An 82,686-nucleotide genomic window follows, 5' to 3' on the forward strand; every position below is an offset into this window, starting at 1 on the left:
TCTTCCCTTGTATAAATTCCGAGATACATGCTCCCGGAATTTATGAATTTGCTTCGCAAATTCTATTTTATGCGTGCTGCCGCACGAAGCGTAAAAATTAAAATAATACTTTTTTGACAGACTGAAACCGCTCTTTCGAGCGGTTTTTTGTTATTTATCGGCAAATCGGAACCAGAACTTCGGTCCGATTTCGGTATTCTCCGCTCCGCAGGAGAAGCCATGCAGATCGAACACGGTTTTCGCGATCGACAGTCCCAGTCCGTCGCCTTTTGCGCTGCGTGACGGATCGGCCTGATAATACGCCTCCCACAGCCGCGGCAGCGCGTCCGCCGGAATGGCGTCGCCGGTATTCGTCACCGAGAGCACGCCGTCCGCGAGGTGCACCGTGATGCAGCCACTCTCGGGTGTATGCTGCACGGCGTTCTCAAGCAGGGCATCCAGCGCCCGCGCGAGCAGTGCCCTGTCTGCATTGACCTCGTATTCGCCCTGTGCTGCAAATTCGGTGCGAATGGTGGAATCGGCCGGCAGAGCCGCCTGCAGGCGCTCCTGCGCCAATTCTGCCAGAGAGAACGCCGTTCGCCGCAGAGCTTTTGCGCCGGTCTCCAGTCTCGACAGTTCGAGCATCTGCCGCACACTGCCGTCCATCCGCTGCGCCTGCTGCTGAATGACACCCAGATAGTGTGCCTGCTTTTCCGGTGCAAGGTTATCACCGAGCAGCTCGGCGGTGGCGCTGAGCACGGAGAGCGGCGTTTTCAGCTCGTGTGCGAGCGCGGCGGTCGTTTCGCGGCGTACCTGCTCTATGCGCTCCTGTTTGCGCCAGACGCGCAGCTGCGCACCGGACAGCACTGCCGCGCAGAATAGCGCCAGCACCAGACTGAACGCCCATACGGGAATCAGTACCGGCAGCAAGGCTTTGAGCGGATATCCTTCCGCCGCATAGGACACCAGCACAGCGCCGCTTTCCGCAAACGGACAATATCTGATCGTCCGCCGGTACGTTCGCACGAGCCACAGCTTCTCGACCGTTTGGCTGCTGTTTGTGCGGCTCGGGTATTCTGCCCATTCCCGCAGCGCCTGCCGCGCGGGCGAGGACAGGGATTCCGCAATCTGTTCGGTCGTGGCGCCGTTCGGTCCGGGGCACACCAAGCGACTCCAACTCATGGTTTTCAGCGTCAGACCTTTCACCTGCTCCGCGTCATATGCGCATTCAATCGTGCGCACCTCTCCGGTCGGCTCCCAAGTGCCGCTCTTGGTCGGCTCGATCGTGATGGATTTCAGATAGGCGTCATCGCGGTATCCGGGCACGCTGTCCGCCCACGCCTCAAAGGTCATCTTCGGCAGCGATTCTATTTTCGACTCGCCTGTGCCCGCACCCGCAAGAACCGCCTCGCACACCTCGCGCGGCTGACCGCTCATATCCACGCGGTACAGGTTGACTCCCTCGATCAACTCAAGCCACCAGCGGTTGCTTTGCAGAACTTTGCCGGAGTTCAGGTCGGTGATAGCGGTCTCGATGATCTGCAGATTGGGCGGGTCTGCGCTGTCCGCCATGAATACCGGCTTGCTCAATCGTCTGCGCAGTTCCGTCTCGTCCGTCGTGTCATAGCTCGAGGGATCAAGCAAAACATCGGTATCCTCTCCCATCAACTTGTCCGATTTGCTTTCCATTTCCGCCAGCATGAGCTTTGCACGCTGCTGCGACAGCAGGACGGTGAACACCGCCATCACTGCCAGCCAGAATGCAAGGAATCCCGCGCCGATTCGTGTGAAAAAGCTCCAAAAGGTTCTACGTTTGGTTTTCATCTCCGTCCACCTCCAGCTTGTAGCCGCGCTTCACCACGGTTTTGATGCAGTCCGCGTGCTGTCCCAGTGCGCGGCGCAGCTTTTTGATGTGCCCGTCGATCACGCGGTCCGTGCCGTCAAAATCCCAGCCCCACGCAAGATTAAGCAGCTCGTCCCGGGTCAGCACGCGGTTTTTGCGCTCCATCAGCGCCCGCAGCAAAGCAAATTCCTTGGGCGGCAGGTCGATGCGCCTGCCGTCCGCTGTGACAATCCCCCGTTCCGGGTCGAGTGACAGGGTACCCGCTGTCAGCGTATTCCCGGCATTGAGGCCCCGCGCTCGCCGCAGGAGCGCCAGTGCCTTGGCGTACAACACCGCCAGCGAGAACGGCTTGACCACATAATCGTCCGCGCCGAGGCCGTAGCCGTGCAGCTTGTCCTGCTCGTCCTCGCGCGCCGTGACGAACAGAATGGGCGCGTCTCCCTGCTCGCGTGCCGCGCGGCACAGCGCAAAGCCGTCCGTGCCCGGCAGCATGATATCGAGCAGCAGCAGGTCGAACCGCCGGGTCTCGATTAAGTGCCGCGCCGTGTCGCCGTCCGGCGCAGGCACGACCTTGAAATCGCCGCCGCTTTTCGCGGTGAAGTAGTCGGTCAGCACCTCACGCATGGCCTGCTCATCCTCGGCCAGTAAGATCGTTGCTTTCATGCTCTCTCCCTCCTTTGATTACAGTATAGCATGACCGTCTGCCCTTTTGATGTTCTTTGCAAATTTGGCCGAAAAAAGTTTTTCAAAAAAATTTGAAAAAAGATGTTGACATTATGGGGTTTTATTGATATACTAAATGAGCGTCAGAAAGACCCGCGGGTGTAGTTCAATGGTAGAATGTCAGCCTTCCAAGCTGAACACGTGGGTTCGATTCCCATCACCCGCTCCATTTTCTTCGAATGGGTTTGTCGGAATTGATATGCGCCAGTAGCTCAGCCGGATAGAGCAACTGCCTTCTAAGCAGTAGGCCGGGGGTTCGAATCCCTCCTGGCGTGCCATTTCCGTCGGCTGCAAACTTTATATGGTGGGTATAGCTCAGTTGGTTAGAGCATCGGATTGTGGTTCCGAGGGTCGAGGGTTCGAGTCCCTTTACCCACCCCATATAACCCTGTGACGCGCTGCGAACGCAGCGCGTTATCTTTAGGGTAACGCTGTTTCGAGCAAACGAATACGGGGGCGTCGCCAAGCGGTAAGGCATCGGCCTTTGACGCCGACATTCGCTGGTTCGAATCCAGCCGTCCCTGCCATTATGGCAGATTTTGAATCCTTGGATTCGAAAGGCGGCTCTTGAGAATAATCCGGTGGATTATTCGAACCGCCGTGGCTTTCCCGTTGGAAAGCGAATCCAGCCGTCCCTGCCATTACGGCATACGACTTAATTTCATACTCAGCGCAAAACTTTTTTGACCTGACCCAGTAGCTCAGTCGGCAGAGCACCTGCCTTTTAAGCAGGGTGTCCGGGGTTCGAATCCCCGCTGGGTCACCAAAATGGAAGTTTAGCTCAGCTGGGAGAGCATCTGCCTTACAAGCAGAGGGTCACAGGTTCGAGCCCTGTAACTTCCACCATTAAGCACTTACGAAAGTAAGTGCTTTTTCTTTTTATCTTTAGCAGAGGCCATTCTCGACACCGGTTTTGCTTGGCACACGAGGCGCGTATGCGCTACGCCCTGTCCGGGCGGCAGCTTTTTCAGCACCGGCTGAGCGGAGTACTCGAACTGCGTAAGCGTATTCGTCCCTAACGGACTGGATGTTTTTCGCTGAGATTCAGCGGGGATGTGCCTACCCGGCAGGGGCACAAGAGGGTAGACACCTACGGTTTCCACCCTCTGATTTTCATCCCTTTCCCTTGTTTGTTAGTCTGGCGCAGACCAGAGACCGGCGACCGCTCCGAAATGGGGAACGGCAGTCGGTTACCGTCGAGTGTCTTTCGTGAAATATTCGCAGTTCACAGACAGCGTACTGCTACACATACGGTTAAGGCGATACCGCAAGCGCGACACGAGGTGAATCGCCGAAGAGCAAGAGAGAGGTCCTGGGTGATAACAGTGCTGCACAACTCGTCGGTCTGGTGGCGATGGACAACACCTGCGAATCTAACAATTAGTACAATCTGCCCCACAAGGTGCGCCGAGGTCGGTACATCATCCGGAATGTCAACGGTCGGCTTGCTGCTGCCGCCGCCACCGCCGGACGATCTGCGGGTCCATACGCCGATCAGCTTGATGTCCTTGTCGATTTTCTCAATCACAGTTACGATTTCATTGGTGTCCTCCCTGCGCCAGCCGCTGAACGTGTAGCGGCTCTGCGAGGTGGTCTGTACCGGTGCGACGGTGTAGCTGCCGCCCTTCTTCACCTTGGCTGCCGCCGGAACTGCGCCTGCATCAGACGGAATGTCGCCGGTTACTTCGTAGGTTACGCTGCAGAACTGACCGTGTGCAGCCTTGAGTGCCAGTGCATCGGAAACAGCCTCTTCGCTAACCGTGTATTCATCAGCGTAGTAGGCATCGCCTTCACCATCACCGTTCCAGCGCTTGTAGGCATTGTCCGTCAGCTTTTCCTTGCCGTCGTGATACCAGCCTACGATCGGGTCGTTGCAGTCGTCCAGTACCCAGTCCTTGCCGACAGGTGTAAAAGTGAGCGAAGGTTCATAGGTATCTGTTACGCTGTAAATATCGTCGCCTGCAGTATCTGCATGGTTGTTATACAGCTGTGCACCAGCAGAAACAGTAATTTCACCTTAATTGCGAATACCGCCGCCATACTGAGTTTTGCTGCCGTTGTTCTTGATAACCGTGTCGGCACCGATTTCGATCATACCGCAGTTTCTGATTGCGGAAACTGCACAAATCTTCAGTTTTCAAGCAAAAAGGACGTGCCTTTTGGCACGTCCTTCCGCTTACGCTTTATCCAGCAGCTTGATGATCTCTGCGATCTTCTGCTCACGCTCGTTCTGATCTCCGGTCTCAAACGCATCCTGCACGCAGCCGGAAAGGTGTCCGCGAAGAACCTCTCTCTGCGCCTTATGCACCAGCGATTCAACCGCCTGCAGCTGCATCATAATATCCATGCAGTAGCGGTTGTCCTCGATCATTTTGAGCACGCCGTCGATCTGCCCGCGCGCGGTTTTGAGCAGCGGCTCGACCTTTTTACGATCTGCCATCATTTGATGTCAACCACCTCATAGCCCGCCTCGGTGACGGCTGCGGTCAGAACGGCATCCTCCGGCAGCGTTTTGCCCGAAACAACTGCCTTGCCTGCATCCAGATCGACCGCAACATCACAGCCGGCTGCCGCACCCTCGAGTGCCTTTTTGACATGTGCCACGCAGTGCTGACACATCATGCCATCAACCTTGATTGTCTTTTCCATAACATTTTCCTCCTTTTTATGTGCCGTAAGCGGCTTTTCGCCGCTTATGGGCAAAACAGCAGGCGTCCCCGCCGTTTTTCTCGGTGTTGCGCTGAAAAAGCGCAGGCGCAGCGCGTTGGATACCACGCAGACGGACGAAAGGCTCATTGCCGCCGCGCCGATCATCGGACTGAGCTTGATGCCGAACGGCACCCACAGCAGACCCGCCGCAATCGGAATGCCGATGCAGTTGTAGAAGAACGCCCAGAACAGGTTCTGGCGAATGTTGCGCATGGTCCGGCGCGACAGCCGGATGGCGTCCACCGCGTCCATCAGGTCGCTCTTCATCAGCACAACGTCAGCAGACGAGATAGCCACGTCCGTGCCTGCACCAATCGCAATGCCGACATCGGCACGCGCAAGCGCCGGTGCATCGTTGATGCCGTCACCGATCATGGCAACCTTGCGATTCTTGCCCTGCTTTTCGCGCACGATGCGCTCCTTGTCCTGCGGGAGCACCTCAGCGATCACATCGGTCACGCCAAGCTCGGACGCGATGGACTGGGCGGTTTTCTTGTTGTCGCCGGTGAGCAGCGTTACGTCGATGTGCATGCTGCGCAGCGCTTCGACTGCCGCCTTGCTGGTCGGCTTGAGCACGTCAGCGACCGCAAAAATGCCGACGATCTGACGGTTTGCCGCGAAGAACAGCGGCGTTTTGCCTGCTGCGGCGAACTCATCGCCCAGCTTCTGCATCGAGCCGGACAGCGCGAGGCCGTTTGCGAGCAGCATCCGGCGGTTGCCCGCAAAGCACGGCACGCCGTCCACGCTGGCGCGGATACCCTGCCCCTCGAGCATCTCAAAGTCAGTGACCGAACGCTCCTGCGCGTTTCTCTCGCGTGCATAGCGCACGATGGCATCCGCCAGCGGATGGTCGCTGCGGCTCTCGAGCGACAGCGCCAGCGAGAGCAGGTCAGCCGACTCCACGCCGAAGGATTTTACGTCGGTTACGACCGGACGGCCTTCGGTTACGGTGCCGGTCTTGTCCATGATAACCGCGTTGACATTGTGCAGGTTCTCCAGCGCCTCCGCCGACTGGAACAGCACGCCGTTCTTTGCGCCGACACCCGTGCCGACCATGATTGCGACCGGCGTAGCCAGTCCCAGTGCGCACGGGCACGAGATGACCAGAACCGAAATCGCGCGCGTGAGCGCAAAGCTCGGCGTTTCGCCGGCCAGCAGCCAGATAATTGCCGTCACGAGTGCAATACCCATAACGACCGGCACGAACACGCCCGCCACCTTATCCGCCAGCTTGGCAATCGGCGCCTTGGACGCGCCTGCCTCCTCTACCAGACGGATGATCTGGCTCAGGGTCGTATCGTCACCGACACGCGACGCTTTCATGACAACATAGCCGCTCTTGGACACAGTTGCACCGATCACGGTATCGCCGACATGCTTTTCGACCGGCATGCTCTCGCCGGTGATGGCGCTTTCATCCAGATAAGCGCTGCCCTCAGTAATCTCGCCGTCAACCGGCACGGACTGACCGCCGCGCACGATAACAAGATCGCCAACCTGCACCTGCTCAATCGGCAGCTGCATGGTCTGACCGCCACGGATGACCTCGGCGGTCTGCGGACGCAGGTCCATCAGTGCCGCGATTGCTTCGCCGGTCTTGCGCTTGGCACGCGCCTCAAAGAACTTGCCGAGCGTTACCAGCGTCAAAATCATGCCTGCGGACTCAAAATACAGGTCGTGCATAAAGCCGTGGGCTGCTTCCGGCGTGGGCGCAAGCGCGATTTGAATCAGCGCATAAATGCCGTACACAAGCGCGGCACCCGAGCCGACGGCGATGAGCGCGTCCATCGTCGGGGCACGGTGCAGCAGCGTTTTGAAACCGTTGATATAGTATTTGCGGTTGATAATGACGATCGGCAGCGTGAGGATCAGCTCCGTGAGTGCCAGATTGAGCATGCCGTCCATGCCTGCCGCATAGGACGGCAGCGGCAGGCCGACCATCTCACCCATTGAGAAGTACATCAGAACGACCATGAACACCGCCGAAACGATGATGCGGGTCTTCATTTCCTTCAGCGCCTCGTCCGCCTGCGGGCTTTGCGCCGGAGCCGAGGTCTGTTTGCCGTCGTCCACCGCAGCCGTGTAGCCGCCGGACTCGACCGCCTTTATAATCGTCTGTGCGTCGCACGCGTTTTCGTCGTACTCGACCGCCATGCTGCCGGCGAGCAGATTTACCTGCACGCCGCTGACACCCGGCACCGCCGAAACGCTTTTCTCCACATGGGCGGAGCAGGCCGCGCAGCTCATGCCGCCCACCCGAAACCGTTGTTTCATATCGCATCTCCTGTCTATGCCCCTCCCCCGATGGAGGGGGGCTTATTTACAGACACAGTATACACCCAGAGAACAGTATTGTCAAGAACGAAGTTAGCCTTGACGAACACCCATAAAATGTGGTATAATGTTTGCAATTAATGGTAGTTGAAGTAGTCCATAGGACGAAGTAGACGAAAGTTTACTTCGTCCTATTTTTTTGCGTTCAGCTGCATTTCTATTCGTTATCAAAAAATATTTCACATACACAAAAAGGAGAAAACAAAATGCCAAAAAACAAATTTCAGGACGTTATTTACACCATTATCATGGCTTCTGTCATGGTATACGGCATGGTAGCGTACAACATCGTGCTGAACACCGGTTCCATGCAGAACTGGGTATTCCTCGCAGTATTCCACGAGTGGCCGATCATGACTGTTATCGCAATTCTGCTCGAGCTGGTGTTTGTCGGCAAACTGGCGATGAAGGTCGCGTTTCGTCTTGTCAACCCGCGCGAAGCCAGCCGGACCAGCATTATGCTTGCCATCTCGGCTGCATCCGTATGGCTGATGTGCCCGTGCATGAGCTTCTTTGCCACCCTGCTGTTCAAGGACAGCCACAACGCACAGTTCTTTGCAATCTGGGTACAGACCACCGTTATGAATTTCCCGATGGCACTGCTGTGGCAGTTCTTTGCAGCCGGTCCGCTGGTGCGCCGCATTTTCGGTCTGCTGTTCCGCGAGAACGCAGACAAGTCCTCTGCGGCGGAGATGGAGTCGGTTTAATCTTCAATCGAAAATTTTGATTTGCCGGTTTACTCGGCACCGGTTTTGCGGGGCACACGAGTTGCGTTAGCAATACGCCCTTTCCGGGCGGGAAGGTTTTCGCTTAATCTCAACGGAGAGCTGCGCTCTGCGGAGCGCGGGGACGTGCTCTGACGCCGCGCGGGCGCATAAGGTGAGCTGCCCGAAGGGCAAGAGAAAGTCCCCTGAGGGATGACAGTGCCGCACAACTTGTTTGCGCGTTGTGACGGACGGCACCTACGGATTTCACCTATCCATCAACTCCTACCTTCTACCTTGCAGAACCGCTCACCTTGACACCAACAAAAAAGGAGAACCCACCCGGGTTCTCCTTTTTCATTACGCCATATCCTTGAGCAGACCATGCTTCTCATAGGTGGTGGTGCGGACAATCTTATTTTCCTCATCCACGAACACGACCTGCGGAGCATAGCCGTTCCTGACCTCCTCCGGCGTCAGCTGCGCGTACGCCATCAGAATGACCTTATCACCGACGCTGACGCAGCGCGCTGCGGCGCCGTTCAGGCAGATCATGCCGCTGCCACGCTCACCGGCGATCGTATAGGTCTCAAAGCGGTTGCCGTTCTCAATATCCACGATGGCAACCTTCTCGTATTCATAAATGCCGGCCGCATCCAGCAGATCGGCATCAACCGTGATCGAGCCGACGTAGTTCAGCTCGGCCTGCTTGACCGTTGCACGGTGGATTTTACCCTTGAGCATCTGTACTGTCATGACTTATCCCTCCACCGAAAAGTTGTCGATCAGGCGTGTTTTGCCGATATAGACCGCCATAGCGATCAGTTCGCCGCCGTTGATCTCATGCACCGGCAGCATGGTCAGGCCGTCCACTGCGGAAACGTAATCAATACGCGCGAGCGGCTCCTGCTCGATAAGCGCACGCATGGCATTGACGATTGCATCCGCGTTTTTCTCGCCGTTCTGTACCAGCTCCTGACCGAGCTTTACAGCACGCGACAGCACAAGCGCCGCCTTGCGCTCCTCTGCGCTCAGATAGGTATTGCGCGAGGACTTCGCCAGACCGTCCGCCTCACGGATGATCGGGCAGCCGACGATCTCAATGCCCATGGACAGGTCGAGCACCATGCGGCGGATGATCGCCAGCTGCTGTGCGTCCTTCTGACCGAAGAACGCCTTATCCGGCGTTACGATGTTGAACAGCTTGGAAACGACCGTGCACACGCCGCGGAAATGAATCGGACGGGTCTTGCCGCACAGCTGACGCGGCATTTCGGACTGCACCTCAACAAAGGTGGCAAAGCCGTCCGGATACATCTCGGACACCTCGGGATGGAACACCATGTCACAGCCGCACTCGGTCAGCAGCGCACAGTCGTGCTCAAAATCACGCGGATAGGTCTCCAGATCCTCACCCGGACCAAACTGGGTCGGATTGAGGAACACGGACGCTACCGTGCGGTCGCACTGCTGCACGGACGTTTTGACCAGACTGGCGTGTCCTTCATGCAGATAGCCCATGGTCGGCACCAGACCGACGGTCAGACCCTGCTGTTTCCACTCGCGCACCTGTGCGCGTACTTCTGCGATGGTTGTTGCGATTTTCATTGTATATGCTCCTGTTTCTCTCAAAATTCAGCGTCGAGTTTGGCGAGATATTCATCGCTGCAGTCAGACTTGACAAAGCTCTGCTTTTCGGTCGGGAACGTGCCGTTCTGCACCTCGTTCATGTAAGCGCGGAACGCGTCCACCATGCGCTCACCGATATTGTCGAACTGCTTGGCGAACTTGGGCGTAAAGTCCATATTCATGCCGAGCATATCCTGATAGACCAGCACCTGTCCGTCACAGCCTGCGCCCGCGCCGATGCCGATAGTCGGGATGGTCAGCTTTTTCGAGATGAGCGCCGCCAGCTTGGGCGGTACGCACTCGAGCACGACCGAAAATGCACCGGCCTCCTGTACGGTAAAGGCGTCCTCGAGCAGCCGCTTTGCCGCATCCTCGCCCTTGCCCTGTACCTTAAAGCCGCCGAACACGTTGACGCTCTGCGGCGTCATGCCGATATGTGCCTGCACCGGAATACCGGCGTCTGTAATCGCGCGAATCTGCTCGGCAACGGCTGCGCCGCCCTCCAGCTTGACCGCATGGCCGCGCGCTTCCTTCATCAGCCGGCCTGCGTTGCGCACGGCTTCGGAAACCGACGCCTGATAGCTCATAAACGGCATATCCATGATGACCATGGTGTTCTCGCACGCGCGCACGACACAGGCACTGTGGTGGATCATGTCCTCCATCGTAACCGGCAGGGTCGTGTCATAACCCATCATGGTCATGCCGAGCGAATCGCCCACCAGAATGGCGTTGATGCCCGCCTTTTCCACCAGCTTGGCGGTCGTGTAATCGTAGCTGGTAATCTCGGTGAGGCGCTCGCCGTTTTGCTTCATCGAGAGAAATGTACTCACTGTGTTCTTCATTCTTTCTGCTCCTTTTCCCTATTCAGCAGGGCGGCAAGTATGCCGTAATCCTGCTCAGGATGTTTTTCCTGTGCCATTTTGACCTGTTCGAGTCCCAGCAGCGCGTAAAGCTGCCGGTCGTCTCGTTCCGTCAGGCACGACAGATGCTTTTGCACGGTCTGCGTGTCGCCGCGCTCAATGGGTCCGGTCAGCGCTGAGACGGCACCGTGCTCGATCACATGCGCCAGATTGCTCCGCATGAGCGGCGCAAGCGCGTGCAGTGCGTCCGTTTCGGAGAATCCGCAGCCGCTCAGCAGCTCTGCGCTGCGCTTCACGAGTGCACAGACAAAGTTGCTCGCCAGCGCACAGCTGAGGTGGTACTGCGCCTTGCTCTCCGGCGAAATGGTCTGCACCTGCAGTCCCAGTCCGCGCAGCAGCGGCACAAAGACCTCGACCGCCTGCGTGTCACCCTCGACGCAAAAAAAAGCACCTGCCAGCTCCCGCCAGCAGTTATACTTGCTGCTGATCGGAAATAGCAGATGAATGGATATTGCATAGGCTCCCTGCGCGTGAATACCGGGAAAGGCTTCCCCGGCTGTGCAGGCGCCGCTGCAATGACATATATACTTGTCCTGAATTTCAAATTCTGCGACCTGCCGATATACCTCGGTAATCGCATTATCCGGAACGGTGATGAAAATCGCGTCACTATCTTCGATGAGTTTGCCCAGGTCGGTATAGTGTCCGGAATTTGTAAATTCTGCGGCTTCTCTTGCGCTGTCGGAATTGCGGCTGTAATAGCCGGATATCCGCACGCCTTTCTCGGCAAGCAGTCTGCCGAAGGAAAAGCCGACTTTTCCTGCTCCAACAATGCCAATGTTCATGCTGTCACCCGCTTTCTATGGTGTGACGCAACGTAAAATCACTGTCGGAAAAATTTGAAAAACATGTTGTGACAAGGTATAGCTTCCGCTCTGCGGAATGCCATCCATCAATGGGTATTATACCCGCTTGAGATAAGAATGTAAAGGAAAAGTTTTCGGCTCCGGGGAGCCAATCAATAGTGAACGCAAGTTCATTTATGTGAATTTCGTTCTGTAATTCTGTTCATAATCGTTAAAACCGCTCTGTATCAAAAGATACAGAGCGGTTTCCGGTTATGCGTAATACGCGATCCTGAGCAGCTCCTCCGGTGTAGTAACACCCTGTTTTACCAGCTCCAGACCCTTTTCCTTCAGGCTGCGCATGCCCTGCTGTTCCCGCGCGTAGGCCTCGATCTCCTCGGTTTCGGCGCCGCGGCTGATCATGCGGCGGATATTGCGGTCGATCGTGACGATCTCATGCACAGCAATACGGCCGCGGTAGCCGGTGCCGTTGCAGTGCGTACAGCCGGTGCCGCGCTTGATGGTCGTGATATCCTTACCGAGCAGCGCCTGCTCCTGCGGCGTAACTGCGACCTCTCTGCCGCAGTGCGGACACACCTTGCGCATCAGTCGCTGCGCGACCAGACCGACCAGCGAATTTGCGATCAGATAATGGTCGATGCCCATATCGGCCAGACGGACGATACTCGAGACCGCATCGTTGGTATGCAGCGTACTCAGCACCAGGTGACCGGTGATGGCGGCACGAACCGAAATACCGGCGGTTTCGCCGTCACGGGTCTCACCGACCATGATGATATCCGGGTCCTGACGCAGCAGTGCGCGCAGACCGGACTCAAACGTCAGTCCGGCAACCGGATTGACCTGCGTCTGGTTGATGCTCGGCACGTTCTTCTCCACCGGATCCTCAACCGTGGAAATATTCACCTGCCGGTGCGATAGATACTCGAGCACCATATACAGCGTAGTGGACTTACCCGAGCCGGTAGGACCGGTGATATAAATAATACCGTTCGGTGAGTTGAGCATAGGCAGGAACCTTGCATAGCTTTCGTCATCCATGCCGAAGTGGCCGGCGTAATCGACCTGACCGGCCGTTGCCAGAATTCGCAGCACGGCCTTTTCTCCGAACACGGTCGGCAGCAGCGATACACGGATGTTGACGTACTCGCTCTGTCCCACACGGATACGGAAATGACCGTCCTGCGGCAGACGGCGCTCGGCAATATCGAGGTTCGCCATGATCTTGATTCGCGCGATCAGCGGCTGATGTACACTGCGCTGCAGCGTTACATAATCAACAATCGTGCCGTCGATACGCATGCGCACGCGCGTGCTGCCCTCAAACGGCTCGATATGCACGTCGCTCGCGCCGGTGCTGATTGCACGGTCGAGCAGACTGTTGAGCAGCTTGACGATCGGCGCTTCCGGATCACCGCTTTCGCTTTCTTCGACCTGCAGCATCTCCACATTACGCTCTGCAAAGTCCTCGTTGGCGGTCTGTGCCGCCTGCTGCGCGCCGACCTCGGCGTAATAGTAGCGAATCGCGCTCTGCAGCGGACCCATTTCACTCAGGCGGATGACCACCTGACAGCCGGTCAGCTGGCGCACTTCCTCAAAGGCAAAGTAGTTGAGCGGATCGTTCGTCACAACCTCGAGGCTCTTGTCCGCAAAGCCGACCGCAAGCAGGTTCTGCTTTTCCGCCAGCTCGCGCGGAATCATGCGGACAGCGGTCAGATCGACCTGCATCTGTCCGATGCTCACAATTTCCAGTCCCAGACGGGCAGCCAGCGCCTCGATCACCTGCGTCTCGGTGACAAAGCCCAGCTCGATCAGGATCTGACCGACTCGCTTTTCACGGTGCTCCTTCTGGTAGGCGAGCGCCTGCTCCATCTGCTCCTGCGTAATGTAATTGCGCTCCATCAGCACTTCGCCGATACGCAAATTGGTTTTCATGCGTCCGCCTCCTTGTCGCTGACACACATATAGATCTCCAGCGTGCCGGTGATCAGATTGGTGCTGACCGCCTGCGTGTTGTTCTCCACATAATCATAGTCTGCAATACTGAAATTGGTCACGCGCAGACCCTTGTACTTGTGCTCCACCTCATCAAGGAAGTTCAGCCACTGGGTTACGGCGCCCTGCGCCGAGATAGTCGCAGTGCCGATGTAAACGCAGTTGACCGGCTGCACCGGCGCTGCCGATGTATCGTCGGTCGAATCGGCGGATTCCGTATCGGATGAGGTGTCCGCACTGCTGTCCGTCTGTGCAGCTTCCTGCTCGGCGAGATACGCGCTGACCGCACCCGGAGCGGCCTCCGTCAGCGTCAGCGACTGCGGAAACAGTCCGTTCTCGAGCGCGATACCCGTGATGATATCGTCCATCTGACGGGTTTCCAGATCGCCCTTGTAGTATTTTTCGCTTGCCGTGTTCAGCGCGGCTTTATTCTGCGCGATAATATCGTCAATCGTCGCAAGTGCGGCAATCTGCGTCTGATATTCCTGCTGCTTCTGTTCGGCGGCGTCATATTCGTTCTGCAGCGTTTCGTGATTTTTCATCGCAGGACGGATGAGATACATGCCGAAAATGACGATTATCGCCAGACATGCCACCAGCCGGAGCAGCTTTTTATCACGTTCGGTTACAACGATGTTCATTCGGCTGCCTCCTCTCCCAGCAGGATACAGTTCAGGCTGAGAACGTACACGCCGTCCTCATAGGTATAGCCGGTGTAGTCCACCTTGCGGAACAGGCCGGTTTTCTGCAGCTTGAGCACATAGCTCGGAATGTCGATAACGCTGCCGCTCTGTGCATCAAACTGCAGCGCGCCGGTGGCCGCATCGTAGCCGGTCAGCACCATGCTGACCTGGGCGCCGCCTGCCGCGCCGATTTTGCTCATCAGGGTGCTGTCCACCTGCGGATAGGTGGCAAGCGCGTCCGTCAGATTGCGCACCTGCTGCAGTCCCTGCACCAGATTGTCATTGCGCTGCTGCTTTTCGGCAGCCTCGTTGTACTGCTCGATCACGGTCGGATCGTTCAGCCAGTCGTTGATGTCGTCGGTCCTGTGGCTCAGGCTGCTGTTCATCTGCAGGAACACACACCAGACCGCAGCGCACACCACCAGACACACCGCAATCGGTGTGTAGAAGCTGTGCAGCAGGCCGGTCTGCCCTTTGCTGCCGCGGGACAAACGCCGATAGCTGCGGAGCAGATCCAGCTCCTTGCTTGCACGAAGCACGGTTCGAATCAAAGTCTCGGCACAGCCGAGCCAGTCGTCCAGCCGCTCGCCATTCGGCAGGGCGCGGAACGCACGGCATTCGGGCAGACGGCTCACTTTCAGACCCAGACCGCGGATACCCGCCAGACACACCTCGAAATCATCATCCGAGCAGCCGGCATAATACACATCGGTCAGCGTGCCGCCCGAGCGGCTTGCCGTGTGGAACTGCATCGTACCGGAGACATCCCTCGTCATCTCGGTGCCGAAATCCACCGTGCCCGGCTCACTGAAAATACGGCTGCGGCTGGAATAACGGTACTCGCCGTTCTCAACCAGCAGCGAAAGCACGCTGCTGCCCTCAAAGCACAGCCAGATACAGGTCTTGCCCTGCATGGACTGCATGGCATGCAGGAGCTTGAGCCGTCCTGCCATAGTAACGGTAACGCTCTGCAGGCGCAGGCCGAGCCGGTCGGTCATTGCAAGGTATTCCTCCATCGTTTCCTTGCGGCAGGCAGCGCAGAACAGCTGCTGACGGCCTTCGGCATCTGTGCCGAGCGGCACATAGTCCGCCGCCGCAAGCTGATCCTCCCGCGGACGCATTTCGTGCCGCACAAGCTCCTCCAGCTTGTTTTCCGGCATGCTCGGTGCGGTGATCGTCTTGGTGGCAACCGCCTCATCCGGCAGGACGAGCGTGATGCCGCGGGTCGGCAGCCTGTGCTGCTGCCAGAGTGCGCCTATCGCCTTCTCCCAGTTTTCCATGCCGCCGCCGTGTGCGGGGGCACTGTAAAGCGCCTGCACGGAAGGCTGCGCGCCGGACTTGCCGACCGCGACAAGCACCTGCTCCTCCTGCAGCGCCAAAACGGTTGTGTTCATTCTCATTTCTCCCCTTTTGTGAGGTTTACACGTTTCCGAGGTTATACGTTCCCCGAACTCTCTATCGCGCTGTACGAGCCGATGATCGGCGACATGACTGCGATAATGATAAAGCCGACCACAAATGCCATCAGCACGATCAGCATCGGCTCCAGAATGGTCATCATGCGCTTGCTCGCCTGCTGTGCATCGTACTCCATCGAATCCGCGATGGAATCCAGCATGGAGTCCAGTCGTCCGGTCTCCTCGCCAACTGCAATGCTGCTGCACAGCTTGCGCTGAAAGCCGTCTACGTTCTCGAGGGCGGCGGACAGGCTGACGCCCGAACGCACCTGCACGAGCACCTCATCGAACTGCGAAACGATGTAGGCGTTGCCGATGGTATCACAGGCGGTCTGCAGCGCAGTGACGATCGGCAGACCGCTCGAGTACAGGCTGCTGATGGTTCGCGCGAACCGCGCCGTGCAGATAACCTGATTGAGCGGACCGAAAACCGGCATTTTGAGCTTGCGCCGGTCCATTTCCAGCCGGACGGCCGGAATGCGCAGCAGCGTGCGGATAACCATGACCACTGCCGCGACACCCAGTATCATCAGATACCATTTGGTAACCATAAAATTGGAAAACGCCATCAGCGCCAGCGTAACGCCCGGCAGCGAATCCATTGTGGAGAACAGATCGCTGAACTGCGGCAGCACGAAAGTTACGATAACGATAACGACCGCGACCGCCAGAATCGCAAGGATCATCGGGTACATGAGCGCCGACTTGACCTGCTGGTTCATCTGGTGTGCCTTCTCGTAGTGGATGGCGAGCCGCTCCGCGACCTGATCCAGCTTGCCGCTGCCCTCGCCTGCGCGGATCATGCCGAGCATGAGCGTCGGGAACACCTGCTGCGCCTCGAGTGCGGCAGAAAGGCTCGAGCCTTTCCGGACTTCACCCAACACACTCTCGTAAATGCGGCGCAGACCCGCGCTGATGCCCTCATCCTGCGAGATGATCGTCAGCGCGCGCACCAGACTGACGCCCGAAGCCAGCAGCGTGGACAGCTGACGGCACAGGTCGCTCAGCTCCTGCGGACGCAGTGTGCGCGGCTTGCGGCCCGCACCGCAGCGGGTCGCACTCTGCAAGTACAGCCCCTGAGCGAGTAACTGGGTATACAACGTGTCATAGTCCGCAGCCTCCATTGTGCCGCGGACTATCTTTCCGTCTATGTCCTTTGCCGTGTAGCGGAACAGCGTGTGACCGCTGTTCGGTTTGACCGTGACGGTCAGCCTGCGGTTGTCAGATGCAGCCATGCTGACCCTCCTCTCCATTCATTACAATAATCCCATATACCAGTCCGCGATCGTTTCTCCGAAAAACATGGCAATCGCAATGCCGATGCACAAAAACGGACCGAATGCGAACTGGCTTTTCCGGTTTGCCTTCTTTTGGGCGAGCAGCAGCGCGCCGAAGCCGCCGCCGAGCAGAATGCCGATGAATGCGGCAACGACCGTCAGCTTTGCGCCGAGGAAAAAACCCGCGCCGAACATCAACTTGATATCACCGCCGCCGAAGCCGCCGGGCACGATAAGCGCCAGAAGCAGCATCGGCACGCTGACGATCACGCAGCCGATCAGCCGCGATTTTATCCCCAGGCTGGGGATAAGTATGTGCGCCGCGATGCCGCAGACAAACAGCAGCACCGGAAACCGGTCGTAGATTTCGAGCGTGTCCATGTCCATGAGCGCTACGACCGTCAGAATGCCGAGCACGACGAACGCCAGCGCCGCCTGTACGCTCTCGCCGCCGAAGGCGTATGCGCAGGCACAGGAGCACAAGCCGCCGAGCACCTCGATCCAGAAATCCCTTGCGGGGATTTTTGCACCGCAGCCGCGGCATTTGCCGCCCTGCAGGAGATAACTCAGGCACGGGATCAGCTCCGCCGCCGACAGCGTGCGCCCGCACACCGGACAGTGACTGCGTCCCTTCACCACGCTCTCTCTGCGCGGCAGGCGCCATACCACCACACCGAGAAAGCTGAATACGCATGCGCCCAATGCAAACCGTAACAGCCATAATACAGCATAGGCGATGTAAAGCATTGGTTTCCTCCTCGTTTGGGTTGGTTTGAAATGATTTTTACAAATAGAATCTGCCATACAAAAACCGCATGACAGGTCACAGCCTCTTAAGCGTTAAGGGGCTGTGACCCGCCATACCGTCCGCAAGCCGAACGCAGGCACCGTTACTGCGTTCCGCATCGTTACAGCGGTATGAATCAGGTCACCACCGTCAGCCACCAGCTTACCGCGCCGTATTTGATCGGCGCAGTCGGTCCGTGGCGTTCGGTGCGGTTAGGCATGATTACTTAGCTTTATCAACTTTGTAAGTAGCGCCATCATAAGTGCAGGTCTTACCGTTGCGAGTATACTCTACTTTGTTAATCTTATTGTTAGTACCAACTGTGATAGTAGTGATATTAGCAGTATCGACTTCTGCCAGTTCTGCAATCTTTGCTTTCGTGAAATTACCAGCACCCGTATCCGCCGGAGCAGTTACCGGAGTAGCATTAGTAGCTAGCGTACCGTAGTATTCATCATACAAAGTCTGCGCAGCCATTACAACCTGACGGGTTTCAGCAACCAGAGACTTCTCCTTAGCCTTATTAATGTAACCAGTCAGAGCCGGAATCAGCAGTGCTGCCAGAATCGCCAGAATAACCAGAACCACGATCAGCTCTACCAGCGTAAAGCCGCCCTTCTTGCTGCGGCGCTTCTGCTGCAGCGCGATCATTTTTTCCATCATGATCTTATTCCTCCAATTTTATTTTTGTTTTTCTATCTCTGTAAGCTGCGGCGGTGCTCCGCAGAGTTACACATATTACATTGCCGTTATGCCGGCTTTTTCGTTGCCGTTACCCCGGTTTTCACCGGAATATCGTACCGCAGGTCGATAATGAGCGAATCCGAATAGATTTTATCGGTCAAATCCTTATCGCGGTAAATTGTCACGGTGGCGGTAACGGTGTGCTTTGCTTCGTCGATTTTGAAATACAGTCCGGCGCGGAGCCCCATATAAAAGCCCTCTGCGTAGGTTTTCGTCATGGCTCGGGCAATGGGATTGCCGTCCGCATCCTGACTGTAGCCGTCTTTATAATAGCGCTCGACAAGATACCCCTTTTCCACCCGAGGCTGCTCGCCGGAGTCCTTATCGGCAATCACGATTTTGGTTGGTCCGCAGCCGTCTGCCGTCAGCAGCTCCGCCGCGTTGTATCCCTGTTCGGTCTCATAGCCAAACTCGATCGCCGAGCCTTCGGACGAGCCGGTTTTATTCGTCACGTCCGTGCCGCTGTCATAGCATTTGATGTAATCCGTGGCGGTCTCCACCTTGCTGCGCACGGTTTCGAGCAGGTCGTCCGCGATCAGCTCGGCGCTGTTCAGCTCCTGTGTGCGGCGCGATACCTCGGCCGCCGGCCGCAGCGACGCGCTGAATATGCCGATGACCAGACACAGCAGTCCGGCGCCGACCACAAGCTCCACCAGTGTCATGCCTTCCCGGCCGCGCAGGATTGAGCGAATGCGTTTCATGCCGTCACTCTCCCTTCGCAAACCGGTAGAAGGGCACGGTTTTGCCGTCCTCGGTTTTGGCGTTTACGGTCTGCTTTTTTACCTTTACGTGGAAGGCGTCAATATCGGTATCTTCGCCGTTCGACGTCGTCACCTTAAAATTGTACGCGGCAGCTTCGCCGTCCGCGACTTCTGCATTCCCGCGCACGCTTTCCTGCAGTTCGGTCGCGTCCCTGCGGAGCTGCTCCGACTTGCGCTGCGCATTTGAGGCAAAGCCGACTGCGCCGTTCAGCGCTCCCAGCAGCAGCATGAACACCACCGTGGAAACCAGAATTTCCACCATGGATTCGCCCTGGCGGTCGCGCAGCACGCGAATCAGTCTATTCATCGGCTGCACCTCCGGTTGTCCGGGCTGCCGGCTTGTGGATGGGTTCGTATCGGCTGTATGTCGGATTGTTGATATCATAGGTGTAGCTGATCTCCACCTGCTCCCTGCGGGCATCCTCGCCCTCGCCAATCATCCTGGGCTCTACCGGCTCCTCGCCGTTGGCACTCAGACAAAAGCGTCCGTTTACCCAGTAGACCGTGAACTGTCCGCTGACGCCGTCTTCCCCTTTCCATGTGTAGATCGGCTGAAAACTGTCCTTTCGGCGGTATTCTGTGGTGTACATGTAGCTGTCCGCTCCCTTTTCCGCCTTGACGCCTACCCAAACCTGATGTCTGTTAAAGGTTGTCTGCTCTGCTTTTTCGGTGCCTTTGTCCCGGGCTTCGTATGCAAAGGTATCGCCTGTGATCGGGTCCTGCACATCGGTAACATCACGGATCAGAATCGTAATCCTGCCGTAGTTATCCTCGGTCGAACCCGCATTATAGCAGGCAGTGGTTTCATCCGAACGGTCCGGATCGTAAATACCCAATCCCGTATCTTCCGCTAAAATGTTGTTCACTTCACGGTAGAAACAGCCTTCTGGCGCAAAATTGGTATCCAATTCCGGCTTTACTGTTTTGTATTCCTGCAGCTCGCTGTCCAGCACCTGTGCAAAGGACTGCGCCAGCTGATAACAGCGTTCCCTGCCGATCTTGCGGTTGGCCCGCGAGAGCAGCATGGATGAGGAATACACGATACTGAGCGAAAGCCCGATCAGGACGGCAACAGCACAAAGTGCTACGATCAGCGAAACACCGCTTCGCCTGCTGCGCCGCAGAGTGTTCCAGCCCTGACGTATCCGCTTCATGTCTGCCGCCTCCCTTCGTAACTAAAATCTGCGCTCAGCAGGATCGGATTCCGTATAACGGTCGCTCTTGCTGTCCGCAACGACAGTTACCCTGCTGATCTGTATACCATTTGTCAGCTGCAGGGTCTGATTCTCGTGCGTTACCACGGAGAAAATGTTAGGCAGCTTCAATGTAAATGTGCCGTCCTTCACCTGCAGCATGGTATCCGGCTGATAGCTGTAATAACGAATGCTGCCATTGGTAAGGCTGTATCTGCCGTTGACCGCACTTCCCTGTTTTACAGTATACCAGTCATCCCCTGCAACTGCAAACGTATTTTGACCATTCATGATAATCTCCGGCAGGTTCCCGCTCATATCGACGGTAACCGTCGTGGAATTATCGTCCTTATAGGTCAATTCAATCCGATACAGATCAGCCTCTGCCACCTCGTCCCACGAGAGCGCGGTAAGCTGTGCATCCCACTCTGCCGTGTTGATAAGACGATTCATCGGGCCATAGCTGACCGCAAGCGCCTCATTCACGTTTGCCAGCGACGCGCTCGGTGCTTCCAGCTTCACACGCGGGAATACCACATCGCCGCTCGATACCCAGACCGAGCTTACCTGTCCCGCCGACTGCGAAATACGAGCCTCAAACCGTACAGAACAGCCTGCGTATTTCGTATCCAGATCGGTCAGGCTGCAGACGTAGCTGTCGCCGCTTTCGCTCATTGCGGAAACGGGGTAAGTCACCGTCGTGCCGTCCGTCCCGGTGATTTTTGCCCGCAGCAGATAGGTGCTGCCGCCGGGCGGTACACTGGCCGCATTCTCCGGCGTAACGGTGACCTGCAGGCCGCCGCTTCGGAAGCCGGCCGCCGGAATCGGGTTGTTTGCTGTCGCATTCCAGTTGTACGACCACTTGACGCTCGGCGTATCCAAACGCATCGGCACGGTCATCGTGTACACGATACCGTTCGGGCTGTCCGCGTAGCCGGAATCATCCGCAGCCACCGCCACCAGATAGAGGTCGATGGTCTTGCCGGCGTAATCCTCCAGACTGCGGCTTACCGAGCAGGTGCCGCCCCTGACGGGCACAAGCGCACCCAGGGCAGCGGCCGTTTCGCCCTCCGGCTGCACATAAATCTGATAGCCTGCACAGCCGTTTTCGCTGCCGATGGCACTCCAGCCGATGGTGTATTCCAGCTCGTTGGTATCCGGGTTGGTTACCAATGGCTGTCCCGGACGTTCGAGGCGCTGCTTGACAGCGTACTTCTTCGTCGTACTCAGGCCAACCTCGCCGTATGCCTGTCCCAGACGAGTAACGGTCAGCTCAACCTCGGCGTACTGCCAGTCGTCCGCGCTGATGGTGAACGATTGGGAAGTATTCGGATTCTCCTGCATACCGTAAACCTCGTTGACCGGAATGCCGATTCTTGCGCCTGCCGCAGTAATGCCGGTCAGCTTGACGCTGTAGTGCGGCGCTGCAGTCCCCTGCCCAGGCTGCGTCCACGAGAACCGGTAGCTGATACTGCCGTTATCTTCCTGCATCAGTACCGGGTCGTTCAGCTCCGGTGCCGTCAGCGGCTTGATGTTCAGCACCGCGGCTCTAATGTAGTTTGCAAAGTCATTCGCGTGGCCAAGGACATGACTGTAAATGATCTTGTCCTGCTGCTGAACGCCCTCCGCGCTGTAAGTCCGCAGCGTAACAGACGCATCGCCGGTCTGCCGGGTATCACCATAGGTGTAAACCGGTCCCAGACCGGAGGCGGCGTACCATGCACGCACCCGACGATTTGTGACATTCTCCGCGAAATACTCCTTCGGCAAGTCGCGGAAGTTTGCCGTAACCGTGTTGCCCGCCGAGGTCAGCACATCCTCATACGCAAAAACATACTCATTTGTGCCAACCGTGCCGAGCACCTCGATACGGTAAATCGGCGGTGTTTCCATCTGCGACTCGTTGACCGTCAGTGCAGCCGTGACCGTGCAATCATCCACCGTACTGCCCGAGTACGATACCGACAGCTCGTTAATACTGCCGTCCGGCTTGTACTTTGGCGTGTCGGTCGGGATAGTATCCGTCACGGAGGCCGGCTGAATGCCGTTCGTAATGCCCGCCGCTGCCGTGACGATCAGCTCCTTCAAATCATCGCCGTTGATCTCGGCGGTATGGTTGTTCTGATCAATAGTCACGGTCTGCGAGCCAAGCCTGAAGGTGACCTTCCAGTTGCTGAAGACCGCATAATCCGCAAGATTTTTCAGCGAGATCTGGTATTTAGCGCCATTGTTCCAATGGCTCACCAGTCGGATATTGACATCCGGTGTCGGCAGCACCGACACATCCTGCGTCGCCGCAGTTTTCCATGCAGAAGGCGCGGTATCCTCAAACAGACTGACAGCACGAACCGACAATGTAACGGTCTTGCCTGCTGTGTCTGCCGCAAGGCTTGCCGGCAGCTGGAACGTACCGCTGGTCGTACCGGAGCCGTACGCCTGTGTGCCGTTCAGCTTCGGGTCCCACTGTCCCTGTCCCTTTTGGTTCGGGATAAAGCGCAGATTGGACAGCACCTCCTCACCGTTAACGAACACTCTGCCCTCGTAGTACAGCGGGCGGTCGTCGTCCGTGATGGAGACGTTGAAGGCACCGTCATCGTTCTGCCGGAGCGAAACGTCAAAGGAGTCGTCCAGTGCACCGGATGCCGTCTTGCTGTGCTCCATATCGCGGTAATTGGTGCGGACGTACTCGTCAAGCAGCTTGCCGCTCTGATTAAACAAGCCATTCACTCGGTAGATATTCGGCCGCAGCCACGATTGATTGTTGCCTGTCGTCTGCGAAATCGTTCGATAGGTCGGAGAATCCGGCATAACAAACAAAACACGTCCGGTGATTTCACCCGAAGTACGAATGATACCATTATCGTCAATCGTTGTGTTGTCGTTTGTCATGTTGTAGTACATCTGATTATTGTCCGTATCCACAGAATCCAGATTCGGACCTGCAATCGCCGCAAAGGTCTTATCCTTCCATTTGCCTTCGATACCCAGATTGCCGAAGGCAATCATACGCGAATACGCCTTGCGCGATTCACTTCGATAACCATGCTGAAACGTATATCCTACATAGTTTGTCAAACCCCAGGTATCATAAAAATAATAGTTGTTTCCCACATTATTTTTATCCGATATCAGGCCAAAATCATTTCCAAAAGCAGCAATCGACCAATCATTGTTTGTATCCTGGCTGACGGAAAAACAATTTTGTATGTAGGTATTGCCTGCGGCAATTTTAGAACTGCCGCTCTTGCCATTGCGCTCGTAGCGATCACCCATAATGCCTGCAGAATACGGATCACCCACCAGCTTTTCCGCATAGTTGCGGCAGCGATCAATTTTCAGCACAATATTTTCGGTCGAAATACCGATGGAATACCGTGCATCGTTATAGCTTTTCGACAGCACATTATCCGTAGAGAAGAAGCCGACGATACCGGAAGCCATCGAGCCTGCGTAAATTTTCACACCGGGTGCGTTCACGCAGTCTACCACGTTGATCGTATACTTCTGTCCATCTCCAGCTTTAGTCGCTTCATACGCCGTAATATTGCCAAGAATGCCGGCACTGTCATTCGCACCATTTGCCTTACTCTCACCATTGCGGCTGTAAACGCTGCCGTGGTTCTGACAGCTGATAATATCAAAATCCTGATCGGAGGCCGCATGATACAGCTGTGCTACAATACCGCCCGAAGCGCCTACCCAATCCGCCTTAAAGGTGGTCTGCAGATTGCCATAGTTATAACAGCCTTCGATTATGCCGCCGTTATTCGTCCACTGACCGACAATACCGCCCGAATAATGCGATTGATAGCCATAAACAGTACCATAATTGACACAATTCCGGATCATCCAATCCGTGGTGGTCTTATTCGACTGCGTACCGATAATGCCGCCTGCAAAACGGTTGGTCGCATTACTGCTCAGCTGGCGGCCGACAAACGCCTGATTGAGCAGATAGGACAGGTCCTTTTCGCTCTCGTTCATGCCGACAATACCGCCGGTGCCGACACCGATGCCGTCCGACTTGTTGACCAGCAGCCAACTGCCGCTGACGCAGCGATTCAGCTCACCGGTCGGCGCGTTGTAGCCCGCCACGCCGCCGAGGTTGCCGTTGCTCGATACGATGATCTGCATGGTGCGGTCTGCCGCTACGCTCTTGCTGCCGCCGTTGTAGGACAGCTTTTCCACATCCGTCCAGTCTGCCCACTTTACCCAGGTGGAATCCGCAGACAGCTTCTGCGCCTTGGCATTCGCCAGCAGATCGCTCACCTTGGTGACGTTTTTCATCAGCTTTTCGGTGCTCTTGTCGCCGGACTGCGTAATAGTGCCCTTATTGTAGCCCGTCACGCCGCCGACCATGCCGTTTTTGACCGTGATCGTGCCGGTTCCGGTATTGTCTATGTAGCACTGCTCGATGATGCCGGTCGTATCATTCTTGCCTGCAATGCCGCCGATATGCGAGGACAGGCGTTCCTTCTCTGCCGCCGAGCTGGTGGAGGTTGCGGTGTACACACCGTCCGCCGTCAGTGTCAGTCTGGAAACGGTATTGCCCTGCAGCAGACCGCCGTTCAGTCCGGCAATGCCGCCGTAGCAGTTGCCGACCGCGCTCTTTCCTTCGTCGATCGTGCCGGAATACGTGCATTCGGTTACCTTGCCGCTTGCATTATTCCGACCGACTACACCGCCGAGATAGGTATACTTCGTGAATTTCTCAAAATCCGAGGTGACCTTCACCTTGCTGACCGTACCGCCCGCTCGATTGATGCCGACTGCACCGCCGACCTGCAGCGTGCTTGCGGAAACGCTGTATGTCGGCTGCTGCGAAACCCCGGTTTCCGTGACCGTACCGCTGTTGTCTCCGACAACAGCACCCAGAATGAATGCACTGCCGGAAATCGTGATATGACCGCCGAGTACCGCTCCCTGAACCGTACCACCCTTGTGGTTTACCGCACAGATCGCGCCTGCCGCAGTCTTGTTGCGGGTGATGAGCGTTACCCTGTTATCCGTGCCGACGCTGCAGCTCCTGATCGTACCGTAGTTTTCGCTGGCAACGCCGCCTGCATAGCCGTCGTTACTGGTGACGCTGCCGTTGCCGATGCAGTTCTCGACCGTGCTGCTCGCGCTGTTCATGCCGACAATGCCGCCTGCCGCACCGACATTTGCGGTCACCTGACCGAGATTCTTCGCGTACCGCAGAACAGCCTTTGCGCCCTCCTGCGCGCCGACAACGCCGCCTGCACTGCCCGCCGCTGCGCGGACCTCTGCCGCCTGATTGGTCAGGCAGTCGATGCTCGTGCCGCCGAGTGTGCCGCGGTTGATGCCGGCAACACCGCCGACCATACTGCTGCCGCGCACGGTCAGCCTGTTATCCGCGGCAATGACATCGCCCTGTGCGCTGCCGCTTGCCGAACTGAGCGTGCCGGTTGCGGTATTCACGCCGATCGCGCCGCCGACACCGCTGCCGCTGCCGTTGACACGGCGCTTTTCTGCCGGTGTGCTCGAAAGCGTGATCGCACCGCCGTTTTCGCCCGCAATACCGCCGACACGGCCTGCACCGCTGACATTGGCGCTGCTGGTATTGTTCTGTATCCTGCCGCCGCTGAGATTATAGCCGACGATGCCGCCGACCGTGTTCCGTCCGGTGACGGTGCAGTTTTTCTCGGTCGTGCAGTTTTCAATCGTGCCCGCCTTCCTGCCGCCGACATTCAGACCCGCGATACCGCCGATATAATCCTGCGTTGCGCTGCCCATGCTGCCGGAGAGCGTGCAGCCGCGGATGATGCCCTCGTTCAGACCGACCACGCCGCCCATGGCATTCAGACCGTTCATCGTGCCCTTGCTGGCACAGTGCTCTATCACATGATTCTCACCGTTGACGCCGATCACACCGCCGATAACGGAAACACGCAGTTCGCTGCTGCCCAGCTCATCGGAGAGCGCCTTCGCGGCATCCGTGTACTTCTGCGCCTGCAGATAGGACACCATATCCACACCGGTTTTCAGCTTGCTGTCCGGGAAGGTGTCCTCTGCCGGACGGTCAAAGCCGCCTGCGTTCAGACAGTGCTCCACCTTCATCCGGGTCTGCGGCTCACAGCTGCCGATAATGCCGCCTGCATACGCATACGCGCGGATGGTCATGTTGCTGGAAACCGCAGACAGCCTGCCTGCACTGTTGCCGTCCGCTGTGATGGTGATGGTATGCGTATTGGTAGAAGCCGTGACCGTTCCCGGTACATTGCTGTTGTTTGCCGCGATACCCGGCAGAAGCGCATACAGCGTTCCGCCTTCCCGGTCTTGCTCCGTGTAGGTGCGCTGATAACCGATCAGACCGCCGCAGAATGCCTCTGCAGTGACCGTGCCAAGGCTGTTATCGACCTTGAGACCGCTGACCGTGACATTCTCTCCCGGGTTGACCACATTTGCACCGATCGCACCGCCGACATAGTACCGTCCCTGCACACTGCTCGGCTTGATGGTCAGCTTCTTCTCGAGCAGCTTTGTCGAAGCATTCAGACCGATCAGACCGCCGACGCAGTCTCCGGTCGCGGCAACACGGCCGCCGATGAGCGTATAATTGATATCAATCGTGCCGTCCGTGTCGTTATAGCCGACCAGACCGCCGACATAGTGTCTGCCGACGACGATACCCGCCACACTCCGGGTGGAGACTGCGTTATCCTTGTCGCTGAAGGTGATCGTGCCGCTGTTGTAGCCGGTCAGACCGCCCGCATAGCTGCCGACGGCTCCCCAGTCCGTGACACGCCTGTAGATCGCATTATTGGTGTCCGAAACATAGCTTGCACAGTTTATGATGGCCGCATTGTTCTCATTTGCACCGCAAATACCGCCGATAAATACATTGTATCCTGCAACGACACCTGTGTTGACGCAGTTTTTGATCGTCGAACCGCCTTTATTCTCACCAATGATGCCGCCGACATACGAATTGCCGATGACATAGCTTGCGTTAACGGTTGTTCTGGTGCCGTTTTCACTGAGCAGTGCCGTCTGCGTATCAGACTGATTCAGCGCACCGATGATGCCGCCGACATACTCGCTGCCGAGAACGTAGCCGTTTGCCTCGGTCTCGCAGTCATACAGCACACTTTGTTCGCCGTAGCCGACAATGCCGCCGACATATCTGCCGCGCAGCTTGTCTCTATCCTCCTGCTTATAGGTGTAGCCGTCCGCATATCCGGCACGGCTCCTGCATTCCGAAAGAGACGCATTATGCGCGTAGCCGACAATACCGCCGATATAACGTCCTGCCAGCGAATCATTGTCTGCGGCTGTGCTGCTGAGAATCAGGCCCTCATTTTTGCAGTCAGCCATATCTTTTCCCGTGGCCTGATCCTTGCCGGAAAAATAGCCTGCAATGCCGCCAACCGAGCGATTGCCCGTTACAGCGGCGCTGTTGGTCAGGGTCTTGACCGCGGCACCGTTTGTTGTCAGGCTGCCCGCAATACCGCCGATACCACACGCAGTACCGTCGGTCGGCAGCGTACCAGTTACAGTACCCGATGCAGACAGCTTGATTACTGACTGAGAATCGCTGACTTCAATCACACCGGCCACACCGCCGATGCCCTGCGCCTGTGCCGAGGTCAGCGTAGCTTCCACCTCGGCTTCGGTGCCGTCCACGGTATCGCCCTTCAAAGAGCCGTTGCTGTAACCGCAGACTGCGCCGACACCCTTGAGCTTGCCCGATGCGATCTTCACCTGCGGATTGAGCAGGCGCAGATCATGGATTGTACCTGCGTTTTTTTGAAACAGACCAAGATACTCTGCGTCATCGGCAATTGAGGTCTCATCCAGCTTGAGATTACTGATGACATTCCCGCCCGTAAACACACCGGCAATGCGGTTCAGCAGACCGCCTGTGCCATTCAGTGTCTGATCGCTGCGCAGCGCAGGGATGCTCGGGAAGCCGATATCCTTGCCGGCGGAGACCGAAAGCGCGCCGCGGGCTGCCGTACCGTAAACCTTTACACTGTCGCTCATCCAGTCCAGCGAACGCGCGGTAACGGCAAATGCCGCCGCCGTATCCATATAACGGATATTGGACAGATGACGGAAGGTTTCGATCTCGCACCGACCGTTATCCGACCGGGTGCCGTCACCGAAAAGCGTGTTCGCCTTATTGGATTCGATAGCGTCACTCTTTTGATACTCCTCACCGCCGGTGTTTTCTGCATTCGGGTCCGGAAATACCTGCACGGCTGCGTAAACATTCAGCGGGGTTTTCAGCTTGCCGCCGAAGCGCGTGATGCTGGTATCGCTGCTCTGCCGGAAGGCTGCTTTATCATCAGACAGCTTGTCCAGCTGGTCGTACAGCTTCGCATTCATCATACCGTCCAGCACAAGTGTTGCCCGCTTGTTGGAACGGTCGTATTCCACAGGGAAGGTATAATCCTTCGTCGCGTTGTCCTCGGTCGTAACCGCAACCGACTGCGAACCCGTTTTCAAATTCCTGCCCGGAATATTGATCGACAGGAGCTGCGCTTTGTCCTCACTGCTGTACAGTTTGACCTCGTAATAAACCTTATCCAGATCCTGATCCTTCACATTGCTCGACCAGTTCAGCGACAGGGTTTCACCATTTACCAGGTTGATCGAGGTGATCTTCAGCTTGGTCGCATCCAGACTGACAGCATTGACTGCATCCTGAACCGAGTAATAGCCCAGCCGTTCTTCCCGGCGCGTATCGCGGTCGCGCTTGCTATAATCAATATCCAGCCAGCTGCCGGACATATCCGCCGGTTTGCTGTCCTCATTCGATTCGTAGTACAGTCCCTTGCAGTTTGTGCCGTAGAAAGCCGAATAAACCTGACCGCTTTCCACGTCGATTTCGATGCAGATTGCAGCATTCAGCACACTTTTATCGTAGGTATCCTGCGAAAGAAGCGCACCGACGAGCGCACCGTCACCCGACAGCTCGCCTTCTGCGTATTCGCCTGCATCCAGACGAATGCCGTAAATACGACCGACCAGCTTTTTCCGGTCCTCATCCGACTCATCAAACGACTGATTCAGCACGCCTTCCTTCTTCACCTTGCTGCAGAATGACTCCCATTCACCGCCGGTACGAAGGTAGGTCAGCTCGGATTCTGCCGACAGATACATGGTCTTAGCGTACGATTCATTCTTTCGGAACTGCGACAGATGGATATACCCCAGAAGGCTCGGTACAGCGATGGCAAACAGAATGCTCAGAATGACCAGCGTAACCACCAGCTCTACAAGAGTAAAGCCGCCTTTTCTGCACTTTTTGCGCTGCTGTGTCATATTCGCTGCCTCCTTCCCTTTGGATACAAGATAAACGGGTATACTGCCCCAATTTAGTCATTTTATATTTTACCAACTCCTACGTTTTCTGTCAAGTATCGACACCGTTCAACTGCAATCCCCGCTGTTTTCGCTTATTTTCTCTGATATTTACCATGATTTTCATGCCACAAAAAAGGCTGCCGAAGCGAGCTTCGGCAGCCTTCTGCAATCTTTACGATTTCTGAATTAGAGGAAGATATACTTGAGTACGAACAGTACTGCCAGAACGTACATCAGCGGAGCAACCTTCTTGCCCTTGCCGGCTGCAACATTCAGCAGAACGTAGGAGATAACGCCCAGAGAGATACCCTCGGAGATGCTGTAGAACAACGGCATAGCGATGATGGCGAGATAAGCCGGGATGGACTCGGTCAGGTTGTCCAGATCGAAGTTGATCTCGGTTACGGTGCCTACCATCAGGAAGCCGACCATGATCAGCGCCGGAGCGGTTGCGAAGGACGGGATGGCGGTGAAGATCGGTGCAAACAGCGTGGATACAAGGAACAGGATGCCGGTAACCAGAGCGGTCAGGCCGGTACGGCCGCCGACTGCAACGCCGGATGCGGACTCAACGAAGGTGGTGGTGGTGGAAGTACCCAGAATTGCACCTGCGGAGGTTGCAATCGAGTCTGCCAGCAGAGCGGGCTTGATGCCCGGCAGCTTGCCGTCCTTATCGAGCATCTTCGCCTTGGTGGCAACACCGATCAGCGTGCCCAGAGTATCGAAAATATCAACGAACAGGAACGAGAAGATGACAACGATAAAGTTTACGATGCCGACTGCGCTGAAATCCACGTTGAAGCACTGGCCGAAGGTCAGACCCAGTCTGGAGAAGTCGGTCATGCCCCAGCTCGGGAACAGGGAATAGAAGCCTGCGTCCGGCGTCGGAACGTAAAGGCCGGTCACCTGACAGAGCATGCCGAGGATCCAGGTCAGCAGAATGCCGTACAGGATGGCGCCCTTCATCTTGCGGGTATAGAATACTGCGGTGAAGAACAGGCCGATCAGCGTCAGCAGTGCGCAAATGCCTGCGGTGTGGAAATTCTCCGGGAAGCTGATGATGCCGACCAGCGTTGCGGAGTCCACGCACAGACCGGAGTTCTGCAGACCGATGAAGGCAATGAACAGACCGATACCAACCGAAACACCCTTTTTGAGCGTCAGCGGAATGGCATTAAAGATGGCCTCACGGATGTTGGTAAGCGACAGGACGATAAAGATCAGGCCCTCAATGAATACGGCCAGCAGAGCGACCTGCCAGCTGTAGCCGTAGCCTGCAACAACGGTGTACGCCATGAAGGCGTTCAGACCCATGCCGGCAGAGAGCGCGAACGGCAGGTTTGCCATAAACGCCATGCACAGCGTGCCCAGGCAGGATGCCAGGGCGGTTGCCAGCAATACCGCGGTGGTATCCATACCGGTGGAGCCGAGTACGCTCGGGTTTACGGCAAGGATGTACGCCATGGTCATAAAGGTAGTGATACCGGCCATGACCTCGGTCTTGACTGTGGTTTTGTGTTCCGATAGCTTGAAAACACGTTCAAACATCGAATAACCCCCTTTTAAATTTTCAGGCTTTCGCCTTGATTACTGTGAAATGATAATTTTACTTACTTCCCCTCGTAAGCGACAACCGTCTCCGCCGGACAGGTTTTAATGCGGTCGCGTCCGTGCAGACCCTTGAGCTCCAGCAGGCAGACAACCTTGACGACCTTTGCGCCGAGCTGCTCCAACAGGTGGACAGCCGCCTCAAGCGTACCGCCGGTAGCGATCAGGTCATCGACAACGACGATCTTCATCCCCGGCTTGATGTCATCGCGGTGTACCTCGATGGTCTCCATGCCGTACTCCAGCTCGTAGGACATGCGGGACGTTGCACGCGGCAGCTTGCCCTGCTTGCGGATCGGAATGAATGCCTTATGCAGATTGTACGCCATCGGTGCACCGAACAGGAATCCGCGGGATTCCAGACCGGCGATTGCGTCAAACTCCACGCCGTCCAGCAGCGCAGTCATCTCGTCCACCGCCAGATGGAAGCCGTCCGCGTCACCGAGTACGGTGGTAATATCGCGGAAGATGATGCCTTCCTTCGGAAAATCCGGAATGCTGGTGATATACTGCTCAACCTTACTCATGAAACCTCAATTTCCTCCTTATCCCTGCCGCCCGGCAGAGAATCAATTATGCTGTTTTTACCATTTAGCGCGTAAAACAGCAACACACCTTATATATTATCAAATCGTGTCGTTTGTGACAAGAGATTGATTGTACGAAATGCAGATTTTTTAACATGAAGATTATTACAGCTATACAAATTTCCATAAAATTGTTCACTATCGGATACGGAGCGAGTGCCAGCCCTTGGCTCGGTGGTTCGCCGCACCCGCGGCGGCGGGCAACTCGTTGGCCCGGTGGTTACGGACGGCATCTGAGAGTTTCATCTTTAGTACCTCTTACCTTTTATATAACCGCTATTTACTGTAACCATCTGCATCACATTTATTGCGTTCTTCCTATCGCTGTGCTATGCTGTGTATATACCGACTAACCTCGTTTATGATGGGAGGCTACTGTGATGAATCGAAAAAGCGTTATCAATATTCTCTGTGCCCTGTCGGCCATGATTGCTGTCGGAATTGCGGTTTGGATCACTCTGACTGCCCACACACCGCACACGATGGACGATTATATCAACCATCAATACCTGATTGGTGTTTCCAGCGGAATCGCACTCATACTATGTATTATCCGCAGCTATATGCCAAAATAGCAGAAGAGACGCAACTGCGTCTCTTTTTTATTCTATGGAGAGCGGTAACCCGCAAGTCTCTCTTCACTCTCACTCTAATTCTCAATTTTCCATTTCTCTCCTCATCCAGCTCATCAACATTCCAACGATATAGACCTGCTGCTCCGCCGAAAGCGGCACGCCCTGCGGAATGCCATGCCATTTCGCCAGACAGCCGCGGCAGCAGCAGGCGGTCGCGTGCTGCGCGATGAACACCGGATGTCCCCGCATGGGTGTCTGCTTGCCGTCGTTTTTTGGCTCGGCCGGTGCAAGCCGCTTGGAAACGAAATCTGCCGCGTGGTCGGCAACCGTGTTCCATCCCTTATCGCGGATGTACTGCTTATCCTGCGCCTTCAAATGAAATCGGCTGCGGAAATTCGAGCGCGAAAGCCGCACGAGCATCTGTGCATAGGTTTCCTGCCGCTGTTTGTCTGTCATTGTGCTCACCTCTTTTTATAGTATACTCCGATCGACTTTTTTACGCAATCCGGATAGAACATTTGTTTTCTTTTCCCGAATATGATATACTATCTCTGCATTTGATTTTCTGTATCTTCAAACGAAACGAGGAAACCTATGGAACCGACCAAATTTGATATGAAATATGCCGCTGTCCGGCGTGCGATCATCGAACAGCGCTTTTCCAAGTTAAACGACAAGCAGCGCGAGGCTGTCTATCAGACCGAGGGCCCGCTGCTCATCCTGGCGGGTGCAGGCAGCGGCAAGACGACCGTGCTCATCAACCGCATCATCAACATTCTCAAGTTCGGCGATGGACTGGACAATCCCTATGCGCCCGACTGGGCGACCGAGGACGATCTTCTATTCCTGACCGAATACCTGACCGACCCTAACCCAGAGAACCGTGCCCGTGCGGAGCACCTGTGCGCGATGAATCCCGCTCGCCCATGGCAGGTGATTGCGATCACGTTCACGAATAAGGCCGCGCGTGAGCTGCGCGAGCGTCTGGAATTTGCCCTCGGTGACGAGGAAGCCGCGTCCGCTGTCTGGGCGTACACCTTCCACACGGCCTGCCTGCGCATTCTGCGCAAGCACGTTGACCTGCTCGGCTTTGAGAGCGCGTTCACCATCTACGATGAGGACGACAAGAAGCGCGTTATTCTCAACGTAATGAAAAAGCTCGATCTCGATCCCAAGAATTTCGATCCGCGAACCGTGATGGGCATGATCTCCCGCGCGAAGGACAAGCTGATGACTCCTCGTCAGTTCAGTGCGGATGCCGCCGGTGACTACTTCCGTGAAAAGGTCGCAGACGTCTACCGCGATTACGAAAAGGCCATGAAAAAGGCCTGTGCACTGGATTTCGACGATATTATCATGAAAACCGTGCTGCTGCTGCAGAACAACCCCGAGGTGCTGGAATACTATCAGCGCCAGTTCCGCTACGTGCTCGTGGATGAGTATCAGGATACCAACTACGCGCAGTATGTGCTCACCAGCCTGCTGGCAGGTTATTACGAGAACATCTGCGTGGTCGGCGATGACGACCAGAGTATCTACAAGTTCCGCGGTGCAACGATCACGAACATTCTGGAGTTTGAAAAGCAGTTCAAGGACGCGAAAACCATCCGTCTGGAACAGAATTACCGCTCGACCGGCAACATTCTGAATGCCGCAAACGAGGTTATCCGCAACAACGTCGGCCGTAAGGGCAAGGAGCTGTGGACCGACCACGGTGACGGTGCGAAAATCCGTCTGCATCGCTCGGACAGCCAGGAGGGCGAAGCCGCCTACATTGCCGATACCATCCGCGAAGGCGTGGAGCAGGGCCGAAAATGGGGAGATTTCGCCGTTCTGTACCGCAATAACGTCCTGTCGGATAACATTGCCGCCGCATTCATCCGCGCGGGCATCCCGTACCGCGTGTACAAGGGCCGCGACTTCTTCTCGCGCGCCGAGGTCAAGGACATGTTCGCCTACCTGTGGGTGATCGAAAATCCTGCGGACGAGCTGCGTCTGCGCCGTATCATCAACACGCCTGCCCGCAAGATTGGCGATAAGTCGGTCGAAACCGCCATGCGGCTTGCCGTTGAGTATGGCACAACACTGTATGATGTGGTATGCCATGCTTCTCAGTACCCTGCCCTGTCCCGCGGCGCCGCGGCAATGGAGAAGTTCGGCGAGATGATCGAAAATCTGCGCAAGCTGCGGGAATTTGTTTCGCTTTCCGAGCTGTACGATGAACTCATGGACAAAAGCGGCTACATCCGTGCGCTGCAGCTCAAGGGCGGCGCAGAAGAGGAAAGCCGCATTGAGCACATCGAGGAGTTAAAATCCTACATTGTCGATTACGAGGACAAGACCGAAACGCCGTCGCTCGGCGATTTTCTCGAGAACATGGCGCTGTACACGGATGCCGACCAGTCCGGCGAGGACGATGACGCGGTTATCATGATGACCATGCATGCCGCCAAGGGTCTGGAATTTCCTGTCGTATTCCTCGCGGGCATGGAGGACGGGCTGTTCCCCGGCTTCCGTGCAATGGAGAAGGACGAGGACATGGAGGAGGAACGCCGCCTGTGCTACGTTGCCGTCACCCGCGCGAAGGAGCAGCTGTATCTCACCTGTGCGGAGCGCCGCCTGCTGTACGGCCGCACGCAGTATTCGCATCCGTCGCGCTTTGTTGATGAGATGCCGGAAGATCTGCTTGAGAGCAATATCACCGAGAGCCGCCGGTTCTCGAACGCAACTGCACCCGATCCGACGCTTTCGCGTCCGCAGGTGGCTCGCGCGCGGTACGTTTCCGCTGCAAATGCAGCGCCGAGCGCGTCGCTGGCCTCGGCAGCTAAAAGCAAGCCGCTGCCGAATTTTGCCGCAGGCGATCGCGTGTTCCATAAGGCCTTCGGCGATGGACTGATCGTGTCGGTAAAGCCGATGGGTGGCGATGCCCTGCTCGAAATTGCATTTGATCAGAAGGGCACCAAGCGGCTGATGGCAAAGTCGGCCGGGCAGTTTATGCATAAAATTTAATATACAAAAACCCTCTGAACACATTCATTCAGAGGGTTATTCAAACTTAAATTCTACATTTTCTTCAATGATTTCAACCAATTCATGCGGTTTCATATTCAGCGCAAATGCAATCTTAAATAGCGTATCAACATTAGGACTTCTTAATCCACGTTCGATTTTGCTGTAATGTGTACGGTCTAAAGCCGCTAAACCGCTTAATTGTTCCTGCGTAATGCCCTTTTTCACCCGTAATTCTCGTATAATTATGCCAATGCTCTTCGCATCTATCATTCCGTCGTCCTCCCTATTGTTATGATAACAATAGGGCATTTATTTTATGAGGTCAGTTGACCTCATACAGTAAATATGCTATATTGAATATAAAGAAATTTCCATTACATTCAATGTTTGAATAGGAGATGGCATTATGAGCGATTTGGCATTATTAAAACAATCCGCCGTGAAAGGCTCTATTCGCAATGTACTTATCGATGAATTTGGGAATATCGCCAAAACCCTTGCACCCAAAATCATCGATGCTGTCGTAAAGCTGAAAACAAGGAAACTAACTGTTCTATCGAAGGCTTTGGATACCACACTTCCCAAATTATTGGAAACCGTAGACAAGGGCGTTGCTGCTGCATTTGCTCCAGACCAGCAAACAGTTGACTACTCCAAAGCAATGCTGGATCTTCTTAAATATCAAATGACCATTATTCAGAACGACAACACTTTGTCCCTCTCTGAAAGAAATGCACAGCTTGATGATCTTACGATTAGATACAACGAGTACCAGAGTCAACTTGAGCAATATAAAGATCACGATGCTGGCCGCAAGAAATCCTTTATCGGCTCCATTGTTGCAGGTACTTCTGCTGTTATCGGCGCAGCCGGTATTGCAGCTTTTGTGGCACATCCCAAGGATTTATCTTCTATTATTAAAACGCATCAAAGAACAAAAGCAACCAAGCATGTTTTTGATGGCCTCTTTGATACGTTCAAAAGCATTTTCAGCATATCCCATATTTTCCGCAATCTTTTCACAAAATAAGGACATCAAAAGGAGTTCTCTCACGAGAACTCCTTTTTCACTCTCTCAGCATTTCCCTCAGCTTCTCTATGGCACGTTTTTCGATGCGCGAGACCTGCACCTGCGACACACCGACGATACGGCTGACCTGCTGCTGCGTCAAATCACGCGAATAGCGCAGACTGAGCACCTGCCTGTCGCGGTCGGGCAAGTCCTGCAGAGCCTCGTGCAGCGACAGATGCAGGCAGGTTCTCTCCTCCATTCCCTCGTCACCGACCAGATCACCTACGCGTCCGCCGCCGGACAGCTCCCGCTCGAACGAGTCCACCGACACGTCCGCCTGCTCGCAGGCCGCTACTTCCTCGACCGTCAATCCGGCGGCCTCTGCCAGTTCTGATACGGTCGGTGACCGTCCGTTCCGGCTCTCCCAGTCGCTTTGCAGGCGGCGCACACGAACCGCGCGTTCCTTGACCGCCCGGCTGACCTTGACCGCACCGTCGTCCCGCAGGAACCGCCGAATCTCACCCGCGATTTTGGGCACCGCATAGGTAGAAAACTCGTTGCCGCGCGACACATCGAAACCGCGCACGGCCTTGATGAAGCCGACACACGCCAGCTGATACAGATCGTCCGGCTCGGTGCCGCGCCCGTAATACCGCCGCGCGATCGACCAGATTAAACCGCTGTTGTCCTCGATCAGCCGCGCTTCCGCATCCCTGTCGCCCGAAGCCGCCTGCTCGAGCAGCGTGCGCATTTCTCCGGTCACGCCTGCCGCTCCTTCAGCACCTTGACCATCGCAACCAGCGTTCCCTTCCCCGGCGTGGAGCGCACGCGCATTTTGTCCGTGAATGTCTCCATGATGGTAAATCCCATGCCGCTGCGCGTGTCGTCGCCCGTGGTGAACATGGGCTGGCGCGCCTGCTCGACATTCTCAATGCCGCATCCGGCGTCCTTTACTTTCAGTTCCAGGGCGCGTCCCTCGAACAGCCGCACCGTGACCGTGATAAACCCGCATTTGTCCGCGTAGCCGTGTACAATGGCATTCGTCACCGCCTCGGAGACCACGGTTTTGATGTCGCCAAGTTCCTCCATCGTTGGGTCCAGCTGCGCGACAAACGCGCCGACCGCCTGCCGCGCAAACGCCTCGTTGACCGAATGGCTCTCGAATTTCAGGCTCATTTTGTTGATGACCGCCCGCATTATTCCTTCCCCCTTTCAAAAACCATCACCTGCGGCAGACCGGCCGCCTCAAACACCCGCATCGGCTGCGGCGGTGTGCCGCGCACCGCAAATTCGCGTCCGCTGCGGGCACAGGTGCGGTACAGATGCAGGACGACCGCCAGACCGGAGCTGTCCATAAACGTCAGCTCGGACAGGTCGAGCACCAGCTTTTCGCATGGAAACAGCACCAGCAGATCCTCGGTCTGCTCGATCGCCGCCCGTGCTGCATGATGGTCCAGTTCACCGGTGTACACCGCGATCAACGTGCCCTCCTGCCTTCTCTGCGTGATTTGCAGCATATATGTCACCTCGAAATCAGCAAAATATTACCTCTTATTTCGCATGGTACCCCGCCCTGCGATATACCAAACAATATACCTATTGAAAACAACTGACACAAAAATAAAAGGCTTGTACTTTCAAAGTACAAGCCTTATTTTACCTGTTTATTCCATTTTAATCTGTCGCTTTCGGTCGGCCACGCAAAATCTTCTCGCACTCACCGATGAGGTACAGCGAACCGCAGATAAGAATGCAGTCGTTCATCTTCGCATGCTCCAGCGCAAGCTCAATGGCGTGCTCGGCGGATTCGCATTCGTACACGCGCTTGCACGACTGCCGCGCCAGCTCTGCAATCGTGTGTGCATCCAGCGAACGCTCACCCGCATCCGGCGCACAGGCGTAAAAGTCATCCGCGCGGCTGGCGACCTCGTGAACACAGGTTTCGTAGTCCTTGTCGCGCACCATGCCCATCACAACGTGCAGCCGCTTCATCTTGAGCAACTCATCCACCGCGTGACACAGAGCATCCGCGCCTGCGGCATTGTGTGCGCCGTCGAGCAGGATGAGCGGCTGATCGACCACGCGTTCCAGCCGGCCTGCGATACGCGCCCGCGCCAGACCGCGCACGGCGGCTTCGGTCGGAATGTTCCAGCCGCGCTCGCGCAGTGCGTTCAGCGCCCGCAGAGCCGTCCGCGCATTCTGCAGCTGATGCCGTCCGGGCATGGCAATGGTGTAGCCCTGCGCCTCGTACACGAACGCCGAACCGCCGATGTCACACCGCAGTACGCGGCAGTCCTCCGCTCCGCCGAACCAGACAGCGCCCGCCGCGTCGCAGGCACGGCGCAGCACCCGCTGTACATCGTTCGGCTGACCGTCCGCGCAGACAACCGCCGCACCCGGCTTGAAAATACCTGCCTTCTCGGCCGCAATGACCGCCGTTGTGTTGCCAAGCACCGCCATATGGTCGAGCGAAATCGGCGTAATAACGCAGACCTCCGCATTTTTGATGACATTTGTCGCATCACAACGGCCGCCCAGACCGGTTTCGAGAACCACAATATCGCATTCCTGCTCAACAAAGAAGAGGAACGCCAGTGCGGTCGTAAACTCAAACTCGCCGATGGTCTCACCCTCGGGCAGTGTGAGCGATTCACACGCCACCGTTACCCGTTCGCACAGGCGCGTCAGATCGTCGTCCGAGATCATCACGCCGTCCACGCGGATGCGCTCGTAAAACTGCACCAGATACGGTGAGGTATACAGTCCGGTGCGCATTCCGGCCGCCTGCAGTGCCGAGGCGATCATGCACGCGGTCGAGCCTTTGCCGTTCGTGCCCGCAAGATGAACAAACTTCAGCCTGTCCTGCGGGTTTCCCAGCGCCTTGCACAGCGCCTTGATGCGGTGCAGACCCGGCTTGCCGGAAAATCTGCCGAGAGAGTGTATGTATTCGATTGCTGTTTTCGGATTTTCGGTATCCATAATAGCTTCTTTCCTTGTATTATAATGATACATTTGATTATAACACAGTTTCATCAAATTGAGAATGGAGAATGGAAAATGGAGAATTACCTTTCCGCAAAAGGAGCGGCACTTACTTCATCTGAACATTTATTCTCCATCTTCACCTCTCCATTGGAACCATAAAAACCACCGAAATTCGGTGGTTTTTATGGTTTTACTTGATCTCCTCGACCGGAATCTGCTTGAGCAGCTCGCTCGGGCCGCAGCCGGAGCACTTTGCACAGTCGTGCATGCATGCCATCGGATCATCCGGATCTTCCTCACGGCCGATCTCGAGGATGGTCGGGTCACCCTGCTTTTCACCGACGAGAAACTTTGCAACCGATTCCTCCGCCGAGCCTTCGCAGCCGGGCACGAGCAGCACGCCGAGCATCTCGAGTGCGTTGCGCGTTGCCAGACCGAGCGAACCGCAGATGAGCACGTCGATCTGCTCCAGACCGGCGAACTTGATCAGGTCGGTCGCGGATGTGCCGGCAATCCTGGCAATGCGCTTGCCGACCGGTTCCCGGCCCTCGGTGGTGATAATGAGCACCTCACGGCAGTCGCCCAGATTCTTGGCGATCCGGCCGTTTTCATATGCTACGCCAATGTTCATAACAGACCCTCCACGGTCTTAAGCGCACCGGAAAGCTCGTCCGGCAGCTTTGCATCCTCGATCTTGCCTGCGTCAACCGCCGCAGCCAGCTTCGGGTCGATCGGCAGCTTGGCCAGAACCGGCAGTTCGTAGTGCGCGGCTACCTCGTCAATGTGGCTCTCGCCGAATACCGAAATGTGCTTGCCGCAGTCCGGGCATGCCAGATAGCTGTAGTTCTCCACGATGCCGAGCACCGGAATGTTCATCATCTTCGCCATCTTAACCGCCTTGCCGACGATCATGGAGACCAGATCCTGCGGCGAGGTGACAACGATGATGCCGTCCACCGGCAGGGACTGGAACACGGTCAGCGGTACGTCGCCCGTTCCGGGAGGCATATCGACAAACAGGAAGTCCACATCGTCCCATACAACGTCCGACCAGAACTGCTTGACAGTCTCCGCGATGATCGGACCGCGGTAAATAACCGGATCGTCCTCGTTCGGGAGAACGAGGTTGATGGAGATCATCTGTACGCCGCCTTCGCTGCGTGCCGGCAGGATGCCTTCCTCGCAGCCCTCGAGCTGACCGTGTACGCCGAAGGTCTTGGGGATAGACGGACCGGTGATGTCGGCATCCAGCACACCGCAGGAATAACCCTTGCGCGTCATGCCGACCGCCATCATCGAGGTGAGCAGGCTCTTGCCTACGCCGCCCTTACCGGAAACAACGCCGATGACTTTTTTAACAGAGGCCGCCGGATTGGCTGCAACCTTGAGGCTCTTTTCGCCGCCGCAGTTAGACGAGCAGCTATCGCAATTATGCGAGCAACCCATAAAAAACAACTCCTTACCTATATATCTTGCATAGAAACAGTATACCCTAAAAAGAAACTTTCCGCAAGCATCGCACCGGCTTATTTATTGACAAATGCCAAAAACGGGAAAGCACCGCTGTTTCGCGGGGGAACGAAACAACGGTGCTTTCGGTTAATAACACAAATTGAAAAAGGGAAAAAAGAGAAATGAAAAAAATCGGATGACGTCAATGCGGGATTTGCGGCTCTCCCTCACTGACAAGTACAGTATACCGTCTTTTTATGCCGAATGTGTGAACGAAATTTGAATATGCTGTGAAGGATATGAAAAGAAAACAGCATATCGTCCAAGCCGCAGTTTGGCAGCCAAAAGAGAAACGCCCTGTTTCCCGGGGGAAGGAAACAGGGCGTTCTCGTTGATGCAAACGAAAAGAGTTTAAGAAAAGGTGATAAAATCAAAGAAAAGAGGTTGTCAGCTTGAGAAAAGGGGTAACTCTTACTGACACCTATAGTATATCGCGCAGGCGCCCTTTAATTGTGAACAAATCGTGAACAGACCTTGAAATATTTTTTACAATGTAAACAAGTACCCTGCTTAACCATTTCAAAGATACTCCGAGGCAGGAAAACACCCCGGCTCCGTGGGGGAAACGAAACCGAGGTGTTTTCGATCATTTCACAAAATAAAGGGGGTAAAAGAGAAATAAAAGATTGTAGATGACTATCGATTCGGGATTGCGGCTTCCCTTATCGACAATGTTAGTATACCGCACTTTACTTCAAAATGTGTGAACGAATTTTGAACATAATTTGAAAGGTTTGTGTACTGCCGAAAACCCGGTTTCGTACAGGAAAACACCCTGCCTCCGAGGGGGAACGGAAACAGGGTGTTTTCGGTCATTTCACAAAATAAAGGGGGTAAAAGAGAAATAAAAAAATCAGTAGGCTGTGTCGTTCGGGATTGCGGCTTCCCTCATCGACAATGTTAGTATACCCCACTTTGCCGCAAAATGTGTGAACGAATTTTGAACAGAATTTGAAAGGTTTGTTTCTAAGGCAACACCGCATAATTGAACAAGAGCGATTTGCGAGTAAATTTTGCGTACTGACAAGACGCGGTTTTGCCTAAAGTTCATAATTTGCCGCTTGATTCCCGTTTTACCGTGTTACAGCTGTGCGACCATGGTTTTCAGGGCATCCGGGTTCATGGCAGGCGTGTCCTTCAGCGGAAACTCCAGACCGAGCCGTTCATATTTTTCCATGCACAGCTTGTGGAACGGCAAAAACTCCAGCTTTTCAAAGTTGGGATAGCTTTCCGCCTTGGCTTTGACGCGGTGTAAATGGTCCATACCATCGGTCAGACCGGGCACGACCACATGCCGAATCCACAGCGGCACGTTTTTCATCGCGGTCAGCTGCAGGAAACGCTCAATCTGGTCGAAATCCGCGCGGCAGTTCTTGAGATAATCCGCTTTGGTGAGAAATTTCAGGTCGCACAGGACTAAATCCGTGTGCGCGAGCACCTTTTCCGCTTTGGAGAGATTGCCCACGCCGGAGGTATCGAGCGCGGTGTGTACGCCGTGCTCATGCAGCTTGGCGAAAAACTCCTCAACAAATTCGGCCTGCAGGAGCGGTTCGCCGCCGGTGACGGTTACGCCGCCGCCATTCTTCCAGTACGGACGAAACCGGAGAGCCTTGCGGACCAGCTCGTCCACGTCGGTCGGTGTGCCGCCTTCGGTCAGCCAGGTATCGGGATTGTGGCAATAGACGCACCGCAGCGGGCAGCCCTGCATAAATACGACGTATCGCACGCCGGGGCCGTCCACCGCGCCGAGGGACTGAATGGAATGAATGTTTCCGGTCATATTGCCACTTTCCTTTCTATTCGAAAAAAATAAATGGTTCCGTGGCTTTGCCGCGGAACCATACCTCTGCCCGCGCCGCGGCGGCGCGTCCTCGTCCGCTGTGCGGGCGAGAGGAGGTTATCCCAAACGGTTTCGCAAGGAACCGGTTGGGTATCTAAGGGGGACAGCATCCCCCTTAGAGGTTAAATCGCCTCGTGGAAGGTACGCGAAATAACCTCACGCTGCTGCTCACGGCTCAGCTTGTAGAAGTTGACCGCGTAGCCGGAAACACGAATGGTCAGGTTCGGGTACTGCTCCGGATGCTCGTAAGCCGCCATCAGGGTTTCACGATTGAGTACGTTTACGTTCAGGTGATGCGCGTTCTGCGCGAAGTAGCCGCCCATGATGGCAACAAGGTTGTTCACCTGCTCCTCATCGGTCTTGCCGAGCGCACCCGGCGTGATGGAGAACGTGTTGGAGATACCATCGCGGCAGTAGGTGTAGCTCAGCTTTGCAACCGAGTTGAGCGATGCCAGTGCGCCGGAAACATCACGGCCGCTCATCGGGTTTGCGCCCGGTGCCAGCGGTTCGCCGTGACGGCGGCCGTCCGGCGTATTGCCGGTCTTTTTGCCGTACATTACGTTGGAGGTGATGGTCAGGATGGACAGCGTATGAATTGCGCCGCGGTACAGCGGGAACTGCGTCAGTGCCTGATAGAACTTCTCGACCTGCTCACACGCGATCTGATCTACACGATCGTCGTCGTTGCCGAACTTCGGGAAATCGCCCTCGATCTCAAAATCCACGATAATGCCGTTCTCCGGATTACGGATGGGCTTTACCTTGGCATACTTGATCGCGGAAAGCGAATCTGCCATGCAGCTCATGCCCGCAATGCCGAACGCCATCAGGCGGCGCACCTCAGTGTCATGCAGCGCCATCTGGCTCTTCTCGTAGGCATACTTGTCGTGCATGTAATGGATGGTGTTCATCGCGGAAACGTAGGTCTTAGCCAGCCACGGACGGTAGAAGTCCATGCGGCGGAGAACCTCCTCATAATCCAGCACATCGCCGTCCATGACCGGCATCTCCGGGCCGACCTGCTCGAACTTGTTCTCGTCACGGCCGCCATTGATCGCCATCATCATCAGCTTTGCGATGTTGGCACGCGCACCAAAGAACTGCATGTCCTTACCGACGCGCATCGCGGATACGCAGCACGCGATAGCGTAATCATCGCCGTAGTACGGGCGCATGACGTCGTCGTTCTCGTACTGGAGCGCATCCGTGTCGATAGACACCTTTGCGATGAACTTTTTCCAGTTCTCCGGCAGGTTTTCGCTCCACAGAACGGTCAGATTCGGCTCTGCGGCAGCGTTCAGATTGTACAGGGTGTTGAGCATGCGGTAGCTGTTCTTCGTAACCATGTGACGGCCGTCCTCGCCGATGCCGCCGACTGCCTCGGTGATCCACATCGGGTCGCCGCCGAACAGCTCGTTGTACTCCGGCGTGCGCAGGTGGCGCGCCATACGCAGGTGCAGCACGAAATCGTCCATGATCTCCTGTGCCTCGGACTCGGTCATGAGACCTGCCGCAATATCACGCTCAAAGTAGATATCGAGGAAGGTGGAGGTGCGGCCAAGGCTCATTGCAGCGCCGTTCTGCTCCTTGATGCCGGCCAGATAGCCAAAGTACAGCCACTGAACGGCCTCCTTTGCGTTCTCCGCCGGACGGGTGATATCAAAGCCGTAGGAAGCCGCCATTGCGATCATATCCTTGAGCGCCTTGATCTGGTCGCTCAGCTCCTCCGCGCAGCGGATTTCCTTCTCGGTGGTCGGCACGCTGCCGAGCGCATCCTTGTCCTTCTGCTTCTCCTCGATGAGGCGATTCACGCCGTACAACGCCACGCGGCGGTAGTCACCGATGATGCGGCCGCGGCCGTAAGCATCCGGCAGGCCGGTCAGCAGACCAACGTGACGCGCTTCACGAACGTCCTTGGTGTATGCGGAGAATACGCCGTCGTTGTGGGTCTTGTGGTACTTGAACTCCTCCTCAATCTTGGGAGAAACCTCGTAGCCGTACTGCTTGCACGCATCACGGACCATACGCATGCCGCCGAACGGATTGCATGCACGCTTGAGCGGCTCATCGGTCTGCAGGCCGACAATTACCTCGTTGTCCTTGTCGAGATAGCCCGGGCCGAAGGCCGTGATGGTGATAACGGTCTCGGTGTCGATATTGCGGACACCGCCCTTTTCGCGCTCCTCCGCGAGCAGTGCGTCGAACTTCTCACGCAGTGCAGTCGTGCGTGCGGTAGCCGGAGCCAGAAAAGCGCCGTCACCATCATACGGGGTGTAATTCTTCTGGATAAAATCGCGGACGTTGATCTCGTTTTCCCAGTTGCCGCCATTAAAGTTATTCCATGCGTTCATGTTCTTTTCCTCCTGTTTGTGCTGTCTGCTGTCCTTTTTATGGTAACAAAAAAGGACAGCATCGCGTATTACTTGCGACACTGCCCAGACGGTCGGCATTGAGATACACTTCACGGTGCATCTGATTACGGAACTCCCTGCTCCCCGGTGGTTTGCGCTCCACCTGTGTCCGTCAGTTGCAGGGAATCTGTCTGGCATTAGCATAACACATCTGCCGCTCAATATGCAACTGCCGAAAGTCACAAAAAATCCATGTGAAAAAACTGTGGAATCTGTGTAAAGTATCTTTTCAATTTACACCAAATAGGGTATAGTAAAAATACGATACTGCGCATTGTACAATATACAGAATGCGAAAAACAGAGTCAGGAGGCAGACGAGTATGTTAAAGATTGGTATGCTGACCAGCGGCGGCGACTGTCAGGGTCTGAACGCGGCACTGCGCGGTGTAGCGAAAACACTGTATAACGAACTGGGAGATAAAGTAACCATCTATGGTATTCGGGACGGCTACCGCGGTTTGATCGAGGGCGATTACCACGAAATGCTGCCCGAGGATTTTTCGGATATTCTGACCGTCGGCGGCACCATTCTCGGTACATCGCGCCAGCCGTTCAAGGAAATGCGCAAGACCATCGAGGACAGCGAGGAGACCAAGCTGGATAAAATGCTGCACACGGTGAAAAAGGCAGGCTTTGACTGTCTGGTCATTCTGGGCGGCAACGGCACGCACAAGACCGCAAACCTGCTGAGCATGAAGGGTGTAAACGTGGTAACGCTGCCCAAGACGATCGACAACGATCTGTGGGGCACCGAGCTGACATTCGGTTTTCAGTCCGCGATTGATATTGCGTCCACGGTTATTGATTCCATCCATTCCACCGCATTTTCGCACTCGCGCGTGTTCATCGTGGAGGTTATGGGACATAAAGCCGGCTGGCTGACGCTGTACGCAGGCATTGCCTCCGGCGCGGATGTCATCGTTATTCCGGAAATCCCCTACTCCGCAAAAAAGATTGCCGCAGCGATTGAAAAGCGTGCCAAGGCTGGCAAACGATTCTCGATCATTGCAGTGGCTGAGGGCGCGGTAAGTCAGGACGAGGCCAAGCTGAGCAAAAAGGAATTCAAGGCTGCCCGCGAGGCGATGACCTATCCGTCCATCTCCTACCGCATTGCGGACGAGCTGAAGGAGCTGACCGGTCAGGAGATCCGCGTTACCATTCCGGGCCATTACCAGCGCGGCGGTGCTCCCTGCCCGGCCGACCGTGTGCTGACAAGCCGGTTCGGCGTAGCGGCAGCCCAGCTTATCCTGCAGAAAAAGTTCGGCTATATGGTTGCGCTGCAGGATAACCGCATCGTGCCTGTGCCGCTGACCGAGGTCGCAGGCAAGCTGAAAACCGTTCCGCCCGATAGCGAACTGGTGAAGCAGGCAAGAGCGCTCGGACTGTCGATGGGCGACTGATTGCCGAATTGAGAATTGAAAATGGAGAATGGAGAATGAACGCAGCTATTTAATCCGTTCCAAAAAGGACGCATAATATGCGTCCTTTTTTCGTGCAAAAGCACATATAAAATTCCGGTTTGCTTGCAAACCGCAACTACATGACAGGATTTCGTTCAGAAATCTGAGTCATTGTCCCGTGCCGTGCACGACCGCCGTTTCACGGCGGCATTCAATCGCGTTTGCCGTGCAAATGCAAAAAAACGCAGGACATGCGCGCGCAGCGCGGACATAGCCGCGCAAGGATAGCGCCTGCGTTTTTTTACAAGAAAAAAGGGATTTTGTGTGCCCGCCAAGGCGGACGCGCAAAATCCCGTATAGGACGTATCCGAGCCATTGGCTCGGTACGTCCCTCTCGTCCGAAAGCGTGGTTTCGGACGAATTATTTGATGGTCATAACCTGATCACGAGCAGGACCTACGCCAAGCATGGTAATCGGGCACTCGATGATGCGCTCCAGTTCCTTGATGTAGGACTGCACGGTTGCCGGCAGTTCCTCGAAGGAACGGCAGTTGGTGATATCCTCATCAAAGCCGTCGAACTCCTCGTAGACCGGCTCGCAGTCCACCAGATCCATAAAGTTCGCCGGGAACTCGGTAACGGTTTCGCCGTTCTTCAGCTTGTATGCAACGCAGACCTTGAGCTTCGGCAGGCCGCGCAGCGGGTCGATCTTGTTGATGACAACGTCGGTCAGACCGTTTACACGAACTGCGTAGCGTGCAACAACTGCGTCGAACCAGCCGGTACGGCGCGGACGGCCGGTAACGGTACCGAACTCGCCGCCTGCATTGCGGATGTAGTCGCCGGTCTCGTCGAACAGCTCGGTCGGGAACGGACCCTCGCCCACACGGGTAGTGTAGGACTTGAAGATACCCATAATCTCGTTGATGGCAGTCGGGCCGACACCGGAACCGATGCAGCAGCCGCCTGCTACCGGATGAGACGAGGTAACATACGGATAGGTGCCCATGTCGAGGTCGAGCAGCGTGCCCTGTGCACCCTCGAACAGCACTTCCTTGCCGGACTTGATAGCATCATAGGTCATAACGGTGGTGTCGCGCACCATCGGACGCAGACGGTCTGCGTAAACCTTGTACTCTGCGATAACAGCGTCCGCGTCGATCGGCTCGCCGCCGTAAACGCCGGTGATCACGCGGTTCTTGCGGGCACAGGTCTCGCGGATAACCTCCTCGAAACGCTCTGCGTCTACAAAATCGTGCATGCGGATGCCGCTGCGCTCGGACTTGTCCATATAGGTCGGGCCGATGCCCTTCTTGGTGGTGCCGATTGCGGTGCCTTCCTTGGCCTTCTCCGCCTCGCTGAGCGCATCCAGCTCAAGGTGCCACGGCATGATGCAGTGGCAGCGTGCGTCGATGAACAGCTTGTCGGTGGAAACGCCCTTCTCGTGCAGGCCGTCGATCTCGCCGAGGACAGCCTTCGGATTGACAACAACACCCGGGCCGATGACGTTGACGCACTCCGGATACAGGATGCCGGACGGAATCAGCTGCAGCTTGTACTTCTCACCGCCGGCTACAACGGTGTGACCGGCATTGTTGCCGCCCTGGCTGCGGACAACCAGATCCGCCTTGCCTGCGAAAATATCAATAAACTTACCCTTGCCTTCGTCGCCCCACTGGGCGCCGAGAATTACCTTACCTGGCATTAGGATTTCCTCCCTTTCTATCTGCAACGTGCTCTTGTCACGCAGTATACTTATAATAGGTAACAGCCATACCCTTAAAATTATAGCATACCCTTTTCTACTTTTCAATGCCGTTTTGCACGTTTTTGTCTTGTAAAAGGCGGCCCGCCGTTGTAAAATATTTTATAATAGCGGGAAGTATGGCCGCACGGCGGTCTGCCCCGATGAAGGAGTTCGTTTTTCTATGCATTATCTTGATAACGCGGCGACGACCCGCGTGCTGCCCGAAGCAGCCGAAGCGGCCGTTCACGCGATGTGCGAGGAGTTCGGCAATCCGTCCAGCCTGCACCGCATGGGTCTGGAGGCCTCGCATCTGCTTGAGGACAGCCGCAGGACGGTCGCGTCTGCGCTCGGCTGTCTGCCTGAGGAAGTATATTTCACCGCCTGCGGCACGGAGAGCACCAACATCAGCCTGCGCGGTGCCGCTCACCTCAACCGACATAAAAAGGGCCGCATCATCACGACCGAGATCGAGCACGCGGCAACCGTCAACACCGCAAAGCAGCTTGCTGCGGACGGCTTCGACGTAGTTTTCCTTGCACCGGACGCAACCGGTCACATCACGCCCGAGGTGCTGAGCGAAGCACTGACCGAGGACACCATTCTTCTCTCCTGCCAGCTGGTCAACAACGAGATCGGCACGGTACAGCCGGTCGAACAGCTCGGCAGGCTGCTCAAGGCCAAGGCACCCAAGGCGCTGTTCCATATTGATGCCGTACAGGGTCTTTGCCGTGTACGCCTGACGCCGAAAAAATGGAACTGTGACCTGATGAGCGTTTCCGGCCACAAGATCGGCGCACCCAAGGGCATCGGTGCACTGTATGTCAAGAAGGGTCTGCGTCTGCCGCCGCTGACCTTCGGCGGCGGTCAGGAGCGCGGCATGCGCCCAGGCACCGAGGCCGTGCCGAATATTGCCGCATTTGCCAAGGCGTGCGAGATTCGCATGGCGCATTTCGATGAGGATTACGCCCATGTGCAGGCGCTGGCCGACTACCTCAAGCAGCAGGTCAGCGCCGAGCTGCCGGACGCTGTGATCAACGGCGAAGGCAATATCCCGCATGTTGTCAATCTTTCCATGCCCGGCTGCAAGAGCGAGGTCATGCTGCATGTACTCGAGGGGGACGAGGTTTACATTTCCAGCGGCTCAGCCTGCTCCAAGGGCAAGCAGAGCGGTGTGCTCAAGGCACTCGGTCTGCCGAAGGCGCGCACGGACAGCGCGCTGCGCGTGTCGTTTGCACCGTTCAACACCAAGGAAGATGTGGATGCGTTTGTTGCAGCGGTCAAAAAGGGCGCGAAAATGTTCCGCAGATAAGCTAATTCGTAATTAGGAATTATTGCGAGGAGGTAGGGTTATGAGTAACAAACATATTATGAACGCCGGTATCTGCTGTATCTGCACGGCCGTGATTTTCGGTCTGCACTTCTTCGTGTACGGCCGGATGCTGCTGGACAATCCTGTGCTGGTTGGCGCTACCTGCGCTGTTTTTATTGCATCAGCCGCAGGGCGCACAGGCGAGGAACGAGAACCATGGTTTCCGCCTAATCATATCGTTACACGGCTTTGTCAGCTGATATTCTGCGGTATCCTCTGCACCATTCCGTACATACTGTTCACGGAACCGTATTCTCTCGACAACTGGATTTTCCTGCCGCTTTGGGCTACGTTGAGCATTATCGAGCTAAGATATCGAGAGCAAAATTCCACTGCTTATGCGGTTACTATGGCAGTCGCTCTGTGTGTTACCGGCGCATTTCTGCTGATTACCCACCCGATTACGGCATCTCAGGCACAGAGTATCGTCGAGCAGGCAGGCTATACCGACTGCGCTTACTACAAAGTAAATCCCAATAACAATACCGCATATAAAGACGGACAGGACAGCGAGGCTCTCTACTTTACTGCGCCCGAACCTGCGGACATGTCCGACTACTATGCCTTTTCCGCAAACAAGGATGGCGAAAAATACGGTGTTCTTGTTTCTTATTTTCGCGGAACCATTGACGAGGAACAAAAACAAGGAGTTTAATCTATATGGAATACAAAATCATCACCAAACCGGACGGCTCGGAGCACAAGCTCGCCGTATATGACGGCAAATGCCGCTTCTGGATGGAGGGCCTTTACGACAGCCTGCCGGACACTGCCGAAAAGCGTGCAGCGGAATGCAGTCTGCCGGTCAAAATTGACCGCCGGGAGGACGGCACGGTCAGCGTCGGCACGCAGTCGCTCGTACCGTGGGAGACCGATTACGGCAAGCTGGAAATCATGGCGGACGTTTACTTAAACTATCTGGCACAGGTGTTCAACCTGCCGGATGATGATTATGTCAAGACCCGCTTGGAGTTTGGCTCGGACAGCGCCGACCGCGACAGCCTGATGACCGCCGAGGAGAAGGAAATCATCAGCGCAAACAAATAAATTTACCATCAAGGAGACAATAAATGAAAGAAGTATTACTGCTCAAGTGCGGTGAGATCGTCCTCAAGGGACTCAACCGCAAAACCTTTGAGGATCGTCTGCTGAAAAACCTCAAGCGCCGCATGGCGCACGTTGCAGACTGCGAGATCACCATGCGCCAGTCGGTCGTTTATGTGGAGATTCCGGACGATGCGGACGCAGATGCGGTTATGGAGTGCGCAAGCCGTGTGTTCGGCTTTGCGACCATCTCCCGTGCAGCGGTCTGCCCGGAAAAGACGCTCGAGAGTGTCATTGCGACCGCAAAGGACTATCTGGCACCCAACTTTGCGGCGGCTAAGACCTTTAAGGTCGAGTCCAAGCGCGGCGACAAGAAATTCCCGATGACCTCCACCGAAATCAGCCAGCACGTCGGCGGCGAGCTTGCTGATCTGTTCCCGGATGTTCGTCCGGATATGCACCATCCCGACCTGACCGTACACGTTGAGATGCGCGAGAAGTACGCCTTTGTACACGCCGGTCCGGTTCCGGGTGCGGGCGGCATGCCGATCGGCTCGAACGGCCGTGCAGCGCTGCTGCTCTCCGGCGGCATCGACTCCCCTGTTGCCGGCTGGATGATGGCCAAGCGCGGTCTGGAGCTGTGCGGCATCCACTTTTTCAGCTATCCGTACACCTCCGAGCGCGCCAAGGAGAAGGTGCTTGAACTGGGCCGCAAGCTGACCGCATGGTGCGGCCGCATGAGCGTTATGGTCGTGCCGTTCACCCACATTCAGGAGGAGATCCGCGACAAGTGCCACGAGGAGCTGTTCACGCTCATCATGCGCCGCTTTATGATGCGCATTGCCGAGCGCGTAGCTGTTGAGTACGGCTGCGGTGCGCTCATCACCGGTGAGTCGCTCGGTCAGGTTGCCAGCCAGACCATGCCCGCCATGGCCGTTACCGGCGCGGTGTGCGACCTGCCGGTATTCCGTCCCTGCATCGGCATGGATAAGGAGGAAATTGTCACGATCGCCCGTAAGATCGACACCTTTGAGACCTCTATCCTCCCCTACGAGGACTGCTGCACCGTATTCACCCCGAAGCACCCGAATACCAAGCCGAAGATGCCGAAGATCCTCGAGGCAGAGGGCCACCTCGACGTTGAAGCACTCGTGGACGAGGCGGTTAAGGGTGTGGAGATTATTCATCTGCCGTAAACACAGGTATTCGCTATGCCGCAGGGCGGGGTCACCCCGCCCTGCAATATAACCTCTATCACGTTTTTCCAAAGGAGGAAAATCCATTGAACGCAGAACTTATCGCAGTCGGCACAGAGATTCTGCTGGGCGACATCGTAAACACCGATGCACAGCTGATCTCGCAGGGTCTGTCCGAGCTGGGCATCAATGTATTCTACCAGACCGTTGTCGGTGACAATCCGGCGCGTCTCGAGCGCGTAGTCCGCGAGGCAAAGGACCGTGCTGACATCATCATCACCACCGGCGGCCTTGGCCCAACTCTTGATGATCTGACCAAGGAGACGCTGGCGACCGTTTTCGGCAAAAAGATGGTACTGCATCAGCCGTCCATGGACCGTCTGACCGACTTTTTCAAGACCATCGGCCGCGAAATGACCAAGAACAACGAAAAGCAGGCATGGCTGCCGGAGGGCTGCACCGTATTCACCAACCTGTGGGGCACGGCACCCGGCTGTGCGTTTGAGGCCGACGGCAAGCACGTTCTCATGCTGCCCGGCCCTCCGCGCGAGTGCAACCCGATGTGGAAGGAATGTGCAATGCCGTATCTGTACAAGCTGGCAGGCGGTTGCATCGTATCCCGCAACATCCGCGTATTCGGCCTCGGCGAAAGCAACATGGAGAATATCCTGCACGACATGATGGAAAAAAGCGCAAACCCGACGATTGCGCCGTATGCCCGCACCTCGGAGTGCTTCGCGCGCGTTACCGCCAAGGCGGACACCCCGGCAGAATGCGAAAAGCTGCTCGATCCGGTCGTTGACGAAATCCTGAAGTTGCTCGGCGACGACGTTTACGGCGTAGACGTTGACTCTCTCGAGCAGGTAGTCGGCGACGGCCTGCGCGAGCGCAAGCTGACCCTCGCGGTGGCCGAAAGCTGCACCGGCGGTCTGCTGTCCAAGCGTCTGACCGACATCCCGGGCGCATCCGATTACTACCTCGGCGGTGTATGCTCGTACAGCAACAGTGTCAAGGAGAAGGTGCTCGGCGTGAAGAAGGAGACCCTCGATACGGTCGGCGCGGTATCTCCCGAAACCGCAGAGCAGATGGCTGTCGGCGTTGCAAATGCGCTTGGCTCGGACATCGGCGTCGGCATCACCGGCATTGCCGGCCCGGGCGGCGGCACCGAGGACAAGCCGACCGGTCTGGTCTATATCAGCGTTTGGTACGACGGCAAGTTCTTTACCCGTAAAATGCAGTCCTCGCTCGGCCGCGACCGTGTGCGCATGCAGGCCGCTTCTACGGCGCTTGATCTTATCCGCCGCCATATTTTCTAAACAAATTTATATCGAATTGTACGTTATTTTGTCATTCCCACTCAAATGATGTGGAAAGCAAACAAAATTTCTGTAAAGAAAGTCCAGTAATTGTGCTAAATTGCTGGACTTTTCTATTTATGTGATGTATACTATATCTAACTAAAGTGAGGGTATTCCGCCAAAATTCTGTCGAAGTACACAAACTGTTGGAAAATATTCGTATTTTCCTTCATTTGGCGGCTGTAAAGGGAGAGATGCTGTATGAAGAAAAAATCCGCAGCACCCGCCGCGGAAAAGCGAAGCGAGCTTTTCTATTCCGGCCGGGATTGTCGCGCGTTCGATTACATGGGAGCCCACCCTTTCGTGCAGGATGGTGAACAGGGTTATCTGTTCCGTGTTTATGCACCGGAGGCCGAAAAAGTTTCCGTCATGGGTGAGTTCAACGACTGGAATCGCGACGCCGATTATATGACGCGCGATGAACAGGGTATCTGGGAGAAATTTATTCCGAATATTCCGGAATATGCCGCATACAAGTATAGTGTATGGGCCAAGTCCGGCGATGTGTTTGACAAGTCCGACCCGTACGGCTTCCATTTCGAGACCCGCCCGGGCAACGCCACCAAGGCGTATGACCTCGACGGCTACGAATGGGGCGACGCCTCGTGGCTGGACTGGCGCAAAAAGCACCTGCCGTATTCCAATCCGGTCAACATCTACGAATGCCACCTCGGCTCGTGGAAGATGCACGAGGACGGCAACTTCTACTCCTACCGCCAGCTGGCGGACGAGCTTGTGCCGTATGTCAAGGAAATGGGCTACACCCACATCGAGTTTATGCCGCTGACCGAGTATCCGTTCGACGGCTCGTGGGGCTATCAGGTAATCGGCTACTTTGCCGCCACCAGCCGCTACGGCACGCCGAAGGACCTGATGTACCTGATCGACAAGGCGCATCAGGCCGGTCTGGGCGTTATCATGGACTGGGTTCCGGCGCACTTCCCGAAGGACGGCTGCGGACTGGTCGAGTTTGACGGCTCGCACCTGTACGAATACGCCGATCCGCTCAAGATGGAGCACAAGGAATGGGGCACGCGCGTATTCGACTACGGCAAGGTCTCCACGAGAAACCTGCTGTTCTCCTCTGCGATGTTCTGGATCGAGAAATTCCACATGGACGGCCTGCGCGTAGATGCGGTCGCTTCCATGCTGTATCTGGATTACAACCGTCAGGGGGAGTGGCGGCCGAACGTACACGGCGGACGCGAGAACCTCGAGGCCGTTGACTTCCTGCGGCTGCTCAACGAGTACATCCTGACCGATCATCCGGACGTTATGATGATCGCCGAGGAGTCCACCGCATGGCCGATGGTGACCAAGCCGGGTTACGACGGCGGTCTGGGCTTCAACTTCAAGTGGAACATGGGCTGGATGAACGACATGCTGTGCTACTGCTCGGCGGACCCGTTCTTCCGCAAGGACATGCACGACAAGATCACCTTCTCGTTCATGTACGCCTTTTCCGAAAACTACATTCTGCCGCTCTCGCACGATGAGGTCGTGCACGGCAAATGTTCGCTCATCAGCAAGATGCCGCCTCCGTATGAAAATCAGTTCGGCGGTCTGCGCGCGCTGTACGGATACATGGCCGCACACCCGGGCAAGAAGATGCTGTTCATGGGCGGCGAGTTTGCACAATTCTCCGAATGGGCGTACCAGCGCGGACTGGACTGGATGCTGCTGGATTATCCGGCGCACCGCCAGATGCAGGCATACGTCAAGGCGCTCAATCACTTCTACCTTGCTACTCCGCAGCTGTGGGAGCAGGATACCGACTGGCGCGGCTTTGAATGGATCAGCCATGAGGACAACCGTAACAACATCATCGCCTTCCGCCGTGTGGCGAAGGACGGCTCAGATATCGTGGTCGTTGTCAACTTCTCTCCGGAGGAGCAGCAGGAATACCGCATCGGCGTTCCGATCACCGGCACTTATGAAGAGATATTCACCTCGGACAAGACCGAGTTCGGCGGCAGCGGCATGGCAAACGGCAAGCTCAAGACCGAAAACAAGCCCATGCACGGTCAGGAACAGTCCATTGTTCTGAAGATTCCGCGCTTCGGCGTGCTGTTCTTCAAGGGCAAGGCAAGAGCCAAGCGCCGCACCAAGGCAGAGATCGAGGCCGCAAAAGCCGCAGCTGCCAAGAAACCGGTAAAGCGCACCCGCTCGACCAAGGCAGTTGCGAAATCCGGCACCAAGGCCGTTGCCCGCACAACCGAGAAGGCCGTAGCCAAGACCGGCTCCAAATCCGTTGCAAAGACCACTGAAAAGGCGGTGTCACGCACCGGAACCAAGGCAGTTGCGAAAACCACCGAAAAGGCGGTGTCACGCACCGGAACCAAGGCAGTTGCGAAAACCACCGAAAAAGCGGTGGCACGCACCGGAACCAAGGCAGTTGCGAAAGCCACCGAAAAAGCGGTTTCCGTACCGACAGACAAGGCAGTAACCGCAACCGGCGGTTCTAAATAAGCAAGCGCAAGTTTGCTGCAAAAGAGATACACAGAGGGGATACGCCAGACGGCGTATAGATCGCAGCGATGCAAACTGTGAAAAAGGAGAATTTACATGTATCGGAAAAAAGAATGCGTAGCCATGCTGCTCGCAGGCGGCCGCGGCAGCCGTTTGTATGTGCTGACCAAAAAGGTCGCTAAGCCTGCCGTACCGTTCGGCGGTAAGTACCGTATTATCGACTTCCCGCTTTCCAACTGCGTCAACTCCGGCATTGATACTGTCGGCGTGCTGACCCAGTACGAGCCGCATGTGCTCAACGCTTACATCGGTTCCGGCCAGACGTGGGACCTCGACCGCCTGCGCGGCGGCGTCTATGTTCTGCCGCCGTACGAGAGCAAAAAGACCGAGTGGTACAAGGGCACCGCAAACGCCATCTACCAGAACATTCAGTTCCTGGAGGATTACGATCCCGAGTACGTCCTCATTCTTTCGGGCGACCACATCTACAAGATGGACTACAACAAGATGCTCCAGCAGCACAAGGAGACCGGCGCTGACGCGACCATCGCGGTGCTGGACGTTCCGCTTTCCGAGGCTTCCCGTTTCGGCATCATGAACTGCAAGCCGGACGGCACCATCTACGAATTCGAGGAGAAGCCGAAGGAGCCGAAGTCCACGCTGGCTTCCATGGGCATCTATATTTTCACCTGGAAAAAGCTGAAGGAATACCTCATCAATGACGAGGCCAACGAGCAGTCCTCCAACGACTTCGGCAAGGACATTATTCCGGCGATGCTGAATAACGGTGAAAAGCTGGTTTCCTACCGCTTCAAGGGCTACTGGAAGGACGTAGGCACCATCGAGAGCCTGTGGGAAGCAAACATGGATCTGCTCTCTCCGAACTCCGGCCTGCAGCTTTCCGATGACAGCTGGAAGATTTACGGCCGCACCACCGGTTCGCCTCCGCATTTCACCTCCAAGCAAGCTAAGGTTACCCATACCCTGCTCTCCGAGGGCTGTGAGATCTACGGCGACGTTTCCGAGTCCGTCCTGTTCTCGGATGTTAAGATTGGCAAGGGTGCCAAGGTGGAATATTCCATCCTGATGCCGGGTGCTGTGGTTGAGGAAGGCGCGACCGTGCGCTACTCCATCGTAGCCGAAAAGGCCGTTATCGCCAAGGGCGCGGAAGTCGGCGGCAGCCCGTCCGACAGCGACGTAGACAACTGGGGCGTTGCGGTAGTAGCCGAAGGCGTTCGCATCGGCAGCGGCGCAAAGCTGGCCGCTAAGGAAATGGCAGACGAGGATCTGCCGGACGTAAAGTAAGGGGGCGGCACAAACATGAACAGCGTTTTAGGCATGATCATTGCATTTGATACCGACAACGATCTCCGCGAGATCACCGAGCACCGCACGGTCGGTGCGGTACAGTGGGGCGGCCGATATCGCATTATCGACTTTATGCTTTCCAATATGGTAAACAGCGGCATTTACCGCGTGGGCGTACTGATGAAGGACAAGTACCAGTCCCTGATCGACCACATCGGCAACGCCAAGGACTGGGATCTTTCCCGCAAGAACAGCGGCGTAACCTTGCTGCCGCCGTACTCCTACTCCAAGAAGGCGTCTCCGCTGGTAACCGGCGAGTACCGCGGCAAGATTGACGCACTGGCCGGTGCGGTTGACTTTCTGCAGAAGAACCGTGCAGACTATGTAGTCGTAGCGGACGGCGACATTGTTGCCAATGTACCGCTCGACGACGTGATCGACCGCCATATCAAGTCCGGCGCAGACCTGACCATGGTATGTACCAAGAAGCAGAAGAATTCCCCGTTCACCACCTATGTGGAGCTGAACCGCAAGAAGGAAGCTGTTGACATCCGCGTTGGAGACTGCAACGAGGGCAAGTGCAAGCATGCGGCACTCGGCATTTACGTCATGAGCCGCCAGTACCTTATCCACATGCTGTCCGACTGCGTAACCCATAACTGCATCCACTTCGAGCGCGAGTTCCTCACCCGTGCCCTGATGGACGGCACGGTAGCCGGCTACCTGTTCAACGAGTACGCCGTCAAGATCGAGGACACCTTCGACTACTACCGCTCCAACATGGACATGCTCGACAAGGATGTCCGCAACGAGGTATTCAAGCGCACCCGTCCGATCCTGACCCGCATCAAGGACGAGGCTCCGACCTACTACGGCGATGAAGCCGACGTAGAGGACTGCCTCATCGCCGACGGCTGCCGCATTGAGGGCAAGGTAAAGAACTCCGTCCTGTTCCGCGACGTTGTGATTGAAAAGGGCGCCGAGGTCAATAACTGCATCATCATGGAAGGCGGACGCATTCTGACCGAGGCTTCGCTCCGTCATGTCATCACCGACCGCAATGTTATTATCCGTGATGGTCGCACGATGATGGGACACGAAAATTATCCGATCACCATCGCAAAAAACGCAACCGTTTGATCCTTTTCTGTTAAATCCGCATAAACTTCTGTTTAGAAGTTGCTATCACAGCAAAAACGCATTTTCCGCAGCGCAAATGTTCGTGAAATATTGCTATATTACATTCAGACAGAAACGAGTATAATAAAATTACAACGGGTGCGGAAACGGTCAGCGCTGTTTCCGCACTCTCTGTTGGGGAGGCTCGGCTTTATGAAAATCATGTATGTTACCAGCGAATGCGCTCCGTTCATCAAAACCGGCGGATTGGGCGATGTAGCAGGTTCGCTCCCGCAGGCACTCGCTGCCAAGGGACATGACGTGCGTGTATTCTGCCCGCTGTATTCTGCGATCGACCAGAGTATGCGCGAAAAGTTCTATTACATCAAAAACGCTTACGTCCGTCTGGGCTGGCGCAACCAGTACTGCGGTATCTTCCGCTATGAGGCGGACGGCGTTACCTATTATTTCATCGATAATGAGTATTACTTCGCACGCGGCCAGATCTACGGCGAGTACGACGACGCAGAGCGCTTCGCGTACTACTCCAAGGCGGTACTCGAGGTACTGCCCGATCTGGAGTGGAAGCCGGATGTGATCAACTGCAACGACTGGCAGACCGCCCTCGTTCCGGTTTACTACAACCTGATGTTCGCTTCCCGTCCGTTCTACGAGAACATCAAGACCGTGTTCACTATCCACAACATCCAGTACCAGGGCCGCTACGGTCGTGAGATTCTGGAGTACGTGCTCGGCATTGACGACGCACACTTCCGCTCCGGCTTTATGGCAATGGACGGTGACGTCAACCTGATGAAGGCTGCTATCGTAGCTTCCACGGCTGTCACCACGGTTTCACCGACCTATGCCAACGAAATTCAGACCGAATACTACGGCTACCGTCTGGATTCCGTGCTGCGCATGAACAGCTATAAGCTGCACGGCATCCTGAACGGCATCAATATGGATGCGTTCAATCCGGAGACCGACAGCAAGATCTTCAAGAAATACGGCCCGAACAACCCGCAGGATAAGCAGGTCAATAAGACCGAGCTTTTGAAGCTCTGCGGCCTCGAGGGCGATGCAAACACGCCGGTTATCGGCATTGTCACCCGCTTTGTTGACCAGAAGGGACTCGACCTCGTCGAAGCAGTCCTGCCGGATATTCTGGCGGATGATATTCGCCTGATCGTGCTCGGCACCGGTGACTACCGCTATGAGCAGATGTTCATTGAGGCAAAGCGCCGCTGGCCGGATAAGGTTTCCGCATCCATCATGTTCTCCGGCGATCTGGCAAACCGCATTTACGCAGGCGCCGATATGTTCCTGATGCCGTCCAAGTTTGAGCCGTGCGGCCTGGCACAGATGATCGCACTGCGCTACGGCACCATTCCGATCGTCCGCGAGACCGGCGGCCTCAAGGACACCGTTCACGCCTTTGTCGATTACGCCGGCACGGGCAACGGCTTCACCTTTGCAAGCTACAACGCGCATGACATGCTGCACGTTATCCGCGAGGCCTGCGGCGTATTCCGTTTTAACAAGCCTGCGTGGAGCAAGCTGATTATGCAGGGTATGCAGAGCGACTTCAGCTGGGGCAGCTCTGCCGATAAATATATCGAGGTTTACAAGACCGCGATGGGTCAGTAACCGACCTGTCAGCCCGACCCGTCACCCGATTTGAGGGAATACGGTGACGGTAACTGGTGATTCCGTAATTTTCATCCCATTGAAATCTACGGCACCCTTAGAGGTGCTGACGAGTAATGCGGCAGCCGCATCGCTCAGCAGTACCTCCAAGGCAGTCCCGCGCGGTTCAGCGGCGAGGGATTGTCGAGCAAATTTTGCGTCCTGACGAGGCGCGGGTTTGCAGCAATACTTTGTGTATTGCAAAAAGCCGCAACGAAATCAGGGCACAAAATTTCCGACAAGCACCGCCGATGCAACCGCGTGGGACTGCCTACCAAAATTATGTGAGGAGATAAGAAAGACCATGCCAAAGACCCAGTACACAAAGACCGCTTTGAAAGAAGCCATTGCAGGTAAACTGCAGCGACATTTCGCCTGCGAGGTAGAGGACGCTACCAAGGATCAGGTATACGAGGCTTGTGCCCTCGTAGTGCGCGATGCACTGACCGAGCACATGATCGAAACCCAGAATGAGGTAGAGCAAGACGGAGAACGTCAGGTACATTACCTGTGCATGGAATTTCTTGTTGGCCGCAGCCTGCGCAACAACGCCTACAACCTCGGTATGCTGGATGCACTGACCGCAGCCCTCAAGGACATGGGCTTCGAGATAGCAGACATCTTCGAGGAGGAAGCTGATCCCGGTCTGGGCAACGGCGGTCTTGGCCGTCTGGCTGCCTGCTATATGGACGGCATGGCGACCGACGGCGTACGCGGCACCGGCTACTCCATCCGCTACGAGCACGGCATTTTCAAGCAGAAGATCGTAGAAGGCCAGCAGGTCGAGCTGCCGGATTCCTGGCTGTCTACCGGCGAGGTTTGGCAGATTCCGGCAATGGATGAGACCCGCGAGGTCAAGATCGGCGGCACGGTTGACACCTACTTCGACGATAACGGCAAGCTGGTCGTCAACTACCACGATTACACGCCGGTTCTGGCAGTTCCGTATGATATGCCGATCTCCGGCTACGGCACCAACAACATCGCGCGTCTGCGCCTGTGGAAGGCACAGAGCCCGATCGCACTGGACATGAAGCTGTTCTCCTCCGGTGAGTATCTGAAGGCACTGGAGAAGCACGCACTGGCAGAGACCATCTCCATGGTCCTCTATCCGGAGGATAACCACCGCGAGGGTCAGTCCCTGCGCCTGAAGCAGCAGTATTTCCTCGTTTCCGCAACCCTGCAGGACATCTGTGCAAAGCACAAGGCCAAGTACGGCACGCTCGAAAACTTCGCGCACAAACACGTCCTGCATATCAACGATACGCACCCGACCCTGGTTATTCCGGAGCTGATGCGCATCCTGATGGACGAGAACGACATGAGCTGGGAGCAGGCCTGGAACATCACCAGCCAGTCTGTTGCTTACACCAACCACACCGTTATGCCCGAGGCGCTCGAGTGCTGGCCAGTATCGCTCGTTCAGGAGCTGATGCCGCGTGTTATGCAGATCATCTACGAAATCAACGAGCGCTTCTGCAAGGAGCTGTGGAACTACTTCCCGAACGACTTCCAGAAGATCTCCAAGCTGGCTATCGTTGCCGACGATACCGTCCGCATGGCACATCTGGCTATCGCAGGCTCGTTCTCCATCAACGGCGTATCCGCGCTGCATTCCGAGATCCTCAAGGAGCGTGTATTCACCGATTTCTACAAGATCTACTCCTCCAAGTTCTGCAACGTCACCAACGGCATTGCACACCGCCGCTGGCTGTGTGAGGCCAACCCGGAGCTGGCTGAGCTGATCGAGAGCAAGATCGGCACCGGCTACCGCACCCATCCGTCCGAGCTGCAGGTTCTGAACAACTATGCGGACGACAAGGAGCTGCTCGACAAGCTGGGCGAGATCAAGCGCCACAACAAGCAGCGTCTGGCGGACTATATCAAGGAGCACAACGGCATCGAAGTCAACATGGACTCTATCTTCGACGTACAGGTTAAGCGTCTGCACGAGTACAAGCGCCAGATGCTGAACATTCTGCACATTATCAGCCTGTACCACAAGCTGAAGGACAATCCGGATATGGATTTCGTTCCGCGCACCTTTATCTTCGGCTCCAAGGCCGCACCGGGCTATGCAGTAGCAAAGAAGACCATCCAGCTGATCAACTCCATCTCCAAGATGATCGACAACGATCCGGCAGTACGCGACAAGCTGAAGGTCGTATTCCTCGAGGACTACAAGGTATCGCTGGCTGAGATCATCATGCCGGCTGCCGAGGTTTCCGAGCAGATTTCCATCGCCGGCAAGGAAGCATCCGGTACCGGCAACATGAAGTTCATGATGAACGGTGCTCTGACCATCGGCACGATGGACGGCGCAAACGTCGAGATCTGCGAGGCAGTCGGCAAGGAGAACATCTTCATCTTCGGTATGGAGACGCCCGAGGCTGAGGCACTGGCCGCTTCCGGCAGCTATGAGCCGATGGTCATCTACCAGAACGATCCGGTGATCCGCCGCGTGCTCGATCAGATGATCCACGGCTTCGGTGACGGCGTGGACTACACCGATATTGCCAACCTGCTGCTGCACGGCGGCAACGGCGGCCCGGCTGACCGCTATATGAGCCTGAAGGACTTCGCATCCTACGCTGAAGCACAGGAGCGCGTAAGCCAGACTTACCGCGATCAGGATCAGTGGAACCGCATGGCTCTGATCAACATTGCAAACTCCGGCCGCTTTGCAGCGGACCGCTCGATCGCTGAGTATGCACAGAATATCTGGAGAGTTAAGACCAACTTTGCTTTCTAAGGCTTCGCCTTCGATAGAAAGGACGTAACCGTCCTTTCTATCGAGAAACGCCCTTGCCAGGCAAGCCTGTAAGGGCTATTACAGAGAAATCCCCCGAAAACTTCCCGGTTTTCGGGGGATTTCTCTGTTTGTTAAAAAAGTCAGGCACATGTCCTGACTTTTTTGTCGCGCTGCGCGCTCCATTTTATATGCGAACATAGTTCGCAATCTTCCCATTTTCCATTCTCTTCACTCTCTGCTCTCCAATTTCAACTCTGTATGCGGATAATAGTGAGCCAGTATTTCCGTGTAATCGCTTCCCCCCTCCGCCATATATTTAGCACCATACTGCGACAGACCAACACCATGTCCGTATCCGATGGTGTGAAACGTAATACTGTCCTCGGTGGTTGTGATGGTGAAATTCGTGGACTGCAGGCCGAACAGCGCCCGCACTGCGGTTCCCTCGACGGTCACGCCGCCGAGCTTCACGGTTTTCACGCCGCCAGCCGCCGAGCGCACCGAGGACGCAAACCAGCGGTCGGGCTTGCCGCTCACATCCGCTTTGGGCAGAGTCTGCGCGACCTTTTCGCGGAACGCATCCGCCGTTAGTGTCACCGCGCTCTCGTATCCGGCGTACTGCGTGCCGCCCGGACTGACCACGCTCTGCAGATACGGAATATCCTCGCCCCAGACATCGGCGGCAGACTCGGTCTTCGGACCGCTGACGCAGTGGAACACAGCCGCAATCGGTGCACCGTCGCAGGTCAGGATCTGCCCTGCTGTGTCCTTGACCGCCTTGCGTATCCGCGAATAGCCGACACTGAACGTCTTGACCGCGTCCGGCTGGTATGCCGCACAATGGCTGTAATCGTCGCAGACGTCCGCATCCGGATGCTCTGCCGGCCGTCCTCTCGACTGCTTATACACCGCGTACGTCCGCGCTGCGACCGCCTGTGCGCGGATGGCTTCAACCGGAAAATCGTCCGCAATCTCTGCCGCCGTCACGCCTTCCACATAGGTCTCCAGCGGCATTTCCTGCGCCTTGCCGTTCACCAGAACCGTGATGTCCGAACCGCCTGTCGCTGCCGCTGTGACGCTTTCTGTGGGTGCCTGCGGCTCCGTCTTGTCCGTTTCCGATGGGTAAAATACCGGCAGCAAATACAGCACCAGCACCAGTCCGACGCCGGTCAGCAGCAGTCTGTGCATGGTATCCCCTCCTTCCCTCTCTACCACAATGTATGATGCGGATTTTAGGAATATAACACAAAATATAGTTTTTCATTGACAACTCATACTTTATGTTGTATTATAAGGGACATAAAGAATCGAACATTTGTTCGTATATTGTAAGGAGGGGTCGCCATGAAATTGTGTGAGATGGCGCAGGAATACCGTGTAAATGTCGCTCTGCTGGAGCTGCGTATCAAGCAGCTTCAGGCGGCACAGAAGCGTACGCGTCAGCCGGAGGTGCGCTACCGGCTCAAGCAGCGCGCGAAATTCCTGCAGACGCTGATCAACGAAAGCCGCCAGACCGTATTCCTGATGGAGCACTACCACGACCACAGCGAAGAAGGTGACGCGCATGCGGACTGTCGCGCTGTCTGAGCACACAGCGACACGGCTGGCCTACCGGCAGTATCTCGGTCTGCTCGCGGAGGACGACCGCGGCTTCCGGCAGGCATTCCGCACGGCCTTCTTCCGGGCCATGCGCGAGCAGCTGACACCGCGGCAGTACGAGGTGCTGTGGATGATCGAGGTGGAGGGATTATCCTGCAAGCAGTGCGCCGAACGGCTCGGGATCAGTCCATCGGCGGTATCGCGGCACTGCTCCCGCGGCAAAAAGCGGCTACGGACGCTGCTTGCGTACAATCTGGAGCTGAGACACCAGTATTTTTCTTAGCTGCAAGCGAAAACCGGCATATACAGAGGTTTTTCTCCTTATGTGCCGGTTTTGTTTGTTTGATTGCCAAATCGAGATCGAACACTTGCGAAGCAAACAGAATCCTGCCTGCAAGGCGCGATTTTTCTTCAGAATTCGACCGAAAGCGTGGTTTTTATCGAGAGGCGGCTCGAAAAACGTTAGTTTTTCGACAGCTTCAAAAAAGAGCGGTCTCCCGACCGCTCTTTTTTATTCCGAAGCATCAGCATGCGCCCTTTTCCGAGCAGAATTTGACTTCTTTGCCCTCAAGGATCATATTTGTGGTACGCACGGCGCACATTTTACCGCACATCGAGCAGGTATGACGCTCGGTCGGCGGAACCTGATTATAGAAGCGCTCGGCCTTTTCCGGGTCGAGTGCCAGCGCGAACTGCGCGGGCCAGTCCAGCTTATGACGCGCGTCCGCCATTGCGTTATCGCGGTCACGCGCACCGGGCAAACCGAGTGCGATATCGGCGGCATGGGCTGCGATCTTGCTGGCAACGATGCCCTCGCGCACGTCATTTTCATCCGGCAGGCGCAGGTGCTCCGCCGGTGTAACGTAGCACAGGAAGTTCGCGCCGGCCTGTGCGGCGATGGCGCCGCCGATGGCCGAGGTGATATGGTCGTAACCCGGTGCAATGTCGGTAACGAGCGGCCCGAGGACATAGAAAGGCGCTCCATGGCAAAGGCGCTTTTCCATCTGCATATTGGCCGCAACCTCGTTCATCGCCATATGGCCGGGGCCTTCGATCATAACCTGCACGTCCTTCGCCCACGCACGCTGTGCAAGATTGCCCAGCTCGATCAGCTCGCTGATCTGACCCGCGTCGGACGCATCATCAATGCAGCCCGGACGCAGTGCGTCACCCAGCGAAATGGTAACGTCGTAGCGGCGGAGAATGTCCAGCACCTCGTCGTAATACTCGAAGAACGGATTCTCATTGCCGGTCATCTTCATCCACGCGAACAGCAGCGAGCCGCCGCGGGAGACGATGTTCATCCTGCGGCCCTCACGCATAAAGGCTTCGACCGCACGGCGATTGATACCCGCATGAATGGTCATGAAGTCCACACCCTCCTTGGCGTGCGCCTCAACAACCTTGAGGAAATCCTGTGCGGTGATCTCGAGCAGATCCTTTTCCAGATACCCGATCGCGTCGTACATCGGCACGGTGCCGATCATCGCCGGCGACATGTCGATCAGCTGCTTGCGGAAGGTGTTGGTCTTGCCGTAGTTGGACAGATCCATGATGGACTCCGCGCCCATGTCAACGGCCATGCGCACCTTGCGCAGCTCCATCTCGTAGTCCTTGCAGTCACCCGAAATGCCGAGATTGACATTGATCTTTACGCGGGTGCCGTCGCCGACCGCCTCTGCGGACAGGCTTTTGTGATTGATGTTCGCCGGAATCGCAATCGTACCCTTTGCGACTCGTTCCATGATGAACTCGACCGGACGGTTCTCCTTTTTGGCGACCATTTCGATCTCCGGCGTGACGATACCGCGCTTTGCGGCATCCATCTGCGTTGCATAATTTCTCATGGCTTACTGATACTCCTTCGGAATAAAATTTATTGCTTCCGGAGTGCGGTTTTCATATAAATCTGCAGTGGCATGCGGTGCGCTCTGTCCTCAGCAGATTGCCGCACTTCGGCGGCTGACAAGCCTTGTTCTAAGGGGGACTCCGTCCCCCTTAGATACCGAATAAGTTCCCAGGGAAACTTGTCCGGATATCCCCCTCTCGTTTGCACAGCAAACGAGGCCGCGCCGCAGCGGCGCGGGCAGTGGTAAGAAAGTCAGGTACACGCCCTGACTTTCTTAGGGAATTTTATGCGGCGCACTGCGGTGCGCCTGTTCTGCTTGTTTTGCCTTCGGCAAAATACAGCAGAAATGTGTTAAACATACAGATAATCTGCCATTACAGGCTGCAGATTATGCTCTACGATTGCGTTATATACCTCATCGACCGAACGGCCGTCCGAAATCTCGAACTGCTCATCTCCCTTATCCTCGCCGGAGTGACCGCCGATACCGACGTCTACGCCGGCGGAAATCTTGGTGGCGGCGATGCCGATGATATTATCGCGGAAGCCCGCGCGCTCGCGGGTCGAGATAGTGATGGACGCGAACGGCATGAAGATGCGGTAGGCACATACCACCTGCAGCAGCTGCGGCTCGTGCACGTCCTTCGGATTGATCTTATCGTTATTGATGATCGGGCGCAGACGCGGACACGAGAAAGCAATCTCTGCGTGCGGATACTTGCGCTGCAGCAGGTACGCGTGCAGACCGGTCGCAAACGCGTCCTTTCGGAAGTCGGACAGACCGAGCAGCGCCGCAAAGCCGACACCGCGCATGCCGCCCATCAGTGCACGCTCCTGCGCATTCAGGCGATACGGGAAAATGCGCTTGTGACCGCCGAGGTGCAGGGTTTTGTACTTCTGGTCGTCATAGGTCTCCTGAAATACGGTAACGTAGTCCACACCGCACTCGTGCAGATAAGCGTACTCATCCACGTTGAGCGGATAAATCTCGATGCCGATGACACGGAAATACTTACGCGCCAGCTTAACGGCTTCACCGATGTAGGATACCGGCGACATGGCACGGCTCTCGCCGGTCAGCATGAGGATTTCCTGCAGACCGGTCTCCGCGATGGCCTTCAGCTCCTGTTCGATCTCGTCCATATCCAGCTTGGCACGGCGAATCTTGTTATGACAGTTAAAACCGCAGTAAATGCAGTAATTTTCGCAGTAATTGGCGATATACAGCGGCGTGAACATCTGCACCGAGTTGCCGAAATGCTTGCGCGTTTCGGCCTGTGCGCGCTGCGCCATCTGCTCAAGGAACGGCAGCGCCGCGGGAGACAGCAGTGCGCCGAAGTCCTCCGGCGAGAGAACGTCCTTGCGAAGCGCACGCAGCACATCAGCCGCCGTATAGGCATCCGCGTCATAGGCGTTCATGCGGGAAATGACCTCGTCCTGCACCTCGGAGCCGATGTTGTCCATACCCGGCTGGTACTCCATGTGGTCGGTATCAGCGGTGATGTATTTCGCGGAAATCATTTCATTTCTTTCGTTTTCCATCACAAATATCCCTCTTTCCGTCTTAATCCTGCAGGAAACCGGTCAGCGGAGAGGATGCCGAAGCTGTCTCACGGACACGGCCCAGACCGGCAAGGTATGCCGTGCGGCCTGCCTCAATCGCCTGCTTGAACGCCTCAGCCATCGCCGGAATATCGCCTGCGGTGGCAATCGCGGTGTTGGCCATGATAGCTGCCGCGCCCATCTCCATCGCTTCGCAAGCCTGCGACGGACGGCCGATGCCTGCGTCCACGATGATCGGCAGATCAATTTCATCAATCAAAATCTTGATGAACTCGCGGGTAGCAAGACCCTTATTCGTACCGATCGGAGCCGCCAGCGGCATGATGGAGGCCGCACCCGCGTTGACCAGATCACGCGCAACGTTCAGATCGGGATACATATACGGCATGACAACAAAGCCTTCGTTTGCGAGAATCTCGGTCGCGCGGATGGTCTCCTGATTGTCCGGCAGCAGGTACTTGCTGTCGCGCATGATTTCGATCTTGACGAAATCGCCGCAGCCGCACGCACGCGACAGACGCGCAATGCGAACTGCCTCGTCGGCATTGCGGGCACCCGAGGTGTTCGGCAGCAGCGTTACGCCCTCCGGAATATAGTCGAGGATGTTAGCCGTGCCGCCCTCATTTGCTCGGCGCAGTGCCAGCGTGATGATCTGTGCGCCTGCATTCTGCACAGCAGCATTGATCAGGTCGAGCGAATACTTGCCGGAACCAAGGATAAAGCGGGACTGGAACTCGTGTCCGCCGATTATAAGTGTATCTTTCATGTGAAAAACTCCTTTTTCTTGACCCATTTAAGGGAAACGTGTAAACTGATAGTATAAATAAGAAAGGGGAACGTAAAAGTGAAAAAGTTTATCGAAGAATTCAAAGCCTTCGCGCTGCGCGGCAACGTGATGGACATGGCGATCGGTGTTATCATCGGCGGTGCATTCACCAGCATTGTAACTTCACTGACCGAAAACCTTATCAACCCGATCCTCGGCCTGTTCGGCGGCACCGATTTAAGCGGTTTCGTGCTGAACCTCGGCGGTGTGGAACTGCGCTACGGTGCATTCATCACCTCGATCATCAACTTTTTGATCATGGCGTTCGTGCTGTTCTGTCTGCTCAAAGCGGTTAATAAGCTGACTGCGCTCGGCAAAAAGCCGGAAGCACCCGCAGAGCCGACCACCAAAACGTGCCCGTTCTGCTGCAGCGAAATTCCAATCAAGGCCGTGAAATGCGCGCACTGCGGTTCCGATCAGCCGAAAGAATAATGGAGAGTGGAGAATGAAAGCTGCGGCTTCCGTTCTCCATTTTCTATTTACGGCTCCGTTTCGCCAATGAGCAGACGTAGCACCATGGTTCCCTCGTGTGCCGAGCAGACCGCTACGCGCGGCGCCATCAGACCGAGACCGTCGGCTACATCGCTTGTACCGTCGCCGCAGAGGTACACATGGCCGAAGCGTTTTTCGGTCTTGATCAGGTTCGCCGAGCCGTAGCCTGCCATGCCGCTGCCCGATACGACCGGCTTTTCCGGCAGTCTGGTAAGCAGATTCTCGAGCAGCATAGCCTTCTGATCCGGCTTGTCAAACGCCTCCACGACCACATCACAGCCGGAGAACAGCCGCTCCACGTTGGACGGAACGACCCGCTCGGTGTAAGTCTCGTAGGTGAGATAGGGATTGATGGCCTCAAGCTGCTCGACAAGTGCGAGCGTTTTCGGAATGCCGAGGTCTTTCATCGTGTAATGCTGTCGGTTGAGGTTGGTGATGTCCACCACATCGAAATCCACGAGGATGAGATGACCGACACCCAGCCGCGCCAGAAAAATCGCAAGGTTGGAGCCAAGCCCACCCAGACCCGCAATGCCGACACACGCCTTGTCTAGCTTAGCCTGAATTTCCACGCCGTGGCGTTCCACCAGTGCGTCGTGCAGTTGTTCTTTGGTTAAAATCATGATTTTTCTCCTGTAATCACGCGCAGCGTGCATTTAATCGGAAATTGCATTGCAATTTCTATGAAAACCGGGAGTATGTATCTCGGTTTTCATACCAGTAACAAATGTGTGTGCCGCTCGCGGCGCGCAAATTTCTTTGGGACATACTGCGTAAAACGCGGATATGTCCCCTCTCGATTGAAACTGTAGTTTCAATCGAAGAATATCAGCCGCCGCCCACGAAGCATACGACTTCCAGATGGTCGGCATCGGTCAGCTTCTCTTCCGCGAACTGCGCGCGCGGAATGATGGTGCCGTTCTTCTCGACAGCCACGCGCTGCGGGTCATGACCCAGCTCCTTCAGCAGCGCCAGTACGGTTTCTTCTGCGGGAACAGCGCGTTCGTTACCGTTTACTTTCATGCAAATATCCTCTTTTCCGCAAGAAAAAATGCTCCGGTTTCACCATTCGGTAAAACCGGAGCATTAAAATTTCAAGTGTATGCGACAGCTTCCCTACGATGGTGCTAACCAACAGGTTCAAAAGGTTAGGCTCTCGCCCTCTCAGCCGCTCATCACGGCACCCTTGCTTGCAAATACAGTATGCACCTCATTCTCCCACTTGTCAAGCACATTTTTTTCGGATATAATGCAGTTATACAATGCAAACATTCGTTCGAAAGGAGATGATGACCGATGGACAGAACCATTCTGCACTGCGACTGCAACTCGTTTTTCGCGAGTGTGGAAACGCTGCTCGACCCGTCGCTCGCCGATGGTCCGACCGCGGTCTGCGGTGATCCGGAGAGCCGCCACGGCATCATTCTCGCCAAGAACGAGAAGGCCAAAGCCTTCGGCGTACAAACTGCCGAGACCATCTGGCAGGCGAAACGGAAATGCCCGGATTTACGGCTGGTAGCACCGCATCGGAGCGAATATGTGAAGTTTTCGCGCAAATGCAACGAGCTGTACCTGCAGTACACCGATCTTGTCGATCCGTTCGGCATTGACGAATCCTTCCTCGATGTCACCGGATCGATGCACCTGTTCGGCTCCGGCGAGCATATCGCGGACGAGCTGCGCCGCCGCATGCGCGAGGAGGTCGGACTGACCATCTCGGTCGGCGTGTCGTTCAACCGCGCGTTCGCCAAGCTCGGCAGCGATTACAAAAAGCCGGACGGCACGACGGTCTTTTCGCGCGAAAATTTCAAGCAGCGCGTGTGGACCTTGCCCGCGAACACACTCCTGTATGTCGGCAAACGCGCCAGCGACCGGCTGAGCCGACTGGGCGTGCGCACGATCGGCGAGCTGGCAGCCTGCGATCCGGCGTTTATCCACAGCATTCTGGGCAAAAACGGCGATCTTCTGCTGCGTTACGCCAGAGGCGAGGACGATGAGCCTGTGCGCTCGTTTTACGCAGAACGTGAGGTCAAATCGGTCGGCAACAGCATGACGTTCGCGCACAATCTGCTCGGCGCGGACGAATGCCGCATGGGTATTACGGCGCTGTGCGACAATGTCGGCAGACGTTTGCGAAAACGCGGCATGGTGTGCCAGACCGTACAGCTCGGCATCCGCGACCCGGAATTTCACAACCGCTCACGACAGGTAACGCTTGAGCGGCCGACCAACTCCACGCGGACGCTCATCGATCTGTCCATGCAGCTGCTGCTCGAGCATTGGCCGATGGACAAGCCGGTGCGCCTGCTGTCGGTCACGGCTGCCAATCTGCTGCCGGAAAATCAGTCGTGCGAGCAGCTTTCGCTGTTTGATGCCGCCGAGGATATCCAGAAGCGCGACCGTCAGCATAAGCTCGACCAGACGGTTGACGCGCTACGGCAGAAATTCGGTGATAAATCAGTCGTGTTCGCGCATTCGGTGAAGAAAAAGGATAAAACGGATAAAAAATGAGGACATATCTACCGGATATGTCCTCATTTTGCGTTACTGCGTCAGCCGGAAGGAAATCGCCCATCTGCCGTCCATCCGATTGCTTGCGGTGTAGAGATCACCGGTAAGTGTACAGCCGGCAACATCCTCGTATGCCATCGGGAAAACGTACTCGGTGACTTCTGCGTCCGCGTCAGAATCGACGTAGGAAACGTCGTAATCTCGCCAAAGCTCAGTGCCGTCCGTCATGCAGAGTACCGCAAAATCCGCATGGTTGTCGCGCGACAGCTTGCCTTCCGTGCGGTATGACAGGTGCAGTGCACCATCGTGCCACGCTGCCGCAGTGAGCGTAACATTGCCGTCCTCGCTCTGCCAAAGCGTGCCCTGCGGAACAAGAAAATCATAGTCGTGCATGGTTTCGTACAGCGAGATATCCGACGCACTCAGACCGTTGATATCGTGGTTCTCGGTCGGTGCATTCTGCGGCACAGCGGACAAATCTGCCGTTACCGGAACGCCTTCCTGTTCCACTTTACCAATCAGCAGCTTGTTAAACGAAAACTCGAACGCGCCTGCCGGAATATCTCCTCCCAAATCGTCAATTTGAAGAAAATACGTTGCCGTGTGGGTACTTGGGTCGTAGTCAACCGTCGAGCAGCCGCAGGACAGCGGTGCAGCTCTGCCCCAGCGCGGATAATCCAAATGCCAGCTGTCATACAGATCCGGTGCGGCATCGCCGAACAGGCTGCCCGTGGTGTCGGTCAGCGACAAATACACCTTTGCCGTGCTGCCTTCCACGTCCGCCGAAACGACCTCCAGCTTAACGCCCCGGTCCTCGCAGACCTGCCCGACCGGCTGCAGGTACTCCGCCATGCCGGGCGCAATTTTGTACAGCACCCGCAGGACCGCCTCCTGATTGGCGGCTACAGCGGTGCTCACGCAGGCCAGTGCCGCCGCAACCGCAATAATGATCTTGAGCGGTTTTCGCGCTCTGTGCGGCCTGCCGCTCTGCATTTTCGCGATCGTCTGCTGCACCAGTGCGTCGCTCGGCGTGATATTCTCATTCATGCCGCGGTACTGCTTGTGAAAATCCATCGTCCAGCTCTCCTTTCATCAATTCGCGCAGCTGTGCCCGTGCGCGTGTCAGCCGTGTGCGAATGGTAGACGGTTTTTCCCCGCTCATGCGCGCAATCTCCTCCGCGGTGTAGCCCTCGCAGTAGAATAAATGCACTACTGTGCGGTACTTGGGCGTCAGCCGCCGCAGGGCTTCATCCAGTACACTGTCCTCCGGCTCGGGAAACGGAATGCGGTCATCGAGCGGTGTGTCGTGCCGCCGCCATGCCATGCGCCAGTGGCTTTTCAGGCAGTTGAGCGTCACCCGCAGCAGCCATGCCTTTTCGTGCTCCTCGCTGTCGAAAACCGGCCTTTTACGCACGATTTGGAGAAAGACCTCCTGAAAAATATCGTCCGCGTCGTGACGGCTGCGCGTCTGCGCATACGCCAGCCGGTATACCATGTCGCCGTAGACGCTGACGAGTTGTTCGGGTGTTTTTGCGGTCATACTCCATCCTCCTTTCACCGGTAATACGAAATAAAAACCCGAAGTGCTACAAATTTTCGCAGAAATTTATCGCACTTCGGGTTGCATTTATTTTGTCCAGGCTTGCTTGAGCAGCTTTGCCGCCTCGTCGATCTGCTGTTCGGTCAGACCGGCATAGCCGAGCACGAGCGTTGCCCGCGGCGGCTTGACCGGCGGCGTATAGTACGCCGAAAGCGGGTAAACGCGCACGCCGACCGCCTTTGCGCGCTCAATAAGTTCGTGCTCGAGCATGCCGTTACGCATGTGCAGCAGCAGGTGCAGGCCGGCTTCCGAGCGCGAGACCTCATGCGGCAGGTCGGCCAGCTCGCGGTCAAGCGCGGCCATGAGCGCGTCGCGGCGTGCCTGATAGACCTTGCGGCTGCGGCTGATGTGACGCTCGAAGCCGCCGGTGTGCATGAAGGCCGCCAGCGTGTGCTGGTCAAAGCTCGGCACGGTGGACGAGTACCGCGAAAACCGTTCACGATAGCGCGCCATCAGCGCATTCGGCAGCACCAGATAGCCGATACGCAGTCCGGGGGCAAGGCTTTTCGCGAAGGTGTTGACGTACACGACACGGCCTGTCCGATCCAGCTCGCCTAACGCCGGAATCGGGCGAGAGGCATAGCGGAATTCGCTGTCGTAGTCATCCTCGATGATGTAGCGGTCGGGCGCTTCGGACGCCCAGCGGAGGATTTCCAGTCGGCGGGCAGCCGTCATGACCGTGCCCAGCGGGAAATGGTGCGACGGCGTAAGGTATACCACCGATGCGTCACTCGCGGCCAGCGCGTCAGCACGCAGACCGTGCTTGTCCAGCGGTGTCGGACGCACGGTCACACCGTTCACTGCGAAAATCTGGTACAGCTTGCGGTAGCCGGGGTTCTCGAGCGCGTACACACGATCGCGGCCGAGCAGCTGAATGACAAGGTGCATCAGATACTCCGAGCCTGCGCCGATCAGGATGTTGTCCGGCGAGACGTTGATGCCGCGGAAGTCGTGCAGGTAGCGCACGATCTCCTCTCGAAGTTCCGCCGCACCGCAAGGGTCGGTCGCACGGAGCAGCGCACTCGAGTATTCGCTCAGCACACTGCGCGACAGCCGCGCCCATGTGGAGAACGGGAAGCAGCCGTTATCGACAAAATCCGTGCGAAAATCATAAGGATAGGTCTCCTCAGAGGCGAAAATCGGCGGCAAAGGCGGTGCGGGCGACTCCTGTGGCTCGGAAACCTGCACAGCAAGCTGCTCCTGCACAAAATAGCCGCGCCTTGGCGCAGAGGCGATATAGCCTTCGGCGGCAAGCTGTCCGTAGGCGGTTTCCACGGTGATCTGGCTGACGCGCAGATTTGCGGCCAGCTGGCGTTTGCTCGGCAGGCGTGTGCCGCCGGGCAAGGCGCCGGACATGATGTCCGCGCGGACAGCGTGGTAGAGCTGCTCGTAGAGCGGCTGTTGGTCGTGCGGTTTGAGATGATATGTCAGCATGGCCGGAGGCTCCTTTCTTTGCGTCTTTTGCAAAATCTGTGCTGATTTTATGAGTTATCGCTTGCGAAGCGAGAGAATCTTGCCTACCCGGCAGGGGCACAAGAGGGTAGACACCAAGGTTTCTACCCTCTTGTGAATCACCCGTTTCCTGTCATAGTCTGGCGCAGACCAGAGACCGGCGACCGCTGCGAAAAAAGGATACGGCAGTCGGGTTACTCTTGCGTTTGTTTCGTAAAATATTCGCAGTTCACAGATAGCTTACTGCTACACAGACCGGCTACTTCCAGCAGGCGCGACACAACAATGTCGCGCAAGTCGTGAGCGCGTTATCACAGACGGCACCTACGAAGATAAATGTTACCAAGCGTCTACATTCGCAGGTGCTGTCTACAATCTCCAGACTAACGATTTGAGCGGCACTGTCATGCCGCTCCCAGCGTAGAGTCACCGATCTGTGTAGCAGTCAGAAAACAGCTTGAGCATCTGCGGTTGAGAAATGGGCGGCCATTGGCCGCCCCTACGGAAGATGAACAGTACGGCCGTTCCCCCATAGTCTCAGCTCTGCAAATTTCGCCGTGCTCTCCCAAAGGGAAACGGGAGTCCCAAGAGGGTAGAAACCGCAGGTGTCTACCCTTTTGGTTTCCCCGGCGAAACCGCCGGCGTTCCCCTCGCCTCGAAGGCGAAAAACTTACGTTAAATAAGCGCCATCGAACGCAGAATGAACAGCGTCAATGTCAGCGTAACCGCACTCAGCGCCGTGCTGAGCACAATGATCGACGATGACAGCACATGATCACCGCCCATATTTTTCGCCATAACATAACCGGACGCTGTGCTCGGCGCACCGCACAGGATGACGATAGCCACCAGCGTCTGCTCGCGGAAGCCGAGCGCCACGCCCATCGGCAGAAAGATAACGCTCAGCAGCACCAGCTTGATAAACACGGCTGCACAGGTCGGGCCCAGCTTTTTGATTGCCTTTGCGCCCTCAAAGCCCGCGCCGATGCTCAGCAGCGCCATCGGCGTTGCACAGTTACCCAGCATGGACAGACCCTTGTCCAGCATCGGCGGAAAGTCGATTGCCAGGAGCGAGAACGGCAGACCCGCGAAAATACCCAGTATGATCGGGTTGGTGATGATGCCGCGCAGCGTTTTGCCGACCAGACCGCGGTGGTCCGCCTGCTGTGCGTCCGGCGCGGTGACAGTCAGCACCAACACCGAAAAGATGTTGTACAGCGGCACGCTTGCCACGATCATCAGCGGCACAAGACCGGCATTTCCGTACAGATTCTGCACAAATGCCACGCCCAGAATCGCCTGCGAGCCGCGGAAAGCGCCCTGTGTGAACGCTCCCACCATGCTCTTATCCTTGAGAAAGTGGAACGCGCCGATCCAGACGGCAAAAAAATACACCGTCGTCGCACCCGCGCAGAAAAAGAAAAACACGGGGTCGAACTGCTCGGTGATGCGTCCCTGCGCGATATCGCGGAACAAAAGGATCGGCAGCAGCACCTTGAACGACAGACGGTCAATGTCGGTCAGCGTCTGCTTGGTGAAAAAGTTTTTGCTGCGCAGCCAGCGGCCAAGCACGATGATCGCAAAAATCGGCACGGTGGCATTCAGACAGAATATCAGGTTATCCATTGGTTTCTCCCTCCACGGCTGCTTCCTCGTGGCGGAAGAAGTCCTGCAGTTTCTCCAAGCTCTGCGCTAAAAGCGCGGTCTGCTCGGGCGAGAGCGTATCCACCAAAGACGCGATCATGCGCTCGTGAAAGTCCTTGTGATACTCGTAGGCGGCTCTGCCCTTGTCGGTGAGCATGATATTGACGACGCGGCGGTCCTCCTGGCTGCGTACGCGGCGCACCAGTCCCTTGGAGACCAGCTTGTCGCACGCAACAGTCAGCGTAGCCAGTGTTACGCCGATTGACCTGGCAACCTCGCTCATACGCACAGGTTCCCTGTCACCGATCTTCTCGATGATGTGGATTTCGGTGATGGACACCGCGCTGCCCAGTCCGCCCGCCATGGCGCGTTCTTCGATTTTGTTGATCCGGCCGAACACATCGACCAGAAAGGAATTGAGCTGCTCTGCGTCTTCCATGTTCGTGCTGTCCCTCCGTTAGTTCGTTAATCTAACTAAATATTAGCATGGATTTGTCGAAATTGCAACACTGCCGTGCCTTCGGCAAGGGCAAAGAGGAAGGGACACCTACGGTGTCCCTTCCTCTTTGAACGCCTGCCTTGCAGAATCTCTTCACTCTTTGCAAAACTTTCAATCTATGTTTCACGCCATCCCGGCTGTGCATTTGTGCATTTTGTATAAACTTACACATTGCACAGTGCCGCTATCGCGGCCCTCAGGAGGGCGCTCAGCACGGCGAGCGTAATACACAGGAAATACGGCATCCTGCACGTTCGAAGCGAATACCGTCCGGTGGCTTCACCGCCCTGCCAGACCATAGAGCATGCGGCAAGCAGCGCGGAGACGCTCAGCACGGCGGGTACGCCGGCTGCTCCGATGATGAGGGCGTTTCCTTCTCCCACGCTGACCGCGACGGTCATGGCAAGCACAAAGCCGCGTGCTGCGGCAACCGCACTCAGCAGCAGCTCTCTCGGGCGCAGAAAGGCGCACACGAGCGGCAGCAGCACCCAGATGAGCGCGCACAGCGTGCTCTGCACCACATGCGCGGGCAATTCAGCCAGCAGACCGGAAAGCACTGCCGCGCCGTCCCCTTCGCCGGCCCGCAGACCGGTCAGACCGCCCGCCGCTGCACCGCACAGGAACATCGCACACAGGAACAGGAACACCGGTGTCCGCACCAAATCGTCAAAAAAACCGAGAATATGCTGTTTGTTCATACGTCTTCCCCCTTGGAAAAGTCATAGAACAGCATATTCCCGGTTTTATCTTTTTAGAACAACAGACGGACTTAGCCTTCCTCGTTGATCATCTCGCACATCGCGTCCACCATGTCCTTGCAGGGCTGGCGCAGGAACGGGCGTGCCTTTTTGTTGATCTCGTAGGTTGCATACAGCTTGCCTTCCTCGTCACGGTGCAGCACGGCTGCGATCAGCTCGGTTGCAGCGGCGATGCGATCAGCCAAGTACGCAAGATCCACCTTTTCGCTGTCGCACACGGAAACTACCACGCGCTTTTGCGAACTGCTGGAAATCTTGGCAAGCTCGGTCGGCATTTCACGCTTGGAAGCGGTGAGCAGCACAATCTCGCTCTTGATCATGGCAGCAAGTTCGTCCTCGCAGATACGAACCTCGTCGTAGCCCTCTGCAGCCTTGCAGGCCGCCGCATTCTTCGCGGACAGGAACAGATTGCGCTGCGGTACGACCTCCTTCTCCAGGATGGCGCGGATCAGCTTCTGAAGATATTCACCTTCACCAAGCACGGAAACCAGTACATTCTGCGGCATAATATCATCTCCTTCACAGGGCAGTACAAATACAAGAGCAATTATACGCACAAACAGTCCGTTTCGCAACGGATTTTACGGATTCTTTTTACAATTCATCACTTCGACTGATTTGCACAAATTTTATCCATTGCCTTTAGGTAAATTGCACATTCCAGACGCTTACGCTCCATCTCGCAGCCGAGGTCGTAGGAGTCGTTCATGTCGTGGTTCATGTTGTAGTTCGCCGCCGAGCAGCCGCCCGAGCAGTAGAACTTCGCCCAGCACTTCTGACACTTCGGACGAGAATAGATGTTCATGCCGGCAAACTTCTGCGCGATGTCCATATTGAAGGACTGGTCGAGCACACTGCCCTGCTTGAACTCATCCTTGCCGACAAACTGGTGGCAGGGATAGATGTCGCCGTCCGGCGTTACGGCTACGTACTCGTAGCCCGCGCCGCAGCCGCGCAGACGCTTGACAACGCACGGACCCTGATCCAGATCGACCATGAAGTGGAAGAAGGTAAACGGCTTGCCTTCCTTCTTACGCTCGAGCATGATATCGGTCAGACGGTCGTACTCGGCCTCGATCTTGGGCAGATCGTCCTCGGTCAAGTCGTAGCCGCAGCCCGGGTCAGCCGTTACCGGCTCAACGGACAGACGGTCAAAGCCTGCATCCGCAATACTCAGCACGTCCTCGGCAAAGTCAAGGTTGTGCGAGGTGAACGTGCCGCGTGCGTAGTAGTCGAGGTTCGGGTCGCGGTCGTCCACCAACGCCTTGAACTTGGGCACGATGGTGTCGTAGCTGCCCGTGCCGGCAACCGTCTTGCGGAACTCGTCGTTGACCTCACGGCGGCCGTCGAGCGACAGCACGCAGTTGTCCATATTCTCGTTGATGTACTTGCGCTTGTCCTCATCGAGCAGCAGGCCGTTGGTGGTGATGGTGAAGCGGAACTTCTTGTTATACTTCTCCTCCAGGCTGCGGGCATAATCAACCGTCTGGGTAACGGTATCCCACGCCATGAGCGGCTCACCGCCGAAGAAATCAACCTCGATGTTGTGACGCACGCCGGAACGCGCGATAACAAAGTCGATGGCCTTCTTGGCGATCTCAGGCGGCATGATCTTGCGGCCCTGACCAAAGTCGCCGGTGGATGCGAAGCAGTACTTGCAGCGCAGGTTGCAGTCGTGCGCTACATGCAGGCACAGGGCCTTGACCGGTGCATTCACCGGAATGTAGCGGCTTACGTCGATGTAGTCATCCTGTGCGAACAGCTGACCGGCCTTTTTCAGCTCGTACAGCTCGTCGTATGCCTCGCGGACGTCCTCGGCGGTGTAGTCCGGCAGGGCGTCGATGATGCTCTGCGGACAGGTATCACCCATGTTTTCATCCAGCAGTCCGGACACTGCATAGCTGATATCATCGAGCAGATGTACCGCGCCCGAGTTGACATCGAGCACGAAATTCAGCCCTTTTTTCTGATAACGATGAATCATTTATTTTCCTCCGATATACAGGAACAAGGCGCACCCGCAGGCGCGCCTTGCATATTCCTTTTCAGCGTGATTACTTTGCGTGCTCGCACTTCTGGTTTGCCACGGTGCAAGAGGTCTTGCATGCGGACTGGCAGGAAGTCTGGCACTCGCCGCAGCCGCCGTGTGCTGCAGTCTGCTTCAGGGTTGCAGAAGTCAGGGTAGAAATATGCTTCATTTGATTTCCCTCCTATTTTTTGATGTGGCTGTAACGCTTCTTTTTCCGCATATTGGCACCGGCGTAACCGCCCAGTGCCGAGGCGATCAACGAGCAGAGCAGGCTGATCACCGTGCGTACAAAATGAATGGATTGACCGAGCGGCAGCACCGCAACGATCAGCAGGATCAGAAAAACCGCAAAACCCGCGCCGAGCGACCAGTAAAACTGGTTTTCGCCTGCGCGCTTTGCAGCGACCAGTGCGGCAAGCGCACTGCCGAGTGCAAGGAACACCAGCGCACAAGGCGCTATTGCACCCTCTGCCAATGTGCCGCGGTGAACGAGCACCGCACCGAGCAGCATCAGCAGCAGAGTACCGAGCAATCCGGCAAGCACCGACGGTAAAAGGATACCGACCGGCGACTGACCCTCATTGGTTTTTCTCATCATTTCATAGCCTCCCGCCGAATTTTATTTATATGTCATGTTATTCGGCAAGAAATGGGGTTATTACTTTGCGTCCTTCTTTGCTTCCTTGGGCGCCTCGACCGTCTCGGTCGCCGGAGCCTCCTTACCGCGGATCGCCCAGCGGTAAATCTTGAGCTTCGTGCGGTCGCTCGAAGACTCGATGACCAGAACGTCGTCCTTGATGCTGACAACGCGGCCGATAAAACCACCGATGGTGGAGATCTCATCACCGATCTCGATGGAGTTACGCATATCGCGCTCCTGCTTGTCGCGCTTGCGCTGCGGACGGATCAGGAACAAGTAGAATACGACGATCAGAACTACAAACGGCAGAAAGTTTGCGATGATCGAGCCGTAATCCGACAGAGCCGGCATTTTATCCAATGCCATAACCATGGTTACACCTCCCTATGCAATGTGCTGTAAATACTCACTATATTATACTGGATATTCTGTCAAATTACAAGCCCTTTTTGGAGGCAATACCACATAATTCAGCTGCGGCGCTTTAGGAGATTTTGTGTCCTGATGTCGGCCTCGGTTCCTTGCGCGAGTTCCATCCGCGCTGCCGCAATTTCTTGCAATACACAAAGTATTGCTGCGAAACCGCGCCTAATCAGTACGCAAAATTTACTCGTAAATCGCTCTTGCTGTATTATGCGGTACTGCCTCTTTATTTGTGCTACTTAAGCTATTCACAGCATAAAATAGCAGTATCTTATCGAAACGAGGTGCTGACCATGCTTTTCCCTGCTTTATTTGCGCTCGGCGGCGCATTTTTCTTCTTCGTGCTGCGTGTACAGGGCGCGGACGGATCGTTTCCCAAGCCGCTCACGCCCGATGAGGAGGCGGTTCTGCTGCGCCGCATGCAGCAGGACGGGGATGCCGAGGCACGGGAAAAGCTGATCGAGCACAATCTCAGACTGGTAGCGCATATTGTGAAAAAGTATTACGCTGTAAGTACGGAGCAGGACGATCTGCTGTCCATCGGCACGATTGGACTCATCAAAGCCGTGAACACCTTTAAGGCGGATAAGAATATCCGGCTGGCGACATACGCCTCCAAATGCATCCAGAACGAGCTGCTAATGTATTTCCGGCAGAAGCGCAAGAGTGCGGGCGAGCTTTCGCTCTCGGACACGCTCGAGTCGGACGGCGACGGCAATGCGCTTGCCCTGCAGGATATCATCTGCTGCGAGGACAGCGGTCTTTCCGCCGTTGAGGAGCAGGACCGATACCATGCCATGCACCGCGCGCTGGCAGGCTGTCTCTCTCCGCGGGAACGCGAGATCATCCGCCTGCGGTACGGCATCGGTCTGGCAGCTCCCCTGCCGCAGCGTGAGATCGCCGCGCGGCTGGGTATTTCGCGCAGCTATGTTTCACGCATTGAAAAGCGTGCCTTAGAGAAACTGCGGGAGGCTCTTGAGCGCGAGGGACGGCCGCCGTAAAACCGGCGGTTTTCCCCTTCCGAAAAAAATTTTAATTTTTTTTGAAAAAAGGGTTGACGAATCCCGAATTCTGATATATACTAAACAAGTCGTCAGCGATGAGTCATCAAAAACGACAGTAAAACTTAACAAATAGCCGAATTGTGTAAAGGTAGCACGACAGACTCTGACTCTGTTTGTGAGGGTTCGAATCCTTCTTCGGCTGCCACTGAAAACCGTCTTTTCTTTGAAAAGACGGTTTTTCTTTTGCTTTTTCGAATTTTGGCTGTGACGGCTATTTGACAGACGGTCTCTCTCTCGATATACTAAAGTATATGTAAAGGAGCGATTACCATGTTTTGCATGAACTGCGGCACACAGCTGCCGGACGGCGCAAAATTCTGCATGAACTGCGGCACAAAGGTCGGTGAGGTCGGCTCTGGCGCTGTCCCGTCCGGCAAAAAATATCCCTCGTACGCGATGCTGTATCCGAACAGCATGGCTTATCTTGAGTCCCCTGCCTATCAGCGTGAGCGCGGTCTGATGAAGCAGTCCGAGCTTGGCGCGACGCCGTATGCAGGCTTTGATTTTACCAACTATGTTTCTCTGGACGACGGCACGATGGTCGGCTTTGTGTTCGGGCACACTGAGCGTTACCGCGCCGCCGAGGACTTCGGCTACAATCTCTACCGTCTGAATCCGGACGGCACGGCTGTTTTTCTGAACGCCGGCTGCAAACGCGGCGGCGCCGAGCTGTATGTGCAGGACGGAAAAGCGCACTGGACGGTGAATGGAGAAGCGTTTTCCGCATCTATTTGAGCATTAAGGCAATACCGCATAATTGAACAAGAGTGATTTGCGAGTAAATTTTGCGTACTGACGAGGCACAGTTTTGCGGTAATACTTGATGTATTACCGTGAAACTGCAACAAAGTCAGGACACAAAATT

Annotated in this window: 70 protein-coding genes, 7 tRNA genes and 2 riboswitches; of the genes, 28 read left to right on the plus strand and 49 right to left on the minus strand. The window is 56.0% G+C overall.

Annotated elements, in window-relative coordinates; translation table 11 throughout:
• Positions 1-150: 150 nt before the first annotated feature.
• Both ACWVX6_RS04455 and ACWVX6_RS04460 read right to left on the minus strand, forming a co-directional pair.
• On the minus strand, positions 151-1,803 hold the full coding sequence (locus tag ACWVX6_RS04455; protein WP_455152453.1) for a sensor histidine kinase: 1,653 nt from the start codon (positions 1,801-1,803) through the stop codon (positions 151-153).
• Positions 1,787-2,485: a response regulator transcription factor gene (locus ACWVX6_RS04460; RefSeq protein WP_455152454.1), complete on the minus strand. Its 699-nt coding sequence runs from the start codon at positions 2,483-2,485 to the stop codon at positions 1,787-1,789. Before ACWVX6_RS04460 ends, ACWVX6_RS04455 begins: the two co-directional genes overlap by 17 nt.
• Positions 2,486-2,640: 155 nt before the next feature.
• On the opposite strand from ACWVX6_RS04460, the gene ACWVX6_RS04465 reads away from it, so the two are divergent.
• The 6 genes from ACWVX6_RS04465 to ACWVX6_RS04490 all read left to right on the plus strand — a co-directional run bounded on the left by ACWVX6_RS04465 (position 2,641) and on the right by ACWVX6_RS04490 (position 3,391).
• Positions 2,641-2,714: transfer RNA gene (locus tag ACWVX6_RS04465), tRNA-Gly, on the plus strand.
• 32 nt (positions 2,715-2,746) lie between these two features.
• Positions 2,747-2,823 (plus strand) — tRNA-Arg (locus ACWVX6_RS04470).
• A 26-nt stretch (positions 2,824-2,849) separates the two neighbouring features.
• Positions 2,850-2,926, plus strand: a tRNA-His gene (locus tag ACWVX6_RS04475).
• Positions 2,927-2,997: 71 nt separating this feature from the next.
• Positions 2,998-3,072: transfer RNA gene (locus ACWVX6_RS04480), tRNA-Gln, on the plus strand.
• A 163-nt stretch (positions 3,073-3,235) separates the two neighbouring features.
• Positions 3,236-3,311: transfer RNA gene (locus ACWVX6_RS04485), tRNA-Lys, on the plus strand.
• Positions 3,312-3,315: 4 nt separating this feature from the next.
• Positions 3,316-3,391, plus strand: a tRNA-Val gene (locus tag ACWVX6_RS04490).
• Between the two features lie 379 nt (positions 3,392-3,770).
• Here ACWVX6_RS04490 and ACWVX6_RS04495 read toward each other — a convergent pair.
• The 3 genes from ACWVX6_RS04495 to ACWVX6_RS04505 form a co-directional block, all read right to left on the minus strand.
• Positions 3,771-4,178, minus strand: coding sequence for a hypothetical protein (locus ACWVX6_RS04495; RefSeq protein ID WP_118760848.1), 408 nt, complete (start codon positions 4,176-4,178; stop codon positions 3,771-3,773).
• A gap of 543 nt (positions 4,179-4,721) precedes the next feature.
• On the minus strand, positions 4,722-4,988 hold the full coding sequence (locus tag ACWVX6_RS04500; protein ID WP_118478176.1) for a metal-sensing transcriptional repressor: 267 nt from the start codon (positions 4,986-4,988) through the stop codon (positions 4,722-4,724).
• Positions 4,985-7,528, minus strand: coding sequence for a heavy metal translocating P-type ATPase (locus ACWVX6_RS04505; RefSeq protein ID WP_455152455.1), 2,544 nt, complete (start codon positions 7,526-7,528; stop codon positions 4,985-4,987). Before ACWVX6_RS04505 ends, ACWVX6_RS04500 begins: the two co-directional genes overlap by 4 nt.
• 266 nt (positions 7,529-7,794) lie before the next feature.
• On the opposite strand from ACWVX6_RS04505, the gene ACWVX6_RS04510 reads away from it, so the two are divergent.
• Positions 7,795-8,295 carry a DUF2798 domain-containing protein gene (locus tag ACWVX6_RS04510; protein WP_118760846.1) on the plus strand — a complete coding sequence of 167 codons (501 nt, stop codon included), beginning with the start codon at positions 7,795-7,797 and terminating at the stop codon, positions 8,293-8,295.
• A gap of 357 nt (positions 8,296-8,652) precedes the next feature.
• Here the strand turns inward: ACWVX6_RS04510 and panD are convergent, their stop codons facing one another.
• The 16 genes from panD to ACWVX6_RS04590 form a co-directional block, all read right to left on the minus strand.
• Positions 8,653-9,048 (minus strand): aspartate 1-decarboxylase, encoded by a 396-nt coding sequence (gene panD / locus ACWVX6_RS04515; protein WP_110435293.1) that lies wholly within the window; start codon positions 9,046-9,048, stop codon positions 8,653-8,655.
• Positions 9,049-9,051: 3 nt separating this feature from the next.
• Entirely contained in the window at positions 9,052-9,900 is an 849-nt protein-coding gene (gene panC, locus ACWVX6_RS04520; protein ID WP_418974174.1) for a pantoate--beta-alanine ligase, read from the minus strand.
• A 20-nt stretch (positions 9,901-9,920) separates the two neighbouring features.
• Positions 9,921-10,766 (minus strand): 3-methyl-2-oxobutanoate hydroxymethyltransferase, encoded by an 846-nt coding sequence (panB, locus tag ACWVX6_RS04525; RefSeq protein ID WP_117489630.1) that lies wholly within the window; start codon positions 10,764-10,766, stop codon positions 9,921-9,923.
• Positions 10,763-11,629, minus strand: coding sequence for a Rossmann-like and DUF2520 domain-containing protein (locus tag ACWVX6_RS04530; protein ID WP_455152456.1), 867 nt, complete (start codon positions 11,627-11,629; stop codon positions 10,763-10,765). The genes panB and ACWVX6_RS04530 overlap by 4 nt, the downstream gene beginning before the upstream one ends.
• Positions 11,630-11,902: 273 nt before the next feature.
• Positions 11,903-13,585: a GspE/PulE family protein gene (locus tag ACWVX6_RS04535; protein WP_455152457.1), complete on the minus strand. Its 1,683-nt coding sequence runs from the start codon at positions 13,583-13,585 to the stop codon at positions 11,903-11,905.
• Entirely contained in the window at positions 13,582-14,286 is a 705-nt protein-coding gene (locus ACWVX6_RS04540) for a hypothetical protein (protein WP_455152458.1), read from the minus strand. Before ACWVX6_RS04540 ends, ACWVX6_RS04535 begins: the two co-directional genes overlap by 4 nt.
• Entirely contained in the window at positions 14,283-15,722 is a 1,440-nt protein-coding gene (gene pilM / locus ACWVX6_RS04545; RefSeq protein ID WP_455152459.1) for a type IV pilus biogenesis protein PilM, read from the minus strand. Before pilM ends, ACWVX6_RS04540 begins: the two co-directional genes overlap by 4 nt.
• A gap of 41 nt (positions 15,723-15,763) precedes the next feature.
• A complete protein-coding gene (locus ACWVX6_RS04550) occupies positions 15,764-17,020 on the minus strand; it encodes a type II secretion system F family protein (protein ID WP_455152460.1) in 1,257 nt (418 codons plus the stop codon).
• A gap of 21 nt (positions 17,021-17,041) precedes the next feature.
• Positions 17,042-17,809 carry a prepilin peptidase gene (locus tag ACWVX6_RS04555; protein WP_455152461.1) on the minus strand — a complete coding sequence of 256 codons (768 nt, stop codon included), beginning with the start codon at positions 17,807-17,809 and terminating at the stop codon, positions 17,042-17,044.
• Positions 17,810-18,071: 262 nt separating this feature from the next.
• Positions 18,072-18,512 carry a prepilin-type N-terminal cleavage/methylation domain-containing protein gene (locus ACWVX6_RS04560; RefSeq protein WP_455152462.1) on the minus strand — a complete coding sequence of 147 codons (441 nt, stop codon included), beginning with the start codon at positions 18,510-18,512 and terminating at the stop codon, positions 18,072-18,074.
• A gap of 86 nt (positions 18,513-18,598) precedes the next feature.
• Complete coding sequence (locus ACWVX6_RS04565; protein WP_455152463.1) at positions 18,599-19,294, minus strand: type IV pilus modification PilV family protein; 696 nt, start codon at positions 19,292-19,294, stop codon at positions 18,599-18,601.
• 4 nt (positions 19,295-19,298) lie between these two features.
• Positions 19,299-19,661, minus strand: a complete 363-nt coding sequence (locus ACWVX6_RS04570) for a type IV pilus modification PilV family protein (RefSeq protein WP_455152464.1) — start codon at positions 19,659-19,661, stop codon at positions 19,299-19,301.
• A complete protein-coding gene (locus ACWVX6_RS04575; RefSeq protein ID WP_455152465.1) occupies positions 19,654-20,508 on the minus strand; it encodes a hypothetical protein in 855 nt (284 codons plus the stop codon). The genes ACWVX6_RS04570 and ACWVX6_RS04575 overlap by 8 nt, the downstream gene beginning before the upstream one ends.
• 21 nt (positions 20,509-20,529) lie before the next feature.
• Positions 20,530-29,835 carry a prepilin-type N-terminal cleavage/methylation domain-containing protein gene (locus ACWVX6_RS04580; RefSeq protein ID WP_455152466.1) on the minus strand — a complete coding sequence of 3,102 codons (9,306 nt, stop codon included), beginning with the start codon at positions 29,833-29,835 and terminating at the stop codon, positions 20,530-20,532.
• Positions 29,836-30,063: 228 nt separating this feature from the next.
• The gene (locus ACWVX6_RS04585; protein WP_118284674.1) at positions 30,064-31,425 is read right to left on the minus strand and encodes an NCS2 family permease; all 1,362 of its coding nucleotides are present in this window, start codon (positions 31,423-31,425) and stop codon (positions 30,064-30,066) included.
• Positions 31,426-31,487: 62 nt separating this feature from the next.
• Positions 31,488-32,012 (minus strand): adenine phosphoribosyltransferase, encoded by a 525-nt coding sequence (locus ACWVX6_RS04590; RefSeq protein WP_110435309.1) that lies wholly within the window; start codon positions 32,010-32,012, stop codon positions 31,488-31,490.
• Positions 32,013-32,452: 440 nt separating this feature from the next.
• On the opposite strand from ACWVX6_RS04590, the gene ACWVX6_RS04595 reads away from it, so the two are divergent.
• A complete protein-coding gene (locus tag ACWVX6_RS04595; protein WP_117489659.1) occupies positions 32,453-32,647 on the plus strand; it encodes a hypothetical protein in 195 nt (64 codons plus the stop codon).
• Positions 32,648-32,728: 81 nt separating this feature from the next.
• Here ACWVX6_RS04595 and ACWVX6_RS04600 read toward each other — a convergent pair whose 3' ends face one another.
• Complete coding sequence (locus ACWVX6_RS04600) at positions 32,729-33,103, minus strand: DUF4186 domain-containing protein (protein WP_455152467.1); 375 nt, start codon at positions 33,101-33,103, stop codon at positions 32,729-32,731.
• A gap of 138 nt (positions 33,104-33,241) precedes the next feature.
• Between ACWVX6_RS04600 and ACWVX6_RS04605 the strand changes: the two genes are divergently transcribed.
• Positions 33,242-35,656 (plus strand): ATP-dependent helicase, encoded by a 2,415-nt coding sequence (locus tag ACWVX6_RS04605; RefSeq protein WP_455152468.1) that lies wholly within the window; start codon positions 33,242-33,244, stop codon positions 35,654-35,656.
• Positions 35,657-35,692: 36 nt separating this feature from the next.
• Here ACWVX6_RS04605 and ACWVX6_RS04610 read toward each other — a convergent pair whose 3' ends face one another.
• Positions 35,693-35,929 (minus strand): helix-turn-helix domain-containing protein, encoded by a 237-nt coding sequence (locus ACWVX6_RS04610; protein ID WP_118728840.1) that lies wholly within the window; start codon positions 35,927-35,929, stop codon positions 35,693-35,695.
• A gap of 136 nt (positions 35,930-36,065) precedes the next feature.
• Here ACWVX6_RS04610 and ACWVX6_RS04615 point away from each other — a divergent pair, with 136 nt between their 5' ends.
• A complete protein-coding gene (locus ACWVX6_RS04615; RefSeq protein WP_118728839.1) occupies positions 36,066-36,689 on the plus strand; it encodes a hypothetical protein in 624 nt (207 codons plus the stop codon).
• Positions 36,690-36,726: 37 nt separating this feature from the next.
• On the opposite strand, the gene ACWVX6_RS04620 is transcribed toward ACWVX6_RS04615, so the two are convergent.
• The 8 genes from ACWVX6_RS04620 to pflB form a co-directional block, all read right to left on the minus strand.
• Positions 36,727-37,434, minus strand: coding sequence for a sigma-70 family RNA polymerase sigma factor (locus tag ACWVX6_RS04620; protein WP_455152469.1), 708 nt, complete (start codon positions 37,432-37,434; stop codon positions 36,727-36,729).
• On the minus strand, positions 37,431-37,868 hold the full coding sequence (gene spoIIAB / locus ACWVX6_RS04625) for an anti-sigma F factor (protein WP_110435313.1): 438 nt from the start codon (positions 37,866-37,868) through the stop codon (positions 37,431-37,433). The genes ACWVX6_RS04620 and spoIIAB overlap by 4 nt, the downstream gene beginning before the upstream one ends.
• Positions 37,868-38,188 (minus strand): anti-sigma factor antagonist, encoded by a 321-nt coding sequence (locus ACWVX6_RS04630; protein ID WP_110435314.1) that lies wholly within the window; start codon positions 38,186-38,188, stop codon positions 37,868-37,870. Before ACWVX6_RS04630 ends, spoIIAB begins: the two co-directional genes overlap by 1 nt.
• Positions 38,189-38,345: 157 nt before the next feature.
• Positions 38,346-39,650, minus strand: coding sequence for a bifunctional folylpolyglutamate synthase/dihydrofolate synthase (locus tag ACWVX6_RS04635; RefSeq protein ID WP_455152470.1), 1,305 nt, complete (start codon positions 39,648-39,650; stop codon positions 38,346-38,348).
• Between the two features lie 196 nt (positions 39,651-39,846).
• Entirely contained in the window at positions 39,847-40,287 is a 441-nt protein-coding gene (locus ACWVX6_RS04640) for a NifB/NifX family molybdenum-iron cluster-binding protein (RefSeq protein ID WP_418974081.1), read from the minus strand.
• Positions 40,284-41,102 carry a P-loop NTPase gene (locus ACWVX6_RS04645; protein ID WP_117489666.1) on the minus strand — a complete coding sequence of 273 codons (819 nt, stop codon included), beginning with the start codon at positions 41,100-41,102 and terminating at the stop codon, positions 40,284-40,286. Before ACWVX6_RS04645 ends, ACWVX6_RS04640 begins: the two co-directional genes overlap by 4 nt.
• Before the next feature lie 1,147 nt (positions 41,103-42,249).
• Positions 42,250-42,948: a pyruvate formate-lyase-activating protein gene (pflA, locus tag ACWVX6_RS04650; protein WP_455152471.1), complete on the minus strand. Its 699-nt coding sequence runs from the start codon at positions 42,946-42,948 to the stop codon at positions 42,250-42,252.
• A 182-nt stretch (positions 42,949-43,130) separates the two neighbouring features.
• Entirely contained in the window at positions 43,131-45,359 is a 2,229-nt protein-coding gene (pflB, locus tag ACWVX6_RS04655; RefSeq protein ID WP_382735943.1) for a formate C-acetyltransferase, read from the minus strand.
• 75 nt (positions 45,360-45,434) lie between these two features.
• Positions 45,435-45,549: riboswitch (ZMP/ZTP riboswitch) on the minus strand.
• Between the two features lie 192 nt (positions 45,550-45,741).
• Here pflB and ACWVX6_RS04660 point away from each other — a divergent pair.
• Entirely contained in the window at positions 45,742-46,821 is a 1,080-nt protein-coding gene (locus ACWVX6_RS04660) for a 6-phosphofructokinase (RefSeq protein WP_455152472.1), read from the plus strand.
• Between the two features lie 421 nt (positions 46,822-47,242).
• Here the strand turns inward: ACWVX6_RS04660 and ACWVX6_RS04665 are convergent, their stop codons facing one another.
• The gene (locus ACWVX6_RS04665) at positions 47,243-48,526 is read right to left on the minus strand and encodes an adenylosuccinate synthase (protein ID WP_110435320.1); all 1,284 of its coding nucleotides are present in this window, start codon (positions 48,524-48,526) and stop codon (positions 47,243-47,245) included.
• Between the two features lie 223 nt (positions 48,527-48,749).
• On the opposite strand from ACWVX6_RS04665, the gene ACWVX6_RS04670 reads away from it, so the two are divergent.
• The 10 genes from ACWVX6_RS04670 to ACWVX6_RS04715 all read left to right on the plus strand — a co-directional run bounded on the left by ACWVX6_RS04670 (position 48,750) and on the right by ACWVX6_RS04715 (position 62,872).
• Entirely contained in the window at positions 48,750-49,877 is a 1,128-nt protein-coding gene (locus ACWVX6_RS04670) for a cysteine desulfurase family protein (protein ID WP_455152473.1), read from the plus strand.
• 40 nt (positions 49,878-49,917) lie between these two features.
• Entirely contained in the window at positions 49,918-50,592 is a 675-nt protein-coding gene (locus ACWVX6_RS04675; RefSeq protein ID WP_455152474.1) for a hypothetical protein, read from the plus strand.
• Between the two features lie 5 nt (positions 50,593-50,597).
• Positions 50,598-50,984, plus strand: coding sequence for a hypothetical protein (locus ACWVX6_RS04680; RefSeq protein WP_455152475.1), 387 nt, complete (start codon positions 50,598-50,600; stop codon positions 50,982-50,984).
• A 23-nt stretch (positions 50,985-51,007) separates the two neighbouring features.
• Positions 51,008-52,177 (plus strand): tRNA uracil 4-sulfurtransferase ThiI, encoded by a 1,170-nt coding sequence (thiI, locus tag ACWVX6_RS04685; protein ID WP_455152476.1) that lies wholly within the window; start codon positions 51,008-51,010, stop codon positions 52,175-52,177.
• Positions 52,178-52,263: 86 nt separating this feature from the next.
• Positions 52,264-53,493, plus strand: coding sequence for a competence/damage-inducible protein A (locus ACWVX6_RS04690; RefSeq protein WP_117751043.1), 1,230 nt, complete (start codon positions 52,264-52,266; stop codon positions 53,491-53,493).
• 243 nt (positions 53,494-53,736) lie between these two features.
• The gene (gene glgB, locus ACWVX6_RS04695) at positions 53,737-56,004 is read left to right on the plus strand and encodes a 1,4-alpha-glucan branching protein GlgB (RefSeq protein ID WP_455152477.1); all 2,268 of its coding nucleotides are present in this window, start codon (positions 53,737-53,739) and stop codon (positions 56,002-56,004) included.
• 96 nt (positions 56,005-56,100) lie between these two features.
• Positions 56,101-57,309, plus strand: a complete 1,209-nt coding sequence (locus tag ACWVX6_RS04700) for a glucose-1-phosphate adenylyltransferase (protein WP_117489682.1) — start codon at positions 56,101-56,103, stop codon at positions 57,307-57,309.
• A gap of 15 nt (positions 57,310-57,324) precedes the next feature.
• A complete protein-coding gene (gene glgD, locus ACWVX6_RS04705; protein WP_118284662.1) occupies positions 57,325-58,452 on the plus strand; it encodes a glucose-1-phosphate adenylyltransferase subunit GlgD in 1,128 nt (375 codons plus the stop codon).
• Between the two features lie 192 nt (positions 58,453-58,644).
• On the plus strand, positions 58,645-60,081 hold the full coding sequence (gene glgA, locus ACWVX6_RS04710) for a glycogen synthase GlgA (RefSeq protein ID WP_270575917.1): 1,437 nt from the start codon (positions 58,645-58,647) through the stop codon (positions 60,079-60,081).
• Positions 60,082-60,424: 343 nt separating this feature from the next.
• Positions 60,425-62,872 carry a glycogen/starch/alpha-glucan phosphorylase gene (locus ACWVX6_RS04715; RefSeq protein WP_455152478.1) on the plus strand — a complete coding sequence of 816 codons (2,448 nt, stop codon included), beginning with the start codon at positions 60,425-60,427 and terminating at the stop codon, positions 62,870-62,872.
• 228 nt (positions 62,873-63,100) lie between these two features.
• On the opposite strand, the gene spoIID is transcribed toward ACWVX6_RS04715, so the two are convergent.
• Positions 63,101-64,060 carry a stage II sporulation protein D gene (gene spoIID / locus ACWVX6_RS04720; protein WP_455152479.1) on the minus strand — a complete coding sequence of 320 codons (960 nt, stop codon included), beginning with the start codon at positions 64,058-64,060 and terminating at the stop codon, positions 63,101-63,103.
• 156 nt (positions 64,061-64,216) lie between these two features.
• Between spoIID and ACWVX6_RS04725 the strand changes: the two genes are divergently transcribed.
• Together ACWVX6_RS04725 and ACWVX6_RS04730 are read left to right on the plus strand one after the other, a co-directional pair.
• A complete protein-coding gene (locus ACWVX6_RS04725; protein ID WP_118359956.1) occupies positions 64,217-64,459 on the plus strand; it encodes a hypothetical protein in 243 nt (80 codons plus the stop codon).
• Positions 64,437-64,754 (plus strand): RNA polymerase sigma factor, encoded by a 318-nt coding sequence (locus ACWVX6_RS04730; protein WP_110435333.1) that lies wholly within the window; start codon positions 64,437-64,439, stop codon positions 64,752-64,754. Before ACWVX6_RS04725 ends, ACWVX6_RS04730 begins: the two co-directional genes overlap by 23 nt.
• Before the next feature lie 241 nt (positions 64,755-64,995).
• Here the strand turns inward: ACWVX6_RS04730 and thiC are convergent, their stop codons facing one another.
• The 3 genes from thiC to ACWVX6_RS04745 form a co-directional block, all read right to left on the minus strand.
• Entirely contained in the window at positions 64,996-66,318 is a 1,323-nt protein-coding gene (gene thiC, locus ACWVX6_RS04735) for a phosphomethylpyrimidine synthase ThiC (RefSeq protein ID WP_455152480.1), read from the minus strand.
• Between the two features lie 353 nt (positions 66,319-66,671).
• Positions 66,672-67,862 (minus strand): 2-iminoacetate synthase ThiH, encoded by a 1,191-nt coding sequence (gene thiH / locus ACWVX6_RS04740; RefSeq protein WP_455152481.1) that lies wholly within the window; start codon positions 67,860-67,862, stop codon positions 66,672-66,674.
• Between the two features lie 22 nt (positions 67,863-67,884).
• Positions 67,885-68,649 (minus strand): thiazole synthase, encoded by a 765-nt coding sequence (locus ACWVX6_RS04745; RefSeq protein WP_455152482.1) that lies wholly within the window; start codon positions 68,647-68,649, stop codon positions 67,885-67,887.
• A gap of 78 nt (positions 68,650-68,727) precedes the next feature.
• Here ACWVX6_RS04745 and mscL point away from each other — a divergent pair, with 78 nt between their 5' ends.
• Positions 68,728-69,141 (plus strand): large conductance mechanosensitive channel protein MscL, encoded by a 414-nt coding sequence (mscL, locus tag ACWVX6_RS04750; protein ID WP_418374967.1) that lies wholly within the window; start codon positions 68,728-68,730, stop codon positions 69,139-69,141.
• A 47-nt stretch (positions 69,142-69,188) separates the two neighbouring features.
• On the opposite strand, the gene thiF is transcribed toward mscL, so the two are convergent.
• A complete protein-coding gene (thiF, locus tag ACWVX6_RS04755) occupies positions 69,189-69,824 on the minus strand; it encodes a sulfur carrier protein ThiS adenylyltransferase ThiF (protein WP_455152483.1) in 636 nt (211 codons plus the stop codon).
• Between the two features lie 205 nt (positions 69,825-70,029).
• The gene (gene thiS, locus ACWVX6_RS04760; protein WP_455152484.1) at positions 70,030-70,224 is read right to left on the minus strand and encodes a sulfur carrier protein ThiS; all 195 of its coding nucleotides are present in this window, start codon (positions 70,222-70,224) and stop codon (positions 70,030-70,032) included.
• Positions 70,225-70,296: 72 nt separating this feature from the next.
• A riboswitch (TPP riboswitch) is annotated at positions 70,297-70,399 on the minus strand.
• A gap of 98 nt (positions 70,400-70,497) precedes the next feature.
• On the opposite strand from thiS, the gene dinB reads away from it, so the two are divergent.
• A complete protein-coding gene (dinB, locus tag ACWVX6_RS04765; protein ID WP_455152485.1) occupies positions 70,498-71,712 on the plus strand; it encodes a DNA polymerase IV in 1,215 nt (404 codons plus the stop codon).
• Positions 71,713-71,745: 33 nt separating this feature from the next.
• Here the strand turns inward: dinB and ACWVX6_RS04770 are convergent, their stop codons facing one another.
• The 11 genes from ACWVX6_RS04770 to yajC form a co-directional block, all read right to left on the minus strand.
• Positions 71,746-72,786, minus strand: coding sequence for a hypothetical protein (locus tag ACWVX6_RS04770; RefSeq protein WP_455152486.1), 1,041 nt, complete (start codon positions 72,784-72,786; stop codon positions 71,746-71,748).
• Positions 72,752-73,252, minus strand: a complete 501-nt coding sequence (locus ACWVX6_RS04775; protein ID WP_455152487.1) for an RNA polymerase sigma factor — start codon at positions 73,250-73,252, stop codon at positions 72,752-72,754. The genes ACWVX6_RS04770 and ACWVX6_RS04775 overlap by 35 nt, the downstream gene beginning before the upstream one ends.
• An 87-nt stretch (positions 73,253-73,339) precedes the next feature.
• Positions 73,340-74,746: a MocR-like pyridoxine biosynthesis transcription factor PdxR gene (pdxR, locus tag ACWVX6_RS04780; protein ID WP_455152488.1), complete on the minus strand. Its 1,407-nt coding sequence runs from the start codon at positions 74,744-74,746 to the stop codon at positions 73,340-73,342.
• 693 nt (positions 74,747-75,439) lie between these two features.
• On the minus strand, positions 75,440-76,390 hold the full coding sequence (locus ACWVX6_RS04785; protein WP_455152489.1) for an AEC family transporter: 951 nt from the start codon (positions 76,388-76,390) through the stop codon (positions 75,440-75,442).
• Positions 76,383-76,847 carry a MarR family winged helix-turn-helix transcriptional regulator gene (locus tag ACWVX6_RS04790; RefSeq protein WP_118359970.1) on the minus strand — a complete coding sequence of 155 codons (465 nt, stop codon included), beginning with the start codon at positions 76,845-76,847 and terminating at the stop codon, positions 76,383-76,385. The genes ACWVX6_RS04785 and ACWVX6_RS04790 overlap by 8 nt, the downstream gene beginning before the upstream one ends.
• A gap of 224 nt (positions 76,848-77,071) precedes the next feature.
• Complete coding sequence (locus ACWVX6_RS04795) at positions 77,072-77,605, minus strand: hypothetical protein (protein ID WP_118728818.1); 534 nt, start codon at positions 77,603-77,605, stop codon at positions 77,072-77,074.
• 71 nt (positions 77,606-77,676) lie between these two features.
• Positions 77,677-78,171, minus strand: coding sequence for an NAD(P)-binding domain-containing protein (locus tag ACWVX6_RS04800; protein ID WP_117751056.1), 495 nt, complete (start codon positions 78,169-78,171; stop codon positions 77,677-77,679).
• Positions 78,172-78,269: 98 nt separating this feature from the next.
• Entirely contained in the window at positions 78,270-79,649 is a 1,380-nt protein-coding gene (scfB, locus tag ACWVX6_RS04805; protein WP_455152490.1) for a thioether cross-link-forming SCIFF peptide maturase, read from the minus strand.
• A 70-nt stretch (positions 79,650-79,719) separates the two neighbouring features.
• Positions 79,720-79,863, minus strand: a complete 144-nt coding sequence (gene scfA, locus ACWVX6_RS04810) for a six-cysteine ranthipeptide SCIFF (protein ID WP_110435348.1) — start codon at positions 79,861-79,863, stop codon at positions 79,720-79,722.
• A 12-nt stretch (positions 79,864-79,875) separates the two neighbouring features.
• Positions 79,876-80,292: a TIGR04086 family membrane protein gene (locus ACWVX6_RS04815; RefSeq protein WP_110435349.1), complete on the minus strand. Its 417-nt coding sequence runs from the start codon at positions 80,290-80,292 to the stop codon at positions 79,876-79,878.
• A gap of 60 nt (positions 80,293-80,352) precedes the next feature.
• Positions 80,353-80,706, minus strand: coding sequence for a preprotein translocase subunit YajC (yajC, locus tag ACWVX6_RS04820; RefSeq protein ID WP_455152491.1), 354 nt, complete (start codon positions 80,704-80,706; stop codon positions 80,353-80,355).
• A 344-nt stretch (positions 80,707-81,050) separates the two neighbouring features.
• Here yajC and sigK point away from each other — a divergent pair, with 344 nt between their 5' ends.
• The 3 genes from sigK to ACWVX6_RS04835 all read left to right on the plus strand — a co-directional run bounded on the left by sigK (position 81,051) and on the right by ACWVX6_RS04835 (position 82,556).
• Positions 81,051-81,758: an RNA polymerase sporulation sigma factor SigK gene (gene sigK, locus ACWVX6_RS04825; protein ID WP_455152492.1), complete on the plus strand. Its 708-nt coding sequence runs from the start codon at positions 81,051-81,053 to the stop codon at positions 81,756-81,758.
• A 134-nt stretch (positions 81,759-81,892) separates the two neighbouring features.
• A tRNA-Gln gene (locus ACWVX6_RS04830) sits at positions 81,893-81,966 on the plus strand.
• Positions 81,967-82,091: 125 nt separating this feature from the next.
• A complete protein-coding gene (locus tag ACWVX6_RS04835; RefSeq protein ID WP_455152493.1) occupies positions 82,092-82,556 on the plus strand; it encodes a zinc ribbon domain-containing protein in 465 nt (154 codons plus the stop codon).
• The last annotated feature ends 130 nt before the right edge of the window (positions 82,557-82,686 follow it).

This window comes from Butyricicoccus sp., from assembly GCF_977037065.1.

Excerpts from the sequence above, each read along its gene's own strand:
- ACWVX6_RS04455 (WP_455152453.1), bottom strand. The coding sequence starts at position 1,803 with ATGAAAACCAAACGTAGAACCTTTTGGAGCTTTTTCACACGAATCGGC.
- ACWVX6_RS04460 (WP_455152454.1), bottom strand. The coding sequence starts at position 2,485 with ATGAAAGCAACGATCTTACTGGCCGAGGATGAGCAGGCCATGCGTGAG.
- ACWVX6_RS04500 (WP_118478176.1), bottom strand. The coding sequence starts at position 4,988 with ATGATGGCAGATCGTAAAAAGGTCGAGCCGCTGCTCAAAACCGCGCGC.
- ACWVX6_RS04505 (WP_455152455.1), bottom strand. The coding sequence starts at position 7,528 with ATGAAACAACGGTTTCGGGTGGGCGGCATGAGCTGCGCGGCCTGCTCC.
- ACWVX6_RS04510 (WP_118760846.1), top strand. The coding sequence starts at position 7,795 with ATGCCAAAAAACAAATTTCAGGACGTTATTTACACCATTATCATGGCT.
- panD (WP_110435293.1), bottom strand. The coding sequence starts at position 9,048 with ATGACAGTACAGATGCTCAAGGGTAAAATCCACCGTGCAACGGTCAAG.
- panC (WP_418974174.1), bottom strand. The coding sequence starts at position 9,900 with ATGAAAATCGCAACAACCATCGCAGAAGTACGCGCACAGGTGCGCGAG.
- panB (WP_117489630.1), bottom strand. The coding sequence starts at position 10,766 with ATGAAGAACACAGTGAGTACATTTCTCTCGATGAAGCAAAACGGCGAG.
- ACWVX6_RS04530 (WP_455152456.1), bottom strand. The coding sequence starts at position 11,629 with ATGAACATTGGCATTGTTGGAGCAGGAAAAGTCGGCTTTTCCTTCGGC.
- ACWVX6_RS04535 (WP_455152457.1), bottom strand. The coding sequence starts at position 13,585 with ATGAAAACCAATTTGCGTATCGGCGAAGTGCTGATGGAGCGCAATTAC.
- ACWVX6_RS04540 (WP_455152458.1), bottom strand. The coding sequence starts at position 14,286 with ATGAACATCGTTGTAACCGAACGTGATAAAAAGCTGCTCCGGCTGGTG.
- pilM (WP_455152459.1), bottom strand. The coding sequence starts at position 15,722 with ATGAACACAACCGTTTTGGCGCTGCAGGAGGAGCAGGTGCTTGTCGCG.
- ACWVX6_RS04550 (WP_455152460.1), bottom strand. The coding sequence starts at position 17,020 with ATGGCTGCATCTGACAACCGCAGGCTGACCGTCACGGTCAAACCGAAC.
- ACWVX6_RS04555 (WP_455152461.1), bottom strand. The coding sequence starts at position 17,809 with ATGCTTTACATCGCCTATGCTGTATTATGGCTGTTACGGTTTGCATTG.
- ACWVX6_RS04560 (WP_455152462.1), bottom strand. The coding sequence starts at position 18,512 with ATGATGGAAAAAATGATCGCGCTGCAGCAGAAGCGCCGCAGCAAGAAG.
- ACWVX6_RS04565 (WP_455152463.1), bottom strand. The coding sequence starts at position 19,294 with ATGAAACGCATTCGCTCAATCCTGCGCGGCCGGGAAGGCATGACACTG.
- ACWVX6_RS04570 (WP_455152464.1), bottom strand. The coding sequence starts at position 19,661 with ATGAATAGACTGATTCGCGTGCTGCGCGACCGCCAGGGCGAATCCATG.
- ACWVX6_RS04575 (WP_455152465.1), bottom strand. The coding sequence starts at position 20,508 with ATGAAGCGGATACGTCAGGGCTGGAACACTCTGCGGCGCAGCAGGCGA.
- ACWVX6_RS04580 (WP_455152466.1), bottom strand. The coding sequence starts at position 29,835 with ATGACACAGCAGCGCAAAAAGTGCAGAAAAGGCGGCTTTACTCTTGTA.
- ACWVX6_RS04585 (WP_118284674.1), bottom strand. The coding sequence starts at position 31,425 with ATGTTTGAACGTGTTTTCAAGCTATCGGAACACAAAACCACAGTCAAG.
- ACWVX6_RS04590 (WP_110435309.1), bottom strand. The coding sequence starts at position 32,012 with ATGAGTAAGGTTGAGCAGTATATCACCAGCATTCCGGATTTTCCGAAG.
- ACWVX6_RS04595 (WP_117489659.1), top strand. The coding sequence starts at position 32,453 with ATGAATCGAAAAAGCGTTATCAATATTCTCTGTGCCCTGTCGGCCATG.
- ACWVX6_RS04600 (WP_455152467.1), bottom strand. The coding sequence starts at position 33,103 with ATGACAGACAAACAGCGGCAGGAAACCTATGCACAGATGCTCGTGCGG.
- ACWVX6_RS04605 (WP_455152468.1), top strand. The coding sequence starts at position 33,242 with ATGGAACCGACCAAATTTGATATGAAATATGCCGCTGTCCGGCGTGCG.
- ACWVX6_RS04610 (WP_118728840.1), bottom strand. The coding sequence starts at position 35,929 with ATGATAGATGCGAAGAGCATTGGCATAATTATACGAGAATTACGGGTG.
- ACWVX6_RS04615 (WP_118728839.1), top strand. The coding sequence starts at position 36,066 with ATGAGCGATTTGGCATTATTAAAACAATCCGCCGTGAAAGGCTCTATT.
- spoIIAB (WP_110435313.1), bottom strand. The coding sequence starts at position 37,868 with ATGCGGGCGGTCATCAACAAAATGAGCCTGAAATTCGAGAGCCATTCG.
- ACWVX6_RS04630 (WP_110435314.1), bottom strand. The coding sequence starts at position 38,188 with ATGCTGCAAATCACGCAGAGAAGGCAGGAGGGCACGTTGATCGCGGTG.
- ACWVX6_RS04635 (WP_455152470.1), bottom strand. The coding sequence starts at position 39,650 with ATGGATACCGAAAATCCGAAAACAGCAATCGAATACATACACTCTCTC.
- ACWVX6_RS04640 (WP_418974081.1), bottom strand. The coding sequence starts at position 40,287 with ATGAACATTGGCGTAGCATATGAAAACGGCCGGATCGCCAAGAATCTG.
- ACWVX6_RS04645 (WP_117489666.1), bottom strand. The coding sequence starts at position 41,102 with ATGGGTTGCTCGCATAATTGCGATAGCTGCTCGTCTAACTGCGGCGGC.
- pflA (WP_455152471.1), bottom strand. The coding sequence starts at position 42,948 with ATGACCGGAAACATTCATTCCATTCAGTCCCTCGGCGCGGTGGACGGC.
- pflB (WP_382735943.1), bottom strand. The coding sequence starts at position 45,359 with ATGAACGCATGGAATAACTTTAATGGCGGCAACTGGGAAAACGAGATC.
- ACWVX6_RS04660 (WP_455152472.1), top strand. The coding sequence starts at position 45,742 with ATGTTAAAGATTGGTATGCTGACCAGCGGCGGCGACTGTCAGGGTCTG.
- ACWVX6_RS04665 (WP_110435320.1), bottom strand. The coding sequence starts at position 48,526 with ATGCCAGGTAAGGTAATTCTCGGCGCCCAGTGGGGCGACGAAGGCAAG.
- ACWVX6_RS04670 (WP_455152473.1), top strand. The coding sequence starts at position 48,750 with ATGCATTATCTTGATAACGCGGCGACGACCCGCGTGCTGCCCGAAGCA.
- ACWVX6_RS04675 (WP_455152474.1), top strand. The coding sequence starts at position 49,918 with ATGAGTAACAAACATATTATGAACGCCGGTATCTGCTGTATCTGCACG.
- ACWVX6_RS04680 (WP_455152475.1), top strand. The coding sequence starts at position 50,598 with ATGGAATACAAAATCATCACCAAACCGGACGGCTCGGAGCACAAGCTC.
- thiI (WP_455152476.1), top strand. The coding sequence starts at position 51,008 with ATGAAAGAAGTATTACTGCTCAAGTGCGGTGAGATCGTCCTCAAGGGA.
- glgB (WP_455152477.1), top strand. The coding sequence starts at position 53,737 with ATGAAGAAAAAATCCGCAGCACCCGCCGCGGAAAAGCGAAGCGAGCTT.
- ACWVX6_RS04700 (WP_117489682.1), top strand. The coding sequence starts at position 56,101 with ATGTATCGGAAAAAAGAATGCGTAGCCATGCTGCTCGCAGGCGGCCGC.
- glgD (WP_118284662.1), top strand. The coding sequence starts at position 57,325 with ATGAACAGCGTTTTAGGCATGATCATTGCATTTGATACCGACAACGAT.
- glgA (WP_270575917.1), top strand. The coding sequence starts at position 58,645 with ATGAAAATCATGTATGTTACCAGCGAATGCGCTCCGTTCATCAAAACC.
- ACWVX6_RS04715 (WP_455152478.1), top strand. The coding sequence starts at position 60,425 with ATGCCAAAGACCCAGTACACAAAGACCGCTTTGAAAGAAGCCATTGCA.
- spoIID (WP_455152479.1), bottom strand. The coding sequence starts at position 64,060 with ATGCACAGACTGCTGCTGACCGGCGTCGGACTGGTGCTGGTGCTGTAT.
- ACWVX6_RS04725 (WP_118359956.1), top strand. The coding sequence starts at position 64,217 with ATGAAATTGTGTGAGATGGCGCAGGAATACCGTGTAAATGTCGCTCTG.
- ACWVX6_RS04730 (WP_110435333.1), top strand. The coding sequence starts at position 64,437 with ATGCGGACTGTCGCGCTGTCTGAGCACACAGCGACACGGCTGGCCTAC.
- thiC (WP_455152480.1), bottom strand. The coding sequence starts at position 66,318 with ATGAGAAATTATGCAACGCAGATGGATGCCGCAAAGCGCGGTATCGTC.
- thiH (WP_455152481.1), bottom strand. The coding sequence starts at position 67,862 with ATGGAAAACGAAAGAAATGAAATGATTTCCGCGAAATACATCACCGCT.
- ACWVX6_RS04745 (WP_455152482.1), bottom strand. The coding sequence starts at position 68,649 with ATGAAAGATACACTTATAATCGGCGGACACGAGTTCCAGTCCCGCTTT.
- thiF (WP_455152483.1), bottom strand. The coding sequence starts at position 69,824 with ATGATTTTAACCAAAGAACAACTGCACGACGCACTGGTGGAACGCCAC.
- thiS (WP_455152484.1), bottom strand. The coding sequence starts at position 70,224 with ATGAAAGTAAACGGTAACGAACGCGCTGTTCCCGCAGAAGAAACCGTA.
- dinB (WP_455152485.1), top strand. The coding sequence starts at position 70,498 with ATGGACAGAACCATTCTGCACTGCGACTGCAACTCGTTTTTCGCGAGT.
- ACWVX6_RS04770 (WP_455152486.1), bottom strand. The coding sequence starts at position 72,786 with ATGGATTTTCACAAGCAGTACCGCGGCATGAATGAGAATATCACGCCG.
- ACWVX6_RS04775 (WP_455152487.1), bottom strand. The coding sequence starts at position 73,252 with ATGACCGCAAAAACACCCGAACAACTCGTCAGCGTCTACGGCGACATG.
- pdxR (WP_455152488.1), bottom strand. The coding sequence starts at position 74,746 with ATGCTGACATATCATCTCAAACCGCACGACCAACAGCCGCTCTACGAG.
- ACWVX6_RS04785 (WP_455152489.1), bottom strand. The coding sequence starts at position 76,390 with ATGGATAACCTGATATTCTGTCTGAATGCCACCGTGCCGATTTTTGCG.
- ACWVX6_RS04790 (WP_118359970.1), bottom strand. The coding sequence starts at position 76,847 with ATGGAAGACGCAGAGCAGCTCAATTCCTTTCTGGTCGATGTGTTCGGC.
- ACWVX6_RS04795 (WP_118728818.1), bottom strand. The coding sequence starts at position 77,605 with ATGAACAAACAGCATATTCTCGGTTTTTTTGACGATTTGGTGCGGACA.
- ACWVX6_RS04800 (WP_117751056.1), bottom strand. The coding sequence starts at position 78,171 with ATGCCGCAGAATGTACTGGTTTCCGTGCTTGGTGAAGGTGAATATCTT.
- scfB (WP_455152490.1), bottom strand. The coding sequence starts at position 79,649 with ATGATTCATCGTTATCAGAAAAAAGGGCTGAATTTCGTGCTCGATGTC.
- scfA (WP_110435348.1), bottom strand. The coding sequence starts at position 79,863 with ATGAAGCATATTTCTACCCTGACTTCTGCAACCCTGAAGCAGACTGCA.
- ACWVX6_RS04815 (WP_110435349.1), bottom strand. The coding sequence starts at position 80,292 with ATGATGAGAAAAACCAATGAGGGTCAGTCGCCGGTCGGTATCCTTTTA.
- yajC (WP_455152491.1), bottom strand. The coding sequence starts at position 80,706 with ATGGTTATGGCATTGGATAAAATGCCGGCTCTGTCGGATTACGGCTCG.
- sigK (WP_455152492.1), top strand. The coding sequence starts at position 81,051 with ATGCTTTTCCCTGCTTTATTTGCGCTCGGCGGCGCATTTTTCTTCTTC.
- ACWVX6_RS04835 (WP_455152493.1), top strand. The coding sequence starts at position 82,092 with ATGTTTTGCATGAACTGCGGCACACAGCTGCCGGACGGCGCAAAATTC.